The 115,343-nt window shown below is 52.7% G+C and carries 114 protein-coding genes and 1 pseudogene (2 of these 115 only partly in view); 47 read left to right on the top strand and 68 right to left on the bottom strand.

What is annotated here, in order from left to right; translation table 11 throughout:
• The 4 genes in view from pncB to CWO84_RS11465 are tightly spaced (at most 58 nt apart) and all read left to right on the top strand, a layout consistent with a single transcriptional unit that may run on beyond the window.
• A protein-coding gene (gene pncB, locus CWO84_RS11450) for a nicotinate phosphoribosyltransferase (RefSeq protein ID WP_101052755.1) crosses the window boundary here: on the top strand, positions 1-386 show its 3' end. The gene continues 805 nt to the left of window position 1, outside the view; only the last 386 of its 1,191 coding nucleotides appear in the window; its start codon lies beyond the left edge, outside the window; the stop codon is at positions 384-386.
• Between the two features lie 19 nt (positions 387-405).
• Positions 406-2,103, top strand: a complete 1,698-nt coding sequence (locus tag CWO84_RS11455; RefSeq protein ID WP_101052757.1) for an NAD+ synthase — start codon at positions 406-408, stop codon at positions 2,101-2,103.
• Between the two features lie 10 nt (positions 2,104-2,113).
• On the top strand, positions 2,114-3,160 hold the full coding sequence (locus tag CWO84_RS11460; RefSeq protein ID WP_051670020.1) for an NUDIX domain-containing protein: 1,047 nt from the start codon (positions 2,114-2,116) through the stop codon (positions 3,158-3,160).
• A 58-nt stretch (positions 3,161-3,218) separates the two neighbouring features.
• Entirely contained in the window at positions 3,219-3,437 is a 219-nt protein-coding gene (locus CWO84_RS11465) for a DUF3820 family protein (protein WP_033156899.1), read from the top strand.
• Positions 3,438-3,641: 204 nt separating this feature from the next.
• On the opposite strand, the gene CWO84_RS11470 is transcribed toward CWO84_RS11465, so the two are convergent.
• Positions 3,642-3,899, bottom strand: coding sequence for a hypothetical protein (locus CWO84_RS11470; protein WP_205800369.1), 258 nt, complete (start codon positions 3,897-3,899; stop codon positions 3,642-3,644).
• 2 nt (positions 3,900-3,901) lie between these two features.
• Positions 3,902-4,183, bottom strand: a complete 282-nt coding sequence (locus CWO84_RS24175) for a hypothetical protein (protein WP_133120670.1) — start codon at positions 4,181-4,183, stop codon at positions 3,902-3,904.
• A 205-nt stretch (positions 4,184-4,388) separates the two neighbouring features.
• Between CWO84_RS24175 and CWO84_RS11475 the strand changes: the two genes are divergently transcribed.
• Positions 4,389-5,465, top strand: coding sequence for an alkene reductase (locus tag CWO84_RS11475; RefSeq protein ID WP_101052759.1), 1,077 nt, complete (start codon positions 4,389-4,391; stop codon positions 5,463-5,465).
• 40 nt (positions 5,466-5,505) lie between these two features.
• On the opposite strand, the gene CWO84_RS24395 is transcribed toward CWO84_RS11475, so the two are convergent.
• The 5 genes from CWO84_RS24395 to CWO84_RS11495 all read right to left on the bottom strand — a co-directional run bounded on the left by CWO84_RS24395 (position 5,506) and on the right by CWO84_RS11495 (position 9,421).
• The gene (locus CWO84_RS24395) at positions 5,506-5,661 is read right to left on the bottom strand and encodes a hypothetical protein (RefSeq protein ID WP_165786307.1); all 156 of its coding nucleotides are present in this window, start codon (positions 5,659-5,661) and stop codon (positions 5,506-5,508) included.
• Between the two features lie 248 nt (positions 5,662-5,909).
• Positions 5,910-6,491: a DUF4166 domain-containing protein gene (locus CWO84_RS11480; protein ID WP_240618029.1), complete on the bottom strand. Its 582-nt coding sequence runs from the start codon at positions 6,489-6,491 to the stop codon at positions 5,910-5,912.
• A gap of 3 nt (positions 6,492-6,494) precedes the next feature.
• A complete protein-coding gene (locus tag CWO84_RS11485; protein ID WP_101052763.1) occupies positions 6,495-6,968 on the bottom strand; it encodes a DUF2269 domain-containing protein in 474 nt (157 codons plus the stop codon).
• Positions 6,965-8,254 carry an NAD(P)H-binding protein gene (locus tag CWO84_RS11490; protein ID WP_101052765.1) on the bottom strand — a complete coding sequence of 430 codons (1,290 nt, stop codon included), beginning with the start codon at positions 8,252-8,254 and terminating at the stop codon, positions 6,965-6,967. Before CWO84_RS11490 ends, CWO84_RS11485 begins: the two co-directional genes overlap by 4 nt.
• Positions 8,255-8,416: 162 nt before the next feature.
• Complete coding sequence (locus tag CWO84_RS11495) at positions 8,417-9,421, bottom strand: helix-turn-helix domain-containing protein (protein ID WP_033156904.1); 1,005 nt, start codon at positions 9,419-9,421, stop codon at positions 8,417-8,419.
• A 129-nt stretch (positions 9,422-9,550) separates the two neighbouring features.
• Between CWO84_RS11495 and CWO84_RS11500 the strand changes: the two genes are divergently transcribed.
• Positions 9,551-10,120, top strand: a complete 570-nt coding sequence (locus CWO84_RS11500) for a Uma2 family endonuclease (RefSeq protein WP_033156905.1) — start codon at positions 9,551-9,553, stop codon at positions 10,118-10,120.
• A 20-nt stretch (positions 10,121-10,140) separates the two neighbouring features.
• Here the strand turns inward: CWO84_RS11500 and CWO84_RS11505 are convergent, their stop codons facing one another.
• Entirely contained in the window at positions 10,141-11,661 is a 1,521-nt protein-coding gene (locus CWO84_RS11505; protein WP_033156906.1) for a fumarate hydratase, read from the bottom strand.
• A gap of 156 nt (positions 11,662-11,817) precedes the next feature.
• Complete coding sequence (locus CWO84_RS11510; protein ID WP_101052767.1) at positions 11,818-12,612, bottom strand: chemotaxis protein CheW; 795 nt, start codon at positions 12,610-12,612, stop codon at positions 11,818-11,820.
• An 839-nt stretch (positions 12,613-13,451) separates the two neighbouring features.
• On the opposite strand from CWO84_RS11510, the pseudogene CWO84_RS24940 reads away from it, so the two are divergent.
• Positions 13,452-13,543, top strand: a pseudogene (locus CWO84_RS24940) (transposase); the annotation flags it as partial.
• Between the two features lie 141 nt (positions 13,544-13,684).
• Here CWO84_RS24940 and CWO84_RS11520 read toward each other — a convergent pair.
• The 3 genes from CWO84_RS11520 to CWO84_RS11530 all read right to left on the bottom strand — a co-directional run bounded on the left by CWO84_RS11520 (position 13,685) and on the right by CWO84_RS11530 (position 16,406).
• Positions 13,685-14,443, bottom strand: a complete 759-nt coding sequence (locus CWO84_RS11520; protein ID WP_051670022.1) for a class I SAM-dependent methyltransferase — start codon at positions 14,441-14,443, stop codon at positions 13,685-13,687.
• Positions 14,444-14,557: 114 nt separating this feature from the next.
• The gene (locus CWO84_RS11525) at positions 14,558-15,079 is read right to left on the bottom strand and encodes a YcxB family protein (protein ID WP_033156909.1); all 522 of its coding nucleotides are present in this window, start codon (positions 15,077-15,079) and stop codon (positions 14,558-14,560) included.
• 25 nt (positions 15,080-15,104) lie between these two features.
• On the bottom strand, positions 15,105-16,406 hold the full coding sequence (locus CWO84_RS11530) for an NAD(P)/FAD-dependent oxidoreductase (RefSeq protein WP_033156910.1): 1,302 nt from the start codon (positions 16,404-16,406) through the stop codon (positions 15,105-15,107).
• A 274-nt stretch (positions 16,407-16,680) separates the two neighbouring features.
• Between CWO84_RS11530 and CWO84_RS11535 the strand changes: the two genes are divergently transcribed.
• Positions 16,681-17,181, top strand: coding sequence for a septal ring lytic transglycosylase RlpA family protein (locus tag CWO84_RS11535; protein ID WP_033156911.1), 501 nt, complete (start codon positions 16,681-16,683; stop codon positions 17,179-17,181).
• Positions 17,182-17,249: 68 nt separating this feature from the next.
• On the opposite strand, the gene CWO84_RS11540 is transcribed toward CWO84_RS11535, so the two are convergent.
• The 8 genes from CWO84_RS11540 to CWO84_RS11575 all read right to left on the bottom strand — a co-directional run bounded on the left by CWO84_RS11540 (position 17,250) and on the right by CWO84_RS11575 (position 26,635).
• On the bottom strand, positions 17,250-17,927 hold the full coding sequence (locus CWO84_RS11540; RefSeq protein ID WP_033156912.1) for a hypothetical protein: 678 nt from the start codon (positions 17,925-17,927) through the stop codon (positions 17,250-17,252).
• Between the two features lie 399 nt (positions 17,928-18,326).
• Positions 18,327-19,271 carry a FecR family protein gene (locus CWO84_RS11545; RefSeq protein ID WP_033156913.1) on the bottom strand — a complete coding sequence of 315 codons (945 nt, stop codon included), beginning with the start codon at positions 19,269-19,271 and terminating at the stop codon, positions 18,327-18,329.
• A 150-nt stretch (positions 19,272-19,421) separates the two neighbouring features.
• The gene (locus CWO84_RS11550) at positions 19,422-19,928 is read right to left on the bottom strand and encodes an RNA polymerase sigma factor (protein ID WP_101052769.1); all 507 of its coding nucleotides are present in this window, start codon (positions 19,926-19,928) and stop codon (positions 19,422-19,424) included.
• Positions 19,929-21,293: 1,365 nt separating this feature from the next.
• Positions 21,294-22,880, bottom strand: coding sequence for a glutamine-hydrolyzing GMP synthase (gene guaA, locus CWO84_RS11555; RefSeq protein WP_033156915.1), 1,587 nt, complete (start codon positions 22,878-22,880; stop codon positions 21,294-21,296).
• A 71-nt stretch (positions 22,881-22,951) separates the two neighbouring features.
• Positions 22,952-23,911 (bottom strand): class I SAM-dependent methyltransferase, encoded by a 960-nt coding sequence (locus tag CWO84_RS11560; protein WP_240618030.1) that lies wholly within the window; start codon positions 23,909-23,911, stop codon positions 22,952-22,954.
• 83 nt (positions 23,912-23,994) lie between these two features.
• On the bottom strand, positions 23,995-25,461 hold the full coding sequence (gene guaB, locus CWO84_RS11565; RefSeq protein WP_101052772.1) for an IMP dehydrogenase: 1,467 nt from the start codon (positions 25,459-25,461) through the stop codon (positions 23,995-23,997).
• A 76-nt stretch (positions 25,462-25,537) separates the two neighbouring features.
• A complete protein-coding gene (locus CWO84_RS11570) occupies positions 25,538-26,023 on the bottom strand; it encodes a hypothetical protein (RefSeq protein WP_240618031.1) in 486 nt (161 codons plus the stop codon).
• 9 nt (positions 26,024-26,032) lie between these two features.
• Positions 26,033-26,635: a CPBP family intramembrane glutamic endopeptidase gene (locus tag CWO84_RS11575; RefSeq protein WP_240618032.1), complete on the bottom strand. Its 603-nt coding sequence runs from the start codon at positions 26,633-26,635 to the stop codon at positions 26,033-26,035.
• Between the two features lie 74 nt (positions 26,636-26,709).
• On the opposite strand from CWO84_RS11575, the gene CWO84_RS11580 reads away from it, so the two are divergent.
• The 7 genes from CWO84_RS11580 to CWO84_RS11610 all read left to right on the top strand — a co-directional run bounded on the left by CWO84_RS11580 (position 26,710) and on the right by CWO84_RS11610 (position 33,346).
• Positions 26,710-26,982: a YcgL domain-containing protein gene (locus CWO84_RS11580; protein WP_101052774.1), complete on the top strand. Its 273-nt coding sequence runs from the start codon at positions 26,710-26,712 to the stop codon at positions 26,980-26,982.
• A 108-nt stretch (positions 26,983-27,090) separates the two neighbouring features.
• On the top strand, positions 27,091-28,110 hold the full coding sequence (locus CWO84_RS11585) for a DUF2333 family protein (protein ID WP_020484171.1): 1,020 nt from the start codon (positions 27,091-27,093) through the stop codon (positions 28,108-28,110).
• Positions 28,111-28,117: 7 nt separating this feature from the next.
• A complete protein-coding gene (locus CWO84_RS11590; RefSeq protein ID WP_101052776.1) occupies positions 28,118-28,420 on the top strand; it encodes a DUF4389 domain-containing protein in 303 nt (100 codons plus the stop codon).
• Positions 28,421-28,426: 6 nt separating this feature from the next.
• Positions 28,427-29,518: a DNA polymerase IV gene (gene dinB / locus CWO84_RS11595; protein ID WP_101052778.1), complete on the top strand. Its 1,092-nt coding sequence runs from the start codon at positions 28,427-28,429 to the stop codon at positions 29,516-29,518.
• 168 nt (positions 29,519-29,686) lie between these two features.
• The gene (locus CWO84_RS11600) at positions 29,687-31,111 is read left to right on the top strand and encodes a hypothetical protein (RefSeq protein ID WP_133120671.1); all 1,425 of its coding nucleotides are present in this window, start codon (positions 29,687-29,689) and stop codon (positions 31,109-31,111) included.
• A 302-nt stretch (positions 31,112-31,413) separates the two neighbouring features.
• Complete coding sequence (locus CWO84_RS11605; RefSeq protein WP_133120672.1) at positions 31,414-32,325, top strand: hypothetical protein; 912 nt, start codon at positions 31,414-31,416, stop codon at positions 32,323-32,325.
• Positions 32,326-32,788: 463 nt separating this feature from the next.
• The gene (locus CWO84_RS11610; RefSeq protein WP_240618033.1) at positions 32,789-33,346 is read left to right on the top strand and encodes a C40 family peptidase; all 558 of its coding nucleotides are present in this window, start codon (positions 32,789-32,791) and stop codon (positions 33,344-33,346) included.
• Here CWO84_RS11610 and CWO84_RS11615 read toward each other — a convergent pair.
• The 5 genes from CWO84_RS11615 to CWO84_RS11635 all read right to left on the bottom strand — a co-directional run bounded on the left by CWO84_RS11615 (position 33,343) and on the right by CWO84_RS11635 (position 39,073).
• Positions 33,343-34,014, bottom strand: a complete 672-nt coding sequence (locus tag CWO84_RS11615) for an NAD(P)H-dependent oxidoreductase (RefSeq protein ID WP_101052784.1) — start codon at positions 34,012-34,014, stop codon at positions 33,343-33,345. The genes CWO84_RS11610 and CWO84_RS11615 overlap by 4 nt on opposite strands.
• Before the next feature lies 1 nt (position 34,015).
• Complete coding sequence (locus CWO84_RS11620) at positions 34,016-34,768, bottom strand: DUF5765 domain-containing protein (RefSeq protein ID WP_101052786.1); 753 nt, start codon at positions 34,766-34,768, stop codon at positions 34,016-34,018.
• A 173-nt stretch (positions 34,769-34,941) separates the two neighbouring features.
• Positions 34,942-37,149, bottom strand: a complete 2,208-nt coding sequence (locus CWO84_RS11625; protein WP_101052788.1) for a primosomal protein N' — start codon at positions 37,147-37,149, stop codon at positions 34,942-34,944.
• 402 nt (positions 37,150-37,551) lie between these two features.
• The gene (locus tag CWO84_RS11630; RefSeq protein ID WP_101052790.1) at positions 37,552-38,049 is read right to left on the bottom strand and encodes a disulfide bond formation protein B; all 498 of its coding nucleotides are present in this window, start codon (positions 38,047-38,049) and stop codon (positions 37,552-37,554) included.
• A 70-nt stretch (positions 38,050-38,119) separates the two neighbouring features.
• Complete coding sequence (locus tag CWO84_RS11635) at positions 38,120-39,073, bottom strand: universal stress protein (RefSeq protein WP_101052792.1); 954 nt, start codon at positions 39,071-39,073, stop codon at positions 38,120-38,122.
• Positions 39,074-39,394: 321 nt separating this feature from the next.
• Here CWO84_RS11635 and CWO84_RS11640 point away from each other — a divergent pair, with 321 nt between their 5' ends.
• A complete protein-coding gene (locus CWO84_RS11640) occupies positions 39,395-40,615 on the top strand; it encodes a potassium/proton antiporter (RefSeq protein ID WP_101052794.1) in 1,221 nt (406 codons plus the stop codon).
• A gap of 28 nt (positions 40,616-40,643) precedes the next feature.
• On the opposite strand, the gene CWO84_RS11645 is transcribed toward CWO84_RS11640, so the two are convergent.
• The 4 genes from CWO84_RS11645 to CWO84_RS11660 are packed head-to-tail and all read right to left on the bottom strand — an operon-like array spanning position 40,644 to position 44,649.
• Positions 40,644-41,348, bottom strand: coding sequence for an NAD-binding protein (locus CWO84_RS11645; RefSeq protein ID WP_033156927.1), 705 nt, complete (start codon positions 41,346-41,348; stop codon positions 40,644-40,646).
• A complete protein-coding gene (locus CWO84_RS11650; RefSeq protein ID WP_101052796.1) occupies positions 41,345-42,949 on the bottom strand; it encodes an NAD-binding protein in 1,605 nt (534 codons plus the stop codon). The genes CWO84_RS11645 and CWO84_RS11650 overlap by 4 nt, the downstream gene beginning before the upstream one ends.
• 6 nt (positions 42,950-42,955) lie before the next feature.
• Entirely contained in the window at positions 42,956-43,669 is a 714-nt protein-coding gene (locus tag CWO84_RS11655) for an SDR family NAD(P)-dependent oxidoreductase (protein WP_101052798.1), read from the bottom strand.
• Positions 43,657-44,649 carry a spore photoproduct lyase family protein gene (locus CWO84_RS11660; RefSeq protein ID WP_101052896.1) on the bottom strand — a complete coding sequence of 331 codons (993 nt, stop codon included), beginning with the start codon at positions 44,647-44,649 and terminating at the stop codon, positions 43,657-43,659. Before CWO84_RS11660 ends, CWO84_RS11655 begins: the two co-directional genes overlap by 13 nt.
• Positions 44,650-45,040: 391 nt before the next feature.
• On the opposite strand from CWO84_RS11660, the gene CWO84_RS11665 reads away from it, so the two are divergent.
• The 11 genes from CWO84_RS11665 to CWO84_RS11715 all read left to right on the top strand — a co-directional run bounded on the left by CWO84_RS11665 (position 45,041) and on the right by CWO84_RS11715 (position 55,401).
• Positions 45,041-45,325 carry a hypothetical protein gene (locus tag CWO84_RS11665; RefSeq protein WP_101052800.1) on the top strand — a complete coding sequence of 95 codons (285 nt, stop codon included), beginning with the start codon at positions 45,041-45,043 and terminating at the stop codon, positions 45,323-45,325.
• A gap of 530 nt (positions 45,326-45,855) precedes the next feature.
• Positions 45,856-46,593, top strand: coding sequence for a GntR family transcriptional regulator (locus tag CWO84_RS11670; protein ID WP_101052802.1), 738 nt, complete (start codon positions 45,856-45,858; stop codon positions 46,591-46,593).
• A gap of 2 nt (positions 46,594-46,595) precedes the next feature.
• On the top strand, positions 46,596-48,338 hold the full coding sequence (locus tag CWO84_RS11675) for a fumarate reductase/succinate dehydrogenase flavoprotein subunit (protein WP_101052804.1): 1,743 nt from the start codon (positions 46,596-46,598) through the stop codon (positions 48,336-48,338).
• Positions 48,335-48,583 carry a ferredoxin family protein gene (locus CWO84_RS11680; RefSeq protein ID WP_101052806.1) on the top strand — a complete coding sequence of 83 codons (249 nt, stop codon included), beginning with the start codon at positions 48,335-48,337 and terminating at the stop codon, positions 48,581-48,583. Before CWO84_RS11675 ends, CWO84_RS11680 begins: the two co-directional genes overlap by 4 nt.
• A 74-nt stretch (positions 48,584-48,657) precedes the next feature.
• A complete protein-coding gene (locus tag CWO84_RS11685) occupies positions 48,658-49,812 on the top strand; it encodes a sulfotransferase (protein ID WP_101052808.1) in 1,155 nt (384 codons plus the stop codon).
• 9 nt (positions 49,813-49,821) lie between these two features.
• A complete protein-coding gene (locus tag CWO84_RS11690; RefSeq protein ID WP_101052810.1) occupies positions 49,822-50,673 on the top strand; it encodes an ABC transporter ATP-binding protein in 852 nt (283 codons plus the stop codon).
• A gap of 7 nt (positions 50,674-50,680) precedes the next feature.
• On the top strand, positions 50,681-51,499 hold the full coding sequence (locus CWO84_RS11695; RefSeq protein WP_101052812.1) for an ABC transporter permease: 819 nt from the start codon (positions 50,681-50,683) through the stop codon (positions 51,497-51,499).
• A gap of 3 nt (positions 51,500-51,502) precedes the next feature.
• Positions 51,503-52,432: an NrtA/SsuA/CpmA family ABC transporter substrate-binding protein gene (locus CWO84_RS11700; RefSeq protein WP_101052814.1), complete on the top strand. Its 930-nt coding sequence runs from the start codon at positions 51,503-51,505 to the stop codon at positions 52,430-52,432.
• A 39-nt stretch (positions 52,433-52,471) separates the two neighbouring features.
• Complete coding sequence (locus CWO84_RS11705) at positions 52,472-53,446, top strand: HEAT repeat domain-containing protein (RefSeq protein ID WP_101052816.1); 975 nt, start codon at positions 52,472-52,474, stop codon at positions 53,444-53,446.
• Positions 53,447-53,905: 459 nt separating this feature from the next.
• A complete protein-coding gene (locus CWO84_RS11710; RefSeq protein WP_346426966.1) occupies positions 53,906-54,343 on the top strand; it encodes a transposase in 438 nt (145 codons plus the stop codon).
• 323 nt (positions 54,344-54,666) lie between these two features.
• Entirely contained in the window at positions 54,667-55,401 is a 735-nt protein-coding gene (locus CWO84_RS11715; protein WP_101052818.1) for an SIMPL domain-containing protein, read from the top strand.
• Between the two features lie 171 nt (positions 55,402-55,572).
• On the opposite strand, the gene CWO84_RS11720 is transcribed toward CWO84_RS11715, so the two are convergent.
• From CWO84_RS11720 to CWO84_RS11745, 7 genes are all read right to left on the bottom strand, one after another.
• Positions 55,573-56,346, bottom strand: coding sequence for an ABC transporter ATP-binding protein (locus CWO84_RS11720; protein WP_101052821.1), 774 nt, complete (start codon positions 56,344-56,346; stop codon positions 55,573-55,575).
• The gene (locus tag CWO84_RS11725; protein ID WP_205800370.1) at positions 56,343-56,771 is read right to left on the bottom strand and encodes an ABC transporter permease subunit; all 429 of its coding nucleotides are present in this window, start codon (positions 56,769-56,771) and stop codon (positions 56,343-56,345) included. Before CWO84_RS11725 ends, CWO84_RS11720 begins: the two co-directional genes overlap by 4 nt.
• Positions 56,755-56,997: a hypothetical protein gene (locus CWO84_RS24625; protein ID WP_205800371.1), complete on the bottom strand. Its 243-nt coding sequence runs from the start codon at positions 56,995-56,997 to the stop codon at positions 56,755-56,757. Before CWO84_RS24625 ends, CWO84_RS11725 begins: the two co-directional genes overlap by 17 nt.
• 8 nt (positions 56,998-57,005) lie before the next feature.
• The gene (locus tag CWO84_RS11730; protein ID WP_101052823.1) at positions 57,006-58,418 is read right to left on the bottom strand and encodes an ABC transporter substrate-binding protein; all 1,413 of its coding nucleotides are present in this window, start codon (positions 58,416-58,418) and stop codon (positions 57,006-57,008) included.
• Between the two features lie 35 nt (positions 58,419-58,453).
• Complete coding sequence (locus tag CWO84_RS11735; RefSeq protein WP_101052825.1) at positions 58,454-59,836, bottom strand: amidase; 1,383 nt, start codon at positions 59,834-59,836, stop codon at positions 58,454-58,456.
• Positions 59,837-60,007: 171 nt separating this feature from the next.
• On the bottom strand, positions 60,008-60,907 hold the full coding sequence (locus CWO84_RS11740) for a PilZ domain-containing protein (protein WP_101052827.1): 900 nt from the start codon (positions 60,905-60,907) through the stop codon (positions 60,008-60,010).
• A 101-nt stretch (positions 60,908-61,008) separates the two neighbouring features.
• Positions 61,009-61,599: a TIGR00730 family Rossman fold protein gene (locus tag CWO84_RS11745; protein ID WP_101052829.1), complete on the bottom strand. Its 591-nt coding sequence runs from the start codon at positions 61,597-61,599 to the stop codon at positions 61,009-61,011.
• A gap of 156 nt (positions 61,600-61,755) precedes the next feature.
• Between CWO84_RS11745 and ribF the strand changes: the two genes are divergently transcribed.
• Together ribF and CWO84_RS11755 are read left to right on the top strand one after the other, a co-directional pair.
• Positions 61,756-62,700 (top strand): bifunctional riboflavin kinase/FAD synthetase, encoded by a 945-nt coding sequence (gene ribF / locus CWO84_RS11750; RefSeq protein WP_101052831.1) that lies wholly within the window; start codon positions 61,756-61,758, stop codon positions 62,698-62,700.
• Positions 62,697-62,927 carry a DUF1289 domain-containing protein gene (locus CWO84_RS11755; RefSeq protein ID WP_101052833.1) on the top strand — a complete coding sequence of 77 codons (231 nt, stop codon included), beginning with the start codon at positions 62,697-62,699 and terminating at the stop codon, positions 62,925-62,927. The genes ribF and CWO84_RS11755 overlap by 4 nt, the downstream gene beginning before the upstream one ends.
• On the opposite strand, the gene CWO84_RS11760 is transcribed toward CWO84_RS11755, so the two are convergent.
• Together CWO84_RS11760 and CWO84_RS11765 are read right to left on the bottom strand one after the other, a co-directional pair.
• On the bottom strand, positions 62,924-64,405 hold the full coding sequence (locus CWO84_RS11760) for an oligosaccharide flippase family protein (protein ID WP_101052835.1): 1,482 nt from the start codon (positions 64,403-64,405) through the stop codon (positions 62,924-62,926). The genes CWO84_RS11755 and CWO84_RS11760 overlap by 4 nt on opposite strands.
• A gap of 115 nt (positions 64,406-64,520) precedes the next feature.
• On the bottom strand, positions 64,521-65,093 hold the full coding sequence (locus CWO84_RS11765) for a TetR/AcrR family transcriptional regulator (RefSeq protein WP_101052837.1): 573 nt from the start codon (positions 65,091-65,093) through the stop codon (positions 64,521-64,523).
• A gap of 115 nt (positions 65,094-65,208) precedes the next feature.
• Between CWO84_RS11765 and CWO84_RS11770 the strand changes: the two genes are divergently transcribed.
• From CWO84_RS11770 to CWO84_RS11805, 8 genes are all read left to right on the top strand, one after another.
• Positions 65,209-65,859 (top strand): glutathione S-transferase family protein, encoded by a 651-nt coding sequence (locus CWO84_RS11770; protein WP_101052839.1) that lies wholly within the window; start codon positions 65,209-65,211, stop codon positions 65,857-65,859.
• 311 nt (positions 65,860-66,170) lie between these two features.
• Positions 66,171-66,938: a YciC family protein gene (locus CWO84_RS11775; protein WP_101052841.1), complete on the top strand. Its 768-nt coding sequence runs from the start codon at positions 66,171-66,173 to the stop codon at positions 66,936-66,938.
• Positions 66,938-67,819, top strand: coding sequence for a DUF4129 domain-containing protein (locus CWO84_RS11780; protein ID WP_101052843.1), 882 nt, complete (start codon positions 66,938-66,940; stop codon positions 67,817-67,819). The genes CWO84_RS11775 and CWO84_RS11780 overlap by 1 nt, the downstream gene beginning before the upstream one ends.
• Entirely contained in the window at positions 67,816-69,111 is a 1,296-nt protein-coding gene (locus CWO84_RS11785) for a DUF4350 domain-containing protein (protein WP_101052845.1), read from the top strand. The genes CWO84_RS11780 and CWO84_RS11785 overlap by 4 nt, the downstream gene beginning before the upstream one ends.
• Positions 69,108-70,076 (top strand): MoxR family ATPase, encoded by a 969-nt coding sequence (locus CWO84_RS11790; protein ID WP_101052847.1) that lies wholly within the window; start codon positions 69,108-69,110, stop codon positions 70,074-70,076. Before CWO84_RS11785 ends, CWO84_RS11790 begins: the two co-directional genes overlap by 4 nt.
• The gene (locus CWO84_RS11795; RefSeq protein ID WP_101052849.1) at positions 70,076-71,374 is read left to right on the top strand and encodes a DUF58 domain-containing protein; all 1,299 of its coding nucleotides are present in this window, start codon (positions 70,076-70,078) and stop codon (positions 71,372-71,374) included. Before CWO84_RS11790 ends, CWO84_RS11795 begins: the two co-directional genes overlap by 1 nt.
• Before the next feature lie 55 nt (positions 71,375-71,429).
• Positions 71,430-72,197, top strand: a complete 768-nt coding sequence (locus tag CWO84_RS11800) for an RDD family protein (RefSeq protein WP_205800372.1) — start codon at positions 71,430-71,432, stop codon at positions 72,195-72,197.
• A 7-nt stretch (positions 72,198-72,204) separates the two neighbouring features.
• Complete coding sequence (locus CWO84_RS11805; RefSeq protein ID WP_101052853.1) at positions 72,205-73,194, top strand: stage II sporulation protein M; 990 nt, start codon at positions 72,205-72,207, stop codon at positions 73,192-73,194.
• Between the two features lie 232 nt (positions 73,195-73,426).
• Here the strand turns inward: CWO84_RS11805 and sodB are convergent, their stop codons facing one another.
• Complete coding sequence (sodB, locus tag CWO84_RS11810) at positions 73,427-74,008, bottom strand: superoxide dismutase [Fe] (RefSeq protein ID WP_033156944.1); 582 nt, start codon at positions 74,006-74,008, stop codon at positions 73,427-73,429.
• Between the two features lie 124 nt (positions 74,009-74,132).
• Between sodB and CWO84_RS11815 the strand changes: the two genes are divergently transcribed.
• From CWO84_RS11815 to CWO84_RS11825, 3 genes are all read left to right on the top strand, one after another.
• Positions 74,133-74,606, top strand: coding sequence for a CYTH domain-containing protein (locus CWO84_RS11815; RefSeq protein ID WP_101052855.1), 474 nt, complete (start codon positions 74,133-74,135; stop codon positions 74,604-74,606).
• A 231-nt stretch (positions 74,607-74,837) separates the two neighbouring features.
• Positions 74,838-75,527, top strand: a complete 690-nt coding sequence (locus CWO84_RS11820; RefSeq protein WP_033156946.1) for a tetratricopeptide repeat protein — start codon at positions 74,838-74,840, stop codon at positions 75,525-75,527.
• A gap of 69 nt (positions 75,528-75,596) precedes the next feature.
• On the top strand, positions 75,597-80,231 hold the full coding sequence (locus tag CWO84_RS11825) for an EAL domain-containing protein (RefSeq protein ID WP_101052857.1): 4,635 nt from the start codon (positions 75,597-75,599) through the stop codon (positions 80,229-80,231).
• 688 nt (positions 80,232-80,919) lie between these two features.
• Here CWO84_RS11825 and CWO84_RS11830 read toward each other — a convergent pair.
• The 14 genes from CWO84_RS11830 to CWO84_RS11895 all read right to left on the bottom strand — a co-directional run bounded on the left by CWO84_RS11830 (position 80,920) and on the right by CWO84_RS11895 (position 94,600).
• Positions 80,920-81,390, bottom strand: a complete 471-nt coding sequence (locus tag CWO84_RS11830; protein WP_033156948.1) for a hypothetical protein — start codon at positions 81,388-81,390, stop codon at positions 80,920-80,922.
• 249 nt (positions 81,391-81,639) lie between these two features.
• A complete protein-coding gene (locus CWO84_RS11835; protein WP_033156949.1) occupies positions 81,640-82,449 on the bottom strand; it encodes a hypothetical protein in 810 nt (269 codons plus the stop codon).
• A complete protein-coding gene (locus tag CWO84_RS11840) occupies positions 82,442-83,521 on the bottom strand; it encodes a hypothetical protein (protein WP_101052859.1) in 1,080 nt (359 codons plus the stop codon). Before CWO84_RS11840 ends, CWO84_RS11835 begins: the two co-directional genes overlap by 8 nt.
• An 877-nt stretch (positions 83,522-84,398) precedes the next feature.
• Positions 84,399-86,234: a glutamine--fructose-6-phosphate transaminase (isomerizing) gene (gene glmS, locus CWO84_RS11845; protein ID WP_033156951.1), complete on the bottom strand. Its 1,836-nt coding sequence runs from the start codon at positions 86,232-86,234 to the stop codon at positions 84,399-84,401.
• Between the two features lies 1 nt (position 86,235).
• Entirely contained in the window at positions 86,236-87,657 is a 1,422-nt protein-coding gene (glmU, locus tag CWO84_RS11850) for a bifunctional UDP-N-acetylglucosamine diphosphorylase/glucosamine-1-phosphate N-acetyltransferase GlmU (RefSeq protein ID WP_033156952.1), read from the bottom strand.
• A 72-nt stretch (positions 87,658-87,729) separates the two neighbouring features.
• Positions 87,730-88,152, bottom strand: a complete 423-nt coding sequence (locus CWO84_RS11855; RefSeq protein WP_033156953.1) for a F0F1 ATP synthase subunit epsilon — start codon at positions 88,150-88,152, stop codon at positions 87,730-87,732.
• 24 nt (positions 88,153-88,176) lie between these two features.
• The gene (gene atpD / locus CWO84_RS11860; protein WP_033156954.1) at positions 88,177-89,550 is read right to left on the bottom strand and encodes a F0F1 ATP synthase subunit beta; all 1,374 of its coding nucleotides are present in this window, start codon (positions 89,548-89,550) and stop codon (positions 88,177-88,179) included.
• 42 nt (positions 89,551-89,592) lie between these two features.
• The gene (gene atpG, locus CWO84_RS11865) at positions 89,593-90,456 is read right to left on the bottom strand and encodes a F0F1 ATP synthase subunit gamma (protein ID WP_033156955.1); all 864 of its coding nucleotides are present in this window, start codon (positions 90,454-90,456) and stop codon (positions 89,593-89,595) included.
• Between the two features lie 11 nt (positions 90,457-90,467).
• The gene (gene atpA, locus CWO84_RS11870) at positions 90,468-92,009 is read right to left on the bottom strand and encodes a F0F1 ATP synthase subunit alpha (protein WP_033156956.1); all 1,542 of its coding nucleotides are present in this window, start codon (positions 92,007-92,009) and stop codon (positions 90,468-90,470) included.
• 21 nt (positions 92,010-92,030) lie between these two features.
• Entirely contained in the window at positions 92,031-92,561 is a 531-nt protein-coding gene (locus tag CWO84_RS11875) for a F0F1 ATP synthase subunit delta (protein WP_033156957.1), read from the bottom strand.
• Positions 92,562-92,564: 3 nt separating this feature from the next.
• Positions 92,565-93,038, bottom strand: a complete 474-nt coding sequence (locus CWO84_RS11880; RefSeq protein WP_026602690.1) for a F0F1 ATP synthase subunit B — start codon at positions 93,036-93,038, stop codon at positions 92,565-92,567.
• Between the two features lie 84 nt (positions 93,039-93,122).
• Positions 93,123-93,407: a F0F1 ATP synthase subunit C gene (gene atpE, locus CWO84_RS11885; RefSeq protein WP_020484117.1), complete on the bottom strand. Its 285-nt coding sequence runs from the start codon at positions 93,405-93,407 to the stop codon at positions 93,123-93,125.
• 42 nt (positions 93,408-93,449) lie between these two features.
• Positions 93,450-94,214 carry a F0F1 ATP synthase subunit A gene (gene atpB / locus CWO84_RS11890; RefSeq protein WP_026147085.1) on the bottom strand — a complete coding sequence of 255 codons (765 nt, stop codon included), beginning with the start codon at positions 94,212-94,214 and terminating at the stop codon, positions 93,450-93,452.
• A 17-nt stretch (positions 94,215-94,231) separates the two neighbouring features.
• Positions 94,232-94,600: an ATP synthase subunit I gene (locus CWO84_RS11895; RefSeq protein WP_033156958.1), complete on the bottom strand. Its 369-nt coding sequence runs from the start codon at positions 94,598-94,600 to the stop codon at positions 94,232-94,234.
• Here CWO84_RS11895 and CWO84_RS24400 point away from each other — a divergent pair.
• A complete protein-coding gene (locus CWO84_RS24400; protein ID WP_165385999.1) occupies positions 94,599-94,745 on the top strand; it encodes a hypothetical protein in 147 nt (48 codons plus the stop codon). The two genes, CWO84_RS11895 and CWO84_RS24400, sit on opposite strands and share 2 nt — an antisense overlap.
• Before the next feature lie 166 nt (positions 94,746-94,911).
• Here CWO84_RS24400 and CWO84_RS11900 read toward each other — a convergent pair whose 3' ends face one another.
• The 7 genes from CWO84_RS11900 to mnmG form a co-directional block, all read right to left on the bottom strand.
• On the bottom strand, positions 94,912-95,760 hold the full coding sequence (locus CWO84_RS11900; RefSeq protein WP_033156959.1) for a ParB/RepB/Spo0J family partition protein: 849 nt from the start codon (positions 95,758-95,760) through the stop codon (positions 94,912-94,914).
• Positions 95,757-96,533, bottom strand: coding sequence for a ParA family protein (locus tag CWO84_RS11905; RefSeq protein WP_020484113.1), 777 nt, complete (start codon positions 96,531-96,533; stop codon positions 95,757-95,759). The genes CWO84_RS11900 and CWO84_RS11905 overlap by 4 nt, the downstream gene beginning before the upstream one ends.
• Complete coding sequence (rsmG, locus tag CWO84_RS11910; RefSeq protein WP_033156960.1) at positions 96,526-97,146, bottom strand: 16S rRNA (guanine(527)-N(7))-methyltransferase RsmG; 621 nt, start codon at positions 97,144-97,146, stop codon at positions 96,526-96,528. The genes CWO84_RS11905 and rsmG overlap by 8 nt, the downstream gene beginning before the upstream one ends.
• Positions 97,147-97,218: 72 nt before the next feature.
• Positions 97,219-97,494, bottom strand: coding sequence for a hypothetical protein (locus CWO84_RS11915; protein ID WP_051670026.1), 276 nt, complete (start codon positions 97,492-97,494; stop codon positions 97,219-97,221).
• Positions 97,495-97,534: 40 nt separating this feature from the next.
• A complete protein-coding gene (locus CWO84_RS11920; protein ID WP_033156961.1) occupies positions 97,535-97,798 on the bottom strand; it encodes a type II toxin-antitoxin system RelE/ParE family toxin in 264 nt (87 codons plus the stop codon).
• Complete coding sequence (locus CWO84_RS24630) at positions 97,788-98,000, bottom strand: hypothetical protein (RefSeq protein ID WP_033156962.1); 213 nt, start codon at positions 97,998-98,000, stop codon at positions 97,788-97,790. Before CWO84_RS24630 ends, CWO84_RS11920 begins: the two co-directional genes overlap by 11 nt.
• A gap of 40 nt (positions 98,001-98,040) precedes the next feature.
• Complete coding sequence (mnmG, locus tag CWO84_RS11930) at positions 98,041-99,909, bottom strand: tRNA uridine-5-carboxymethylaminomethyl(34) synthesis enzyme MnmG (protein WP_033157015.1); 1,869 nt, start codon at positions 99,907-99,909, stop codon at positions 98,041-98,043.
• Between the two features lie 54 nt (positions 99,910-99,963).
• Here mnmG and CWO84_RS11935 point away from each other — a divergent pair, with 54 nt between their 5' ends.
• The 3 genes from CWO84_RS11935 to CWO84_RS11945 are packed head-to-tail and all read left to right on the top strand — an operon-like array spanning position 99,964 to position 103,235.
• Positions 99,964-100,203: a hypothetical protein gene (locus tag CWO84_RS11935; protein WP_033156963.1), complete on the top strand. Its 240-nt coding sequence runs from the start codon at positions 99,964-99,966 to the stop codon at positions 100,201-100,203.
• 27 nt (positions 100,204-100,230) lie between these two features.
• Positions 100,231-100,839, top strand: coding sequence for a GTP cyclohydrolase II (gene ribA, locus CWO84_RS11940; protein WP_051670028.1), 609 nt, complete (start codon positions 100,231-100,233; stop codon positions 100,837-100,839).
• Positions 100,840-100,847: 8 nt separating this feature from the next.
• Positions 100,848-103,235: an ATP-binding protein gene (locus tag CWO84_RS11945; RefSeq protein WP_033156964.1), complete on the top strand. Its 2,388-nt coding sequence runs from the start codon at positions 100,848-100,850 to the stop codon at positions 103,233-103,235.
• Positions 103,236-103,444: 209 nt separating this feature from the next.
• Here CWO84_RS11945 and CWO84_RS11950 read toward each other — a convergent pair whose 3' ends face one another.
• Positions 103,445-104,287, bottom strand: coding sequence for a matrixin family metalloprotease (locus CWO84_RS11950; RefSeq protein ID WP_084153302.1), 843 nt, complete (start codon positions 104,285-104,287; stop codon positions 103,445-103,447).
• Between the two features lie 278 nt (positions 104,288-104,565).
• On the opposite strand from CWO84_RS11950, the gene CWO84_RS11955 reads away from it, so the two are divergent.
• A complete protein-coding gene (locus CWO84_RS11955; protein WP_205800373.1) occupies positions 104,566-105,477 on the top strand; it encodes a response regulator in 912 nt (303 codons plus the stop codon).
• A gap of 23 nt (positions 105,478-105,500) precedes the next feature.
• Here CWO84_RS11955 and CWO84_RS11960 read toward each other — a convergent pair whose 3' ends face one another.
• A complete protein-coding gene (locus CWO84_RS11960) occupies positions 105,501-106,022 on the bottom strand; it encodes a GNAT family N-acetyltransferase (RefSeq protein ID WP_033156967.1) in 522 nt (173 codons plus the stop codon).
• A 147-nt stretch (positions 106,023-106,169) separates the two neighbouring features.
• On the opposite strand from CWO84_RS11960, the gene CWO84_RS11965 reads away from it, so the two are divergent.
• Positions 106,170-106,919, top strand: a complete 750-nt coding sequence (locus CWO84_RS11965) for a hypothetical protein (protein WP_033156968.1) — start codon at positions 106,170-106,172, stop codon at positions 106,917-106,919.
• A gap of 11 nt (positions 106,920-106,930) precedes the next feature.
• Here the strand turns inward: CWO84_RS11965 and CWO84_RS11970 are convergent, their stop codons facing one another.
• The 6 genes from CWO84_RS11970 to CWO84_RS11995 all read right to left on the bottom strand — a co-directional run bounded on the left by CWO84_RS11970 (position 106,931) and on the right by CWO84_RS11995 (position 113,162).
• Positions 106,931-107,401, bottom strand: coding sequence for a hypothetical protein (locus CWO84_RS11970; RefSeq protein WP_033156969.1), 471 nt, complete (start codon positions 107,399-107,401; stop codon positions 106,931-106,933).
• Between the two features lie 121 nt (positions 107,402-107,522).
• Positions 107,523-107,930: a hypothetical protein gene (locus CWO84_RS11975; RefSeq protein ID WP_084153303.1), complete on the bottom strand. Its 408-nt coding sequence runs from the start codon at positions 107,928-107,930 to the stop codon at positions 107,523-107,525.
• The gene (locus CWO84_RS11980) at positions 107,927-109,666 is read right to left on the bottom strand and encodes an Hsp70 family protein (protein ID WP_033156970.1); all 1,740 of its coding nucleotides are present in this window, start codon (positions 109,664-109,666) and stop codon (positions 107,927-107,929) included. Before CWO84_RS11980 ends, CWO84_RS11975 begins: the two co-directional genes overlap by 4 nt.
• Before the next feature lie 17 nt (positions 109,667-109,683).
• Positions 109,684-110,334 carry a nucleotide exchange factor GrpE gene (gene grpE, locus CWO84_RS11985; RefSeq protein WP_033156971.1) on the bottom strand — a complete coding sequence of 217 codons (651 nt, stop codon included), beginning with the start codon at positions 110,332-110,334 and terminating at the stop codon, positions 109,684-109,686.
• The gene (locus CWO84_RS11990; RefSeq protein WP_033156972.1) at positions 110,331-110,666 is read right to left on the bottom strand and encodes a DnaJ domain-containing protein; all 336 of its coding nucleotides are present in this window, start codon (positions 110,664-110,666) and stop codon (positions 110,331-110,333) included. The genes grpE and CWO84_RS11990 overlap by 4 nt, the downstream gene beginning before the upstream one ends.
• 6 nt (positions 110,667-110,672) lie before the next feature.
• Complete coding sequence (locus CWO84_RS11995; RefSeq protein WP_101052861.1) at positions 110,673-113,162, bottom strand: hypothetical protein; 2,490 nt, start codon at positions 113,160-113,162, stop codon at positions 110,673-110,675.
• Positions 113,163-113,734: 572 nt separating this feature from the next.
• Between CWO84_RS11995 and CWO84_RS12005 the strand changes: the two genes are divergently transcribed.
• A protein-coding gene (locus tag CWO84_RS12005; RefSeq protein WP_051670029.1) for a rhomboid family intramembrane serine protease crosses the window boundary here: on the top strand, positions 113,735-115,343 show its 5' portion. The gene runs 107 nt beyond the window's last position; only the first 1,609 of its 1,716 coding nucleotides appear in the window; the start codon lies at positions 113,735-113,737; its stop codon lies off the right edge, out of view.

The raw sequence follows: 115,343 nt of genomic DNA on the forward strand, positions 1-115,343 counted from the left end.
ACTTTGATTTGTATTTCGCCAAATTGTTTGACGGCCTGCGGCATGACTCCGGCGACCCGGTGGTTTGGGGCGAAAAAGCCATCGGCCATTATCAAAAACTACGCATCAATCCGCATGGTAAACGCTTGGTGTTCTCGGATGGACTGGATATTTCCAAGGCAATCAGTCTTTATCAGCACTTTGGTGACCGCATTCAATTGGGCTTTGGGATCGGCACAAATTTAACCAACGATCTTGGCGGCCCCAAGCCTTTGAATATTGTGATGAAGCTGGTGCGTTGCAACGGCGATCCGGTGGCGAAATTATCCGATGCCCCCGGCAAGACCTTATGCAACGACCAAACCTTTATTGCCTATCTGCGGCAGATTTTTAATCACTACGCCTAAATTCTGCATAGGAATTGTTATGTCTACACGTCCCTTGACCGTCGCCATCGCCCAAATCAATCCTATGGTCGGCGATTTTGCCGGCAACTTGGCGATTGCCAAAGATGCTTATCGCCAAGCCGCCGCGCAGCAGGCGCAATTGTTAGTGTTCCCGGAGTTGTCCTTGTGCGGGTATTACCCTGGCGACCTGTTAAACGAATCGACCTTTATTCGCAAAGCCTACGAAGCGCTGGCAGAGCTGACTGCTTTTTCAACGCAGTTTCCGGACCTCGTTGCGATTGTCGGCACGCCGATAAAAGCAAACGGCCCCGGTAAGCCGCTGTATAACGCGCTGATTGCCATCCGTAACGGCGAGACTATTGCGGAATATCACAAGCAACTGTTGCCCACCTACAATATTTTCGATGAGCGCCGTCATTTCGAGCCGGGTCAACAGGGCGCGGTGAGTATCGACGTCGCCGGTTATAAAGTAGGGCTGATGATTTGCGAGGACGGTTGGAACGATAACGCCGACGATTATCCGGTTAATCCTTACGAAGCACTTGCCCGGATGCGCCCGGACTTGGTGGTCAGCATCAATGCCAGCCCGTCCAATATCGGTAAACGCGCGCAACGCCAACAAGTGATTTGCGGCGCCGCCCGCCGACATGAGCTGCCGATACTTTATGTCAATCAAGTCGGCGGACAAGACAGTATTGTGTTCGACGGCGCTTCCTTTGCCGTGAATGCCGATGGCGAAATTGCCCGAGAATGGCCGGCTTTCCAAACGGTGATCGATACGCTGCGTTTTGCAGAAGGCGGATTTCAAATCAGTCCGCCACCAGCAGAACCTCAAGCAGATAATGATCAGGAATTCATTCTGCAACATATTCTGCTGGGTTTACGAGACTATGTGCGGCGCTGCGGCTTCAAAAAAGTCGTGGTGGGTTCGTCGGGCGGTATTGATTCGGCGTTGACGATTGCGATTGCCGCCGAGACCTTGGGGCCGGAAAATGTCATCGCCATCACGATGCCGTCGGCGTTTTCCAGTAGCGGTTCGGTGAGCGACTCGCAGTTACTGTGCGATGCCTTGGGCGTAACGCTTTTCAGCTATCCGATCAAGACGCTGGTCAATGATTTTGGGGGGCAATTTCAAAGCAGCTTTAACGATGAATTGCGTGGTTTGAGTTTGGAAAACTTGCAGGCTCGGCTACGCGGCACCATCCTGATGGCTTACTCCAACCACTCCGGCGCGATGGTCCTCACCACCGGTAACAAAAGCGAAATATCGGTGGGTTATTGCACGCTGTACGGTGACACTAATGGCGGCCTGGGCCTGATCGGCGACTTGTACAAAACCGAGGTGTACCGCCTGTCCGCGTATATCAACCAACGCGCCAATCGCGAGATTATTCCCGTAGCGATTTTAACTAAACCGCCTTCCGCAGAATTGGCGCCCGATCAGAAAGATACCGATAGCTTGCCGCCTTACGAGGTATTGGATGAAATTTTGAAACTGTTGATCGAAGGCAAACAGCTGGCTGACCACGAATATCAGCAAGCCCGCGAGTTTGTGGCTGGCTATCGAGCCACCGCTGCCGGTGAAGCGGTGTACCAACGCATCGTAGGCATGATAGCCCGCAACGAATACAAACGCCGGCAAGCACCGCCCATCATTCGGGTGCGACCCAGAGCGTTTGGCGCCGGCCGGCAAATGCCGATAGCGGCCAAACATTAAGGCTAGAGCGATGACTAAATACCAAAAAGCCATTGTGATTGGCCGTTACCAAATTTATCACAAGGGGCACGAGCAACTAACACGCCGAGCCTTGGAGATTGCTGACGAGGTGCTGGTAATTGTCGGCTCGTCCTTTCAGTCCAGAAACATCCGCAATCCGTTTAAATGGACCGAACGGGCTGCCATGATCGCCGCAACGCTGCCGGAGAGCGAGCAAGCCCGCCTGACATTTTTACCGGTGCGGGATTATTACGACGATACGCTGTGGAATGCCGATGTCAGGCGGCAAGTTGGTGCGTGTGTGGCCGACGGCGAACGGGTCGCGTTGGTCGGCTTTAACAAAGACGAGTCCACGTATTATCTGGATAATTTTCCCGATTGGGCGATGGAGGCGATAGAGTCCGAGCTGGATATTGATGCCACGGCGCTACGCCACCAATTGTTTGCGGCGGAAAGCGTGGAGACCGCGTTGGCAAATATCGCCAGCCGGATTTCCGTGCCGGTGAGGGATTTTTTAAACGATTGGGCAAAGAATCCTGAGTACGCGGTATTAAAAGCGGAATACGCCAAAATCCATGCAGAGAATCAAGTCTATGCCGGCATTCCCTGGGATATTATTGCCACCACTGTCGATGCGGTAGTCACCGTCAACGATCATGTATTGCTGGGTAAGCGCAAACATTATCCCGGCAAAGGCTTGTGGGCTATCCCCGGCGGCTTTCTGGAGAAACGCGAATCCTTGCTGCAAGGCGCGATCCGCGAATTGAAGGAAGAAACCAGCCTGAACCTGCCGGATGCCGCTTTGCGAGACTGCCTGCAACAGGTTAAAGTGTTTTCCCACCCCAGAAGATCGTGCCGTGGCCGCGTCATCACGCATGCGCATCACTTTGCGTTGGCAACACCTTGGCCGGATAAGACTTGGCCGGAGATAAAAGCAGCTGACGATCTTGAAAGCGTGGCCTGGATACCGATCACGCAGCTGCCGGCACTGGAAGAAGCGCTGTTTGAGGACCATTTCGCTATCTTGTGCAACTTCCTGTCATTTCAAACTAAGTAGGACGATGCACGTTATTTAAGCTTAACAGGGCAGAGGGAATAGCCAGGGAAACTTATCCATGAAACCCGAAGATTTACCAAAACTGGTCAGCGTTACTATGCCTTACGGCAAATACAAGGGCCGCGTTATCGCCGATTTGCCCGGCCACTACCTCAATTGGTTCGCGCGCGAGGGGTTTCCTGCCGGTGAATTAGGCAGACTATTGGCATTGATGCAGGAAATGGATCACAACGGCCTAAAACCTTTCCTCGAGCCGCTCAGACAAATAAAGTCCTGACTATTAAGCTGGTCCTTAATATGACTGGTCTTTATTTGCCCGATATCAGACGGCTGTTTTTTAGGCAAAAAAATTCCGACACGAGGCCGGATTAAGGGAGGAAGTTATTGCGCTGAACATCTCTGCAATGGTGAGCATAGTATCAGTGTTTCCTAATACCTGGAATGCGACATAATGTCACGCGCCACCTGGCTGAAACGCAGTTTAATGATGCCCGTGGTGACCAAAATGTCCGTGACCGTGATGCCCGCCATAGCCCCTATGGCCTCCGTATCCCCACCCGCCGCGAAACATTGGCACAGGGACCGGCACAACAGGCGCCGAATAGCCGTAACTATAGCTACCGTAACCATACGGCGTATACGTCGCTGGATAAGACTCGGCATAGGGTGCGTAAGCCACACAACCGCTCAACATAGTCAGACCCAAAAACATCAGGGCGAGGCGTATTCGCGTGTTCACGACTACCAACCTTGCCGTATATTCCGATCACACCGCGGTGCGGGGATGGGTTGTTGATAGACAAACCCTCTCACTGGCGGCAACCCGTAATAATCTGCCGGCGCCTGGTAATAGCCGACTGCGGGCGGTGGCACGTATGCGCGGTAATACGGATTGTTATAGTGATACCCGTAGTGCTCGCGCTGGTAACTATGATGATGTCTACCGCCCCAGTTGCCGTCATGCGCAAATGTTGCGCTCGAAAATAGCAAGATGGTTGCCAATAGTGTGGTAAGCCTGAACATAAACCCTCCTTATCCGGGATCTTCAGTTGCGGCTCATTGTTCACCCGCAGGCTTAAACATCTCTTAACTGACGACAATTCTTAATAAGACTTTTCCGCGCACGGCATGAACGGTGCCGCCTGATTGCATATTTCCATAAAATACCTGGCTGGATGGTATGGTGTCAGGTAAAACAGCTAACAATTGCATTTAACATGGAGACGATATGAGCAACCTGTTTGAGCCCATCAAAGTGGGGGACATCAATTTACCTAACCGCATCGTGCTGGCACCTTTGACACGCTGCCGAGCCAGCGCCGGCCGGGTGCCTAACGAGTTGATGGCCGAATACTACGCACAGCGAGCGGATGCCGGGCTGATTTTAAGCGAAGCCACCAGCGTGTCCGCGCAAGGTGTGGGCTATCCGGACACGCCCGGCATTTGGTCGGATGAGCAAGTGGCGGGCTGGACCAAGGTAACCCAAGCAGTACATGCAGCGGGCGGACGAATTTTCCTGCAACTCTGGCACGTCGGCCGGGTGTCGCATCCGGACTACCTAAACGGCGAGTTGCCCGTCGCGCCCAGTGCGATTGCGCCCTTGGGGCATGTCAGCTTGCTGCGGCCGATGCGGGATTACGTGACACCCCGAGCCTTGGACATCAGCGAAATCCCCGGCATTGTCGAGACTTACCGTAAAGGCGCGGAGAACGCCAAACTTGCCGGTTTTGACGGCGTGGAGATTCACGGCGCCAATGGCTATCTGTTAGACCAATTTTTGCAGGACAGCACCAATAAAAGAACCGATGCTTACGGCGGTTCGGTGGAAAACCGCGCCCGCTTAATGCTGGAAGTGACCGATGCGGCCATTGCAGTATGGGGACCAGGTCGCGTGGGTGTGCATCTTGCGCCCAGAGGCGACTCGCATACGATGGGTGATTCCGATCCCTTAAATACCTTTGGCTATCTAGCCGAGCAATTGGGCAAACGCGGCATTGCGTTCATTTTTACCCGAGAATCGCTCGGAGAGAACCGTATCAGCCCGGCGTTGAAAAAGCGGTTCGGCGGGGTGTTGATTGCCAACGAAGGCTTTAATCGGGAAACCGCGCAGCAAGTCATTGCGGCCGGCGAAGCGGATGCCGTTTCGTTTGGCAAGGACTATATTGCCAATCCCGATTTAGTCCGGCGTCTGCAACTAAATGTGGCTCTTAACCCCTACCATGCTGAAACCTTTTATGGGGCGGCGGGGCAGGATCCGAGAGTTGGCTATACCGATTACCCGAGTTTGGTCGCGGACGTGGGCTAAAAAAATAGTGTGGTTCCCGCGCAGACGGGGACCACAGATGTTACCCACAAGTGGCTTGCGAGGCTTGCAGAGAGATATTAACGCCACCCGGAACTTCAGACAACGCCATATCCTGCAATAATTCCAGCCAAATCTGGCGATATTTTGGACATCCGACTTGGTAAAAACAGTTGGTCAAGACGCGCCAACCGGCCATGCTGGGTTTCTTCAGTCAACACGTCGCAGCTGTTCTCGCTCGGCTGCAGTGGCGCCTGGAGCAACCAAGCTCAAACCCACTCCGGTTGCACCGCCATGCAAGAGCTCACCCCACAATATTCGAACTTATCCGCGATTATTCCGGGTCGTCTTGAAAACCGGAACACAGCGGTATAGCGGGCATGCATGCTTGGGAAGAGCCGCGTTTGGATCCCGATCTGTAGCCGCCCTTCCCATCGATAAACCCTATCAGCCATAGCGAAAGTTTCCCCGGTAGTAATAACTCACACCCCACCAGGGATGGCGGATGCTGAAATCCAGATAGAACTCGTCTTCTGAAACAGCACTTTCGCTGATGCTGGCCGAACCTAGCAATAAGTAATCCGGAATATTCAGGCGTAGCGACCCGCATTGCCAGAAATGGCCGTTACTGCGATACAGCAATTCGCCGTTTTCGACGCTGACGTGCAAGCGCAAGCCAAAACCAAAGCCTATGAGTTCGACCAACTCGTGGTCTGCCGCATAACTCATCCTGGAACTAAAGCAATCAGTTTTACCATCGGCGTAAGTCATCGTCCTATGCCAATGCAATAGTTCGCCGTCGGCGGTCTTGTCCACTTCGGCTTGTGCCGCCTGCCCGCGCCACAGTAACAAGCCGCCGAACAAATGAATCAGCCAAATCAACGGAAACAGATAAATTGGATAACCTATTTCCATCGTTCCCGTTAGCCGGCTTTGTTGGCAGTCGCTGATTTGGTAATGTCTTTGGATGACTTCCGGCAGTTGTTGCCAATCGGCGCCCAACACTTTTTGCATTAATGACACAGACATGGCTTAGCTCCAGAGTAAGTTGTGAAATACCATCAAGGTGGTGATGCCTATCATGCCGAAGAAGGCCGGCACGCCCAGCCACAGCCAGATCTTGGAATAATAGTGGTACAGATATGGTAAGGCCCGACCTTGGGCCAGTGACTCGGTGGCGATGTCGCGCATGCGGATCTGCAAAATCACCACCGGCAACCAGCACAGCCCGGTGATTAAATACAGCACCACTGTCCACCACAGCCAGCCGTCGCCGAACGAAGCCGACAATTGATCGGCCAATAACACGCCGGTTAGCGGTTGGATAATCACGGTCGGCGTGGTGAACCACCAATCGGCCAACACTACATGTTTACTGGTCGTGGCGATTGCCGCGTGATCGCCGCTTTTATCGGCCATCACTTTGTAAAACACCGTGCCGGAACCCAAGCCAAACAGGACGATGGCGCTGAGGATATGGATCAATTTTAACGATAAATACATCATGACGACTCTCCTTCCATTACTCTAAACATCAACAAGCACATTAAAAACGGCAGGTTTTTCAATAGCGGGCCGAACGGATGGAATACAAATTCCGGTAAACATGCGGCCACTGTCAGGCTATAGCCGAGGACGACCCAGAACTGCCAAAGCATGAGCTGACTAATCCTAAACTGCGCCAAGGTCGCCAATCCCAAGCCCATATCCATGGCTGCCAAGCCGTATAAGCTTATTGGCGCGCCCATGCCGGTGATGCCAAGCGCTGCCAATAGCTGATAACTCAGTTGATGCGGATAGAAAAACAGCGAAGTGATACCGCTCCATAACCAGACGAAGGCAATCGTGTATCGCAATAAAGGCTTGAGAAAATACAAACCCGCATGCCAACGCTCGGCTGGGCTGGCCGCTTGTTCGAACCATTGTTCGTTCAAGTTGACCGGCGCTCGACCTAAAAACTGAGTGAGAGGTTCTGGATCTGCGCAATTGCCGCGATTCAGCATCGCTACGTTGTCTTTGCTCAAAATCGGCTCGCCCAGCCATTTGCCCATACCCGCCATGCTCAGCGCAAATGGGTAAGGCACGGAGCAAATTCTGGCTGTTGGTTTGCCCAGTCGCCGCCTAAGCCCTTGCAGCCAGTCCGCATAACTTAGGGGGCTGGGGCCGACCAAAGCCAAGGTCTTACGACCTGTGACAGCCGGCTCAAGACAACGGCAGACGGTGGTGGCTACATCGGCGATATGAATGGGTTGCAAAAGCTGGCGGCCACCATCCGGCAGCAAATGCACGGGTAAAGCGGCCAACGCATGAAACAAACCGCTACTTTGCCCGCCGGGTCCGTAAACCAGTGACGGTTGCAGTACAAACCAATCCAGGGCCAACTCACGTAAGGCATCGTCGGCGGCTTTTTTGCTGAGATGGTAATTCGATTCGGCACCCGCGTCGGCACCCAAAGCGGAAACTTGCACGATCTTTTTTACCCCGGCGCACGCACCCGCCTGAAACAAGGCTATCGGTGCTTGGCTATGCAACTGGGCAAAGCTTTGGTTGTTATTCTCGGCAATAATGCCCACGCAATTGACGATTGCGTCGACAGCTTGCAGATGCGGCAGCCAGGAGTCGATTGCACCGGCCTTGGCGAAGTCCAATTTTAATCGGATCAGGTTTGGATTATCGCCTAGTAGACGTTCGGGGTGGTGGCAACAGGCCGTGACCTGGTGACCCTGTCGCAGCAACTCGTGTAATACGGCGCTGCCGATAAAACCGGTCGCGCCGGTTAATAGAATGTTCATGGTTGTGCTCCAAATGTTGAGAGGCAGGAGCAGATTAACGACCACGAAACGGCCGAACTTCCGAATTGATAGAACAGGAATAGAAATAATTTACGCGGGATATAACCCCATAAACTTCAAAGTGTTACGGATTTACAAAATGATAAAACTGGAGTTTTTTGTTTAGCCGGCGTGTGTTTTTCGATACTGTCCGGGCGCGACGCCGACGATGTCGCGAAACGCCGCGTAGAAATTGGACTGGGTGCTAAAGCCCACCGTCAAGCCTATCGACAACACCGACGCATTGGGTTCCGCCAATAGCAGTTTTTTAGCAGCGGCGATGCGTTGTTCGCGAATGTAGCGGGAAAAACCTTGTTGAAATTCGGTATTGATCAGTTCGGATAATTGGTGCTGGCTCAAATTCAGTTGCTCGGCCAGCAAACCTAGGTTCAGGGTTTCCAGTGCATATAGTTTGTCCTGTGTCATCAATGCATCCAGTTTGGCCAGCACTGCCGGTTTATCGATATTTTTTAAGGTCGATTCCGCATAAGCCGCCTGCACCGCTTCCGACACGTCGGCGGCAATGCCGGGAAAACGCAATAAGGTCAACGCCACCGCGAAAAAGGCCAAACCGATCAAGATGCTGTAAGCAGCGATAAAGTCTGCTTCATCCAGTAGCGGCCAGATGAAGCCCAACACTAAAACCGCCACCGCAATGGCAAACAAAACCCCCAGCGCCAATAGCTCCCAATGAAAGCGCTGTCTTTGTCCGCGTAGCGCATAGACGGTTTTTGCCAGCCACAGCAAATAGCCGCCGCCAACCAAAAAAGCGCCGGGCAGGGCCAATCGATAAGGCAAAATCATGCACAGTGCAAACGGCAAGACATGCAATACATCGTGCCGGCTATAACCGGCGTCATTACGTAACAGTTGCCGGCTGTAAAAATAGAAGCTGGGAGCAATCCCGTACAGCAGAAATAGGTAGAGCGCGGAATGCACCAGATCGTATCGATTCAGCAAGTAGCCTAAATGCAGGCTCTGGATACCGGCCAAGCCGGCTATCAATAGAAATCCGGCCAATTTCGACGTAAAGCGTACGGGTTCCCTGGCTTGCAAGATATTGCCGGCCAGCAACAGCAAGGCCGCACCGAACGAGAAACCGATAAATAACAACGCAACGATAGACATGGACGACCAAGCAAAAAAAGAGTTTTGAGTTTAGCCCGTGTTTTTAGGCCGGCCAAGGTTTGGGCCGACACTATCTATTGGCGACTCTAGCCGTTAAAATCGCTGGCGGGTAAACACGAGGACATGCACATGGCTTTAGCGGAAAAATTATCGATCAGCGTCGCGGATTATCTGCAAGGCGAATTAGTCAGCGACATCAAGCATGAGTATATTAATGGCGAGGTGTATGCGATGGCGGGAGCGAAAAGGTCGCATAACGTCATCAGCATGAACCTGGCTGGTCTGGTTTTCACGCATCTACGCGGTACATCTTGCCGGGTTTTTAATTCCGATATGAAAGTGCACGTGCAAACCGCCCACGACTACTGTTTCTTCTACCCGGATTTACACGTCACCTGCTCGGCAGCCGACACCGCCGAGCACTACAACAGCCAGCCGAAACTGATTATTGAAGTGTTATCGGACGCTACTGAGCGCTATGACCGAGCCGAAAAGTTTCATCACTACCGCAAGTTGCCCAGTTTGGAAGAGTATGTGCTGATCGCTCAGGACACGCAGCGCGTGGAGTGTTACCGCCGCGCCGAGCAATGGGACTTACGGCTATATCAAGCCGGCGAGCGGGCGTTGTTGCAATCCATCGGCTTGGAACTGCCGGTCGCCGAGATTTATGAAGGCATCGTGTTTGAAGGCGCGGCGTAAACTCCCTCTCGAGCTAAAGCCTAAGCCAGCACCACCGGAATCTTCCCAATTTTTGATTGCCATTCTTTCGGCGCGGTCGCATGAATCGACTCGCCGCGGCTATCCACCGCCACCGTCACCGGCATGTCTTCAACCACAAATTCGTGTATCGCTTCCATGCCCAATTCCGGAAAGGCCACGACGCGCGCTTGTTTGATGGCTTTGGACACCAAATAGGCCGCGCCGCCGACCGCGATCAAATAAACAGCTTGATGCTTGGCGATGGAGGCTATCGCTTGCGGGCCGCGTTCGGATTTGCCGATCATGCCCAGCAGGCCGGTTTTTTCCAGCACGGTGTCGGTAAAACTATCCATCCGGGTGGCGGTGGTGGGGCCGGCCGGGCCGACCACTTCGTCGCGCACCGCATCGACCGGTCCGACGTAATAGATGAATTTGTCTTTTAAGTCCACGCCATCCGGCAAGGGCTCGCCTTTGTTCAATAAATCGACGATACGCTTGTGCGCGGCGTCGCGGCCGGTCAATAAGGTGCCGCTCAGCAGCAAGGTTTCGCCGGGCTTCCAGTCGGCAACGTCTTGTTTGGTCAGACCATTGATATTGACTCGGCGAGCACTGCTGGCCGATTGGGTGATTGCCGGCCAGTCGCTTAGTTTGGGCGGCGTCAGCAGCGCTGGACCGGAACCGTCTAACACGAAATGCGCGTGGCGGGTGGCCGCGCAATTGGGAATCATCGCCACCGGTTTATTGGCGGCGTGAGTCGGGTAATCCAGGATTTTCACGTCCAACACCGTGGTCAAGCCGCCCAAGCCTTGCGCGCCTATGCCCAGCGCGTTGACTTTGTCGTATAGTTCCAGGCGCAACTCTTCAATAGCATTCGATGGCCCGCGAGCGATCAACTCCTGAATGTCGATAGAACCCATACACGCCTGTTTGGCCAACAACATCGCTTTTTCGGCAGTGCCGCCGATGCCGATACCCAAAATACCGGGCGGACACCAGCCGGCGCCCATGGTCGGCACGGTTTTCATCACCCAATCGACGATGTTATCGGCCGGATTCAGCATCACGAATTTGGACTTGGCTTCCGAACCCCCGCCCTTCGCGGCGACTTCCACGTCCACTTTGTCGCCAGGCACCAGTTCCATATGCACCACCGCCGGTGTGTTATCTTTGGTATTGATACGCTTGCCGGCCGGATCGGCCAGGATGGACGCCCGCAACACGTTGTCCGGATGCAGATAAGCCTGGCGCACACCTTCGTTAACCATCTCGGTCACGCTCAATGCCGCATCCCAGCGCACGTCCATACCAATTTTTAAAAAAACCGTAACAATGCCGGTGTCCTGGCAAATCGGCCGGCGGCCCTCGGCGCACATCCGCGAATTAATCAAAATCTGCGCCATCGCGTCCTTGGCCGCCGGACCTTGCTCCTTTTGGTAAGCTGCGTACAAGGCATCGATGAAATCCTTGGGATGGTAATAGGAAATGAACTGCAAGGCATCGGCGATGCTTTGGATGAAATCGGCTTGGCGAATGGTGGTCATGGTGGTCGTCGGGCTACGAAGGAGAATGTATGGAAATTTATCACGAACCGCTGCCGTCCTGAATCAAAAACTAGTCGCCCAAGCCATCGGTATTGAAATATAGAACCACAACTTGGAAGTCAGGATGATTTCATCATCCACCCCGCAATGCGGGCGCTAAATTGCCGGATTATCTGATTTGCCCGTCAACCCCGGCGCATTGTTGGCTAAGGATGCAAGATTAATAATCGGCACAGCCTGTCCATTCTCAAAAGAGACGAACTCGGAAAAATGCTCGGACCTTGCAATAGGGTTGTCACGGCGCATCGACGCCTTCACTTTAACGATGTCAGACACCTCATCAATGCCGATAGCCAAGTAATTGGCATCATGTTTGGCGAGTAAGACTAGGCGTCTTTGCAGGTCGACGACCAATTCAATCGTTGAGTCGAAAATATTCAAAAGCTCCATTAACGTGGAGTGTTTCGCCTGATTCAAAGCCGACAAGGCTTCATCGACACGGCCGGTTTCCGCCATATTCAGCAATTTATCGGCTAGTTCATGTATGGCGGCGTGCGGCCTTTCGAAACAAGACAACAGCAAATGCAGTCTTTTGTGCCGGGGTGTGTAATCGTAATACCACTTACCGAACGCGCATTCCCTGGGGTTTCTGGCCTTGCTGAAGGTGCCGTGGTTGCGGACCGAATATTCCAGTTCGGCAATCCATTCCAGGTGATCTTTTCTGCGAATTTCCAAAAAAGACTTTAATTCCTCGTATTCAAAGTATTTCGACTTGATATCCAACAAATCCCAAAGCGACACATAAGGAAAAACCTCGCCGTCGATCCCGTAGAAGGGATCGGAGTTCTGCCCGCTGTAGGGATAAACCGGGGAAATGGGCACAATCCTTTTGACGCTGGATAGCGGTAGGCAAAAATATTTTTCACCTATAAGAAAAAGTAACAGTTCCATGCTTGCTCCTCCCACCCGATGAACCGGTGGGCTTCGTTAATTTCCCAATAATTTGCAGGTCCTCTGCTTTCGAACGACATTACGGCGAATGCCCTTATAGATGCTGAGTCTCCCTGTGGGTGAGACGGGCCGGCCCATCGCCTTGGCGTAGATAGCGGATGCGTCTTTTGTCGTGGCTTAACCGTCAGCATAAGCACATGCAACCAGAGTCTAACCTAATTCGCCATTGTCTAACATCCAAAGCAAGTATAGATTAGCACGCACTAATATTTTGTGGGGATCATTGCGTCGCGGAGAGCAATCCGCGTGGGCACAAAAACCGTACCCACCCTAAGAGACTACAGTGAAATCGGGATAGTTTTATTCCCGTATGCCGCGCCGAGCACCGGAACTTTTGAACGGAATAGCCCGAAGGGGTGCGGCATGGATGCCGCACGTTGACGAAGGGGCAGGAAGCCCCTTTCGGCAACCCCGTTCAAAAGCGAGGAGCACAGGGAATAAGCGGCATCCGGGTGTCTTTTCTTTTGGATACTTTTCTTTGGACAAGCAAAGAAAAGTATCTCGGCTGTCGGGCCGAGACCCGACATTAAAACCAGCCGTCGCGTTAGCGACACCAAACACAAAGGCCTATTGACAGCGTGGGTAAAAAACCGTGTCAACACTTCCCGGTTTCGTGGAAGCGAGACATTGTTTTCGCAGGACGACGCAGAGCGTCTAGGGATGCGTTACCACGCTGGAGCGTGGGAACGATAAATAGCGTAATGCGCCGAATGATTTAAGGCCAACATACGGCACAACACGGCAACGCCTATTGACGCCCTACCAATTGCGCCTTGGCCTTGGATTATATCCACCTGAATCCGGTAAATGCGGTTATGTTGATTTACCGGAGCATTGGCGTTATTCAAGTGCCTGGATTTATGCCGGGTAGGATGGAATCGGGATTGGTTTTAGCTCACCGCAGCGCGGTTGGTTTGCATTACCACGCGGCGCGTGGGAACGATGAAAAATCCGCAAAACCCTTCGACTCGGTTATTCATTTGGCTTGACTTGGATAACAGTGTCTACGGAACTAAGGCTTTGGCAAGCGTCGAGCAAGTAATAGAATGCTCGTAAATCCGTCCATGTCTGGTTCGTTACAACATACCGGCGTTTCAAAGTTTCGTTCCTTCAGATCGAGAATAATTTTGCCAGTATTATAAATGTGCAATTGCATGGCTGGCTCGAATAGTGGACGGCGTTTTGTTAAGTTCCTCAACCAATTTAGCGGGGGGAACACATATCGAAGACGAACTGCTGCTCTAATAAGCTTAGGGGCACTAGACGATGTTAAAAAGTGAACAGCTAAATAGCCGCCTGGCTCTACTCTATCTGCGAGTTGTTGTAATATTAGTCGACCACGTGCCCATGGGATATGTTGTAACACTATGCAAGAATGGACAAAACTGAATTCACCGACAACATTCGTAAGCGCGTCATCAGACAATACGAAACTGACATTGGTGATGCCGGCATACTTAGTATTATCGAGAGCCTCGGCAATCATGGAAGGCGAAATATCAATGCCGACAGTCCGTTCAGTGCGCTCAGCCAATGTTAAGACGAGCCGACCCACTCCACAGCCAAAATCAAGTGCTGTATTTGGAAAAAATGCGTGACCGAAGTTTTCGCTGATTAGTTGGAAGACACGTTCAATATGCCTCCTCCCTGAAGCAAAAAACTCGTCCTTTGCTCTGGCGTCGAGCCTGTCCTTACGAAATTCGTCGCTGCTAAGGACGCCAAAGTATGGGTCAGCCGCCCCCCATTGTTCCCAATCTTTATCAGTGCCCATGAATACTCCGAAAATTTGACATGCTACTAAACAACTTATTAGCTAGTCTGCACATAACTCTTAATTCGCAGGATATACAACATAAGTGCCTATAACTGCCACGGCACAAAAACCTCATCCTGCCCTCTCAATCATCCCCTCAGCCTGCTTGGCAAACGCCTTCAAATCGCCTTTCTTGACCGTAGCGCGCGGAATCACAATCGCCGCATCTATATCCACATAGATGTAAACGTAATCTTTATGTTTCTCCACCCGCAACATGTCTTTCCACGGAGTTTTGCTCTTACCGCCGGGGGCGCGTTCCTGCAAAAACTCCGGCTCAATGCTCAACCAGTGGATGCCAAATAACGCTTTTTTTTCCGCTTCGGTGTATTTGTTGAAAAACTGGCGGCGCATGTCCATCTTCATGATAAACGGCGACGCAATCGCCCAGGCCAGCGCCAATATCGTGATGTAGGCGGTGGTGGTCATGTCCACGTAATACACGTAATAAAACAAGGCGATAGCCATCATCACGCCGGGCGCGAAGATGCGGTTTTGGCGGATTTTCTTCTGCATTTCCGGGTCTTTTTTCAGCCTTTCCTCGTTAAAGTGGACCAGATCTTCTTCGCGGAATTCGTATTCGATTTCTAACATGTGTATCGCTCAATGGAGTTGTGGGTTAGTGCATTTTCATTTTGGCGTGGGTACTGCGCCGGAACAGGTTGGATAAGGTCAGCATCGCGGTGCGGAAGTAGCCGTGGATGGCCACTTGGTGCATTTTGTACAAGGACAAATACACGCCATAGGCAATCAAGCCGCCGACGCTGACCGTGCCCATCAAGCTACCCATCAAACTGCCGACGGTGCTGAATTTACCCAGCGACACCAGTGAGCCGTAATCGCGATAAACAAACTTCGCCGCCGGTTTGCCTTTCAAGCGGTTGATGATGGTTTTGGCCACGGTAGAGGCCATTTGGTGGGCGGACTGAGCGCGCGGTGGCACGTTGCCGCCGTGGCCGACCCATTCACAGGCGGCGCAATCGCCGATAGCAAAAATGTCCGGGTCGCTGGTTTGCAAAGTTTGATCGACCACTAATTGATTGATGTGATTGGACTCCAAACCATCCAGGTCTTTCATCCAATCCGGCGCTTTGATGCCGGCGGCCCAGACTTTTAAGTCCGCATCGAACACTTCGCCATCGTAAGTGTGTACTTCGGTTTCGGTCACTTCCGTGACCTTGCGACCCAGCTTTAACTGGATGCCCAGCTTGATCAATTGCTCCTGGGTGGCTTGCGACAGCCGTGGCGGCAGGGCTGGCAACAATTTAGTCGCGGCTTCAATGATGGTAATGTTGACGTCTATGGAACCTTCAAGCCCGTAGGTGGCCAGCAATTTGGTCACTTCGTGCAACTCGGCTGACAATTCCACGCCGGTGGCGCCGGCGCCGATGATCACAATCGACAACGGCTTGTCACGTTGATGGCTCTGGTTGGCGTAAGACTGGATGTAATAGGTTTCCACCAGTTGTTTTTGAAAGCGGAAGGCTTCCTTGGTGGTATCGATAAAGCGGCAATATTTATCGACACCCTTGATACCAAAGGTGTTGCTGACACTGCCGACTGCCATCACCAGCGTGTCGTACTTGAAGCGGCGTTGCGGAATGATTTCTTCGCCTTTCTTGTTGGTAATCGCGCTGACGATAATTTCTTTATTGGCCCGATCCAAACCTTCCATTCTGCCGAACAAGAAGCGGAAGTGATTGCTGTGTGCTTGGGCCAAGTATTCGATTTCCTCGGCTTCAGCTAGCGTGCCGGACGCCACTTCGTGCAACAACGGCTTCCAAATATGGGTGGACGCGGCATCCAGCAAGGTGATTTGCGCCTTGCCGGCTCTGCCAAGTTTTTGCCCCAATTCGGTGGCCAACTCCAACCCCGCCGCGCCGCCGCCAACAATCAAGATTTTATGTAATTCACCCGCCATGTATCTTTCCCCCTCAAGTGGCGTTTGCCGCGTCGGCAAACAAAGAAATCGCTATCCCGGCCCTAGTTGTCTATTTCCTGATGCCGGCATTATAACCAAACCTGTTCGGGCTGGCCGATTTTGACGGGATGAGCTCGCGCCGGCAACGGTCTGCCTGCGCGAAGACCGGAAAGGTGCGACCCAAGCGAACGGAGTTTAACGAGTGCTTTAAATTATGCTTAGATTATTGCCAGCGCATGCGCGCCAAATAAATTACGCCCTGTGGAGTTATCGAATGTCGCGAAACCAACTAATCCAGGCGCTTGCCAATCCAGGCTTTTTGCCAGTTTTTCTTGGTCTGCTAGCAGGTTGTGCGTCCGAGCCACCGCGATCTCCGGGGCCTGTCCAACTGCCGACCTATCAAAACAACGCCGCTTACAACAAGCCTTACACCGTTAAAGGCATCACGTATTACCCTTTGGCATCGGGAAATGGTTACCGGGAAACCGGCTTGGCTTCCTGGTACGGCGCGGAATCGGGCAATCGTACCGCCGACGGCAGCCGTTTCAATCCGCAAGGCTTTTCGGCGGCGCATAAAACTTTGCCGATTCCGTCGAGAGTGCGGGTTACCAATTTACGCAATGGCCGTTATGTGGATGTGCTGATTAATGATAGAGGTCCGTTCAGCCCGAATCGGTTGATCGATTTATCGCAAGGCGCGGCCAAGCAAATCGGCATCAGCGGCTTGACGGAGGTAGAGGTAAGTTATCTGGCAGCGCCGTCCGGCGAGGAATGAAGTCGCAAACCCGCTCAAGCCTCTATAAAACAACAGGAACGGGTTTGCCAGCTTTCAATGTGCTGCTATCAAATGGATTTTACTGTTACCGCAAAACGCTGCTTGCTGTTGCCGGCTAACTTGAACATAGCAAACACCGAACCAAACAGCCAAAACGCGCCAGGGAGCGGTACGACTTGCACGGGGGCGTTGATGGCATCGGGAGCGAAATCGGAAATTTGTCCAAAACCCGCCGGCAGAGCCCCGTCGCGCGGCCAGAGATTCCAGGTGTAACTCGATTTGGCAAGACCATTCGAGGGCAGCAAGCTCGCGGCAATGTCGGCAATCAACTGGTTGTCTTTAATTTTGGCGGTCCCCGCGGCGAAGGGGGTAGTGGAAGAAGTCGGTGTCAACAGGCTTACCACGCCGCTGCCGTCCATGTTGAAACGCACGACCGAATCGAACAGTACTTGCGGCAAGCCGTTTGCGGTAAACCGCCCGGTACCGGCGCCCCGATCGAAGCCCCAAATGTAGAAACCGGACGGCGAGCCGCCGAGGTTACCGGCAAAGGTACTTTCGAAATGAAAAAGATCGCTGGCCGGATTGTAAGTAACCGAGGCACTGATCACATCCAGATCGCCGGTCTTACTGCCGAAATAAGTTGCCAGATAATCGCCGGCGGCATCATGCACGGCACTGGCATTCGCTGGCGCAGCACCGATTAACAAAACGGCGGCAATTACTGTTTTAGCAATGTTTAATCTCATACTTCTATCCTCTGTCGATAAGATCATTAAGGTACAGCTAACCAGCGGCAAGCCTCAGGTTGGCTGCGATTTTTGTTCCATGGGAACCTTTGCTGTTGCGTCGGCATTTTGACCAACTGCCTAGCGCGAATGCGACCCTGCCTTGAGGCGACTTAGGGGACTTGCTCAAAGCGAACTGCATTCCGAGGTTAATTCCGCCAAGTAGTTGCCAAGTTCAATGCGGTTGAAATTTATTTTTAGGATAATTGGTAGAGGGATAATTTCAGCAATGCGCTGACAACAACTATCGAGTAGGTCAAAACGGGAATTTGCCGGGAGCGTTATTAACCCGGCCCTTAAATAGCATTCGCCTGAATGCCTTTGCCCGGTCAATAAACGCCGCCGATGCCGTAATCTCGTTTAGCGGTGCAGCACGATCAAATAATCCCCAAACCGCGTTGAGCGCAGTTGCAGAGAGTTTTCCAAGGCCGCCAGCACCGATAAGGCTTGGTCGGTACGAAACACACCATTGACGCGGCGTTGGGCCAGTTCAGGATCGTTGATCAGCAAAAAGCCGCGATGATAGCGATTCAGCTCGGCAAGCACTTCGCCCAAGGGCCGGTTTTCGAACACCAGTTTGCCGCGTTGCCAGGCGGTTACGGCCTGGCTATCGATGTGTTGCAAATTGCCCAGTCCCGATTCGGCGCTATAGGCTATTTGCTGACCTTCGGCAACCACGGTGTGCAGCGTTTTGCCGTCGGCTTGTTGCAAGTCCACCGCCACGCTGTGTTCCGTGACACTGACTTCGGTTTTACTGTCACGCAGCCGCACGTTAAATGCCGTACCCAGCGCGGTGACACTGCCGTGCTCAGTATTTACCCGGAAAGGCCTGGCTTTGTCGGGACTGACTTCAAACCAGGCTTCGCCTTGTAGCAGGGTCAATTGCCGCTGTGCGCCGTCGATATGTACTTCCAATGCGCTGTTGCTGTTCAGATGCACCGTCGAGCCGTCGCTAAGATGCACGTCGCGCCTCTCGCCAAAGCCGGTATGAAAATCGGCGCGCAATATAAGCCATAGCGGATTGAACAACCACAAGGCTAGGCAGCCGCCGGCTAAGGCAGGCAGCGCCCACTGCCATCGCCAAGCAAGCTGCTTGGGTTTGCTGGCGGCCGGAATCGCTATTCTCGGCGCGATAGCGTCCAGGGCTCCCCATAACTCGCGTAATTGCTCGTAAGCCTGACGATGCAAGGGATCGGCAGCCAACCAGCGGGTAAATTCGGCGTGCTCATTAGGGCTAAGTTTGCCGCTATCCAGCCTGACCCACCAGGCGCGGGCAGCGGCTTTAATCTCGGCAGAGATTTTCATTGCCTATGTCCATTTACAGCCGGCAGTCGGCAATGCATCCTGCTGCTTAGCGGTGAGCGATAAAGGCTGAAGTTTTTCATCGGGCGCAATTCAGGGTTGGTGGCTCGCCATTATAGGACGCATAACCCTGTGAAAACAGGATCGAATCAGCTAAAAATCGTCGTGTTCTTGCAAGGCGGCCAAGGCATTGCGTAGATGCTTTTCCACCATATTGCGGGATATGCCTAGGCGCTGGGCGATTTCGGCGTGGCTCAGTTCCTCGAACTTGCGCAGCACGAAAACCGTCCGGCATTTGGCGGGGAGTCTATCTATCGCCGCGACCAAGCGGTCCAAGCGCTCGCGCGCCAAACTGATTTGCTCCGGATCGATACCGTCGCTAACCTGCAAGGCCGCGTCGCCGGTATCGTCATGCTCTACATGTTGATTGCGAGTATTGCGGCGGCGTTCGTAATCGGTGGCCAGATTGGCGGCGATGCGATGCAGCAAGGCGCGCGGGTTGTCGGCCTGCTGCCACAAATTGCCGGTAAACATGCGCTGGTCGGTCTCCTGCACCATGTCGGCGGCGGTATCCAGGCAGCCGCAGCGTCTAAACATCACCCGGCGTAATTCCTCGTCGTAAGCCTCAATCAGGCGGGAGATGTGGAGAGCGTTGCTCATGGTTAGGATATGCGGATTTTGGTGTCGTTAATTGGGCGAACAACCAAGATTCATGCCAGAGCACTAAAATAGCGGTATTTAGGGCATTTGGCGGCAAATTGCCCGGGATTACCGGAGCAACACGCTACAAATAATGCGGGATATGACCTAATTGGAAAAGTTATTTAACATAGTTAATTTTTATCCAGCGCAGTTGGAGCCGATAGCTTATTAACCCGGCAGTATTTTATCTCGGGTAATCCGTCCGGGCTGAGCTCGTCTGAGCCCAGGTGAGTGCGTCCATCGACAGGCTGAGTTCGCTCAAGAGCATAAGGCGAACGGTTTTTAAGAGCCCTGTCATAACACTAGAAGCAGCACCACAACGAACTCCGCATTTAAAATACTGTAATCAAAAGCCTCCGCCAATGTAGCCATCCACTGACATTCCTTTGCAAAATCCCAGGCAGGCCAAGTTGCAACCGTGTCGGAAATAAGACAAAAACCTGCACGGGAATATAGCTTTTAGCGCTAACTGACTGACAGGCAACTAAGTTATGGTGTTATCCACAAAAGCTGTGGATAACCTTGGGGATAAAAAGTTTTTTCGCGCTCTAAATGCCTAATTTTTGGGGCCTTTGCTTAAATTGACTCAATTTTAGACAACAGTTTATACAATTTAAAATCAATAACTTACATGCAATATACGAACATTAGAGCCCAGGACCAGGCAGTCTTTGGCCGCCGACAGTGTCAAGTAGTTTTTTGTGCATAATTAAAATTAATCCCTTGCATTTTTGCCTAAATAATCTAACCGTTTTCCACCTGAAAACCATTCTAAATGTGCCTGGGAGCATTCATCTTATTGTCATTAAATACCCAACAATTGCCGTATCGGACACAGGCTGTTATTCGATGGCTTTGACCAACGTCAATGTCGTCAAAAATCGTGAATGGCTGGTTAATTTGGCGGACCTTTACCGGCCACCAAGGAAATGATATGGACAAACCCTCAGCTTAAGTTTTTTCGCAACGTGCAGCATAAACAGCCCAGTTACGAAACATCCAATACTCAAGAAAAGAAGCTGCCGGCATCGATATGACCCAGCCTATACCTGCTAAGACCGGGGTGCGCCAATGATGGGTTGTTAGACGAATTGACGGACGATTATCAGTAAGAACCGACGTAGGTTAAGCTGCGTTTTATTAACTTTAATTCGGCATGGCGACCAAGACTGCTCATTCATCGCAAAAAAAACCGGTAGTCAAAACAATTGACTACCGGCTTGGGAGAAACAATGAATAAGCTATTGCGCGGAGCAAATTTTCACACCCCGCACTTGCACTGACCGGAAGTCATTTTCAAAGTTCCATTTTAATTTGAAGCTATTACTCCCACTCTATCGTCGCGGGCGGCTTGCCGGAAATGTCATATGTCACGCGGGAAATGCCGGGCACTTCGTTGATGATGCGGCGTGAGATCAAATCCAGGAAATCGTAAGGCAGATGCGCCCAGCGCGCGGTCATGAAGTCTATGGTTTCGACAGCGCGGATCGCCACCACGTAATCGTATTTGCGGCCATCGCCCATCACACCCACCGATTTCACCGGCAGGAACACCGCGAAGGCTTGGCTGACTTTGTGGTAAAGATCGTGGCGATACAGTTCTTCGATAAAAATCGCATCGGCCTGGCGCAATAAGTCTGCATACTGCTTTTTGACTTCGCCGAGGATGCGTACGCCCAGACCGGGACCGGGGAACGGGTGGCGGTGGATCATGTCGGCCGGCAAGCCCAGCTCCAAGCCCAGTTTACGTACTTCGTCCTTGAACAATTCGCGCAAGGGTTCGACCAGTTTCAACTTCATGTTTTCCGGTAGGCCGCCGACATTGTGATGCGATTTGATCAAATGCGCCTTGCCGCTTTTGGCGCCGGCCGATTCGATGACGTCCGGGTAAATAGTGCCTTGTGCCAGCCATTTGGCGTCGGTGAGTTTGCCGGCTTCTTCGTCGAAGATTTCCACGAACAGGCCGCCGATGATTTTGCGCTTCTGTTCGGGGTCGCTAACGCCGGCTAGTGCCGCCATGTAACGGGCTTCGGCATCGACGCGAATTACTTTGATACCCATATGTTGGGCGAACATCGCCATCACCTGATCGCCTTCGTGCAAGCGTAGCAAGCCGGTGTCGACGAACACGCAGGTTAGTTGCTCGCCGATAGCGCGATGCAGCAAGGCGGCGACTACCGAAGAATCGACACCGCCCGATAGGCCCAGAATGACTTGATCGCCGCCGACTTTTTCGCGGACTGCGGATATGCTGTCTTCAATGATATTGCTGGCATTCCACAACGCTTGGCAGCCGCAAATTTCCAACACAAACCGACTCAATATCCGGCCACCCTGCTTGGTGTGCGTCACTTCCGGATGAAATTGCAGAGCATAGAAGTGTTTGTCTTCATCGGCGATGCCGGCAATTGGCGCGCCGTCGGAGCTGGCGATCAATTTGAAGCCGGTCGGCAATTCGACGACGCGGTCGCCGTGACTCATCCAAACATCCAATAAGCCGAAACCTTCGGGCGATGCGTGATCTTCGATGTTCAACAACAATTTGGAATGGCCGCGGGCACGAATCTGTGCGTAGCCGAATTCGCGGTGATCGGACGATTCTACTTTGCCGCCCAACTGCTCGGCCATGGTTTGCATGCCGTAGCAAATACCCAAGACCGGCACGCCCAACTCAAAAACAATTTGCGGCGCGCGCGGGGTGTCGCTGCTGGTGACGGTTTCCGGGCCGCCGGAGAGGATGATGCCGTTGGGTGCGAAGTTTTTGACTTCATCGGCGCTGCAATCGCAGGAATAGATTTCGCAATACACACCAATTTCACGGATGCGGCGGGCAATCAATTGCGTGTACTGCGAACCGAAATCGAGAATCAGGATTTTGTCGGAATGGATGTTGGTCGCGTGGGATGACATGACGGGAAACCTTTCAAAAATGTAGGGTGAGCCGACTACGAGCCCACCGGAAAATCTAAGTGACGAGCGTACTACAAGCCTCGATACAACTGATCGAGCAGGCTTTTATTGTTATCGAAACCTTTAACGTCCCGATTTTCGAACAGCGAACGACTCATGCGTTTGATAAACCGCAAATAAGGGGCCGCGCGCATGTAATGCCGTAAATTGGTATGGCCGCGTACAATCGCGGAGATTCGTTCGGCATTTTCTGGGATTCCCCAAGTCATGGCTTGGTCGGCCGGGTGTTCGGCTTTTTTGAAAAACAGCGTGACATTGCCGCCGTCTTCGGAAAACACATGTCTTTCCTCAATTAGGCCGGCTTTTTCGCCCATGCGCCGCAGCGTCGCTAAATTGAAATTGTACAGATGCGCCTCATGAAAAGTGCTGCTCGGCGATTGGCAAGTGGCCTCGATATTCGGTACTTCCACTACTAACACGCCGTCGGCTTTCAACAGGCTGCGCAACTTACCTAAAACAAAGAAAGGATCTTCGGTGTGCTCCAATACGTGCCAAATGGTGATCACATCAAAACTGCTTTCTTCGAACTGTGCATCTTGAATAAAGCCAAATTGCAAATTCAGATCGTATTGCGCGGCGGAATATTGGCCGTAACCCTTGTTTGGCTCGATGCCGTACAGATTGTGGCCCAGCGATTTGATTAAATAAGCAAACTCGCCGCCGCCGGTGCCTACGTCCAGTAGGGTTTGCGGTTTATGCAATAAGTGTTTGATTTTTTCATGCCTGGTCAGCGCAACTCGGCCGGCGCGCAAGATATGTTTGGCTTTGGGGGCGTAGGTATTTTTGTATGCCAGCCGATAATCTTCTTCGTAAAACTGGCGAGGATCGTGCGGAAACGGATCGCTCCAGACCAGCCCGCAGTCCTTGCAGATGACGCTGCGCAACTCGGCGCCGCTGCGGCTGCGCATGGATAACACGGCAACATGGTTGCCGCCGCAAAGATTGCATGGAGTTGAGGAGGTTTCGGACATTGAGCTATTTCTGTGATTTGTGTTCGATTAAAGCGGGTCGACGCGAAAGCGCAGACCCGAGAGCAACAGCCTGAGGGCCGGTTTTAATTCATATGGTAATTCGGCGCTTCCTTAGTAATCGTCACGTCATGCACATGGCTTTCACGCATGCCGGCACTGGTGACACGCACAAACTGGGCATTGTCATGCATCGCCGCAATAGTACTGTTGCCGGTGTAACCCATGCTGGAGCGGATACCACCTAACAATTGATGCACAATCGCCAGCACGCTACCTTTATAGGGCACCCGGCCTTCGATACCTTCCGGGACCAATTTTTCGACTTGCTCGGTATCTTCCTGGAAATAGCGGTCGCTGGAGCCCTGCTGCTGCGACATCGCACCCAAAGAGCCCATGCCGCGATAAGATTTGTAGGATCGGCCTTGGAACAATTCCACTTCACCCGGCGCCTCTTCAGTGCCGGCAAACAATCCGCCCAACATCACCGCATGCGCGCCGGCCGCCAAGGCTTTGGCAACGTCGCCGGAATAGCGGATGCCGCCGTCGGCAATCAGAGGTACGCCTGTTCCTCTTAACGCATCTGCGACATTGCTAACGGCAGTGATTTGCGGCACGCCGACACCGGCGACAATCCGCGTGGTACAGATAGAGCCCGGACCGATACCCACTTTGACGCCATCAGCGCCGGCTTCGACCAATGCCAGGGCGGCCGCTGCGGTGGCGATATTGCCGCCGATCACCTGGACTTGCGGAAAGTTTTGTTTTACCCAACGCACTTTATCCAGCACGCCTTGCGAATGACCGTGAGCGGTATCGACGATGATAACATCGACGCCAGCTTCCACCAACGCGCCAACCCGTTCTCCTGTGTCTACACCGGTGCCAACCGCCGCACCGACGATCAGTCTTTCCTGTTCGTCCTTGCAGGCTTGCGGATTGTCTTTGGCTTTTTGAATGTCTTTTACAGTGATCATGCCGCGCAAATGAAAGGCATCGTTGACGACCAGCACTTTCTCGATGCGGTGCTTGTGCAGCAAGTCTATGACTTCCTTGTGCTTAAACGACTCATGGACCGTCACCAGCTTGTCTTTCGGCGTCATGATCGAACGAATCGATTCGTCCAGCCGGGTTTCGAAGCGCAAATCACGGCTGGTAACGATACCGACCAATTCTTCACCATCCACCACCGGAACACCGGAGATGTTTTTAGCGCGGGTTAATTCCATTACCTCGCGAACCGTCACGTTGGGAGAGACGGTAATCGGGTCTTTGATCACGCCGCTTTCGTATTTTTTAACCCTTCTGACTTCCGCTGCCTGTTGCTCGACAGTCATGTTTTTATGGATGATACCGATGCCGCCTTCCTGAGCAATCGCAATAGCCAGGCGGGCTTCGGTCACTGTATCCATTGCCGCGGACACCAGCGGGATGTTCAGCTTAATTTTTCGAGTCAGCTGGGTTTTTAGTTCGACTTCGCGCGGCAGTACGCTGGAGTGGGCGGGCACCAATAAAACATCGTCAAAGGTGAGAGCTTCTTGAATGATTTGCATAATCACACCGGGTGGCTAATCGTAAATAAGCCAGCCATTGTACAACTTAACCTGCAATCCGAAAAATCGGAAATAGTCAATGGTATTTAGGTCCGTGCTGGTTTTCGCTTGAGAGTGCCGCCGCAATCGCTAAATATTCGCTGGTATTGGGCTTATGCAGGAAAACTCCCAGCACGCCCATCGCACTGAAAATATACAAGGTGTTAAATCCATCGCCGAGAAAGAACATCGCGAAGCCGAACAAACTTACGAGCTCAATCAAAAACTGCGTGACTATTATCGTAGACAAGTAGCGCTGCTTAGCGGTTTTCGGTCCCGGCATGGTTTGATTCAGACGCAGCAGGATGTGCCGCAGCAGTTTAGCAACAGGAAACAACAAAATCGCTAAGCCGTAGAGCACACTCCTGATCAGCACTCGTTGCGCTTCGTCAACGCCTAGTTGCAATTCGCTGGCCCAGAAATGGCAAGCCAGGTTGTAGCCCAGTATCGTTAGCAACGCGCCTGTACAGATAAGCCAGTGCGGACGCAAATCTTCGACTGATGGCTGGGTTTGAACGGACATCGATAACTCCTAACGAGCGCGGTTGCGGTAGTCGCGGAGGATAACAACAAACGCCACAAAGTCATAAACGGCATGAATCACCATGGGCATCAGCAGATTGCGTTCGCCGCCATAATCCAGCATTACCCCCATATACAAGCCCATCAACATCGCTAAAACCGCGTAAAGCGGCGTGACCGCATGCACCAAGGCAAACAGCACATTGCTAACCCACAAGCCTACACTCGCACCCCAGCCATTTTCCAGCCAAGGCTGTAAAAACCCGCGAAACAGCGCTTCTTCGGCAAAGCCGGCAATCGCAGCCAGTATCAGCAAATCGGTCCAATGCCGATATGCCAGCCTAGCGCCCAAGGTTTCCAGCAGTAAATCGCGAATCTTTTGGATGGGCGGATAGCTCAGCTGTTGCATCGCAAAAAACAATACCAGTAGCGGCCCGGTTGCGAATAAGCCAATCCCTAATGCTGCCTCGGAAAACGCCAGACTGGCGAACGGATCGAGGTCGGCAAGCCAGCCCAAAGCCAGCGCCAATACCGCTAAAGAACCCTCGAAATAACAGGCAATTCTGAAAAAAGCGTTTGAAGCGGCGGGCTGATTTTCCATGATGTTGGGCATTAGGCAAACGGGGACTGAAAATTCTAAACAAAAACCATTAGAATTGGCAGCATTAGCGATCACAGGTCATCATCATGCAATGTTTCATCTATAAAAGCCTGAAAAAAGACGAACTCTATTTATATCTGGACAAAAAGGACGACTTTTCCGCCGTACCGGAAGCCTTGTTCAAAAGCCTTGGCCGCTTAACATTTGTGATGGAGTTGCAGTTGAGCCCGGATCGCAAATTAGCCAGGGAAAATCCGGAAAAAGTCATTGCCAGCCTGCAAAGCAAAGGCTTTTTCGTGCAATTACCACCGACATTGATCAGTGCCATGCCGGCGTCGCTGGACAAGCAACTGCACTGAAATCGGGCGCGCCATATTGGTATATCCGTGCTAACATGCTCACAAAAAATCTTTATCGGAAAGCACGGTTTTTGCTCACTTATTTAGTCAGACCAGGATACGCACCACATGTCAGATAATCCATTAGCTTACGAAGACGCAAAGTCTAAGGGCATACTTTGGGGTTTTGGTTCGCTGTTAGGCGTTGTTCTGATTGTCATGCTGGTGTTAGGCGAATGGTGGAGCCGCGAGCCCGAGCAATTCAGCGTTCAGGACGAAGCGATCGAACGGATGAATGTCACGCATACCGATCAAATGCCGATTGGCTATGTGTATGCCAATACCTTGGCGCATATCGCCGACGTAATACTGTTCAAATCCGGCGGTTACCTGTCCAACGACGTGGCGCCTCCCGGTCTGTTTTGCGATAACATTCAAAACTTCGAGTATGGCGCACTGGTCATGTTGCGCGACGGCACCACCGCATTACGTAACCATTTCGCCCGCGACCAATCACAATCTGCCGAAGATCCCGATTTGGCAAAAGCCGAGCCGTACTTTTACTACGAACGCAATTCCTGGGCTTTGCCGTCCACCGAATCGGAATATGTAAAAGGTATCGAAGCGCTGCACGCTTATATGGTTCGCCTGCAAAACCCGTCTTCCACGTCAAAAGCCGCGCAGTTCCACTCCAGAGCGGATAACCTGTGGCAATATACCGAGGTTGTCATCAAGCGACTCGGCGGTCTCTCGACCCGCTTGGCGGCTAGTACCGACAAATTTTCCGGTGCAACCCACGGCGACCCGTCCAATCCGATCGACATCAATATGCCGACCATCGGCCAAACGCCCTGGATGGAAATCGATAACGTATTCTACGAAGCGCGCGGCTCCTGCTGGGCGTTATTACATATTCTGAAAGCCATCAAGCATGACTTTTCCGACATTTTGTTGGACAAGCGGGCGATGAACACTCTGGACAATATGATCCAAGCCCTGGAAAACGCCTTGTCTCCCACCTTAAGCCCGGTAGTATTGAACGGCGACGGTTTTGGTATCTTCGCCAACTATTCGCTGGCAATGGCTAACTACATTGCTCGCGCCAATGCCGCTGCGCTGGACTTGCGGGACGTGATGAACAGAGGTTAATGCCATCATGCAGGAACAAATTAACGAAAACCTGAAAAAAATCGAGACCTGGAAACGCATCATTTTCATGCTGGTGTTCGCGGCCATCGACAGCTTGGTTAAACTGTTGTTGTGGCTGGTAATCTTGCTGCAGGTCGGTTCCGTGATGTTTACCGGCGATGCTAATGCCAACATCCTTAACTTCGGCCGTAGCCTGTCCACTTACCATTATCATATTCTGCTGTTTTTGACGTTCAATACCGAGCAACTGCCGTTCCCGTTTTCCGATTGGAACGAAACCGCCAAACTGGAATTGCTCGGCAAGCAGTAAACCTCAATGGAAGCATCGCCGCGCAAAATCATCCACATCGACATGGATGCATTTTATGCGGCGGTTGAACAACGCGACCATCCCCACTATCGAGATAAACCCATCATCGTCGGCGGCAAGCCCGATTCGCGCGGCGTAGTCGCCACCTGTAGTTACGAGGCCCGCCAGTTCGGTGTGCGATCCGCCATGCCTTCCGCGCACGCTTACCGGCTCTGCCCGCAAGCCGTATTCGTCAAGCCGCGTTTTGATGTTTACCGCGAAGCTTCCGAGATTATCCGGGGTATTTTCGCTCGTTACTGTGAGCATTTCGAACCCTTGTCGCTGGACGAAGCCTATCTGGATGTTAGTGATAGCGAACTATACCAAGGCTCCGCGACCTTGCTGGCCAAGCACATCAAGCAGGAGATACGCCGACAAACCGAGTTAGTGGCATCCGCCGGCATTTCCTACAATAAATTTCTCGCAAAAATCGCCTCGGATCTGGGCAAACCGGACGGCTTGTATCTGATTACGCCCGAACAAGGTCCGGAGTTTGTGGAAAATCTGGCTATCGGCAAGTTTCATGGCATCGGCCGCGCCACCGAACAGAAAATGTACGACTTGGGCATCGTCACCGGCAAGGATCTAAAGCAACTGCCATTGGCGGAATTGCAACGGCATTTCGGCAAAGCCGGCCAACATTATTACGATATCGCCCGGGGTATTGATCCGCGCCAGGTCAATGCCAATCGAGCCCGCAAATCGGTGGGTATCGAAACCACGTTCGACCACGACATCGCGGACCTGAGCACCATTCTGCGCTATTTGCAGGATTTGCTGGAAAAAGCCCTAATCAGATTGGCGGAAAAACAGCTGACAGCTTATACGCTAACTGTGAAAATCAAATATCAAAACTTTGTGCAAATTACCCGAGGACGCACCTTGGCAGAACCGATCAGCGATAGCCCGAACACTAGACTGCTATTGACCGAATTACTGAAAAATACCGGCATCGGCACCGCCAAAGTTCGATTACTGGGTGTGACCTTATCCGGGTTGGAAAATGGTGATAAGCGCTTGGGTCAGTATAAGCAGATGGATTTGTTCGACCTAGGCTGAAACGGATTTGCCATAATACGAGGCTATCATCGGGGCAGTTCCTTTCTTCAAGATAGTGGCTTTCACGACAGTCTTAATCGGGGTGGGGGATTGTGTGGCTCAACAAGCTTTGAACCCACCGGAAATACTTCGGTTTCAACATTGCGGTTTCAAATATTGTCAAACTTAATGTCATTGGCTCGAAAAATTAGCGCGGTGGCGGAAATGCGGCAGGCCGAATGGATTTTTATCTGCGGATTCCTTATCCATCTCGGCATCATGTATCCGGGCTTCATGTGCTATGACGCGGTCAATCAAATCCTTGAGGCTCGCGAAGGCGTCTATTCCGACTGGCATCCGCCGTTAATGGCTATTATCTGGCGTTTCACCGATAGCATCCTGCCGGGCCCTGCGGGCATGCTGTTTCTGCAAATTAGCCTGGTGTGGACCGGCGCCTACCTGAGCTTTCAAGCCTTTTTTAAGACCTATGGCGGCAAAGCCTTAGCGCCATTGCTTTGCGCACTATTATTTTTGCCGCCGTTGTTCGGTATCAGCGGCGCGATTTTGAAAGACATGCTGATGTGGGGCGCGCTATTCACGGCTTTCGGCATCGCGGGACATATAAAAAATCATGACGAACAACTCCCGCACATTGCGTTTCTGCTGTTCGCACTGACAGCTTTAGTCTTATGGTTAGCCATCCTGATCAGACACAATGCCTTGTTCGCCACAATCCCCATACTCAGCTTTGCCTTATATCGCTTATATCCCAAAAATAGCCTACTGGGCTTGATCCGCGCAGCCGTTCCCGGCGCGGCGCTTGCGCTTGTTTTATTTATGACCACCGGAGCGATAAACAACCGGCTTGCCGACAGGCATACCTATCCCTGGGTCGCCAACGCCTCATTTGATATTGCCGGTGTCATCAAACGGCTTGAAGATAAAAGCAGGCAACAAGCTATTTTCGATCAATTGGCTGGCAGCCTAAATTCAGCGGGCTCTGTCGAGCCCTTGCTAAAAGCCTATACACCGATGTATTGGCGGGAGGTTTTCCGCACCAAGCCGCCCACTTTGCAGTTGCCAAAAAATTCGATGGAATCGCAGATCCATGGCTTTGAAAGCCTCTCCGACCTGCAACGACAAACGCTGCATAAGTTGTGGATACACACCATACTCGAAGAGCCGGTTTTATGGGTGCGTCACCGCTTGGCCGTATCGAAATATGTGTTGGGTTTGGTGCCCGATAACAGTTGGAGCCCGGTAATAATGGGCAAAGACTTTCCCAGCGACTTAGAGCAAGCCTATGGTTCCCATCCACAAACGACCAAACTACAAGAGTGGCTGGAGGCGGGTATGTCCAAGTACGTCGAATACTGGTTTTTTCAACCCTGGCCTTATTTTATGCTGACAATTTGTCTATTTTTTGCCGCTGTGTTTCTTGGCGTGACGGCTAATATCGAAGTCATTTGCCTAACTTCCAGCGCCATCCTGCATGAGCTGGGCTTGATGCTGGCAGCCCCATCGCCGGATTTTCGTTACTCACACTACATGGTTTTTTGCAGCCTACTTAGTTTGCTGTTGCTGGCGCGTCCCTGGTTGGCAAAAGCCAAATAATAATTTGGCGTTTTGCAGTTTGAATATGCCAACCCAAACCATCTCTGTTCCAAATTTACAGTCAGCCGCCAATTTCTTTGAGATTATGCCAGTAGAGAATTGCGGTTTCTGGAAGTGATGAATTGTCACAATCGACCAGTTGTTGTCTGTCGACCAATCTGATTCAATGGCGGCAATTTAATCATACCCGGTCACAATTACCTGTTACAGGTGATATACGTAAATCAATTGCATATGATCGGACGCTTCGGCTATCGGCTCAAAACCGCGTTGGACGAACTAAAATAACTCAGGCTATCAACGTGACGACAGGCTTTAATTGGAATTCCTTTGAAACCACTATTGAACGAAGGATTCGGTCTTTAGAGTGGATTCTTGATCAAGCGTATCCTACTCATCCACAACAACCAAAGCACTTTATTAGGATGCTCCACACAAACAGGCTAATTGAAGAGAGTGAGTGCGCAATAAATGAGAATATCGTGACTGTTTCGGGTCAGGAGTTGCGTTATTGGTTTCGCCCTTACTGCCAACCGGGATCACAACCATTTGACTCCTGCAGATTGGATGGACTTTTTGGCTTCATGCGCATAGTAATCTGGCCGCGCATGGTTAAAGAGTGGTCTCTAGAGCGCCTAATTCTTGAACCGAAGCTTGATGAGAAAAGTAGGTCCATGGTGGAAACGTACCTACAACTACAGGCGAGGGCAAAAGAAATGGCGAACAGAGAGATTGAGTCACTTCTTAAAGGCAAAAGTGTTCATCTTCAAGTAGTCAAAGCAATAACTTCGCTAGACATTGCTTCCGTTAGCGCTTTTGCAGATAAGATAACGGTAGAGACAGTTGGGATAGGGCGTGAGGATCTATTGTCGCTTGTTGATGCGGTTAATCGAAGGGACGAGGAACTAATTGCATCAAAGCGAAGATCGTTTACGTTCCGTGTGCTTTATAAAGCGCGAATGAACGACCGTTCTCAAGATCCCTTAATAGAGCCACTTACTTATGGCACCGGTGAATTTCAAAGAAAAATGTCCGAACATTCCAAAGCCCTTACGATCGTAGCAGAAAGGCATTTCGCAGAATCTTTTAGGAAATTCTGCCAATGCGATGCCGTTAAGAAGATCGAAAGTGAAGTGTTTGGACAATATAGATCAGTTCACTCACAGGACTTTTCGAAACGTGTCGAAGAACTGGTATCAACTGTTTGCCATTAGTGAACAATTTATGATCTATACCAGCCATTGACAAAGACACCTCGAACGGCAGAAGTTGGCCGATTCAAGGCGTTCAATATCTGGACCGGGCATTAAAATGCATAGCCGGTTAGCAATATACAGCAAGTAGCCTCGATGGAATCGAGGATTCGAATGCCAACACCCTTAAAATTTGCCGAGGTTAGTCTGGTGACAGATGGTCGACACCCTCGATTCCGCTAACGCTGCATCGAGGCTACGCAAGACCAGCGCCGGTCGTACAATCATAATCACTATCAGGCAGCTATGCATTCCACTGGGGTCAATGAAGCCAAAATGCGATGGTCAGCTAATGGCCTATCCAAGGCTCTCAATATCTGGATCGGGCTAACAAATGCATAGCCGGTTAGCGATATACGGCGAGCGGACGGCGAATAGCCTGTCTATAATATGCAAATTGATGATTTTATTGCCGATAAATCCGATGTCCATCTGTCTATCTTACCGCCGCGCTTTATTACTGCTGGTTCAGATAGTGGCGGTTGCCATGCTGAGTCAGCTTACCGGCTGCGCCAACAAAGAAAAAGCGCCGCTGACGGTATTACCCGCTCCCGAAGGCGGCAACCGGATTGCAGCGAATGATGCGCTGCAATTGCAAGGCGCGCCTTATGTTTACGGAGGGGAATCGCCCAGCCAGGGTTTTGATTGCAGCGGTTTGGTTTATTACGTCTATAACCGTCAGGGGGTGCGTCTGCCGCGCGATACCCAATCCTTAGCCAGACAATTGCCGGCTGTGCAGCCCGAGCAAAAACAACCGGGCGATTTGTTGTTTTTCACCACCGAGCGGCCGTTTTCGCATGTGGGGATTTATATTGGCGGTGAGCAGTTCGTGCATGCACCGAGTAGCCGGACCGGGCAGGTGATGGTTTCCGACTTAAGACAGCCATATTGGCGGGAACGCTTTATCGGGGTGCGCCGTCCTGTGGCGCGTTATTCCTTGTCGCTGAACGACAGCGATTACAGCGGCTGCCGTCTGAATTAATCCAGCCAGCGCACCACCGCATCGCGCTGTTGCCGGGTCTTCGGCCGCGCTGGCGGATTTTTCCGGTATCCAAACGCCACCATATACGCCGCGGACCAGTGTTCTAAATTTACGTCGGCATCTTCCGCCAAGATCCGCTCCACTTCCACACGCTCAAAACCTTCTATCGGACAGGAATCGATCCCGATCAGCGCCGCCGCCGTCATCATATTGGCTAGCGGCAGATAGGTTTGCCGGGTGGCCCAATCGGTCAGCGTACGTTCGGAACCCAGTAAATCAAAATCGCTGCGCTGAAACTTCTCGATCAAGCCGCTACGCAGGCTGATGATGTCTTCCGGAAACTGCTGTACCTCGCGCATGATGTGTTGCAGATAGGCACTGTCGTAGCGCATGAAATAGCTTTTCCGCACCAGCGTCAACACCACATGGCTGGCGGTAGGCAACTGCTTTTGCCCGCCCCAGGTAACAGTCCGCAGTTTTTCGCGTAAATCCGGGTTTTGCACGACCAAAAATTGCCAAGGCTCCAGCCCGAAGGAACTAGGCGAGAGCCTGGCAACTTCCAAAATAAAATCGAAATCCGCGCCGGCGATCTTGCGCTCGGCGTCGAATTCCTTACAGGCGTGACGAAATTGAAATGCGTCGAGAATATCCTGTTTACTGATGGTCATGTTACAAGCTGTCGCCTACTTCGCGGTGATAAAACGGCCATTTCTTCACGTGTAAATGTTTTCTGATCGGGGTTTTGATTACCGATACGCACAACGCAATCGAGAACAAACACCATACCGCGCAATACTCGTTCGGATCGTTGGTGGTCACGTCGGAAATCCAGGGTCCGATCAAATAATGGAAGGCCACAAAGCGCCAGGAACCGTAAATGATAGGCAGATAAAACGCCGCCAGGATGTACGAAAATGCGTGCAAGCCCCAATTAAACCCAAACAACCAAGTCACGGGTTGCGACATCAAACCGTTCAAAGGCATTTGCCAGGCAATGTGCCACTCGCCGGAGACTGAGCAGGTCTGTACTCCGCAAAAGCCTTCAGTACCGGGCACGCAGTCGCCGGCCCAGGCGAACGGATACATCTTGATCAGCATCGCCAACGAACTGATGGCACATAAGGTGTAAACCGTGGTTCTAATCTTTAATTTGACGCTTTCCGGAATGAAGTACATCGCCACCATATTCACGAAAAACGGTTGGAAAGCGATATGCAGATAACCGAGCAGGGTGAGCACCTGATTATTGGGGTTATCGCACAGATTGATATACACATACGTTGCCGCCTGTAGCAGTTCCATCAGGGCAAAATAAGTTAACGGAATCCATAGCTCCTTGGATTCGCCTTTGTAAGCCACGTAAACGGCGGTCGTTAAACCTGCGGCAGCCAGAACGCCTGACGCTTCTCCACTCCAACACATTGAAAAATACCTTCTTTATTTTAGTTATAGGCATAGACATCTAGTTTGTTAGCGTGCCATCCAACGGCGCTTAAGTTACTGATTTAGATGTCTATGGGTTTTGCTACGGTCCGTCGTAAAGGGCGGGAATTATTACATAAACCGGACTAAATCGCCGGATTTTGGCGGACAGGCTAGTACAAGTCCACCGGATCGACATCCAGCGACCAACGTACCTTTTTGGCTTCCTTCAACGCATAAATGGCGGGCAACAAATTGTCCAGCAACTGATGCAATTCTTTGCGCTGCGGACTCTGCAACAGCAACTGGTAACGAAATAAGCCTGCGCGTCTAGCCATCGGCGCCGTCACCGGCCCCAGAACCTGCACTTTGCCGGGATTGAGCTCGCTGATTTTCCGGCAAACCGCCTGTAAAAACTGTTGCGGTTCCTCGGCCTTGCCAGCTTGCACCCGCAGCAAGGCCTGATGACCGAACGGCGGCAAGCCGGCCTGCCGCCGCTCCTGGAGGGCGCTTTGCGCGAAAGCCCGATAACCTTTGCTTAGCAAAGTCTCCAGCAAGGGATGTTGCGGATGCCGGGTTTGCAATACCACCTTGCCGGGTTGATCGGCCCGCCCGGCCCGGCCGGCGACCTGCACGATCAATTGCGCCAGTCTTTCGCTACCGTGGTAATCAATACTGAACAGGCCGCTGTCTATATCCAAAATGGCGACTAGCGTCACCCCTGGAAAATGGTGGCCCTTGGCGAGCATTTGCGTCCCGAGAATAATATTGACCCCGCCATCGTGAATCTGCTCCAGATATTGTTCCAGCGAACCTTTGCGTTGTGTGGTGTCCCGGTCCAATCGCACCACCACCTTGTCCGGAAACAAGCTTGCCAGGGTCTGTTCGATACGTTCGGTACCCAATCCCAGCGCCTGCAATTCGCCGGTTTTACAAGCCGGGCACTGCTTGAGCAAAGATTGTTCGCTGCCGCAGTGATGGCAGCGCAGCAAGCGGTCGGCAGCGTGAATCACCAAATTGGCATCGCAGCGCCGACAGCGCGAGACCCAGCCGCAGCCATGGCAAATCTGCACCGGCGCATAGCCGCGGCGATTGAGAAAAATCAGCGCTTGTTGTTTTTTGGCCAGCGTAGCTTGGATTTCCGCCAGCAGCGGTTCAGACAGGCCGGCTTGCATTCTTTTATTGCGAATATCCAATAACTGAAAGCTCGGTGCCGTGGCATTGCCGGCCCGATTGGGCAAATGCAGTAATTGGTAGCGGTGCTGGGCGACGTTCGCCATGCTCTCCAGCGACGGCGTCGCCGAACCCAACAACACCGGGATACCCAAACCCTTGGCCCTGGCAATGGCGACGTCCCGCGCGGAAAAGCGAAAACCTTCCTGTTGTTTGAACGAGCTGTCGTGCTCTTCATCGAGAATGATCAGGCCGGGGCGCGGCATTGGTGTGAACAGCGCGGAACGGGTGCCGAGCATGATGGCGGCATGGCCTTGTTGCATGCTCAGCCAGGCATGCAAACGCTGGTTATCGGTTAACTTGGAATGCGTGGACACCAGGTTCACGGCAAAACGCTTTAGAAAACGTTGCTCCAATTGCGGCGTCAGGCTGATCTCCGGCAGTAAAACCAGCACCTGTTTGCCCTGCGCCAACACCTCGGCGATGATCTGCATATACACTTCGGTTTTGCCGCTACCGGTCACGCCTTCCAGCAAGGATACGGCAAAGTGGCCCAGATTGGCGATGACCGCATCGATAGCCGCCTGCTGGTCGGGGTTGGCCGGTAACGCGGTCTTAGTGACGGCTAATCCGCCGCCCGGAGCGGATTCGTGCGCCGTGACCAAGCCCTTGTCGAGCAAGGCTTTCAACGCCGGCTTGTAGGCGCTAAGCGCGGCAGCTGTCATCGCACTCCCGGTGGACTGCAACAAAGCCAATAGTGCTTGTTGCTTGGGTGCGCGGCGTAATTGTTCCGGGGAAACCAGCCGACCCTGCGGGCTGAGGCCGAAACAGGGTTGGTGTTGCAGTAAAGCCGGCCGGCCTTGGCGCAAGGCCACCGGAAACGCCGCTGCCAGCACTTCACCAATCGGGTGGTGATAATAGCGGCTGGCCCAGCGTAATAACTGGATGTCGGTGTCCGCCAATAGCGGCTGGGTATCCAGAACGGCGGTAGCCGGTTTGAGTTTATCCATCCGGACGCTGGAATTGTCCGCGACGGCCAGCAAAATCCCTACCTGCTGGCGCTTACCGAAAGGCACCAACACTCTAACACCTGCTTGCAATTCCGACACATTAACGCCGAATGGCGGCAAATAATCGAATAAGCGGTCCAGCGGAACTGGCACGGCAACTTTCAAAATTAAATTGCCGGAAGTATCACAGTTAGGCATGTCTCGTGATGTTTTTTTGATATTAGATCGCTAAGTGGTTAACAGGATTGAGGAATCTGAGTTACCCACAAAAGCTGTGGATAACTCTGTGGATAGGCTTTTGAGAGAATCGCTTAGTGTCGGTTTTTATTACACATTTGTTAAATTGTGCAAATTTAAGCCAGCTAATTTGCCGATTATAAATCAATAACTTACGTAAAAAATTAATCTGTGTTAAATATCGCAGGCACTATTGCGATGCTACGCAAGCTATGCTCCGTTTTTGTGCATAACCTGTTGCGAAGCTGTATCGATTCGACGCGGTAACTGCTGCAGTTGCAACAATTGGGTGCCGCGAAAAAATCAGGGAGCTAACACAACGGCGACTTTTGACATGGCTGAACCAATTTGCGAATCCCGAAGCTAGACGGCATCGGCATCGTTAAAAAATTGCAGGCATGCCCATCCCGCCAACAACAAAAACGCGAACAAGGTCCAGGCCGGAATACTCAGGCCCAGCAAGGTCCAATCGACTTTCGCGCATTCGCCGGTGCCGGTCAGCATCAATTTGATCGTATCCGCCAGCGGGAAATGTTGAAACACGTATTCCAGCCCCGGACTGCATTCCGGCACCTCTTCGGGCGGCAGATGTTGCAACCAGACATGCCGGGCCGAGACGCTGGCGCCGATCAGCGCGGCAGCGGCACTGCACAGCGCATAAACTTTGCGACCGCGATTATGCAAACCAGCGATTAAAAAAATCACGCCTGTCGCCAAAATGGCCAAGCGCTGCGAAATACACAGCGGGCAAGGTTCCAACTCTTCGACAAATTGCAAATAAGCACCGACCGCCAACAGCCCAGCGCAAGCGGCAAAGCCCAGGAAAAAACAAATACGCGGATTAAATTTTAAAAAATTCATTTTCTATGTCTTGGATTAATACGGAAACTGCAAAACTTCGGTTTAGGGCAAAAGCTGGCTCAAACCCTGTTCATGCCAAAGGAGAAACAAAACCGTCCGGCTTGACTGCGAGCACTGAACAGTGGATACCGTTAAGGATGACTTCGGCAGTGTTGCCGATGATCAAACCTTTGATGCCGGTACGCGCCACCGTTCCCATCACCAGTAAATTGACGTCCAATCTTGCCGCCAAAGCCGGAATATCGTCCCGCGCACTCCCTCTGACCAAGTGCAGCCTCGGCGATAAGTAATTGTAAGCCTCATCGCCTATCCAATGCCGTAATTTAGCAGCCAAGCCATCGAGCCCGGCCTGATAGCGGGCTCTTTCGGCTTCAATCTGCATTTCGACGGTTTTACTCGGAATTTCGCCTGCCCACGCGCTCAACATCGAGTCCCAAACGTGTACCAGATGCAGTTCGGCGAAATCGGCGAGCGCTACGGAACTGGCGAGCTCCAAAATTCTGCGGTTCAATCCTTCGTCCGCTACGTCCGCGGACCACGGATCGAAATCGACGGCGGCCATGATTTTGGCATAATTGTTCGTTTCTTCAGACCGCATCAACCAGACCGGACGCGGGCATTTGCGTAACAAATGCATGTCCGTACTGCCGAACAAATGGTCATGGATACCATGGTCGCCGGCGGCCAATTTAATGACCAAATCATGGTCGCCATCCAGGGTCTGGCGCACAATTTCGATAAACGGGCTGCCAACCCGGATTTGCACATCAACGGGGTTCACGCTGCTGTAGCCAAGCAGTAAGGCTTCCAGCTTCTGGCGCTCCTGCTCGCGCAGCTGATTGTCGATTTGCTCCGGCGTATAAAGCTCAAGCAAAGCGCCCAGACGCGGTTGTTCGACGACCTGTAAAAACGTCAATCTGGCTTGATTGTTTGCCGCCAACGCGATCACCCGCTCGATAGCCTGCCGCTGGTCGACGGCAAATTCGGCGACATACAGGATGTTTTTGAATCGGTTCATAGCCATGGTGTTGAGATCGTATAAATAGCCGAAATGCTTAGATTCCGGCTATATTGTCCGGGCAATCGAAAGCCACTTTGGCGGCGGATGCGCGTCCAGTACCAAAAAACTCCGTTTTCAGCGGGGCCATGCGCTTACACTCCGGCCTCAGACTTTACCGCGTCACGGCAAGTGAGGCAATCGCCGCTGTTTATCGGCACGGCACAAATCGACGTGGGAAGTAAGACACGATTTGCTTGGACCGAACATGCCGGCTCAAGCTTGCAAGACCGCTCATTTGCCCATACATCTTAACTACCGTAAATTCCTGATCACAGAGAATCGCCCATGCCCTCCATCGAATTGGTCAGTCTAGTTAGCGCCAGCCTGCTATTAATCAGCGTGTTTTCCAGCAAACTGGCCAGCAAAGTGGGCATTCCTTCGCTGCTGTTTTTTCTCTTGACCGGCTGGCTGATCGGCGAGTTCGGCGGACCGGAACTACATAGCCCGGAAATTGCAAAATTTATCGGCGATTTTGCATTGATTTTTATTTTATTTACCGGCGGCCTGGACTCGCATTGGCCCAATATTCGCCCGGTGTTATGGCAGGGATTGTGTCTGTCCACACTGGGCGTGTTTATCACGATGCTGCTGTTAGGCAGCTTTGCTTGGTTTATCCTCGGCTCATTCAGCACCTTTTCGCTGGGCGTTCATGGCATTACGCTGACTCAAGGCCTGTTGCTGGCCGCTATTGTCTCTTCCACGGACGCCGCTGCGGTGTTTTCCGTGCTGCGCTCCAGTCAAATCGTTTTAAAAGGCAAGTTGCAGCCGCTCCTGGAACTGGAATCCAGCAGTAATGACCCGATGGCAGTGTTGTTGACGGTCACCTTGCTCAACTATGCGACCGGGGGCGAGTCGGCTTTTTTGGAAGGCGGCATGTTTTTGGTTATGCAACTGTTGATCGGTGTGGCCGTGGGTTATGGCGGTGGACGTTTCATGGTCTGGTTGTTGAATCACATGGGCTTAAGCTCGGCCGGCTTGTATGCCATCGCCTCCATAGCATTGGTGCTGCTGACGTATAGCGGCGCTACATTCATGCATGGCAATGGTTTTCTGGCCGTTTACGTGGCCGGCATTGTGGCCGGAAACCGGGAAGTTACCCACCACCACTACATCAATGCCTTCCATGACAGCTTCGCCTGGCTAATGCAGATCATCATGTTTTTGACCTTGGGCATGCTGTCGGTACCCTATCGCGCCGAATTGTCGTCCTTGGCCAGTGTGGCCGTGGCGATCAGTTTGTTTCTGATGTTTGTAGCACGCCCGGTCAGCGTCTTCATCAGTTTGCTGTGGGCCAAGATCAGTTTTAAGGAAAAGCTGCTGGTTTCCTGGGTGGGTCTGCGCGGTTCCGTACCTATCGTACTGGCGACTTTCCCGTTGGCGGCCGGTATAAAAGAGGCCGGAGAGATTTTTGTCCTGATCAGTTTTATTGTGGTGATGTCCGTGTTGATTCAGGGTTTTTCGCTAGCGGCTTTGGCGCGTTGGCTGGGATTGGCAGAGAAAAAATAAAATCGGCAGGGCGCAGTTCAAGTGCCGGCTAGATTTTACAAAACTCATTTTCGACGTCTTTTTTAAATGCTCTAATTTCCCGCGAGGGCCCCAATATCACTAATATATCGCCAACACTCAAACGGCGATCAAATTCCTCCGCCACAAAATGCAGGCGTTCGCTGACTTGTTTATTGACGATACCGATCAGTATCAAATTGTACTGTGAACTTAAATGCAGCTGGCTGACGTGGGCATTCTCCAGATAGCTGTTTTCCGGAATCGCCACCTCGGCCAGATGCAGATCGTGTCTGCCGAAGACGGTGTGATCGAAAATATCATTGATATCCGGCCGCTTCAACATATCGTGAATTTTGCGCCCGCAGATTTCGTAAGGGTCGATAATCTTGTTGGCGCCCGCCGCTATCAGTTTTTCCGCCGACTCCGGACTGTCGACAATCGCCACGATATTCAACGCCTTATCCAGTGCCCGCGCTGATAGCGTCAGAAATACATTTTCCGAGTCCGTGTCGAAAAAGCAAAACAGCGTATCGATATGCGCCCCAATGCCGATCAGCTTCAAATCGTCGTCGCTACGGAAATCGATATTGGCGGTTTCGAAGCCGTTTTCCCGCGCCAGCGCCGCTTTGGCCGGATCATGATCGATCACGGTGATTTGATATAGCTCTTTGTCCAGCCGGCTAATCGCCTCGAACGACAGCCGGTTGTAACCGAATACGGCGATGTTTTTCATTTGGGCTGCCTGCTGAATAAACGGCGTTGTTCCACCTGATCGCGAAAATGATCGATACCGTACTTACGGCCCAATAACACCAGCATGTCGCCGTGCCGCAGGATAAAGTCCACTTCCGGATTGAAATAAAAATGTTGCTGATTCACCTGGTATTTATTCTTGTGTTTCAGATGAATCGGATTGTCGCTGATCACTCCCAACAAGGTGAGCTTACGCTGCTGCAAATCCAGTTGGCCGATTTTTTGATTATCCAGCGGCGACTTTTCGCTGACCAATACCGACTCCATCACCGTCTCGGTTTGATTATGCAAAATGCCGGAGATGGCCTCGAAAGCAACGGGCTGACCGACAAATTCCGCCGCCAGCAATCCGGCAATCTCAAACGGCCTGATGACGTTATCAGCGCCGGCCTGGTAGAGCTTATTGACGTTGTCATGCCGATTGGCGCGGGAAATTATGCGCAGGTTTTTATTTAAATGCCGGCTGGTTAAGGTCACATAGACGTTAATCACATCGTCGCCGGTGATGCACAGAATGGCGCTGGCACCGCGGCAAATACCGGCGTTGATCAACACTTCATTGTTACTGGCATCGCTTTCTATCGCCAGATAACCGCGTTTCTTGGCCAAATCAATCCGCGCCGGCACTCTATCGATGATTAAAAATTTTTGTCTGTCGTTGTGTAAATGCCGGGCAATTTCCTGCCCTACCCGGCCAAAACCGCAAATGATGATGAAATTATCATAGCGGTCCAGTTCGGCGTAGGTTCTGGATTCACGCACCGACAGCATTTTCTCGCTGAAGGCGGCGATAAGAATGGAGGTGAAGAATGACAACACGCCCAAGCTGGCCAGTATCAAAAAAATTGTCACCCAGCGGCCGCCTGTGGTCTGCGGAGTAATGTCGCCAAAGCCCACCGTCGCCAAAGTCACGATGGTCCAATAAAAGGCGTCGAATAAATTATGGATGCCGCTATCGGTGGCCTGATACTCGAACATGTAAATCGACACGCTGGCGATAAACACCAAAAAGCAGGTGAAGATCAACAAGGTCATCAATTCGAAGCGTTTGCTCGCCAAAGCGTCGGCGAACAATTTGGCGCTATTGGAATAGCGGAATAGTTTGAATAGCCGGAAAATGATGAAGATACGCAGGATCGCCAACGGCCGGTAGCTGGGCAAAATGGCCAGAATATCGATAATCGCAAACGGCGAGGTGATGTACTCAATATCCCTGACGAAGGCTTTGCGAAACACCCCGAGCAGATTGAAATCCAGATTCAAATACAGCGCTTTCTCGTATTCCTCAATGATGACTTTATAGGTGTCCGAGTAAATCCAACCCCTGATCAGATATTCGATGATGAATATCATCAAAATCGCCAGCTCGAAATAACCGCCCATCTTGCTGTCTTCGTGCTCTATATCGTAAATCAGAAAAATCACGCTCAAAATCAGCAAGCCGATCATCGTCGCGTCGAAATATTTCTTTTTGCGGCTATGGCTGTTTTCTAACAGATCGTAAAAAAACAGCTTGGCTCTGCGATACCCGTCGGCGGATTTGAGGTAATAAGCGCAATAAACGATGAGTTTGGCTAGCATGTGGGGTTAGTTCTTAAATTCGATCACTTTGCTGGAGGGGTTTAAATTGATTTCGTCGATGACGCAATGCGGGCCGGCTTGCAGGATATAAGACACCGCGTCGGCAATGTCCTCCGCCAGCAAGGCTTGGCCGGACTGTTTGCCGGGCGCGAACGACAATGCATCAAAAAACGCGGTATCGACCATGCCCGGATTAACCAAGGACACCCGCACCGAACTTTTACCGCACTCGTCACGCAAGGCCTGGCTGAAGCCGCGTAAGGCAAATTTGCTGGCGCAATAGATGCTGCCGTTGCGGCTGCCTTTTAACGCGGCTTCCGAACCGATATACACCAGGTTGGCATGGGCTTTTTGCTTCAGTTTCGGTAACAACGCCCGCGTCAGATAGGCTTGGGCGGTAAAGTTGACGGTCATCAGCGTCTCGATTTGCGCGTAGGAAAACTGTTCCAAACCGCCAAATTGGCCGTAACCGGCGGCAAATACCACCGCATCCAAGGCCGGGAAATCGCTTTGCAGTTGCTTGGCAAACGGCGGCACGTCAGCCAATTGCGCTAGATCCAGCTCGCGGCCGATAAAATGGGGGTGATGTTTGGAAAACTTCCGGCAGTCGCGCGATGTGCCAATCACTTGATGACCTTGCGCCAGCAATTGCCGGGCAATCGCCCGACCGATGCCGGAACTGGCGCCGGTCACCAATACCGTGCGCTTTACAGTGTGCATGGAAAATAGGCGCTGTGCGGGATATATTCCAGCAGCATTTGCGCGCAATCGGCCATCATCGCCTGTTCCAAATCGGCGCGGTAAGACACCATGCCGGACGCGGTTTGCAGCGGGCTGGCGAACAATCTTTCATCCGGATATAGCTTATGCATTTTTTTGAAATATTGCTCAGGCAAGCGAAACACCCCCAAGCTGACCGAATGTAGGGCCTGGGCATCGATTACCGCAAAGACTTGCTCGAACAAGGCCCGGTATTGCTGCCGATAGTCGTGCTGATAAATCAATGGGTCGAAACGCAAACCAATTTGCCAACCTTGTTGCTGTAATTTAGCGGCGGCTTCGATGCGCTTGGCTACGTTTGGCGCCTTGGCTTCCACTTTATCGGCCACCGCATCCGGCGACAGGCTGAAAGCCACCACGCAACGCGGCACCACCTCGCGATTCAACAGGCTTCTGATTTGCGTACTCTTGGTACGCAATTCCAGCCAGGCATTAGGCAAGTCAGCAAACACCGGCAAAAACTGTTCAGCAAAGTCGGTGACCGGCTCAAAAGCCAGGCTGTCGCAATCGTAGCCCGAGAAAAAATACACATCCTGATCCGGCGTTTGCAGACAGGTCTGGCGAATCTGCTCCTGAAAGTCCTCGTAATTCACAAACAGCACATAATTGGCCGACTGGTACATGCCCTGCAAAAAGCAATAGCGGCAGTCGTACAAGCAATTCAGCATGTGCGAAAAATAATAATTGCGCTGGCCGCCGATACCGTAACCGGCCGGCGCGGGCAACACGAACTTTTGGTACTTTTCCGCCAGAATCAGGGCCGGATGTTGCTTTTGTAAGCGAAAGTTTTGCGCCTTGGGATTGAACACCTCGCCGTATCGCTCGCAAACCACTGTCCGTGCTTGCGGAAAACGCCGCCGAATCGTCGCTACGCGCGGGTGCTGCTCGATAGCGGATTCGATGTATAGCGTGTCTATCATGGTGGCTGAATGCGGCAAAAGGCGGGAGAGCATTATAAATGATTGCCGGCGACGGGGCGCCAGCTTACGCCCGATAAAACTGCAAATCCGCGCGTTGCGGCCACTTGTCGCAACTGCCCGGCGCAAATGGTCCGTTGCCGGCATGCTAAATCCGTTATGATGGCGCCTGAAAAACAATAACGTTTTTCAATTGGACCCAGTAGGAAAAAAGATACTTCCCATCAGCATGGATTTGCTTCAAGCCTTTTGCCGGCTATATGGCAAAGGGTGCTGTACCGGTGCTACTTCACGACGAACTTAGACCTATAAGTTGCCGGTGCAAAAAATCTATTCTGTGATGACGTGTTTTTTAGGGCATTGGACCTATTAACCATCACACGAAAACTATCTAATGAAATTATTTACAAAAGCAGTGTTAACGCTGTCATTGGCAGCATCTTTGAGTCTGGTCAACGTTTGTGCCTTTGCTGCTGAAGAAGCGCCAGTTGCAGCAGCACAATCAGGCGCCGCAGGCATTATCGCTCACATCGAAAAAGCGCTGGTTGAAGTCAGCAAAAGCGATTTCTCCGCTGCGCAGATTCATCTGAAAGCCGCCAGAACCAGTTCCGAAGCGATTGCCGGCAACTCCGAAGCCGCGAAAAAAGCTCACGCCTCTTTGATGCAAGGACAGATCTAGTCTAAAGCCGGTAACGTAGCTAAAGCGACTGAAGAATTGACCAAGACTATCGAACTGTATAAAGCGCTGTAAGGCTTGAACAGGGCTGGGCTGTTTCGCTAAAGCCCAGCGATTTTTACAAACCCCGTCCTCCCCATCATTTCCTAAAATCGGCAGTCATTGCTGCTCGTCCTGCAAAATCCGGAAATTCTCACCCCGCTCAAACAACAATGGCAGGCCTGGAGTATGTCGATCCCGCACCGGCGACGTGCGGACCTATTCAGTAGACGGTATAAAGCCTTTTTATTGTCGCCGAGCGCTACTCCATATCGGCAGCCTGCTGGTTTTCGGTCAATGTGCCAGCAATCGCTGTTCCCTGATCAGCACTTGGCAACGTTTCGCAGTTGCCAAAGTCGTTACGCCGCTCGACGTCAACTCACAACTTATTTCATAAAATCATTTGGTTAGCGGCATATAAGCAATGCGTCTCTAGCGCTGGCATGTCATTTGCGTTGACGAGTCATAACCCGTAATGACCAGTTATGACTTAAATGCTTGCCGATAAAGCCCACAGCACACCGCCAGGTTCCTTATATGCCCGCATCCGCGACGAATTGCGGGCGCACATCGTGGCTGGCGTCTATAAACCCCACGCGCGCCTGCCGTCGGAAAGCGAGTTGATGAACAGCTACGGCGTCAGCCGCATCACCGTACGCCAGGCCTTGGGCGAGTTGGAAAAGGAGGGTGTGTTGTTCAAGGTGGCCGGCAAAGGCATGTTCGTTTCCTTGCCCAAGCCATTTCAATCCTTGGCCCGTCTACAAGGGTTTGCCGAAGCTTTCTCGGAGCAAGGCCACGAAATCTACAACCGCGTGGTCGGCATCAAACATCTGCCGGCAGGCCCGGCTGTTGCGCAAAAGCTGGGTCTGGCGGAAGGCGAACCGGTTACCGAACTAAAGCGGGTCCGCCATCTGAATCGCCAGCCGGTATCGTTGGATGTGACCTATGTGGCCGCTACCCTCGGCAAGCGGCTGGTGCAGGAAAATCTGGCTACGCGCGACATCTTCCTGATTCTGGAAAACGACTATGCCATTGCATTGGGTTACGCCGATCTAAGCATAGACGCCGTGCTGGCCGATGCCGAACTGGCGGCCTTGCTGCAAATTGCGGACGGCTCGCCCGTTTTGCGTATCGAACGGCTGACCCATACCAAAGACGGAGAACCGCTGGATTTCGAATACCTGTATTGCCGGGCGGATAACTTTCAACTACGCGCACGCATCGAGCGATAAACATGAATACCATCGAACACTCTGTAGATGTACTAGTCATTGGCGGCGGTACGGCCGGGCCGATGGCCGCGGTCAAAGCCAAACAGGCCAATCCGAATTTAAAGGTTTTGCTGCTGGAAAAAGCCAACGTCAAACGTAGCGGCGCCATCTCCATGGGCATGGACGGCCTGAACAACGCCGTGGTGCCCGGTCATGCCACGCCGGAACAGTACGTGCGGGAAATCACCGTCGCCAACGACGGCATCGTCAATCAGAAAACCGTGCTGGCCTACGCGCAAAACAGTTTTGCGATGATCGAAGAACTGGACCGCTGGGGCGTGAAGTTCGAAAAGGACGAAACCGGCGATTATGCCGTAAAAAAAGTCCATCACATGGGCACCTACGTACTGCCGATGCCGGGAGGCCACGATATTAAAAAGATTCTATACCGGCAGTTAAAACGCAACCGCGTGGAAATTACCAATCGCCTGGTAGCCACGCGCTTGATCGTCGGCGCGGACGGTCGGATTGCCGGCGTGTTTGCATTCGACTGCCGCACGGCGGATTTTCATGTGATCAAGGCCAAATCGGTCGTACTGGCCACCGGCGCCGCCGGCCGTTTGGGCTTGCCGGCCTCCGGTTACTTGTTCGGTACCTACGAAAACCCGACCAATGCCGGCGACGGTTACAGCATGGCCTATCACGCCGGCGCGGAACTGTCCGGCATCGAATGTTTCCAGATCAACCCATTAATCAAGGATTACAACGGGCCGGCCTGCGCCTATGTTACCGGCCCGTTCGGCGGCTACACCGCCAACAGCAAGGGCCAGCGCTTTATCGAATGCGATTACTGGTCAGGGCAGATGATGCAGGAGTTTTATAACGAACTGGAAAGCGGCAACGGCCCGGTATTTCTGAAATTGGATCATCTGGCCGAGGAAACCATAGGCAGCATCGAAACCATCTTGCACGGCAACGAGCGCCCCAGTCGCGGCCGCTTTCATGCTGGGCGCGGCACCGATTACCGGGAACGCATGGTCGAAATGCATATCTCCGAAATTGGCTTATGCAGCGGCCATTCGGCGTCCGGCGTTTGGGTAGACGAGCACGCAGCCACCACCGTGCCGGGCCTGTATGCCGCCGGCGACCTGGCCTGCGTACCGCACAATTACATGCTCGGTGCTTTTGTTTATGGCGGATTTGCCGGCGAATCGGCGGCGCGCCATGCCAACGAACACGGACAGGCGGAGGTCGATCCCGCGCAACTGGACGCCGAACGGCAACGGGTGTGGGCACCGTTAAAACGCGAATCCGGATTGCCGCCGGCACAAGTTGAATACAAATTAAGGCGTATGGTCAACGATTACCTGCAGCCGCCGAAAGTCACCCGCAAGATGGAAATCGGTCTGGAACGTTTCGACAGCATACGCGACGACTTAGACGTATTGCATGCCAACAATCCCCACGAATTGATGCGTGCCATGGAAGTGCACGCGATCCGCGATTGCGCGGAAATGACGGCGCGTGCCTCTCTATATCGCACCGAAAGCCGTTGGGGGCTTTACCACGCTAGGGTGGATTACCCGGCGCGCAACGATGCCGACTGGCTGGTGCACGTGCAATTGCACAAAAATGCCGGCGGCGACATGGCCTGTTTCAAACGACCGTTGGAACCTTACGTCATCCCGGTCGACGACCAGGAAAAAGCCGCTTATCAGCGTTTACGCATCAATCCAACCCAAACATCGGAGGCGGTTGCACCATGAGCAAATCCTCATTTCCCACCGCAACTCAGCGCAGCAATGTGCCGGTCACTATCGACGAGAACAAATGCATCGCCGACAAAGGTTGCACCGTGTGTGTGGAAGCCTGCCCGCTCGATGTGTTGGCGATCAATCCCTTGACGGGCAAGGCCCAAATGACCTTCGACGAATGCTGGTACTGCCTGCCGTGTGAGAAGGATTGCCCCACCGGCGCGGTCAGCGTGGAAATTCCGTATTTACTGCGGTAGTTATTGGGAAAGCAGCAAACCCATTCAAGCATGTCGCACTCGTGCGGCGTAGGGATAAAAAATCGAGAAATTTTATGGCAATTACATTGAAGGAACGACCGCTATTCATCATCGGCTCCGAGCGCTCCGGCACCACGCTATTGATGGCCATGCTGGGCAATCACCCGCGTATCGCCGTGCCGGAGGTGGCTTGGTATTACCCGCGTTTTCGGCCTTATCTGTTCAGCTACGGCGATCTGTCGCAAGCCCAAAACTTACGCACCCTGGCCGATGAAATGGTGTTTGGTTTAAAGACGCCGTTCTGGGATATGCCGGTTAATCCGGCGACTATCGTCGACGAGATTTTAGCCAGCGCGCCGCAGCCCAGCTTCGCCGGCATCTATACCGCGATGTTCGAACGCTATGCCCGTCTGCAAAACAAGCCGCGCTGGGGGGAAAAGACCCCGCACAACCTGTTTTATGTCGGGCAGATTCTGGAGGACTTTCCAGATGCGCAATTTGTGTTTCTGACCCGCGACGGCCGTGATGCCAGCGCTGAATATCTGCGTTCCGCATTCGGCCCCACCAACATTTACGCGGCGGCACGCACCTGGAAGCTTTGCCAGAACGCGGTAAAGCCCTGGCGGGAAAAACTCGACGCCGGACAATGGCTGGATGTCAGCTACGAACAGTTGGCCCGCGACCCGCTGCCGGTATTACAGGCGGTATGCGAGTTTCTCGGCGAAGAGTTTTCTCCGGCCTTGCTGGACTTTCATCAAGGCAGCATAGCCCAGCGCCGCAGCCAAACCCGCGATCACGCCCCGCTGGGTCAACCGGTCAGCACTCAATGGATAGGCCGCTATCGGCGCGAATTAAGTCTGGAAGAACAAGCCATCTTCGCAGCCATCGCCGGCCAGGCGCTGAGTGACGCCGGCTATTCGGTGGATGTAGAACCGGCCCGGATCGACGACAAGGAGTTAAACCTGTATTTGGAACGCGACCAACGCACCCGCGCGGCCCTGCTCGGCGCGCCGGACGGCCATCTGGTGCACGAAAGCTACAACGACTGGCTGATCGACCAACGCCTGGAACGCAAACGGCTTGGCCTATGGTCGGATAGCGACGTACCCGCCGAGTTTCCGCACGGCCATCCCCAGGAAGAGGAAATCGCCGGCTACCGCGCGCAACGGCGTTGGAAAGAGCACTTCGGCGTGAAGCGCGTCTATACTAGCAACGAAGTCGTATTGTAAGGCCGGACGATGTTGAACTCCGCAGCAAGCCAACCCAGCCCGGCGATAAGCGCCGCGTTTACCGACAGCGCTCCGTCGCTGCGTAGCGGCCGGGGACGGATTGCTTTACGCGATGTGTCTATGGTGTTTCGCGGTTTGGAACGCGAGCATACCGCTCTGGACCGCGTCGATCTGGACTTGCACGCCGGCGCCTTTACGGCGTTGCTCGGCCCGTCCGGCTGCGGCAAATCGACATTGCTGAATATCGTCTCCGGCATGCTCAAGCCCACCACCGGCACGGTAAGTATCGATGGCGCGCCGGTCAAGGAACCGACGCCGTTATGTAACGTGGTTTTTCAACAGCACTCGCTGTTTCCCTGGCTGACCGCGCTGCAAAACGTAGCGTTCGGGCCGCGCATGCTGGGACTGCCGGAACCGGAAAACATCGCGTCGGAACTACTGCGGATGGTCGGCCTGGAACGCTTCGCCAAGTCCTATCCGAACGCGCTGTCCGGCGGCATGCAACAGCGTGTGGCAATTGCCCGCGCCTTGGCGACAAAGCCGACCCTGCTGTTGATGGACGAACCTTTCGGCGCGCTGGATGCGCAAACCCGCAGCGTGATGCAGGAAGAACTGCTGAAAATCTGGGACCGCTTCGGCACCAGCGTGGTGTTCATCACGCACGACGTCGACGAAGCAATCTACCTCGCCGACCGGGTGATCGTGATGCGTACAGAACCGGGCGGTGTCAAAGCCGACATAGCCATCGACCTGCCGCGCCCGCGCACCGCGGAAATCCTCAGCTCGCCCGGATTCGAACGGCTGCGCAAGACCATCCACCGCGCGGTCAGGGAAGAAAGCCTGAAAGTGTTTAACCGTTGAGCAAAGCATGTCGGCAATCAAATCAAACACCGCGTTGCACCACGTCCGTCGTAAAACCGGGAGGTTGTTTGCCGCCCTGGGCTGGCCGCTGATCAGCTATGGCTTGTTCCTGCTGGTTTGGCTGCTGGCCGCCAAAATAGTCGGCAATCCGGTATTACTGCCGGATTTGACCACGGTAGTCGCCAGCCTCTGGCAGCTAATTGACGATCATAGTTTGGTGCGAGACATACTGGCCAGCTTGGAGCGGGTGTTGATCGGCTTCTTTTTAGCGGTGATATTGGCGGTGCCGCTCGCTCTGACCATGGCCTATTTCACTACCTTGCGGCGCTTGCTGCTGCCCATCGTCACGCTGCTGCGGCCGATTCCGCCTATCGCCTGGATTCCGCTGGCGATTTTATGGTTCGGCATCAAGAACGGTTCCAGCTTTTTTATCACCGCGCTGGCGGCTTTTTTTCCGATCTTTCTGAATGCTTTCGCCGGCGGCCTGGGCGTCGAGCCGCATTACATCCATGCCGCCCGTTTCATGGGCGCGGGCAAAGCCGATCTATTGCTGCGGGTGTTCCTGCCGGCCGCTTTCCCGCAGATATGGACCGGTTTGAAAATCGGCCTGGGCCAATCCTGGATGGCTGTGGTCACCGCCGAACTGGTCGCGGCTCAATCCGGGTTGGGTTACATGATTCAAATTCATCGCATCAATCTCGACACCGGCGCAGTGTTGGTCGGGATGGTCACCATCGGCGTGTTGGGATCGTTGATGAATTTCGCGCTGGTCCGCATCGAGCGGATCGTCTTGCCCTGGCAGGCTAATCACTCACACAAAACTTGAATCATGTTTTATACGCTGCGTATTCTTTCCACTCTGCTGCTGTTCACGGCCTCCTTGGGGGCTTCAGCTCAGGAGGCAATCAAGATCAGAATCGGCTATCCATCCGGCATGAACGGTGTTTACCCGGTGGTGATGGAAATGGCCGGTATCGCCAACAAACACGGGCTGGCTGCCGAATTCCAGGTTTTCCAGAACGGTCCGCCGATGATGGAGGCGCTGGCCGCCGGCCAGCTCGATGCGGTGGTTAGCAGTCCGTTGCCAATCGCCACCTTCCTGAATAAACAGCCCAACAAAGCCGTGGTAGTCGGCCAGCTTGGCTATTCCAGTCATTCCTTGCTGGTGCCGACGGCCAGCAATAGCAAAACCTTCCAGGACTTGAAAGGCAAGAAAATCGCGGCGTCGTTCGGCTCCGATTCCTATGCCGACTTGCTGCTCGCGCTCCAGCAAAATGGCCTAAAGCCAGCGGACGTGGAACTGATCAACACGCCGCCCGCCGAACTGCCGGCGTTGATCGCTCAAGCGCAAGTCGATGCGGCAGTGATCCGCGAGCCGCAGGCGACAAGGGTTAAAGAACAATTCGGCGCGCGCTCGATTCAGCGCTGGCCGTTTCCTTTTCTAACCGTTTTGCGCAGCGAGTTTTTGCAAAAGCAGCCCAATGCCCGCGAGCTTTATCTGGCGGCGCTGCGGGAATCAGTGGTTTATACCGCACAAAACCCGGAACAAGCCAGCCAATGGTTTGCCGAGAAATTGCGTATCGACGCTAAATTCGTCAGGCAGACTTCAAACGAAGATCCGGCCTTTACCAAAGCCGAACAGGCCAATGCCGAACTGCTGGCTTTAACACCGGAACTGCGCCAGTTCTATCAAGCGCGCTGGCGGCAATTTCACGAGTTAGGGTTGATAAAGCTGGCCCAAGATTTTCCCGGCCAATAAGCGCTTTCAAAACACATTACCCACGGATACCCACCGACCATGACCGATATTTTTTCCGACAACCCCAGTCTTGCCGCGCTATTGCCGCGCCTTACCGACGCCGATGCCACGGTACGCAGGCTTGCCTTGATCGAACTGGCCGACGCGGAGGATGAAAGCCAATTACCTTGGCTGATCCAGGCTACCAGCGATCCGGTAGCGGAAATTCGCGCCGAAGCCGCCACGCTGCTGGTCGGCTGGGAAGACGCCCCGGTGATTACCGCGTTGGCCGATTTGCTGCTCGATACCGATGAGGCGGTGCGTAACGCCGCCGCGCAAAGCCTGTCCGGCATAAAGACCCGCGCGGCCGGTTTGCAGTTACTGCCTTGGCTGGAACATAACGACAGCTTCGTTCGCAGCGCCGCATTGCGCGCAGTGCGCGAGCTGCGTTTGACTGAAGCGGCGTCGCTGGCCTTGTCCGCGCTTGCCGATGGCGATGCCTCGGTACGGCGCGAGGCAGTTGGGGTTTTGGGGTGGTTGAAGTTTAGTCAGGCGCTACCGAAACTGGCGCACCTAGCCGAGCGGGATCAGGACATCGAAGTAAGACGCGCCGCGACCGGCGCGTTGGGCATGGCCAGCGATCAAACCGTATTGCCGGCCCTACTTGCAGCCTTACGGGATACCTCCTGGGTGGTGCGCGAAGAAGCGGTCACGACCTTGGGCAAATTGAAATTGGCTGCCGCAGTGCCGGAATTGATTACCGCATTAAACGACGATTACTGGCAGGTACGCCTGCGCGCGGCCCGCGCACTGGGCCGCATCGGTCATGCCGATGCGCTGCCGGCATTGGTAGAAACGCTAACGCATCCGGTCAGCAATCTGCGCAAGGAGGCGGTCATCGCGCTCGGCGAAATCGGCGCCGATGCCGCGATACCGGCACTGACCGCCGCCGAAGCCGATCCCGACCCGGAAGTGAGAAAACTGGCACGCATCGCCCTGACCCGTATCGAGACCTTACTTGCTGCCAAAAGGTAGGGCGGCTAAGCGCAGCGTCACCCGCCGAATCGATTTTGCCGGCAATTGAAAGGTTATGGCTGGAAATAGCCAGGCATCAGCATATTTTCTAAGTCATTCAAGAAAATTTCCGCAGCATTGCAGCTCGGAGCTGCATCAATAGAGTAATTTTCTACAACAATTCAGCTCCGAGCTCGAACAACCTAGAAAATGCGGACAGTGGTCAGTTTGGCAACTCGATACGCGGCATGTAAAGCGGCATCAGTTGAAATTCAATTTGGGTAAGTTTAAAAAGCGTCAAAGTGTCTGATCGCCCCAGAATAGTCATTCACTACACGACGCTGTATGTAAGCTATTCAACACATTCCCGACATTAAAATTGCCGATAAATGGCGGTTGATTTTGAAACTCGGGTAGGATGTGCCAACCAACGGGCGGCGCATCGTTCGAGATAATAATGGCACCAACCATCGATTTAATATGACGGATTATCGTAGACTCTATATTCCCGGCGCATCATGGTTTTTTACCGTCAATTTGGCGCAACGAAAGGGAAACCGATTATTGATTGATAATATCGATTTATTGCGCAAGGCATTTGCCTATACCAAACGCCGACATCCTTTCAAAATAGACGCCGTAGTTGTTTTACCGGACCACATTCATTGTATTTGGGCTTTACCTGAAGGGAATTCCGATTTCTCAACTCGCTGGAATGTTTTGAAAGGCGCCTTTTCCAAGAGCCTGGAAAAAGGGGAGCGAGTTTCAGCCAGTCGAAAATCTCGAAGGGAACGAGGCATTTACCCAAAGGGCACAAGTGGCAGCGGCGATTTTGGGAACATGGCTTGCGCGATCAAGAAGATTACAGCCGACACATGGATTACATCCATTGGAATCCGGTCAAGCATCAATGGGTAAATTTGGTAACGGACTGGCCTTATTCGAGTTTTCAGAATTACGTCAAGCAAGGAATTTATCCCGAAAACTGGGGTAGCGTTATGCCGTTGGATATTGAAGGAATTTAATAACTCGAAAGATGCGCCGCCCATTGGTTGGCGCATCCACGGGCTGTTCGACCCCAAGCCGCCCTTTGTAGCAGCTATTTATATGTCCTCTGACAGTAGGACAGTAGTCATCCATTATCCGTTACGTCCGTTGCGGAAGATTTATACGGGTGACCACTGAATTACCTATTTCTGCTATGTTTGTCATTGACTACAACAGTAAATTTTAGGATTAACATGATATACAAACTTATTTTTGTTATAGCGTTACAGTTATTTGCCTATTCTGCTTGCGCAATTCAAATGCCAGATACCCCATTTATTTATTCAGAAGGCGAAGCCGAAAGAGAAGTGCAACCAAACTTGGTTGACTTTACGTTTTACATTAAAACTTTTGACGAGAATCCAGATAAAGCGTTCAAAGACTTACAAAAGCAAAGTCTTGAACTAAAAGAGCTATTCAATAAAATCGATATTTCTGAAGAAAATATTGAGTCATACGATATTGATAAAACTACCGTTCGTGAAACTGATGATAACGGGAGACAGTTAAAGATATTAGGCTACGATGTTCAACAGAAATTTAATCTTAGATTGAGCGATTTAAATAAATATGGATTATTGATGAACAAACTAGTCAGCCTCAAAAATGTTTCTGATTTTTATTCAACGTTTGATGTTGTAGAACGCAAAGATATTGAACAGCAATTAACCATAGATGCTTGTGCCGATGCAAAAACCAAAGCGGAAGTAATGGCAAATAGCACAGGCGGACAATTGGGTTCAGTGCTTGCCGTATCAGAAAAAAGTTTTGGTTCAATAGAGGATGCATTTGGTCTGTCAAGTTCAAATGATAGACTGGACAGAATGTTTAAGAAATCCGCCTACAAAGGCGATTCAATTACTTTTATTCCATCTTCCATAAAAATTAAAAAAAGAGTCAATGCTATTTACAAATTAAGCGAAAAATAAATGCCATTACCGTAGGCACGCTTAACTAAGGCTTCATTGACATGCAGGCAGGTATATATTCAATTACTTCCACTTTTGACGAGAACGCAGCCGTCCGCAATTGGCCGACTGGAGCATTCAAAATCTACTTTGTTCGTTGGCCGACCATCACCAAAATCACCGCAACGGCAACTAGGCACCCTGCAAATGCAATAGCTGCAAACAATGCCGCTTCAGGTGCATGAAAGCCTGGGACGTAAGCAGTTCCGCATCGCGCGGCCGCTGAAAATCCAAAGCAAGGTCTTCGATGATTCGCCCCGGCCGGGCGCTCATCACCAGAATTCGGTCGGCTAAAAACAAGGCTTCGTCGATGTCGTGGGTGACGAAGACGATGGTGGTGTTGAAGCGCTCCCAAACCCGCAGCAGCAATTGTTGCATCATGATGCGGGTTTGCGCGTCCAGCGCGCCGAAGGGTTCGTCCATCAATATTACCTTGGGCGAATTGATTAATACTCTGGCAATTTCCACGCGCTGCTGCATGCCGCCGGACAGTTGGGCGGGATAGTGCTCTTCGAAGCCGCCCAGTCCCACCAGTTTTAATAACTCGCGCGCTTGTTCACGGCGGGTGTCGCGTCGGATGCCTTGCATCTTCAAGCCAAACGCCACGTTGTCGATCACTGATTTCCATGGAAACAGCGTGTGTTGCTGAAACACGATGCCACGCTCGGCATCGGGGCCGTTGATCGGCCGGGCATCAACCCGGAGGCCGCCACTGGCCGGTAAGTGGCCGGCCAATGCACCCAGCAAGGTCGATTTGCCGCAGCCCGACGGACCCAACAGGCAAATGAACTCGCCGGGGGCTATCGAGACACTTACATCCTGCACCGCTTCAAAGGCTTGCTTGCCGCTGCCTAAACTGATCGACAGGTTTTCGATGTCGACCCGGCCTAGCTCGGTATGGCTCATAGGGGTTTTGCTGGCGGCCGATGCCAGGGCGTTAAGGCCTGACCGAGTCTTTTGACTAACTGGCTGCTGAGCAGGCCCAAACTGCCGATCAGCAGCATGCCGACCACGATACCGGCATAATTTTGAATGGTGTAAGCCGACCAGGTGTAGTAGCCGATACCAAATTGCCCGGCGATCATTTCTGCGGTGACCAGGCAAAACCAGGCGGTGCCCATGCCTATCGATAAGCCGGTGAAGATATTCGGTGCCGCGCCCGGCAATATCACTTCGTAAAACACTGCCATTTGCGTGGCGCCCAAGCTGCGGGCCGAAGCCAGCAGACGGGCATCGACGCCGGCCACACCGTGGATGGTGTTTAACAAAATCGGAAACAAGGCGCCGGTGAAGGTGATGTAGGTCATCGACAATTCAGTGGAGGGAAACATCAAAATCGCCAAACACCCGCGACAAGCTGGCCGTCAAATGTGCCAGGGTTTTCTTGGATTGCAGCAAGTGCCAGCCTTCTGCAAGCACCTCGGTCGGCGTCGGCAGGTTTTGAAAAGTGACCATGCCCAAATCCATATGCAATGTGGACAGCAAGTGCCAGGCGATCAGGCAAAACCCAAGCGAAGCGGCGCGCAGTAACGGGCGTTTAAAGCTTGGATATTTCAAGGCGTATGTTACCGAACCGCAGTTGCTAACGCCGACGGATTGGCAAAGGCCGTTTGCGCGCCGGCAAAATCCAAAACCCGGCCGTCCTGTTGGCTGGCTTGGGTATCCGCTTGGGCCTTGGACAGGAAAGCGCTGAGGTGGTTTTGCTCCAGCACGAACCAGGCGTCGTTTGCCAGCAACTTGATGCCGCTGGCGCTATCCTGCAAATACACTGCGCGCGCCGTTTTGCCGGCTTTATGCAATTCATTCAGTGTGGTAAAAGCCGAGGCGGCAGAGGCGTAGCTGCGAACGGTCGGTTCGCCGTTAACCCAGATCTGCGCGGCTTGCTTGGCGTCAGTTATCGCTTGGCCGTTAGAGATAGGCTTCGGCGAATAATCCTTGAGCTTGGCATCGTAATCCAGCCCGGCTTGCTTGAAAGCGGTCCTCAGGTAACGGTCGTCGATGTATTGTTCGACATCCAAGTCGGTGCTGGTGCGTTTCAGCAGTTTTAAGGTTTCGAAGGCGGTTTTTAAGGCTTGCCGGTATTCAGGCTTCCAGGTGAAATCGCGGGTTTGCACGCCCAGCGGGCCGTGGAATAGATAAGCCACTTCCGCTTCGATACCGGTGTGTTTGGCGATCAGCTCGCTGTATTTTTCGGGTTCCGCGGCCAGCAATTGGTTGGCTTCCAGCGCGGCGCGCAAAAAGGCCACGATTAGTTCGGGATGCTTTTCCGCAAAATCGGCGTCGGCCAGCGTTCCGTGGAAGGTCGGTGTGTTGGATTGCGCGCCGTCGTAGATTTTTCTGGCAAAACCGCGATACGGAAATAACTCGGCGAACGGTACGAAATCGGCGTGGGCATCGACTTTATGCGTCAACAGCGCGGAACCGGCGATTTCCGGAGCCTGGGTGATGATATTTACATCCTCGTCCGGATGCCAGCCCTGCTGGGCGACGGCTCTGAGCAGCATGCCATGGGCGGTGGAGGCGAACGGTACCGAAATGGTTTTGCCTTTTAAGTCGGCCAGGGATTGCGCCGCCGAATCCTTGGGCACCACCACGCCGTTGCCGCTGCCGGCCGTGCTGCCGGATAGCACATTGATAAACAGACTTTTCTTGCCGGCTTTACGAAATGCCTCGATGTTGAACGCGCCCGGAAAATCGGCCATCGAGCCGATATCCAGTTTGCCGGCCACCATTTCGTTAGTCAACGGCGCGCCGGAAGTAAAGTTGTGCCATTGGATGTCGTATTCGGCGTTTTGATATTTGCCGTCATGCGGCAGATATTTTTCCAACAATTGCAGTTCGCGGATCAACAGGCCGCCGGCGGCGCAGTTGATGGTGGTGTCCTGGGTGCCAATGGCGATGCGGATTTTTTCGGCAACAGCCCCATCGCTGGATAGCAGGCTGAGGAATAGAAGCAGATTGCGTAGTGCTACTTTCATAGGTTGTTGAATGCAAATGACGTTTGTCGGTGGTTTTATGCAGGCGTTTTAGCCGCACTGTCGAAAGGACGGGTGGCGAACGGGTGGGCGGCTTCGTATGCCCGCGACGCGCGCAGCACCAGCGCGTCGTTAAATTGCGCGCCGACGATATGCAAGGCCACCGGTAGGCCGTGGCTATCGAAACCGATCGGCACCGCTGCCGCCGGTTGCTGGGTCAGATTAAACGGCGATAAAAACGGTGCTTCCGGCGCGGTGCCCAGGGCTGGCACCGGTTTTGAGGTAACCGGCGTGACCAGTAAATCGTAGCGCTGGTGAAACCGGCGCAGCGCTGCTCCCAGCGCGGCACGACGTTCATGCGCTTCCACCACCTCGGCCAGGGTATGCTTCTCGGCTTTTGCTATGGACGCCTGTATGGCCGGATCGAGCAGCGCCACGCCGGCGTCGCCGATGTCGCGCCGCAGGCGGATGGCGCGTTCCGCCGCTAGTGCGTCCAGGATGGGGGCGGGATTTTCGAAACCGGGATCGACGTTTTCGATGATCGCCCCTTGCTTGGCTAACTCGGAAACCGCTTTGTCGACCAAGGCTTGAATTTCCGGATCGACCGTCAGATAACCCAACGTCCGGCTGTAGGCGATACGTAAGCCTTTGATGCCATTGTTCAGCTTATCGGTCCAGTTGCGGCCGTCGCTGGGTAGACTGGTCCAATCGCGGACATCCGGTGCGGCAATCACGTTTAACAACAACGCCGCATCGGTGACGGTGCGGGTCAGCGGGCCGATATGGAACAAGCTGCCGTTATGCGCAGCCGGAAATCCGGCCACGCGGCCGTAGGTGGGTTTAAAACCGTACACGCCATTCACGGCCGCCGGCTGGCGAATCGAGCCGCCGCCATCGGTACCCACTTGCAAGGGGCCCAGGCCCAAAGCCGCGGCTACCGCCGCGCCACCGCTACTGCCGCCGCTGGCGTGTTGCCGATCCCAGGCGTTGGGTGTGACACCGGCCAGCTTGGTTTCGGTAAGGCCTTTCCAACCGAATTCAGCGGTCTGGGTTTTTCCCAACAAAATCGCTCCCGATTCGCGTAGCCGGGCGGCGGCCGGACTATCTTCTGTTTGCGGTTTGTCCGAGGTCGCCAAGCTGCCTTTGCGGGTGGGAAAGCCTTGTACGTTTAGTAAATCCTTGAACCCCACCGGCACGCCGTCGAGTAAACCTTGGGGTTTGCCTTTGTGCCAGCGCGCTTCGGAGGCTTTGGCTTGCGCCAACGCATTGTCCGGGTCTACTGCCCGATAAGCATTGAAGTAGGGCTGTAAGGTTTCGATGTGGCTGAGTACCGCTTTGCTGACCTCGACTGGCGAAGCGGCTTTACGCTTATACAAGTTGAGCAATTCGTTGGCACTAACTTGTGTTAAATCAGTTGGCATATGGCTATCCCTATTTCCGAGGCGAGAGAGCCTTTGTCAGTCAATTAACATGCCATAGCCTAAGGTGTTGTTTTAACAACAAAGCCGGGAGTTTGTTGGCGCAATATTGTTGATAGGCAAACAGATGCTGTTGCCGGTGTGGTGGCTTGGCAGCTTTAGCAGTGCACAGATTCAGATAGCGAAATATCCGTAACAACCCACAGCGGCTAGCGTTATTCCGACAAACTTGATCTTGTCGGCCAAACTTTGCTCGCCCCAATAATAAAGGCAGCTGGCTTTTTTGCGGCACCAGAAGGCTATCAGGCTATTGCCGGCCCGCCGACAATGACGGGGAATAATGCGCCAAATGAAGTACAAGCCAACCAGGCCTAGCGTACACAGAATGTAAAAAACGATGACTTGGGTAGTATGCGTATCGGTATGGAATGCATGTTCTATGACATGGTCCAGATTGTATTCGGCGTACTCAAACATCAAGTGCGCCACATGCAAAACCACTTCGAAAACATGATGGATCAGGCCCATCAGCAGCCCGAATGCGGCATCCGGCATTGCCAGAATTAATAAGGCCAGGCTTAACAGCAGGCCGTTCACGGCCCGCTGTTGTGTTTTGGTTTTGTCGATATGCTTGTTTAACAGCGCCGTGTCTTCAGGCGTCAAATTGACGAATTGGGCGCCGATTAAATACGGATAACGGTCGTTTTCGTAAGGGTTGCTGGGCTTGCAATACACCACCTTACAGCAGGTCATGATTGCGGTCATATTGGATAACAGCAATATTCGCAGCATTAGATAATCGCCGGCTTGCAGCGGCTCTTGTGCAGTAAAAGCGATACCGCTGGCGCTGATATTGACGTTGAGCGTGTCGTTTTCCCTGCTTTGCGAATCGGGTAGCGCTTGAGGCGAGACGGTATCGGGCGGATTGCTGTTGCCGAGTAAATCATGGAAATTTTCCGGCGCTTGCATTTGTCCATCATGATCAAGCTTGCGATAGAACAGATTGGCTTGCTCGTGGATGCGAAAAGCCACTCTGCGATTCAATTTCTTGCCGTTTACCTTAGCCATATTCATCAAACCCTAAAAATCGCCTGTTACGTACTGTCGATGATAGTCCAAGACCGTAAACTCTCAATCCGCATGAAAATAACCCGGACGCAGATTGGCGCGTTTGCTCAGGTGTCGTCTTTACTGACCCACTGTTTTACGGCAGGCGCCTGGTAACTGACATAGCGGTCCAGCAACAAATTTGGGTCGGACTCGACCATTAACATGCCGCGGTGATGCGGTTTGACGAATTGCTCCGCCGTGACGTGATCCAGAAAGCTGATTAAGGCATCGTAATAACCCGCCACATTTAACACGCCGCAGGGCTTTTGGTGAAAACCTAGCTGCGCCCAGGTCCAAATCTCGAATAACTCTTCAAGCGTGCCGATACCGCCGGGTAGAGCGATAAAACCGTCCGCCAGTTCGGCCATCAGCATTTTTCGCTCGTGCATGGATTGGGTGACGTGTAATTCGGAGAGGTTAGGATGGGCGACCTCCTTGTGCGCCAAGGCTTTGGGAATAACGCCGATGGCCTGACCGCCGAGCTTTAACACCTGATCCGCCACCGTGCCCATGATGCCAATCCCGGCGCCGCCATAAATCAAGCGAATGTTGCGGCTGACCAGGGCTTGGGCCAGCGCCTGCGCGGCCTCGCCATACGCATCAAGCCGGCCGGGACTGGAGCCGCAATAGATGCAAATGCTGTTTATCGTTGTCATGTCGGGTATGCCGGAGAATTAGGGTGGCTTATATTCGGTGGAAAACCATGACGCGGCAAGACGAATTTTACTGCCGCCCCATGCTCGGGCAACAGCTGGCATGGTCGCTCAGCGGTGGTTACTGATAGAATTAGGCTTTTTAGTCAGACAGCCATCATGCGCCTAATCAGGGGTTTAAATCATCTTGAGCCGTTACGCGACGGCTGTGTGTTGACCATAGGCAACTTCGACGGTCTGCATCTTGGACATCAGCTGGTAATCGAAAAGCTGGCGGAGCACGGCCGGCGTTTGCAATTGCCAACGGTGGCAATGGTCTTTGAACCTCAACCGTTGGAGTATTTCCTCGGCGACCATGCGCCATCCAGACTGACCCGGTTGCGCGAAAAAACCATTCAGTTTGCTAAATTACCGGTCGACGAATTACTGGTTTTACCCTTTAACCGCAGCCTGGCCGATTGCGATGCGGAGCATTTCATTCGCGACATTTTGGTCGAGCGCGTGCGCGTCAAGCATTTGGTGGTCGGGGACGATTTTCACTTTGGTAAGGCGCGGCGCGGCAATTTTGCGCTGTTGCAGCATCGCGGCCAGGAGTATGGTTTTGCGGTGGAAGATAGTCATTCTTTCGAGCTGGCCGGTTTGCGAGTTAGCAGTACGCTGATTCGCGATGCCCTGGGCGAAGGCCAATTGGAGCAGGCCAAGCTGATGCTGGGCCGGGATTATTCGGTCTGCGGCCGGGTGGCGCACGGCGACAAGCGGGGCAGGGAGTTGGGCTTTCCGACGGCCAATGTGCGGATGTTTCGGAAAAATACGCCGGTCGTCGGCGTATTCGCGGTGACGATGACCGGTTTGAATGGCAACGAGTACCAAGGAGTCGCCAATGTCGGCACCCGCCCCACCTTCGACGGTGGCGCTAAAGTGGTCTTGGAAACGCATTTATTCAACTTCAATCAAGACATTTATGGGCATTACGTGGAAGTGCATTTTAAAAAGAAGCTGCGCGACGAAATCCGTTTTGCCTCGCTGAGCGAATTGAAACTGCAAATCAGCCGGGATGTCGAACAGGCTCAGCAGTTTTTCAGTGAAACATTGGACATGAAATGATTAACTCCGCAAACTTCCCGGCATCGCCTTGTGTCCGTAACTGTTGTCTGAACGACGAGGATATTTGTTTGGGCTGTTACCGCTCACTGGATGAAATCCGCCTGTGGTCTAGCGCGGACACGCAGACTCGCGAACTGTTTTTGCAGCAGGCTGCCGAGCGGCGCAGCAAGATTTTGCAAGCCACTCGGTTGAGGTCTGCTTATGTCGAACAGTTGCCGAAAGCTTAAGCGCTACGCCGCCTTTGTAATATCGGCCTGACATCCAGCCAAGCCGCGATGCTTATATAAGTAGCCAAGCCCAGGCTACCGGCCAGCCAGACATTCACCTGATAAATATCCAACACGTAGCGGTTGGCAAAATATAGCGCCAAACCCAATGCAAAATAGCCGGCTATTTTACCGAGCGGATAACTCACCGGATAATAGCGCCGGCCCAAAGCCCAAGAGCAAACCACCATAAACAAATAACAAGCCAGCGTTGCCCACGCCGAGCCGACATAGCCCCAAACCGGTATCCAACAGATATTCAAAACAATCGTCAGACCTGCTCCTGCCAGCGACACCCAGGCGCCCAGGCCGGTGCGGTCGCTCAGTTTGTACCAGACTGACAGATTGACATAAATCCCCAGCAGCAGATTAGCCATCAGTAATATCGGCACCACGTCCAGGCCGGCGCGGTACTCCTCGCCGATAAAATACTTGAACAGGTCGATGAACAGCGTCACCACTAAAAAGATAAACACCCCGGCGATGACGAAATACTGCATCACCAACGCATAAGCCCGCTTGGCATCGGCGCGGCCGGCATAGGAAAAGAAAAACGGTTCGCCGGCGTAGCGAAAGGCCTGCACGAACAGGCTCATCAAAATCGACAGCTTGTAGCAAGCGCCGTAAATCCCCAGCATCTTCAGGTTGGTGGACAAATCGTAAGGCAGCAAGACTTTCAGAATCGCCCTATCCAGCATCTCGTTGACCATGCCGGCAAAGCCGATGATGACCATGGGCAGGGAGTAACGCAGCATCGGTCCGAGCACGCGCGGGTCTAGCTGGAAACGCACCGCGCGAAATTGCGGCAGTAACAGCAGCAGCTTGCATACGCTGGCAGCCAGATTGGCTAAAAATATGTAACCCACGCCCAGTTTAGGGTCGTAATAAGCGGCCAGCTCGCTATCAGGCCAAAGGCTTTGCAACTTGGGCCAGACCAGCAAAAACAATAGATTCAAGCCGATGGCGATGAATATCTCGGTCATTTTGATGCCCGCAAAACGCCAGGCCCGGTTCTCGGCGCGCAATCGGGCAAACGGCAATGCCGACAGGGCATCCAGCGCCAGAATCCAACCGAACCACAACAAATACTCCGGATGTTGCGGATATTGCAGCCAGTCCGCCAATGGCTGTTGCCAATAGTAGATTGCTGCGATGAAACCGAGATTGGCGATCAGCAAAAAGCTTAAAGCGCCGCGGTAAACCTCGTCGCCGCTAAACTCCGGCCGCTGCCGAAAGCGGAAATAACCGGTCTCCAAACCTAGCACCAACAACACCGCAAAAAATCCGGCATAGGCGTAAAACTCGGAGACCACGCCGTATTCGCCGGCGCTGAAGGTGTAGGTGTACAGCGGCACCAGCAGATAATTCAAAAAACGGCCGACAATACTGCTGAGACCGTAGATGGCGGTTTGGGAGACGAGTTGGCGTAGTGAGCTCAAAAGCAGTTGGATCCAAAGAATGATAAGACCTCTCGTTGAGGTCTAAGGTAGCCATATTGTAAGGTAGTTACCGGCTTACCGCTCTACACGACACAGCCGACTGTCGGGGCTACGTTTATTCTGCGCAGGCTAAACTTTGCTCGATCAGGACTTTCGCTGCGGCGGCGGCGGTGCGCATTGCCCCGGATTCTCGGCGTCTCTGTTCGCTAACCATGGCCCCGGAAATCAGCATTGCCAATTGTTGGGACAGTGTTTCCGGATCCCGCGCGCCGGCTTGTCGGGCTAAATCTGTCAATACTTGTTGAAAGGTGTCGGAAAACTCGGCGGCGGCCCGTTGAACAGGATTGGCGGCCTCGGCAAATTCGGCAGCCGCATTGATAAACGGGCAGCCGCGAAACTCCGGGCTGGATGATAATTCATCGAATACCGCAAACACCGTCAGCAACTTTTGCTTGGGTTCGCTGGCGCGCTGTTCCATACCGATAAGGATACGATTCAGCATGGCCTCTCTGCTTTTGCTTAGATGTGCCAATACCAGATCGTCTTTTGACGGAAAGTACTTATACAGACTCATTTTGGTGGTGCCAGCGGCTTTTACTATTGCATCGACGCCGGTGGCCTTGATGCCTTGGCTGTAAAACAACGCAGAGGCGGTTTGCAAAATGTGATCTTGGAGATTTCGGGCCATAATTTAAGTACCTGGAAAAAACAGCTTGCAACTATACAGACCGGTATGTATTATTTCAATAGACTGACCGGTCTGTTATAGCGCAGTCTTTAATTCAACTACTGGAGATTATTCGATGATTACTTTGTACGGCGTGGCAATCAGCAACTATTACAACAAAGTCAAATTTGCGTTGATGGAAAAGGATATAGCATTCATCGAAGAGTTTACCCCACCCAGCCAGAGCGAAGAATTGTTACTGCGTTCGCCGTTGGGAAAAGTCCCGTTCATCAAAACCAGCGACGGTTATCTATCCGAATCGCAAGCGATACTGGAGTATCTGGAAGACGCATTTCCAGAACATCCGCTGTATCCGGCCGATGCTTATGAGCGCGGCAAATGCCGGGAGTTTATCCAACATCTTGAATTGAACGTCGAACTGATTGCGCGCCGCCTGTATGGGGAGTTTCTGTTCGGCAACACCGTATCGACAGAAACCAAGGACGAAGTCAGAGCCAAGCTCGATACCGGATTAAAGGGCTTAGCCAAACTGCTGAAATTATCGCCCTATGCCCTGGGCGACCGTTTTAGTACGGCAGACATCGTGGCTTGGCCGCATCTGCAATTGGTGGGCTTTGCCACCCAAAAAATCTACGGGGAGAATTTGGTGAATACGCATATTCCGGGCATTGAAGCTTATATACAACTAATCGAAAGTCGCCCGCACGCGCAAATAGTGGGTGCCGACCGGGCAAAGGCGTTAGAAGCCTTTTTTCGGAATAAATAGTCCCCGCTCTGCTATTCCTCAGGTGATTTAGCACAAGACCCTCTTATCACTTTCTGGCATTAAGCCGTCGGCGTAATGATGCCGGCGGCCACTCCATAGTGATTTGCGTATTCCGATCAAATCAGTCAAGGCGGACCGACCGAGTGGAGTCCCTGCTGTGCTAGGGCTTCGGCGCCTGCTATTCAGGACATTTACGCATAGACCAATTCAGAATTAATTGTCTATACTTCGCTTCCTAACGGCTATCACAATTTGTTTTCGAACATTTAGCGGGAGCCAAGCTCCGCAACCTTCAATTTAGGAATTTACTCATGCGACTATTAGCCACTGAACCCGCCAGTATTGCGAAAATTTTGGATGCCAGTATCAAACTTTACTCGGCCTGCTTCAGCAGACTATGGGGCATTCTTTCAATACTTGCCGTGCTGTATATCGCCATGGGTTTGCTGACTGCGACTTTGCAGCCCGATCCGGCCGCACCACAGACTGCGGCGCTGGAATTATTGTCTGAGAACCTGTTACTGATATTAGCGTTTGTCATTGTTTTCTCCTTGGTGTCTTTCGTGCTCTATGCCGCCCTTATTTACCGCTTGGATAATCTGACCAATGAACGGGAAGACAGTTTTTCCGAAGCGATAACGGCCGGATTCAGAGCCTTTCCCTCTATGTTCCTCGCCGCGTTCCTGTACATGGTTGTGATAATCGTGGGCTATATCCTGCTACTGATACCGGGCTTGATCTTGACCTTATCGCTGATGTTTTATCTCTATTTCATCGTCATCGACGGCCTTGGCGGCTATAGAGCTCTTAGAGCCAGCCACTCTTTGGTTTGGGGACATTGGTGGCGGACTGCGACAATCTTTACCGTACCGATGATCATCTGGATGGCAGTGATGTTTGCGCTGGGGTTTTTGATGGCTTTTCTGGCGCCGGCAGACAATCAAGTCTTGATGCAGATTTTGATGAATTTATTGTCGGTGTTTTTCATGCCCTATTTTTTCGCGCTGGGTTACGTGCAGTTTCACGACTTAAAGTTGCGTAAATCGGGCAGCGACCTTGCCTCTCGCCTAGGCAGATAATGCGGTTTGCTGCTTTACTGCTGTTGTGTCTGGCCGGCTCATCCCAGGCGCAAGACAACAGCTTACAAGCCTGCCTGAACCTTGCCCGGCAACAATCCGGGCAACAGCTAGATATAAAAAAACACTGTCCGGCTCTGTTCAAGGAATTGGCAAACCAGGGCCTGCTGACCAGTTTCGATCCACCATTAACTGCCGACGTTAGCGCCACGCAACTGGCGCTTTTAGCCGACAGCCTGAATAATTCTGGGACCATCCGCCAGGAAGGCCTGACGCTATTGTTAGCTGAAATTTTGATCACGCCAACCGACGACTCGCAAGCGAATTGGTGGCAAGCCGTCCTGAACTGGCTGAATAGCCTCAAGCCGGCGGACCATGAAGACCAATACCAGCAGTTGCAGCGCTGGCTGGCGGCCTTGAAGCCATCGCAACAAGCGGCAGAGATTATCATCTACGTGTCGATTGCCTTATTGCTGGCACTATCGGCCTGGCTGGTGATTAGCGAGTTGTATCAGGCCGGGGTTTTTCGCAAATTTTCCGGCAAGCGCCAGCCCGTCACTCCCGCCGGTAAGCTGGCTGAAACGCAATCATCGGCTTCGCATCCGGCGATTAAGACCTTAACACCGCAAGAGCAAATCGGCGCATTGCTGGCGCAACTGATAAACGCACTAATCCAGCGCCAACTGCTTCCGGCCGACCCCAGCCTGACCCATCGGCAACTCGTTAGTCATTTTCAACAACAAGCCCGACAAGCGGATTCGGCATTTTCCCGTTTGGTCCGCCAAGCCGAACCCTTGCTTTACGGCCATCGCCCTGTTGATGCGGACTTGGTCGGCAATTACCGGCGCGAGGTGCAGGCGCTATTGGGCAATTTGCGCTCATGAAAGAACGCCTGATTACCCTTCTAACCGCACTGGCGGCATTGGCGCTGGTGATTTTGTTGTTGTCGCCGCGCCATCCCGATGCGCAAAAGCCGCTATCGCTACCGACCAGCGAAGACCGCGGAGCAGATGGTCTGAAAGGGCTTTTTACCTGGCTACAACGCGAAGGACTGAATGTCGTCAGTTTTCGCAAACGCTACAGCGATCTGCATAAGGACAAAACCCTTCCGGAGCGCGGCAATGTGCTGATTGCCAGCATGCCAGCTTCCAAAGAAATCCGAGAAACGGAGTGGCCGGCGCTGGCGGACTGGCTGGAGCAAGGCAACACGCTGATCGTTCTAGGCGCCGTGTATCAACACCCGGGCTGGGCCGCTGCCGAGAATTGCTTTTGCGATGTTAAGGAACTTTTGTCACGCTACGACTGGATCCTGGATTCCGCAGATCAACAAGACGAGCCAAACACCCCGGAAACACAGACGGATAAAACCCTGCAAAGTACCCTAAACACCCTACAAAACAGCCTCAAAGGCGCTCTCCCTCAAGACAGCCAATTGCTTGCTCAATCCTCGCACCCTCTGCTGCAGGGCGTCACCAGCCTACAGACCCAAACCTCGGCAGACTTGTTAAAAGCCGCATGGACGCTGAGCGGCAGCGAACCTGAGAATCTCTCGCTGCGCTTGCTGTCCGAGCGCGATAGCCATCTCACCACCGCCTGGTGGATGAATGCCGGCGCCGGCCGGATCGTGTTGCTGCTGACCCCGGATTTGTTTAGTAACCAGCGGTTGGGGCAAGCAGACAACGCCCGGTTTATCGGCAATTTGCTCAAGCAATCGCTGGCGCCGGCAGGCCGATTGTTGTTCGACGATTACCATTTCGGCTTGTCCGAACTGTACGATCCCGAGCACTTTTTTAAAGACCAACGGCTACATCAAACCTTGTGGTGCTTTGGCATATTCTGGCTGCTTTACGTGGCCGGCTACACCAGCCGCCTGGCGCCGGTGCGCCAAGCCGGCAGTCAACTATCCACCCGGGACTTCATCAAGGTTAACGCCGAATTTTTCGCGCGCCGCCTGAACCAGCCTGTATTGGCCGAGGCCCTGGTCAAGCATCTGCTGGCGGATATTCATGCTCGGCGGGGAATGCGCAGCGAAGCGGAAGTCTGGCTTTGGCTGGAACAGCATAGCCGGGTAAGCAACGATCAGATCACACTACTAAAACGGGCGTTAGCCAAACAACGTCTTTCATTACTGCGTTTATCCAACACTATTACTTACATCAGGACAGTCACGCTATGAGCAACAACGCAGCGCAAAATTTGAATCTCCACCTGCGGCAACAAATAGGCAAGGTGGTATTCGGCATGGATGAGGTGCTGCACGGCTTGGTCGTCGCCTGGATTGCCGACGGCCATGTGCTGCTGGAAGGTGCGCCGGGCCTGGGGAAAACCCTGTTGGCCAAATCACTGGCGCAATTGATGAGCGGCAGTTTCGGGCGCATCCAAGGCACCGCCGATCTGATGCCGTCCGATATTACCGGCCTGCATATCTTCAACACCGAGGCTAACAGTTTCGAATTCGTCCCCGGCCCCTTGTTTAACGAAGTGGTGCTGGTTGATGAAATCAACCGCGCCGGCCCCAAGACCCAATCGGCATTGTTGCAAGCAATGGAAGAAAAACTGGTGACGCTGGATAGAAAAACCTATCCGCTAGCAGAAAACTTTTTTCTGATTGCCGCTCAAAACCCCTTCGATTTCGAGGGCGTTTATCCCTTGCTGGAATCGCAACTGGATCGCTTTTTGGTGCGTCTGGACATTAACTATCCGCAACTGCCGGCGGAGGTGGCGGTGCTCAGGCACTACGATAAACCGGGCGGCGGGCACAGCACGGCGTTGCAACAAATCCAAGCCCTGCCGGAAACGCTGCTGCGGCAAGCGCGCCAAGAGGCCGCCGCTGTTCACGTTGAAGACTGTTTGTACCATTATGCCATCATGCTGGCGGAAGCCAGCCGTAACCATCCGCGTTTAAGCCTGGGCCTGTCGACCCGCGGCGCACTTGCCGTGATGCGCTGCGCACGGGTGGAAGCGGTGCTGGACGGCCGCGATTTCCTGATCCCCGATGACATCAAAGCGGTCGCGCCGCTGGTAGTCGGGCATCGTTTACTGCTCAGTTCCGAAGCCATGCTGGAAGGTTACTCCGCCATCCAAATCTACCGGGAAATCGAAAATCAGGTCGCCGTTCCCCGCAGTGCGGAAGCGAAATAATGTCAATATCGCGTTTGACACTGCTGCTGGCCGGCTTGATTATTCTGCTAGCCATCATCGGAATCTGGAGTGGCGAGCCGCTGCAAGGTTTCTGGCGATGGCCGGCGGCCTTGCTGATAACGCTGATGGCTTGGGAACGCTTCAGGTTGACGGACAATATCGAGTTGCACAGGCAAGTTCCGCCCACTTTGGCACTGGGCGAGTCAGTCGACTACAGCATTCAAGTCTGCAACCGGGCCGGTTCCAAGGTCCGCTTCGAAACCCAAAGCGACTACCCTGCCGCCATTGTCGGCGACAACTCGCTGCAGCGTTGGCTACTGGGCGCGCATGAAACCCAAAGCCGGCAGTTTTCGATTACGCCCACCCGCTTGGGCGGCACCTCCTTGGGCAGTTTGTATGTAAAACAGCTGGGCGCGTTCGGCTTGTGCTGGTGGACGCGGCGGATAGACGACGACATCGCCATGCGGATAGAACCCGCCCGGCTGAACAACTTTGTAGACCTGTCCGGCATGCAGCAGCTTGGTAGCCGCGGCAGTGCCCAGGCTCGCAGTAGCGGCGTCGAGTTTTTGGATTTAAGCGAGTATCGGCGCGGCGATTCCTTGCGCAGCATAGACTGGAAGGCCACGGCCCGGCGCGGCAAGCCCATGGTGCGGCATTTCGAGCGCGAACATTTGCTGGAAATTGCGGTGCTGATCGATTGCGGCTTGAGCAGCCGCCTGCAAAGCGAACACATGGACCGCTTGCATCATTACATCAACGTCGCCGCCAAATTGACGGAATTTGCCAGCTACCAAGGCGACCGGATCGCCTGTCTGGCCTACGCCCAACAAACCGTCGATAAAACGCCGATGGCCGGCGGCATGAACTCGGTCCGGGCCATACGTCAGCTATTGAGCCGGCTCACAGTCTTTAACGAGAACGCCAATGCCCTGAATGCCGCACTGGAGGTCAAGCAACTGCTGAAACGGCGCGGTCTGGTAATTTTTCTGACCGAACTGGAACAGCCGGAAGCCGCTTTGCAGTTGGTTCAAGCCGGGAAATTACTTTCCGCCAAACATCAAGTCCTGGTCGCCACACTGGATGAACCGGCGATTGGCGATGATCTGAAACAAAGCGGGCGCTATTGGCAGGACCCTTATCGGAAATTCGCCATTCTCGAATACCTGCGCGGCCGCGAGTTGACCCGCAAGCGTTTACAGGGCAGCGGCGTAGCGGTAACCAGCGCCACCGCACAGAATCTGGACCGGCAGATACTGGCTTATTACCGGAACAAGCGCGACACCATCGCGGCAGCCTGATGCTAAATACCCGGTACCAACCTGTGTAAACAACTGACCTGTTTTTAATAAGATGATGAATAACACCCTGAATAAACCCGGTTCGTTCCAGGATTATCTGCACATACAATCGGCAGACGGTATGGATTACCAGTTGGAAATTGCCGGAATGGGCGCACGTACCTATGCCTTCGTCATCGATTGGCATATACGGCTGTTGTTGGCGATCAGTTGGGTTGCGATCTGCGGCGTGGCGTTTTTTAACTGGGAAGAACTGCGCAACGTGTTTAAACCGGGACATCCCGGCTATACCGGCCTGATTTTAATCTTGCCGACCCTGCTGATATATTTTTTGTATCACCCGGTGCTGGAAATCCTGATGGCCGGACGAACGCCGGGCAAGCGCATGACCGGGGTTCGCCTGGTGGATTTACAAGGGCATACCCCCGGCATCGGCGCGCTGTTGTTGCGCAATGTGTTTCGCCTGATCGACTCGCTACCCGGCTTTTATTTTCTTGGCCTGGTGGTTGTCGCCTTCACCGGCAAACACCAGCGGATCGGCGATTTGGCGGCGGGCTTGGTATTGGTGTATGACAACGTCGACAAGACCCATTCCTTGCAGCAAATTTCCACGTTAACCCTGCATTCCCGTTTAAGCGGCGACGATCAGACCCTGCTGCTGGATCTGTTGAAACGCTGGGACGAACTGGCCTCCGAACGCCGGATCTTGTTCGCCACACAATTTTTAAGCCGAATCGGCCGCGACATTCCTGAAGCAAGTGGCAAACAGACGCAAGAACAGGCCTTAAAACGGGCTCTGAAAAGCTTGTTAAGCAACTCCTGAGTCGGCGATGCAGCAGTTAAACAACCCATCTCAAGCGCTGTCCCATTGGTTAAATGCCCGGAAAAGCCAATGGGAAAGCCTGGAAAACACTCTTAAACTGACGGCTAGCCGCCGCGACCAGGAAATCAGTGATGCCCGCCAGCTGTTGTCAGGCTATCGCGCCCTGTTGAGCGATTTGTCCTTGTCGCGCCGGGTAAACGGCAAAGCCATGATTACCCGTTACCTGGAAAACCTGTTCTTAAAAGCCCACGAAGAAATCTACCGTCCCGCCAATCATCCTTTGGCGCGGCTGATCGATTTATATCATTGGGAAATACCGCGGCTGGTGCGGGAATTGAAAACCGCAATCTTCAGCGCCTTTGCGCTGTTCGCGCTGGGTATTGCCGGCGGCTGGTGGCTGATTGGCAGCTATCCCGATTTGATCGGTCTGCTGGCCTCGCCGAAGATGATAGACCACGTTCAGAAAGGCGAATTATGGACCGACGGCCTGCTCAACGTCGCGCCGTCCTCGGTATTGTCCCTTAGCATTGCCGCCAACAACATCACGGTGACACTCTTCGCTTTTGGCTTGGGGGCATTCTACGGCGTCGGCACCCTCTACATCATCGGCTTCAACGGTTTCATGCTGGGCGGAATCTTTGCCTTTACCGCCGCTTACCAGCTGGACGGGCGGTTGTTTGCCTTCATCATTGGCCATGGTGTAGTCGAATTGAGCGTCATCATCATCGCCGGCGCGATGGGCTTGCAACTCGGCGAAGCCCTAATACGGCCCGGCGCCCGCAATCGACTGCAAGCGTTTCAGGAAACCAGCATCAGTGCCGGCAAAGTACTGCTTGCGGTAACCCCATTTCTGATTTTCGCCGGGTTGATCGAAGGCTTTGTCTCTCCCGATCAAGCCTTCAATTTGCCGCAAAGAGCGGTAATCGGCTGCTGCAGCGGCATGATATTCTGGCTGATATTGTTGTTCGGCGTACCGGGAAAATCCAGACAGCCGTGACAGTACTTCGCAGCTATTCGGCATAGGCTAATACTGCTTAAGGGATTGCCTTGCCGATAATAGCGATAGCTTGGTTGTTGAAACGATAGGTTGAATTGGAGAGGACGAGGTAGAGGCTTGCGGCTTTTTAAGCTCGGCTAGCGCCAGTCTTGTATTGAAAAGCGCGAGAAATAAGTCTGGCAAAAGCGGCGCGGACGGGCCTGTGAGGACGCCGGCCCGCGCCTTCTAAAGCTTAAGCTTCGTAGTTGGCGCTGGCGAATTCCCAGTTAACCAAGGCCCAGAACGCTTCCAGATATTTAGGACGCAGATTGCGGAAATCGATGTAATAAGCGTGTTCCCAAACATCGCAAGTTAACAACGGCGTTTGGCCGGCGGTCAACGGGCAACCGGCGTTGCTGGTGCTAACCAGTTCCAGACCGCCTTTATCGTTTTTCACCAACCACGCCCAGCCTGAGCCGAAAGTGGTGACTGCGCATTTGGTGAATTCTTCTTTGAATTTCTCGAAAGAACCGAAAGTTCTGTCAATGGCATTTGCCAAACCACCGGTAGGTTCGCCGCCGCCGTTGGGAGACAGGCTGTTCCAATAAAAGGTGTGGTTCCAGATTTGCGCTGCGTTGTTGAATACGCCGCCAGAGGATTTTTTCACGATCTCTTCCAGGGACAAGCCTTCAAACTCAGTGCCGGGAACCAGATTATTCAGGTTGGTGACATAAGTTTGGTGATGTTTGCCGTAGTGAAATTCGATCGTTTCTGCGGAAATGTGCGGCGCCAATGCGTCTTTTGCGTACGGTAATGCAGGTAATTCAAAAGCCATCTTTATTCTCCAGATTGATTGAACAGCAGCAGTGATTAGGCGCGGGCTTACCGCCCAAACCTAATTACCAAGCATTATAATAAAGAATTATTGCTTAACACTACCTAATCTAAGGAAAACAACGATGGCACTTGAGGTTGAACATAAGTTTTTGCTGGCGAACGACGACTGGCGCGGCGAAATCGATCATTCCGTACACTACAAACAGGGCTATTTAAGCAGCAGCCCGCTCAGTTCGGTGCGCGTGCGAATTTCCGACAAGCAGGCTTGGCTGAATATCAAGAGCGCCACTATCGGCAACCATCGTCAGGAGTTTGAGTATGAAATCCCGTTGAATGACGCCAACAGTATTCTCGACGAGCTATGCCATAAGCCGTTAGTGGAAAAAATCCGTCATTTTGTCTATCGCGACCGGCATGTTTGGGAAATTGACGAATTCATGGGCGATAACCAAGGTTTGATTGTCGCTGAGATCGAATTGTCGACAGTAGGAGAGGCCTTTGTTAGGCCGGACTGGGTCGGCATGGAAGTTACCGACGACATACGCTATTACAACAATAATCTCTGCAAGTATCCGTTCAAGGATTGGGATAAATAAGCGGCAACAATCCAAATAGGCGATAAAAGTTGCCGTTTTCTGAGGTTTGCGGCGTTTGTTGCAAAACTGGGACAAGATATTCGCAGAATCGCTACAGCGCTACAAATGCATACCTAGCCTGCCTCACTAAAGCCTAGCGCTTAGCGAATTTTTGCGATAGGCAATACTTTGTTAAAACAATAATTTAAAGGACGTATTGAAATCCAAAATGCAATGCTCTATATTGAATGTATGAGCAAAGCTACTTTTGTTGTTTTATTGATACTTTTTGCCGGTCCGCTGCATGCATCGGAACTGGCGACCGCTATTGCCCGTTTGGAAAGCGAGTGGGCCAACGTTTATTATCAAAGCGACGAAACCCGGCAAAGACAAACTTATCCGCAATTACTGGAAACAGCCGCGGAATTAACCAAACGCTACCCGAATGCCGCCGAGCCGAAAATCTGGCAAGCGACGATTATCGCCACCAATGCGGCGTTTCAATCTTCGTTGAGCGCCTTGTCCAGCCTGCAAACCGCCAAGACACTGTTGGAAGAAGCCATCGCCCAAAATCCCAATGCGCTGGATGGCGCGGCCTATGTCACGCTGGGCACACTGTATTACATGGTGCCTGGCTGGCCGGTATCTTTTGGGGATAATCAGCTTGCGGAGCAAATGTTGAAAGCCAGCTTGAAAATCAACCCCAACGGTATCGACGCCAATTACTTCTACGCCGATTATTTGCTGCAACAGGATCGCAGCGCGGAAGCTGAGGAATATTTGCACAAGGCCGTCCAGGCCCCGCTGCGCAAACAGCAAGTATTTGCCGATACCCAGTTGCAAAACGAAGCCAAAATGGCGCTCGCACACACCCAGCAACGTAAATCCAACGCCGGCAAAAATAAATTTCAATCGTTGTTCACTTCCGCGACAGCCGACTAAATCCGCCTGGCCCGTTTGCCTTTGGCTGTAGAATAACCCTACTTTCAAAACAGGCCACGACTGGCATTTATGAAAAAAACCATTTTCGGACTGTCCTCGGTATTTTTTTTACTGTTTTGTACGTCCAGCACCGCTGGCACACCCGCAGCAAACCAGCCGCTGGAACCAGTAGCGCTGCAATTGAAATGGTTTCACCAGTTCCAATTTGCCGGTTATTACGCAGCTATCGAGCAAGGCTATTATGCCGAGGAAGGCTTGCAGGTAGAGATACGCGAGCGCAATCCTGACCAGGACTACGTAGAACAAGTCGCATCCGGGGGAGCCGAATACGGCATCGGCGATTCCGGCATCATCGCCCAGTATGCCAACGGCAAGCCCATCGCGGCCCTAGCCGCCCTATTTCAGCACGATGCGCTGGTGCTGTTCAGCAAACAAGCTTCCGGCATCGTCAGCCCCTACGAAATGGCCGGCAAGCGCATCATGTACGATGTGGTCGGCGAGAATAATGCGCAGATACGCGCCTTACTCGCCGAAGCCAATCTAAACGAAAGCCGCTATCAAAAAGTTGCCGAGACCTTTAACAACGCCGACTTTATTGCGGATAAAGTCGATGTGATGTCCGGCTATATCACCGACCAGCCATTCAGCTTTCGCGCCGCCGGCATCAAATTCAATATTATCAATCCGCAAAATTACGGTATCGACTTTTACGGCGACTTGCTTTTCACCAGCCACAACGAGCTACAACAACATCCCGGCCGCGCGGAGCGCTTCCTCCGGGCCAGCCTGAAAGGCTGGGAATATGCGCTATCTCACCCCGATTGGCTGATCGAGCTGATCCAGCACAAATATCCAAGCAAACTCAGTCCGGAGCAACTGCGCTACGAAGCCGAGGAAACCCGTAAGCTGATCATGCCGGACTACATCCCGCTGGGCCAGATAGAAGCTGCCCGCTTACGCCGGGTAGCCGACATTTATGCCAACCTGAAATTAGCGCCTCCTTTAAGCGACGGCCAACTCAATGAGTTTGTCTACGGCGGCAAACAATCCGCCGATTTGCCATTGAACGACGCGGAACGGCAGTGGCTGGCCGAGCATCCAGAAATTCGGGTGGGCATAGACAGGAATTTTCCGCCGTACGAATGGCTGAATGCGGCTGGCGAGCATCAAGGCATGGTTGCAGAACACCTCAAGCTAATCGAGCAGAGATTGGGCGTGAAGTTCGTCCTGATCATGGACAAATCCTGGCAGGAAGTGCTGGACATGGCCAAACGCGGCGAACTGGACATGCTCGCCGGGGTGACCAAAACCCCGGATCGCGAGCAATATTTAAGCTTTACCCAGCCTTATATCAGCACGCCGACGGTGATCATCGGCGACAAAAGCAGTGCTTATATCGATTCCCTGCCACTACTGACGGGGAGACGGGTCGCTATCGAACAAGGGTATTTTGTGCAGGAATTGCTGAGCAGAGACTACCCAGGAATACAGTTGCTGACAGCCCCCTCGGTGCAAGAAGCGCTGAATCTGCTGGCCGAAGGCAAGGTGGATGCTTATATCGGCGATGCGGCTTCGGCTAGTTATGTGATCAAACAACAAGGCTTATTGAATCTGCATATTGCCGGCCAACCTGGCTACGTCAACGAAACCCGGATGGCCGCACTCACATCTCAGCCGCACTTGCGGTCGCTACTGGAGAAAGCTCTGTCCAGTATCAGCCAAGCCGAACATGACGCCATTATTAACCGCTGGATGGCTTTGAAGGTCGAGCAAGGCATTCAACTGGACGCGCTATTGAGATCCGCCGCCGTTGCGCTGCTGGCCCTGTTGTTTTTCGTCTATTGGGTGTTCAGGCTGCGTAAGGAAATCAAGGCTCGCAAACGTAGCGAGGCCGACCTGGCGCGGCTTTACACCAATATGTCGCTGGGCTTTGCGCTACATCAGGTAATACGCGACGACAGCGGCAAAATCGTCGATTATCGCTATCTGGATATCAACCCGGCCTTTGAAAAAATGACCGGCATTGCCCGCGAGAACTGGATAGGCAAAACCGTGAAGCAGGTTTTGCCGAATACCGAGGGAGCCTGGATCGCCAGTTTTGACGGGCTGGATACCAGTGGCGAGCCGCAACATTTTGAAAACTGTGTGACCGATCTGGGCCGCTGGTATGCCATCGATAGCTATAAAGCCGGCCCCGACCGTTTCGTCGTGTTAGTCCAGGATATTACCGAGCGCAAACAGACCGAACTGGCACTAAAAGAGAGCGAAGAACGCTTTCGGATCAGCCAAATCTATGGCGGCGTCGGTATTTGGGAAGCAGATTTGTTGAAAAACCGCCAGTTCTGGTCGGAAATCGTCACAACTGAATTGGGTTTTCCGCATAAGCCACTCAATACCTGGAATGATTTCCTGGAAGTGGTTTGTCCGGAGGATAGGCCTTTAATTTTGGAAGCGACCCGCGAGCACCTTGAACGCGGCGCCAATTACGATGTGGAGTACCGCATCCAAACCCCTAACGGCGAAAAGCGCTGGATGCGCTCGGTGGGCCAGGTCGAGCGCGACGGTAACGGCAAACCGGTGCGGATGCGCGGGATTGTCCATGATGTTAGTAAACGCAAAGCGGCCGAGGAAAAACTACGGCTGTCGGCGCGGGTCTTTTCGGACGCCCACGAAGGCATCATCATTACCGACCTCAACGCCTGTATCATCGATGTCAACGCCGCCTTCACGGACATCACCGGCTACAGCCGCGAGGAAGCATTGGGACAAAATCCCAGCTTTCTGAAATCCGGCCGGCAAGCGCCGGAGTTTTACGAAGCCATGTGGGCGATCATAAACCAGACAGGGCATTGGCAAGGCGAAGTCTGGAATCGGCGGAAAAATGGGGATTTGTATGCCGAACTGTTAACGGTTTCGGCTTTGCGCGATGACACCGGCAATATCATCAATTATCTGGGCTTGTTCTCGGACATCACCGAGAGTAAACAGCAGCAGCAGGCGCTGGAAGTGCTGGCGCATTTCGACCCGCTTACCCAATTGCCCAATCGCGCCCTATTTGCCGACCGCTTTGCCCAGGCTATCGCCCACAGCAAACGCGCCGAATCGCTGTTGGCGGTGTGTTATCTGGATTTGGACGGATTCAAGCAGGTTAACGATAACTTCGGCCACGAAACCGGCGACCAGTTATTGGTGGAAGTCGCCAAACGCATCAAGTTAAAGCTGCGCGAAGGCGATACGGTTTGCCGGCTGGGCGGCGACGAATTTGCGTTGTTATTTGAAAACTTGCAATCGGTGCAGCAATGCGAGGATGCCTTGACCCGCATTCATCAGGCCATGGCCGAACCGTTCGAGTTAGAAAACCGCCATGTGCGGATTGCCGCCAGTAGCGGCGTGACCATCTATCCGCTGGATTTGGAAGATCCGGATATTCTATTGCGCCACGCCGACCAAGCCATGTATCAGGCCAAATTGGATGGCCGCAACCGCTATCGGATTTACGATCATTTGCCGGGACAATCGAGCAGCATCAATCATCGCCCCAGCCGTTTGGAGCAAGCCTTGGCCGAAGTCGGCCAAGCGCTGATGGATAACCAGTTTTGCATGTACTACCAGCCCAGAGTCAATATCAAAACCGGCGAAGTGGTCGGCGCGGAAGCGCTGATCCGTTGGCATCATCCGCAACGCGGCGTATTGCCGCCGGCCGAATTTCTGCCCATAGTCGAAAACACTACCTTGGAAATTGACCTGAGCAACTGGGTGCTACGGCAAGCCTTTAAACAATTGCAGGTCTGGCACGATCTCGGCCTGAATCTACAAGTGAGCGTGAATATTTCCCCGCGCCATCTGCAATGGCCGGATTTCATCAAAACCCTGGAAACTTTACTAACGGAATACCCGCAAATTCCTTCCTGGCAATTGGAATTAGAAGTATTGGAGAGTAGCGTACTGGAGGATTTGATCTCGGTTGGGGAGACGCTGAAACAATGCTTTCACGACCTGGGCGTACCCTGTGCGCTCGACGATTTCGGCACCGGTTATTCGTCGCTGGCGCATTTGCGGCATTTGACCATCAATACGGTAAAGATCGATCAGAGTTTTGTCCGCAACATGATAGACGACCCGGATGACATGGCCATCGTCGAAAGTGTGATTGCGCTGGCTAAAGCCTTCAAACGCGAAGCGGTTGCCGAAGGCGTGGAAGATATAGAACACGGGATTTTTCTGATCGATTTGGGATGCAGCATCGCCCAAGGTTCCGCCATCGCCGAAGCGATGCCGGCCGACGCGCTGTTGACTTGGGTCAACAGCTATCGCAACCCTCAGGCCTGGACCGATTGCGCCAGACTTTCGCTGACTAATTGGCAAAACCAATTGGAATTACTGAAACTTCAGCAGCAGTATTGGTTGCGCCGTCTGGAACAATGTCTGCATCCCCCAACCGGCAGCAGTCCGCGCTGGCCTATCCTGAACTCGAAAAAATCGCATCTGGGTAGATGGCTGGAACGGCTCAAACACGAACGCGGCATTGATGCGCGCTTACTGGAACAACTGGAGCGGGCCCAAGCCCGGCAACAAATCCTAGCGGAACAACTCCAACGTCATCGGCTGGACGGCAGAAACGGCGACAGCGCAGATTTCAGCCAATTACGCGAAGTCAATCTGCAAATAGTGCAGCTACTGGAGCGCCTAGAACCCGCGGCTTAAGCCTGTTCTGATCACCCCCAGCAAGCTGCCGATACAACGCCAGGCGGATTTTGAACCCGTTAGACCAGCCACAATCCGCCTGACGAAACAAACACTTGACGGGCCACCTCCACATGCTTAAGGGCAAAGCCACAAGGCTTGCGCGAATCGCTTATTAGCCTGCACACGAGGCTTTCAGGTTTGGGGTTGCGCCCATTTGGTTTAGCCGAATCGCTTTTTACCTGGCCCGCAACGTTATCGTGGCTTGCGGTTAAAGCAATTTGCTATCGGCGAACACTGTTTCTGCTTACGCGCTTGCCCAGACAGCTTTGCGATTGAAGCAATTTGCCTTGCACGAACGGCTAAATGGCTTGCGCGCAAGGTTGAGTAGGCTTGGGTTTGAACCAAATTGGCGAAGCCGAATAGCTTTTTGCCTCGCGCGCAAAGTTATATTGGCTGGCAATTAATGCGATTTGCTATGGGCGAGAACGGTATTTGCTTGCGCGCTTGCTTGAGCCAGTTTGCGATTGCAGCTATTCGCCTTGCGAGCATAGCATTTTGGCTTGCCGCCATTCCACATTGCTTATCGGTTAAGGCTAAAAGGCATTCGGGAAGGGCAAAAAGCCTGGCGTGAGTAGCGTTAAAGCTCAGCGGTATAGCACTGCGGTCGGCCGTCCCCCGCGGCCGGTTGCAAACTCCACCGTCAAGCTTAGCCGGCGGTTGGTTCGACTTTGCTCTTGGCGCCGCGATTGAAGCGCACCGCCATCGCTTGCCGTAGCGTTTCCAAAGCCGCGCCTTTGCCGGCGATTTTTAAAGAAGCGTAGGCGTCCAGGCAAAAGCTATAAATATCGCTGCCCAGCGCCATGTCGGTATCGTCGCCGCGCACCTGCAAATCCCGCAGCCGATGCAAGCGCGGCCGGAGTTGATCCAGACTGGTCATGTCGGCTTGCGCCTCAGGCATGTTCAGATTGGGCGGAATCGCCTGAGCATTTTGAGCCGCCAGCAGCATAGTCTGCCGGCAGAACGCTTCAGTCTTATCGCCCATCTTCAAAATATTGCGGCGCTGGTCGGGCGACAGCGATGCAAAGCCGGCGAAATGGGTTTCCAGGGTATTCAAAGCCGCGTCGATCTCCGCCAGCGCGGCGTCAGTGAACGTTAAAGATAATAAGTTCTGACTCATCTTAATCTCCTACATGGTTGCCGAATACGCGAACCGGCAAAACCAGTCCGCAGAGAAAAAGCGTAGGCTATTTTTCTAAAAAGGAGTGATTTTATATGTTAGATACGGGTGTTTTTATTTGGTAAGGTGCGTAGTCTGGATGAAGCGGAATCCGATTGAACTGCAAATTTCCATGGATTACTTTGATCCTGTCTGACCGGCCGCCCTCAGAAGGGGAAAGCACAAAGCAGCCATAAGCGCTGGACGAATTCAAGAGTGCCAATCGCAAATGCCTACAAAGGCAAGCGTAGGGTGTGGAGAGTTTACGAACCGCCACACATCGCGACCGATGCGCTTCACGCTGTTCAGCACATCTTGTATGCCATTGTCAGCGGCGGTAAGCGCTCTGGCGTACAAATCGGCCCTTAATCCGATTTTCTCGGCCAGCACGGCATTGTCAGGATGGCCGTCTTGCCACAGTTGATCGAAAGTCTGTATAACTTGGCTGAGACTCGCGCCATTGTTTAAGCCCCCTGTGCCTGCGGAGTTGAACAGATAGGCATGGTCGATTGTAATCGGCAAATTTCGTTCCTGGACCAGCATCGTAAACGCGGTGGCCAAGTGGCCGCCCAACGAATAGCCGGTGAGGGTGACATGCGCACCGGCAGGCAAATTTAAGCCTTGAAACCATTTCATCATGTCGCTGATCTGACCGAAGGCCCAGCCGTAATCGCTGATCGAGTTGTTGGTGCCGAAGCTGTCGCGAATGTTGTCGTCGACGAATTCGGTGCTGCGGAAGGAGATGACGTATTCGCCGTCCGTACTTTTGAACAGCGTGCCGCTGAAGCCAGTGTCGGTGTTGGCTTGTTGGGCGAGGACTGTCCAATCGGCTTTGAAAGCCTCTATTTCGGTTGTGGTGAGTTTGCTGGTGTGGGTGTTGCCGTTTATCAAGGCCTTCTCGTATTCGCCTTGAGGCATGCCCGGAGTTAAGAGGTTGCCGAATTCGTCGGTCAGAAATGCCTCCGCTACCACCTGCAGTCGCATGTATTTCAAATAGCTTGTGATTGGCGATTCAATCATGGATTATCTCCTTGCTTGGATGAAGTATTTTGAAAATAAAACCAGGTTTATTATTTGCCGGTGAAAACCAACTTGGGCACGACCAGCCTTTTCCTCTCATAGCGTGAGCCCATGGTTGCCGGGAGGAGCCACTAGCACCGCCGCCACCGTCATGCAGATAGCCGATGCGCTGTCCCAGCAACTCGCCGGTTCCGAGATCGATCACTTTCAGCGAGCTACCGGCGATCCACATCTTGCGTTCTTCCGGGGTTTCCAGATCATCGTAGGTCACGCCGTAGCGCGGCGGCGGATTGCCGGCCGGTTCTCGGCTCAATACGAATTCGACGCGGACGCCGTCTATCCAATCAACCGGCTCCAGCATCTCTCGCGGGATATATCCCCACTTACGGATCAGTTTTCGCCATCTATCCCAATCATTGGTATCGACCTTTTGCCAACTGCCGGTGTAGCGGTAACGTCGATGGTCCGAGGGGTCGATGGCTTCGACGTAGCGGAATGCCGGTAATGGTTTGATGTTTTTGACATCTTCAATTGGAAATCTGTCGGAAATCGCTTTGTCACGCAGGAAAGATGCTATATAGCCGTCGAAGCTCATATAACCGACCGCATGGTCGTTTTTATAAAGCCCGCTTTTGTCGAAATCCCCGAGACTTTCATACGGACTCTTGGCATCGATGCTGTACTGGCTGATGCCGGAACTTTCATCGAACTCAAGCTTCATCAAAAACACGCCGTCGACATCGTCAACCGAGCGATAAATCTTCTCGCCCGCGCCCTTACACAGTTCGTGATAGCGATCCAAGGCCTTGGTCATGGTGGCGAGCTTGGTGTCGATTGCTTGTTGTTTCTGTGAGCGATGATTGGCGAAGTAACCGGTTGGCAAAACCAGCAACACCGTCAATTCCAACACCACGGCCAAGTAGCGGTATCTGCGCTCGCGCAGCCAGCGCCAAGTGGCGGACACGGTGAGCCAGACCACGATCAAATAAGCCGCCAGGGTGATCAACAACGCCACAAATTTGAACGGTCCACCCGCCCCCAACAAAACCAGCCAAGTCAATATCTCAACCATATTTAGAGTGCTCTGGAATGTGCTTGTAGCATTTGACGAAGGTCGGGATGCGTATGTGGCGAGTTATCCATTTCGTGCGTTCATCCCTGATTTGTAGATGGGTTAAATAAGACCGTAAGGCGCAATAGCCCACGGGGATTGCTGTTAGTATTGAAGTATTCAATTTATATTAATCTCAGTTATTCCCGTGATCATCCAGGGCCGTAGGGTGGATAAGCGAAGCGCCATCCACCTATTTAAAAATCTTCTATTCTTGGTGGATGGCGCCTCGCTTATCCACCCTACAACTTCCGAAATTTGAATGGTCAATTTAAATTTCAAACCGACATTCAAGAATAAATATACCAATTTCCGCTCGGAGTCGATCGACCTTCCCCCGTCATCATCTAACTAGATGTTCAACGACTAGACCGCAACTCGCAAAAAAGGGTTTGCCGAACCCGACAAACCCTTAAATTCAAACTGAACAAACACAGAATCCGTTCCGTCAAATCCTCCGCTATTCCACCGTCACCGACTTGGCTAAATTGCTCGGCTGGTCGACGTCGGTACCTTTGAGTACGGCGACGTGGTAGGACAGCAGGACCGTAGGGTGGATAAGCGCAGCGCCATCCACCTAATTTAAAATTCTTCTACTCTATGGCGGATGACGCTACGCTTATCCACCCTACAACTTTCGTTATTTGAATATCAAACCGGCGTGCCGGATTAAATACACCAATTTCCGCTTGGGTCCGATCTCTCCTCCCGGTCGTCGGAAAATTCAAAACACAACGAGCAAATCACAGCCAATAAAAAAGGATTTGCCGAGACTTAACCCGACAAACCCTTAAACCCAAACCCAACATATTCGGAATCCATTCCGTCGAATCTTCCGCTATTCCACTGTAACCGATTTTGCGAGGTTCCGTGGTTGGTCTACATCGGTACCTTTCAGTACGGCGACGTGGTAGGACAACAGTTGCAGCGGGATAGTGTAGATGATCGGCGAGATGGCGTTGGCGACGCTGGGCATTTTGACGATTTGTACGTTCTCGTCGGCGGCATCGCTTTCCGCCAAGTCCTCGTCCATGAACACGATCAACTGCCCGCCGCGGGCGCTGACTTCCTGGATATTGGATTTCAGCTTTTCCAGCAGATTGTTGTTAGGCGCCACCGTGACCACCGGCATTTCGGCGTCGATCAAGGCCAGCGGGCCGTGCTTCAATTCGCCGGCCGGATAGGCTTCGGCGTGGATGTAGGAAATCTCTTTCAGCTTCAACGCGCCTTCCATCGCGATCGGGTAATGAGTACCACGGCCGAGGAACAGCGCGTTGTGCTTGTCGGCGAAACGCTGCGACAACAGTTCGATGGCATTGTCCAGCTTCAACACTTTTTCGATGTTGCCGGGCAGGGCGAACAGTTGCGAGACGATGTGTTCCTCTTGGTCAGCGCTTAGCTCGAAGCGGCGGCCGACCGCGATGATCAGCATTAATAAGGCCACCAACTGGGTAGTGAAGGCCTTGGTCGAAGCAACGCCGATTTCCGGGCCGGCGCGGGTCATCAACACCAGATCGGATTCGCGTACCAACGAGCTTTCCGGAGCGTTGCAGATCACCAACGAGTGGCTGACGCCGAGCTTTTTGGCTTCCTGCAATGCGGCCAGCGTGTCAGCAGTTTCGCCGGACTGGGAAATGGTGACTACTAATGTATCCGGTGCCACCACCGGGTTGCGGTAGCGAAATTCGCTGGCAATTTCGATCGAGCAGGGCACTCGGGCGTATTTTTCGAACCAGTAGCGAGCGACCAGTCCGGCGTGGTAACTGGTACCGCAGGCCAGGATCAGCACCGATTTGATCTGGTCGAACACTTCGCCGGCGTTGTGGCCAAAGGCGTTGTCCTGCAAACGGTTGTCGATGAAGCGGCCTTCCAGGGTTTCGGAAACCGCCCAGGCTTGCTCGTAGATTTCCTTGAGCATGTAGTGGCGGTATTTGCCTTTGTCGACCGAGTCGGCTTTCAGCTGGCTTTCGATGACCGGGCGGACCACGCGGCGGCCTGCTTCGTCGAAAATGGTAACACCGTTGATGGTCAATTCGGCCACATCGCCGTCTTCCAGGAAGATGAAGCGCTGGGTAACCGGCAGCAAGGCGGCAATGTCGGAGGCGATGAAATATTCGCCGATGCCGATACCGATGACCAGCGGGCTGCCTTTACGGCAGGCAACCAATAAATCCGGTTGTTCGCTGTCGATGACGCCCAAGGCATAAGCGCCGCGTAGGCTTTTGACGGTTTTGGTGACGGCGTCGAGCAGGCTGTCGGCGTCTTTCAGTTCTTCAGCAACCTTATGCACGATGACTTCGGTGTCAGTCTCGGAGGTGAAGACGTAGCCGTTTTCCTGTAATGCAGTGCGTAAATGATCGTGGTTTTCAATGATGCCATTATGTACCACCGCGACACGGTCCTTGCTGACGTGGGGGTGGGCATTGCGAGTGCTGGGCTTGCCGTGAGTAGCCCAGCGGGTGTGGGCGATGCCGATGCGGCCTTCGATTGGGTCGGCGGAAATCAACGCTTCCAACCCTTTAACCTTACCCAACTCGCGCTTGCGGAATATTTCTCCGCTATTGACGACGGCCAAGCCGGCAGAGTCGTAGCCCCGGTATTCCAGACGCTTCAAACCCTCTATCAATATCGGTACCACATTGCGTTGGGCAACGCCCGCGACTATCCCACACATACTATTTCTCCGACTGACTAGGAGCTAACGAGTGCGGAGAATTGTCGGGAACAATCTCCGCCAGTTTGACCGGACGCTGCCAGCTAGGCACGCTAAGCTGCTTACTCCGGCTAAGGGTTAATTGATTTTCCGGCGTATCGCGGGTAATAGTGGAACCGGCGCCGATTGTCGCATTTTTTCCGACCGTTACCGGCGCCACCAATTGGGTATCGGAGCCGATAAACGCGCCGTCTTCGATGATGGTTTTAAATTTATTCACGCCGTCGTAATTGCAAGTAATGGTGCCGGCGCCGATATTGACCTTGCTACCCACTTCGCTATCGCCAATATAGCTTAAATGGTTAATTTTGCTGCCGGTGGCGACAGTGGATTTTTTGATTTCTACGAAATTGCCGATATGCACGTGGTCGGCCAGTTCGGTTTGCGGCCGCAGCCGGGCGAACGGACCGATGCGGCTGCCGGCGCCGACCGAGGCGTCCTCGATTACGCTGTTAGCCAGAATTTCAACATCGTTGGCGATGCTGGCGTTTTTAATCAGACAATTGGGACCGATTTTTACATTGGAGCCGATGCAATTAACGCCTTCGAAAATCACGTTGATGTCCACATCAATATCCTGACCCAGTTCGGCAAAACTGCCTCTGACATCCACCCGAGCCGGATCGCGCAGTGTGACGCCTTTTTCCATCAATGCTTGCGCCTGTTCCGCTTGATACACGCGCTCTAGATGCGCCAATTGGCTGCGATTGTTTACACCCAGCACTTCGTCCTGGCTACCGGCTTGAGTGGTTTCAACGGTTAAGCCATCTTCCACGGCCATTTCGATAATATCGGTCAAATAGTATTCATTTTGCGCGTTGTTATTGCTCAGCCTGGACAACCACTGCTTCAACTGGCTGCCTTTGCAGGCCAGGATGCCGGTATTGCCTTCGCTGATTTGTAATTCCACTTCGTTGGCGTCTTTTTGCTCGACTATTTTGACAACGGCATGATCTTTATCGCGGACTATGCGGCCGTAGCCGGTGGGGTCGTCCAGGTTGACCGTCAGCAATGCCAAGGACGTCAAGCTAACCTTGTGCAATAAGGTTTGGATGGTTTTTGCTTTTAATAAAGGTACATCGCCGTATAGAATCAATACGGTGTCCGGATCGTCGACGTGGTGAATGGCTTGCTGTACCGCGTGCCCAGTGCCTAGTTGCTGCTTTTGCTCTATCCAGGTAGCGTCCAAGCTACTCAACGCTTGTTTGACAGTCTCACCGCCGTGGCCGTAGATGATAAAAATCTGATTATTTTCCAGCGAAAGACTTGTTTCGTAGACATGCTGCAACAACGCTTTATTGGCGATTTCATGCAGTACTTTAGGCCGCGAAGAACGCATTCTGGTGCCTTGGCCGGCCGCCAAGATGATGGTTTTAATCGACATTGCTATTCCTTAAAACAAAAAAAGCCCGATAACGTTGCGTCATCGGGCTTATATTTTTACGCGATAAATGGTTTACGCACCACGTTTTCTTAATCTTTCCAAGGTTCTTAATTGGTTTACAGCTTGCGCCAATTCGGCTTGCGCAATCGCGTAATCGTATTTACCCGATTTATCGCTGAGCATTTCTTCCGCTCTGGCTTTGGCTTGTAACGCCGCCGCTTCGTCAATGTCTTTTGCTCTGATCGCGGTATCCGCCAAAACGGTCACCAAATGCGGCTGCACTTCCAGAAAGCCACCGGACACGTAAAACGCTTGATAATCCTTATCGCTCAGCTTAACCCGAACTTCACCGGGCTTAAGCTTGGTGATTAACGGCGCATGGCGCGGCGCAATGCCTACATCACCCATTTCCGCCGGTGCAAAGACCATTTCAGCCAAGCCGGAAAAAATTTCCTGCTCCGCGCTGACGATGTCCACATGAATTGTCATTGCCATGTTAAAACTCTCCTATGAGGTGGTTTACATGCCTTTGGCTTTTTCAATGGCTTCGTCGATTGTGCCGACCATGTAGAAAGCTTGCTCGGGAAGACTGTCGTATTCGCCGCTGATAATGCCTTTGAAACCGGCAATGGTATCTTTCAGGGACACGTATTTACCTGGTGAACCGGTGAAAACTTCGGCAACGAAGAACGGCTGAGACAAGAAGCGTTGGATTTTACGCGCTCTGGATACGGTCAGTTTGTCGTCTTCCGACAATTCGTCCATACCCAAGATGGCGATAATATCGCGCAGTTCTTTGTAGCGTTGCAAAATACCTTGTACCGAACGGGCTACTTCATAATGCTCTTGGCCGATAACCAAAGGATCCAGCTGACGACTGCTGGAATCCAGCGGATCAATAGCCGGATAAATACCCAGCTCGGCGATTTGGCGGGACAATACGACGGTCGCGTCCAAGTGAGCAAATGTTGTAGCAGGCGACGGGTCGGTCAAGTCGTCCGCTGGTACGTATACCGCTTGGATAGAAGTGATGGAACCGGTTTTGGTGGAAGTAATCCGCTCCTGCAGTACACCCATCTCTTCAGCCAGTGTAGGCTGATAACCTACCGCGGAAGGCATACGGCCCAGCAGCGCCGATACTTCGGTACCCGCCAAAGTGTAACGATAAATGTTGTCAACGAAGAACAGTACGTCACGACCTTCGTCACGGAAAAACTCCGCCATGGTCAAACCGGTCAGCGCGACGCGCAAACGGTTGCCAGGTGGCTCATTCATTTGACCGTAAACCAGTGATACTTTGTCGATAACGTTAGAGTCGGTCATTTCGTGATAGAAGTCGTTACCTTCACGAGTCCGCTCACCGACGCCAGCAAATACCGAGAAACCGCTATGCTCAATCGCGATGTTACGGATCAATTCCATCATGTTAACAGTCTTGCCTACGCCGGCACCGCCGAACAGACCAACTTTACCGCCTTTCGCGAACGGGCAAACCAAGTCGATTACTTTGATACCGGTTTCCAACAATTCGTTGGCTGGCGCTTGTTCGTCGTACGAAGGCGCGTCACGGTGGATAGTCCACTTCTCTTTCTCACCGATAGGCCCTTTTTCATCGATCGCTTCACCGAGGACATTCATTATGCGTCCCAGAGTTGCTTGACCGACCGGTACCTTGATCGCTTCGCCAGAGTTGCTGACTTCAACACCACGGCTCAAACCGTCGGTGGAACCCATCGCAATGGTCCGGACTACGCCGTCGCCCAATTGCTGCTGAACTTCCAAAACCAGACCGCCCTTAACATTTAACGCATCATATACTTTCGGCAGGTTATCGCGTGGAAACTCCACGTCTACGACCGCACCGATGATCTGAACGATTTTACCCAAACTCATTATGTCGTCCTCTTTTAAAATCTCTAAACTTGTCTTGATGCACTAAACAGCGGCAGCGCCGGCCACGATTTCGGAAATCTCTTGCGTAATTGCCGCCTGTCTGGCTTTGTTATAAACCAGTTGCAATTCTTTAATGATATTCCCGGCGTTATCGGATGCGCTTTTCATTGCCACCATTCGGGCAGCCTGCTCGCAGGCGTTGTTTTCCACTAAACCTTGGAAAACCGCGGATTCCACATATCGGATCAATAAACTGTCCAATACTTCTTTAGCATCAGGTTCGTATAAGTAATCCCAGCGACCTTTGGACTCATCAGCCAAGTCACTCACAGCAACCGGCAACAATTTTTGTACCACCGGTTTTTGTGTCATGGTGTTTACGAAGTCATTACTAATCAAAAACAACTCGTCAATTTCACCGGCGGCAAACGCATCCAGCATGATTTTGATCGTGCCGATAATTTCGCTCTGATGCGGTGTATCCCCCAATTTCGAGACTTGTCCGATCAGGTTAGCTTTGATCATGCTGAAAAAACCCGCCGCTTTGCTACCGATGGTGCAGACGTCTACTTCAATCTGGCGGCTTTGCCATTGCTGCATTTCGCCTAAAACTTTTCGAAACAAGTTGGCATTCAGACCACCGCACAAACCTCTATCGGAGCTCACTACGATGATGCCGATGCGCTTCACTTCGCGTTCGATCAAAAACGGATGCTTATATTCGGGATTGGCATAAGCCAGATGTTTGATGATCTGGCCTATCTTTTTCGCGTAAGGCCGGGTGGCCTGCATTCTGTCTTTGGTTTTACGCATCTTGCTCGCCGCCACCATTTCCATGGCCCGAGTAATCTTCTGAGTATTTTTAATACTCGCGATCTTGGTACGTATCTCTTTGCCAACAGCCATGTGCGGACCCTTTACCAGCTACCGGTTTTGACGAAACGTTCAATGGCGTTGTGGATGCCTTTTTGAATGTCGTCGTTGTAGTCGCCTTTCTCGTTGATTTTAGCCATCAAAGCAGATTCGTCGGCATGCATGAAGTCCAGCAAGGCCGCTTCGAAATCGCGGACTTTTTTAACTTCCAGACCATCCAGGAATCCAGCGTTAGCCGCGTACAAGGAAACACTCATGTCCGCAACCGACATCGGCGCGTATTGATTTTGTTTCATCAGCTCGGTAACCCGTTGGCCGCGTTCGATTTGCTTGCGTGTGCTTTCGTCCAAATCGGAAGCGAACTGCGCAAAAGCGGCCAATTCGCGGAACTGCGCCAAATCCAAACGAATACCGCCGCCCAGCTTTTTGATGATCTTGGTTTGTGCCGCGCCGCCAACCCGAGATACTGACAGACCGGCGTTAACCGCAGGACGAATACCCGAATTGAACAGACCGGTTTCCAAGAAGATCTGGCCGTCGGTGATGGAGATTACGTTGGTTGGTACGAAAGCCGATACGTCGCCGCCTTGGGTTTCGATAATCGGCAATGCAGTTAATGAACCGGTCTTGCCTTTTACTTTTCCGTTGGTCAGTTTTTCGACTTCAACCGCGTTAATACGCGCAGCGCGTTCCAGCAAACGTGAGTGGATGTAAAACACGTCACCAGGGTAGGCTTCACGACCTGGCGGACGACGCAACAGCAAGGAAATTTGGCGATACGCCCAAGCTTGCTTGGTCAAATCGTCATAAATGATCAGCGCATCTTCACCAATGTCGCGGAAATATTCGCCCATTGAGCAACCGGTGTAGGGTGCAATAAATTGCAGCGCTGCCGATTCAGAAGCCGAAGCCACCACGATGATAGTGTGCTCCATCGCACCATGCTCTTCCAGTTTGCGAACCACGTTGGCGATAGAAGAACGTTTTTGGCCGATAGCGACATAGATACATTTGATGCCGGTGCCTTTTTGATTGATGATCGCATCAATCGCAATGGCGGTTTTACCGGTTTGTCTGTCACCGATGATCAACTCACGTTGGCCGCGGCCAACCGGAATCATCGAGTCAATCGCTTTCAAACCGATTTGCACCGGTTGATCTACCGATTGTCTGGCAATAACGCCGGGGGCAATTTTTTCGATTGGGGAGCTTAACTTGGTTTCGATGGCGCCTTTACCGTCGATAGGGTTACCCAAGGCATCGACCACACGGCCCAACAATGCTTCACCCACCGGCACTTCTAAAATTCTACCGGTACATTTAACGGTATCGCCTTCGGTGATGTGTTGGTAAGCACCGAGCATTACCACACCGACCGAGTCTCTTTCCAGGTTCAAAGCCATGCCGTAAGAGCCGCCAGGGAATTCCAGCATTTCGCCTTGCATTGCTTCCGACAGACCGTGAACCCGAACAATACCGTCTGTGACACTGACTACGGTGCCTTCGGTATGTGCCTCAACATGGGCGTCGAAGTTCTCGATCTTCTTTTTGATCAGATCACTTATTTCTGATGGATTTAATTGCATTTTATTTTCCCGCTCTAACTCTTAAAGTCTTTTAGCTAATTGATGAAGCTGGCCTTTGATAGAACCGTCGATGACTTTGTCGCCCGCTTTAGCGAGGATGCCCCCAATTAACGATTTATCGACAGAAACGGATGCATTGACCTTTTTATGCAAAAGCTTTTCCAGCATGGCGACATACTTGCCTTGCTCGGCTTTTGTCAGAGAATACGCGCTGTATAAATCCACATTGGCGTAGCCTTCATCGTCCGCTTTGTACTGCTCGAACATCACCGAAATTTGCGGCAGTAAGGGCAGCTTGTCATTTTCTATCAACACTTTCAGAAGATTCTTGGCTTCGTCATGTATCTGATCCTGGCAAATATCCAGAATCAACTGTGCTGTATGCTGTTTGCCAACCCGAGGATTTTTGACAATGGCAGCCAATGCCTCATCCTGGATGACCAAAGACAAAAACGTCAACGAATCGGACCATTGTTTGGACGACCCCGTTTCCTTGGCACGCTTGAAAGCTGCTTCCGCGTAAGGTCTTGCTAATGTCGATAACTCAGCCATTGCTTAACCCAATTGATCCGCTGCTTTGCTGAGAATGTCTTGATGCTTGGCTTTGTCGATTTCTTCTTTCAAAATCTGTTCAGCGGCACGCAAAGCCAGTGAGGATACTTCCTTGCGCAAGCTCTCTTTGGCTTGCAGCATTTCCTGCTCTATCTGGGCTTTTGCTGCTTCAAGCAAACGCTCGCCTTCTTTTTTGGCTTGATCTTTCGACTCTTCAACCAGCTGATTGGCGCGTTTTTGCGCTGCACTGACGATTTCCGCCGATTGTTCTTTTGCTTCCTTCAGCAGGCTCTTGGCTTTTTTCTCGGCCAATTTAATTTCTTCCTGACCTTTCTCGGCCGCGGCCAAACCTTCGGAAATTTTGGTTTTGCGCTCTTCCAGAGCGGCAATGATCGGTGGCCAGACATACTTCATGGTAAACCAAACCAGAAGTGTGAAAGTTATCATCTGCCCGATCAGAGTAGCATTGATGCTCATTGATGCTTTCCTCGTAATGCCGTTGTCATTCTATCGGTATGCGAATAAGGCTTAGCTTATTCAAATGAATCCGATAATTGCTAATTAACCTGCAACAGATTGAACGGCTGAAAGGAATGGGTTTGCGAAGGTCAACATCAGAGCCAGACCAACACCGATCATGGTTACCGCGTCAAGCAAACCGGCAATGATGAACATTTTGACTTGCAACATTGGAACCAACTCAGGTTGACGAGCAGCGCCTTCCAGGAATTTACCGCCCAACAGACCGAAGCCGATAGCAGTACCGATTGCGCCCAAGCCCAAAATGATGCCAACTGCGATAACGGTGAAGCCTTGTACGTTGGCAATTAATGATGCGAGTTCCATAGTGTCTCCTAAATATTGATATGAAAGTTGAAAATAAAACTATTAATGATCTTCGTGCGCCAAGCTCAAATACACAATGGTTAACACCATGAATATGAAGGCTTGCAGGGTAATAACCAGGATGTGAAATACCGCCCAAGGAAAACCCAGCAATGGCTGAACGATAGGTGGCAGCAAAGCGATCAGGATAAATACCAGCTCACCGGCATATAAGTTACCGAATAACCGCAGGCCCAGCGAGATAGGTTTCGCCAATTCTTCAACTGTTTTCAGCAGCAGATTGAACGGCATCATTTTCGGGCCGAAAGGTGTGCAAGTCATTTCCTTAGCAAACCCCATCAAGCCTTTAACCTTTATGCTGTAAAAGAAGATCAGGAAGAATACGCTGATAGACAATGCAAAGGTACCGTTCAAATCGGTACTCGGCACCACGCGCATGTATTCCATGCCCATCAAACTGCCTATCATCGGCAACAAATCCACCGGCAACATGTCCATGGCATTCCACATGAACACCCAGCAGAAAATCGTTAACGACAGCGGCGCTATTAAAGGACTACGGCCATGAAAACTGTCCTTAACTTGGGTATCAACGAATTCGACCAAGGTCTCCGCAATATTTTGCGCCAACCCCGGCACGCCGGATGTCGCTCTTTCCGCTACCGTTTTGAAAAACAGAATGAACAATCCGCCCAAAAACGCGGAGAAAAACAAGGTATCCAGATGCAATGTCCAAAATCCCTCACCCACCGACAACGGTGTCAAGTGATGGACTATATAACCGGTTGCGCCACCTTCAGTACTCATTTGTCCTCGCTAAAAAACTAATCACGCCACCAAAACAGCGCAAACCAAAAAACCGACAACACTGCGATGTAACCCACCATCAGCGTTAAGAAATCAACAGAGGGAATCTGTAAAACGATAGAAAACAGGGCTACCGTCAAAATTAACTTAACCGTTTCGCCTGCATAAAATGCATTAACGATGCCCTGCGCGCCCAAATCCTTGGCCAGATAGATTTTGTAGGCAAAATACAGATTGGGCAGTAAAGCCACAAACCCTCCGAATAATGGAGACACCGCACTTTTCCAACCGCCTATCAATAAAAATCCCGACGCCACTAATGCAGCCATCAGGACTTGTCCAAAAACTACTTTTCTGACAGTAGAAAAATCATTTCTAGCTGTCATGTACTTCCCCTTTCGTCTTGAGCTGGGCGATTATATCCAGCCAGCACGTCTAAAGCAAGGTAAGCACATTCAGCAAGAAGCAATCAGCGTCGCCACCTTGTTGATTTGGCAAGACTATCCCAACGAGCCCACTGTCCACACCTAGCCACTACAGACGTATTCCAAACGCTCAATTCCAACGCTTACAGCAATACACATGCCATTTCGTAACATATTGATTTTCTACAATGTTACCCAAAACGGCAATGTAGCAAATCCGACAAAGCACCGAACCATGACCGAAATACGACATTTGCCAGCCCCCGAAGCACTCAATTGATTTTCTTTATGATGCCCTCCAGCTCTTCCAAACTGGTGTAAGTAAAAATCAATTTACCTTTGCCACTGCTCTGATGATTAATTTCCACCTTGGCACCGGTTCGCTCACTCAGGTCACGCTGCAAACGCAAGGTATCCGGATCGACTTTTTTTACTACCGCAGGTTTATCTTCATGCTGTTCGCGCACCAGCTTTTCTACCGCTCTGACGGTCAAGCCTTGTTTCACAGCTTTATTGGCAATTTCGATTTGTTTGGCTTCGTCCAACCCCAGCAAGGCGCGGGCATGCCCCATTTCCAGTAAGCCCTTGCCCAACATGCCTTTCACTTCGCCGGCCAACTCCAGCAGACGCAATAAATTAGTGATCGTAGTGCGCGACTTGCCTACCGCCGTGGCGATCTGCTGATGGGTGAGTTCAAATTCGTCCTGCAAGCGGTGCAAGGCCTCGGCTTCTTCCAGCGCATTCAAATCCTCGCGCTGAATGTTTTCAATCAAGGCGATCGCCATCACCGAGCGATCATCCAAATCCTTGACCAACACCGGCACGTCCCGCAGTTCTGCCAATTGCGCGGCGCGCCAGCGGCGTTCGCCGGCGATGATTTCGTATTTCTCGCTATCTATTTTTCGAACAATGATAGGTTGGATGATGCCTTGCGCAGCAATCGAATCGGACAACTCCTTCAGCTTCTCCGGATCCATATCCTTGCGCGGCTGATACTTGCCGCGCTGCAAAAATTCAATAGGCAAATTTTGCGTGTCTTGAGATTTTTCCGCCACCGGCGCGCTCACATCGCCCAACAACTCGCTTAAACCCCGCCCTAAACCGCGTTTTTTTTGCATCATTTTTTTGCCGCTTTTTCTTTTCTGATCATTTCGCCGGCCAGCGCTATGTATGCCATCGCCCCGCGCGAAGCTTTATCGTAAGCCAGCACCGGCACACCATGACTTGGCGCCTCTGCCAGACGGATGTTTCTGGGAATAGTGGTCCGGAAGACTTTGTCGCCGAAATACTCAATCAGTTGATCCGAGACGTCTTTGCCCAACCGGCTGCGGCTATCGACCATGGTTCTGAGGATGCCTTCCAGATACAAACCGGGATTGACGCTATCGCGGATGCTGCGCAGGGTGGACATCAGTGAAGACAATCCCTCCAGCGAATAATACTCGCACTGCATCGGAATCAATACGCTGTTGGCGGCCACCATTGCATTCAAGGTCAACATATTTAACGACGGCGGACAGTCGATCAAAATGTAGTCGTATTGATCTTTAATGGTCAGCAAAGCATCGGCCAGACGCCGTTCTCGATGCTGCGCACTCATCAACTGCACTTCAGCGGCGGTTAAATCGGCGTTACCCGGAATCAAATCAAAACCCAGCTGCTTGTTTTTCACGACAATCTCGGAAACCGGCACTTCTTCCAGCAACAACTCGCAGCTGGAATATTCGATTTCTTCCTTATTCACGCCGCAGCCCATGGCCGCGTTGCCTTGCGGGTCCAGGTCGATTAACAACACCTTGCGCTTGGTAGCCGCCAATGCCGCCGCCAGATTGACGCTAGTGGTGGTTTTGCCGACGCCGCCTTTTTGGTTGGTAATCGCGATAATCTTAGCCATGCTTGGGTTTCTCCAGTCGAATCAGGCAGCGTTCGGCGTCTATGCCGGGCACCGTCAGCGGAATCACGCTGTATGTTGCGGCCAAGTCTATCAGCTCTTGCTCGGGCTGCTGACCTTTCATCGCCAGCAGCACACCATCCTCCGCCAGCAAATGACCGGTGAGCTGCAGAATGTCGGGCATGCTGGCAAACGCCCTGCACAGCACCGTGGAAAATAATTCCGCCGGTTGCAGCAGTTCAACGCGGCTATGCACGACCTCGACATTTTTCAGCTTTAACTCCAGCACAGCCTGCTGGACGAAGCGGGTTTTCTTGGAATTGGAATCGACCAAGGTGAAATGACAATCCGGCCGGCAAACCGCCAACGGAATCCCCGGCAAACCAGCACCGGTTCCGATGTCGGCAACACGCGAACCATGAAGATACGGCAGAATCGCCAAGCTATCCAGAATGTGTAGACTGACCATCTCCAGCGGATCGCGCACCGCCGTCAGGTTATAGGCTTTGTTCCATTTTTCAATTAGTTTTATGAAGGCTAGCAAGCAAGTGACTTGTGGCTCAGACAGCGCAAGATCGGCAAGGCCGGCATTTAAACGGGTGATAAGTGAATCCATGTCAATTCAAAATGAAATCCAGGCAAGCCTTTTCAAAGCGAACCCCGTCAGAACTCGCGTTATTTCGAACATTTAAAGCTTTAGCTCCAAAACAAACTCAACATACCGGCGCATTGCGGAACAGTAGTTGCGAATGGTTTTTGGCTCCCTTTGACTAGTGAATTTTTGCACGATGTTGTTTATATCTTCCTCTGATTTGAGTAACGACGGCGTTATCTCTTGCCCAATAAGCGTTGCTACTGAGCGAAGATAGGAGATATACGAATCTGGTGACGAAGCAACATGATCATTTGCGCCAACACCGCGTTTCTGAATAAACTCAAGATATTGCTTTTCATGCTGAATCATTAAATTGTTCCTAGCTCCCATATTTTACAGTGGACAATCCTTAGTTATAAACCGAGGAACGATGATCCAACCCTACCACCAGAATCAAAAGCCGGTCATCGACTATCCGTGCCAGAATTCGATAATCGCCAACGCGATAACGCCACAACCCCGCCAAAGGCCCTTGCAAGGCTTTGCCGTTAGCACGCGGGTCGTCGAGCACTTGCAATTTTAACCAGTAATCCTGCAGCCGCTTTTTGGTGGTGGCGTCCAGTTTGGCGAATTGCTTGGCGACTTTGGGGGTAAATTCGACCCTATACCCCATGCTCGGCAATTAATTTGTCCAAAGGTATCGAGGCTTCGCCACTGGCGATGAAATCGCGGTAGGCGGCTTCCGCAGTCTGCGCATCGGCCTTGTCTTCCAGATAACTTTCCAGCAAGCGGTCAACAAATTGCGCAAGACTTTGACCTTCGTCTTGCGCGGCATGAATCAGGCGGCTTTCGACATTCGCAGGTAATTCAATCATCGCATACGCTCCTAAAGTGGGCTAATGTCTTGGCAGATTATCAAGCGCTTTTCTTCTTCAAATGCACCAACAACAATGAAATCGCCGCCGGGGTAATTCCGGGAATCCGCGAGGCTTGGCCCAAGGTTTCCGGACGCTGCTTTTTCAATTTTTCGCTGACTTCGTTAGACAGGCCCGATACTAGGCTGTAATCGACGTTTTCGGGTAATTTCAAATGTTCGTAGCGCTGAGTCCGGTTAATTTCGGTTTGCTGCCTGTCGATATAACCGGCGTATTTGGCTTGGATCGCCACCTGCTCGGCCACTTGTTCATCCACCTCGGTTTCATCGCTGAAACGCAGCAGATTCTCGACATCCACTTCCGGCCGGCGCAGCATTTCCATCAGGCTGGCTTCTTTCAACAGCTTTTTGCCCCACAATTGCTCGGCCAGCGCGGCTTCATCCGATTCGGTGCGTATCCATTTTTTAGCCAACTTGCCTTGCAAATTGGCGATGGCCTCGCGCTTTTCTTCAAAGCGCTGCCAGCGGGCATCGTCAACCAAGCCCAGTTCTCGACCTTGTTCGGTCAAACGCAGATCTGCATTGTCTTCGCGCAGTTGCAAACGATATTCGGCGCGACTGGTAAACATCCGGTACGGCTCGGCGGTGCCGCGCGTGATCAAATCATCGATCATCACGCCGATGTAGGCTTCGTCACGGCCGGGACACCAACTTTCCAGGCCTTTGGCCAGACGCGCCGCATTCAAACCGGCGATCAAGCCTTGGGCAGCAGCTTCTTCGTAGCCAGTGGTGCCATTGATCTGGCCGGCGAAGAACAGTGCGTTCATATGCTTGGTTTCCAGCGAGGTTTTCAAATCGCGCGGATCGAAAAAATCGTACTCGATCGCATAACCGGGACGCACGATTTCCGCATTCTCGAAACCCAGCATGGTCCGGATGAATCGATACTGAATATCAAACGGCAGGCTGGTGGAAATGCCGTTGGGATAGACTTCGTTGGTGGTCAAACCTTCCGGTTCAACGAAAATCTGGTGTGAATCGCGGTCGGCAAAACGCACTACCTTATCTTCAATGGACGGACAGTAACGTGGCCCCACGCCTTCGATAATGCCGGAATACATTGGCGACCGATCCAGACCGGAGCGAATGATGTCGTGGGTTTCTTGATTGGTACGGGTGATATGGCAGCAAATTTGCCGTGGGTGCTGTTCGCGGCTACCCATGAACGAAAATACCGGCAACGGCGTGTCGCCGTGCTGTTCCTGCAACTTGCTGTAATCGATAGTGCGGCCGTCGATACGCGCCGGGGTACCGGTTTTCAAACGGCCAATACGAAACGGCAGCTCCCGCAAACGCTCGGCCAAGGCAATCGATGCAGCATCCCCGGCGCGGCCGCCGCTGTAATTTTCCAAGCCGATGTGGATACGGCCCGCCAAAAAGGTACCGGCGGTCAACACCACCGCTCTGGCGTTGAACTCCAGCCCCATTTGGGTTTTGACACCGGTCACGCGGTCGCCCTGCACGATCAGATCGGATACGGTTTGTTGAAACAGCGCCAGATTGGGCTGATTTTCCAGCGCTGTGCGCACCGCTTGCTTGTAAAGCATCCGGTCCGCCTGCGCCCGGGTCGCCCGTACCGCCGGGCCTTTGCTGGCATTCAAGATACGGAACTGGATGCCGCCTATATCGATGGCCTGCGCCATAATGCCGCCCAGCGCATCCACCTCCTTGACCAGATGACCCTTACCAATCCCGCCGATGGCCGGGTTGCAACTCATCTGCCCTAGGGTCTCAATGTTTTGCGATAACAACAGAGTTTGCGCACCAGAACGGGCAGCAGCCAAGGCTGCCTCGGTACCGGCATGGCCACCACCCACTACGATCACATCAAAGTCTTTCTGGAATTTCACAGGCAATCTATGTTCAAATAAAACGTTATTTTAATAGCTTGCGGAGAAAAAAGCATGAGAAAACAAAACCCCAACAAGGACTTGCAAGACAAGCCCAACAAAAACCCGGTGGCGAAATTCGCCCATCAGTTCAACAAAGCGCAGGTTTTCGCCGACAAAACTCGCTATAGCCGCAAAGCCAAACACGCTGGCCTGGAGCCTTTCGTAATCGTTGCCAACTCAGCAATTACGAAAGGCTCCAGGCATATGAACATCGCTTCTGCCGCTAAGCAGTCGCGGGCAATTGCCGCTTAATGCCGCAGATTGAGGACTCCCACAGCAGTGAAAGCAAGCATAGAAGATAAAGTTCAAACCCGAATTCCCACCAAGCACGGCGAATTCATCCTCCACTACTACAGCAACAGCCTCGACAAAAAAGAACACGTCGCCTTCGTGAAAGGCGAGGTAGCCGGCAAGGAAGACGTTCCGGTACGCATCCATTCCGAGTGTTTCACCGGCGATGTGCTGGGCTCACGGCGCTGCGACTGTGGCGAACAGCTGGATATGGCGCTGGATTTGATCAACACCGCCGGCTGCGGCGTTTTGATTTATTTACGCCAGGAAGGCCGCGGCATCGGTTTGCTGAAAAAGCTCCAGGCTTACAATCTGCAGGACCAAGGCCTGGATACCGTCGATGCCAACATCAAGCTAGGCCACCTCGCCGACGAGCGCCAATACGACATCGCCGCGCTGATTTTGAATAGCCTGCAAGTGCGCTCCATTGAGCTCATCACCAACAATCCATTGAAAATCGACGAACTCACCAAGCTGGGGATTCAGGTGAACAACCGTATCGCTATCGAAACCCGCATTCATCAAGACAATCTTGAATATCTGAAAACCAAAGCCGAACGCATGAGCCACATGCTGTCGATGCCTAACAGCAAATAACCCGCATCATGCTTGAACAATTGAAATTGCCGGTCTCGGCCCTGAAGCTGGCGATTGACCTGCCCAGTGCCGCGCCAAGCGCACAACACAACGTCATCCTCGGCCAAACTCGCGCCCAATCCGCTTTAGCGTTTGGCATTGCGATGAAGGCGCCGGGCTATAACATCTTTGTGATGGGCGACCCCGGCACCGGCCGCTTGTCCATGGTCAGCCATTATTTAAGCACCTATGCCGAACAGCAAGAATCGTCGCTGTCTTATGCCTACGTCGATAACTTCGAGAATCAGCGCGAGCCAGTGGCTATCGAATTGCCGTCCGGGGAAGGGCATAGTTTTGCCAAGGACATCGAAAAGCTGATTGATGACGTGCTGGCCACCTTTCCGGCCGCCTTCGAAAGCCCTAGTTACCAACAGAAAAAGACGGCGATAGAGCGCCGCTTTAACCAGCGTTACAACGCCGCCATCGATCTGGTCGACGCCAAAGCCCGCGAGATGAGCGTGGCGCTGTATCGTGACAGCGACACCATCACTTTTCTACCAATCCGCAACGACAAGGCGCTAGATGAAGACCAATTCACTCTACTGCCGCAAGCGGAGCGCGACGCCTTCCACCAACACACTGAAGAGTTGGAAGAATTTCTCGGCGACGTATTGCTGGAACTGCCGCAATGGCGGCGTACGCTGGTGGAAGAAACCCGCCAGCTCGACAACGACACCATCAAGCAAGCGTTGGAGCCGCTGCTGGCCGAGCTGAACGACAAATACCAAAATGTCGATGACGTCATTTCTTACTTGGCGGAAATCGAAAAAAGCCTGAGCAATACCATCGGCGAATTGCTGATGCCCAGCCGCAGCCAGGATAGCCGAGAGATCATCGCCAAGCGCTTGGCGCTAATCGAGCAATATCTGCCCAATATCCTGGTCGATTGCAAACACGACGGCAACGGCGCACCAGTCATTTACGAACCACATCCGATCTATCAAAATCTGTTCGGCCGCATTGAGTACATCAGCGACCAAGGCACGCTGTTGACCAGCTATCGGCGCATTTGCCCTGGCTCCTTGCATCGCGCCAACGGCGGTTATCTGATACTGGATGCGGAAAAAGTCCTGACTTATCCCTTCGTCTGGGAAGGCCTGAAACGGGCATTACAGGCCGGCCGCATCGAGATTGAATCACCGTATTCCGAGTTGGGCATCAATACCATCACCCTAAAGCCCGGCGTAATCCCGCTCAATGTCAAAGTGATTCTGGTCGGCTCCCGCGATATTTATTATTTGCTGGAAGAGCTGGATAGCGAATTTAACGAAATGTTTCGGGTGCTGGCCGACTTTGATGACCATATCAAACGCAGCCCGGACAACGTTAGCCAGTTTGTGACCTTGCTAAAACGCCACGCCGCCGACTCCGGCGCCAAAGCCTTGACCGATGGCGCTTTGCTGCGCTTGATCGAATACAGCTGCCGGCTGGCGGAAAACCAACAACGCCTGTCCGCGCACGTCAACAGCTGTCTGGAAATCATCGCCGAAGCCAACCTGCTAGCCGACCAAACCAACGCGATTAATATTGATAAGGCCGAGATCGAACTGGCACTATCGGCACGAGAACAACGCAACGGCCGCATCGCCGAAGCCATCCTGGAAGAAATGCTGGAAGGCACCATCCTGATCGACACCGACGGCGAAGCCATCGGCAAGGTCAACGGCCTGACGGTGATGGACATCGGCGGCAGCAGCTTCGGCGCGCCGGCGCGGATCACCGCCACCGTGCATCCCGGTTCCCGAGGCATCGTCGATATCGAGCGCGAAGTGGAACTGGGCCAACCCATCCATTCCAAAGGCGTAATGATTTTGAGCGGCTATCTCGGCCATTGCTATGCCCAGCAATTTCCGTTGGCCATCTCCGCCAGCATTGCCATGGAGCAGTCTTACGGCCACATAGACGGCGACAGCGCCTCCTTGGCCGAGCTGTGCTGTTTGATCTCGGCACTGACGCGCACGCCGATTCAACAAGGCTTTGCCATGACCGGCTCGATCAATCAGTACGGCGAAGTACAAGCCATCGGCGGCGTCAACGAAAAAATCGAAGGCTTTTTCGAACTCTGCGCGGCGCGCGGTTTGACCGGCAAACAAGCCGTGATCATTCCGGCATCCAACAAACGCAATTTGATGCTAAAGCAACAAGTGGTGGATGCCGTCGAGCAAGGCCTATTTGCCATTTACACCGTTTCCAGCGCCGATGAAGCGTTAAGCCTGCTAACCGGCCAGGAAGCCGGCAAGCTCAATGCGGAAGGCCAGTATCCGGAAGGCAGCGTCAACTTCAAGGCTGTGGCCCGTTTAAAGGAAATTTCCGATATGTCGGTGGACGAGGATAAGGAGACCGAGACCGGGGCATAACGCCGCGTCGCTCGGCTCATCAACCAAGATTGCAGCAAGATACAACCCGCGCAGTCGGTGGCAACCGATTGAAAATGCTCACTATAGCTGAGACATGCGTGAGGTCAAACCCTTAAAAGCGCGGGCTTCAATAAACCTGGTTAGCCTTAATCGAAGACATTCGGATAAGGCTAACCAAGCAGCTTAGAATACAAAAAAGTTATCGCAAGCTAGGCCATATCGCGCTTGCGATTCAGCCATGACAGGCCGAACAGGGCCGCGCCGAAAGACCAGACCGCTGCAGGTAATGGAACCGGAGCAGGCGCGCCGTAAAGGTATTGAATGCCGGCAATGTCGTCTGCATCCAACGTACGATTGATCTTGCCGAAACAGGAACCGCCCACTTCCATCACCGGGCAACTACTGTCAAAGGCGGCCGGGTGCGCCAAACCCAAGGCGTGTCCCAGTTCGTGCAGCAACAGACTTTCGAAGTCATTCGGTGTGGTAGAAGAGCCTCCCGGAAAAAAAGTATCGCCATCCTTGCCCGGTTGAAAGCCATAAAAAGAGTTAGCATCAAAAATTATATCGCCGCTACCGGTGCCGCCGTTGGGTGGTGGCGCATAGCCAACCGCACCGCCGCCGGAAGCAAAAGCAAATACGCCGATGCGTATATCCGGGTTGCCGGCCGCCGGGTTATTGATGGCTAATCCGGAATCTGTAAACGGTCCGACAAAGCTGATGTTGGCGACGCTGGCCCATTTATCCATCGCGGCTTCAATGGCGCCCTGTAAATCCGTCAGCAACACCGAGGTGTAACCGGTGCCCGGCGAATTTTCGATGTTGAGCATGGTTTGAGCGGTGCCCGGGCAGGCATCGCCGCAATAAGCCGACCCAGCGGTGCCGGCCGGGATAAAGCCCCAACTTATTGTACCGCCCGGCGTGCCCGGCGTATTGCTCCCGCCCCACTTCAACACCCCACCGCTGCCGTCATCAAAGGTGTTAAACGCCATCGCAGCATTGGCAACCAGCAAAAAGCCGATGCCGGCAAACACTCTACACAATCTGTTAACCATGGTAATTCCCCCAATTTCCGTCTTCAATCCAACCGAGACCGCAAACAATCGCGACCGCACCAAAAGCAAGCGGCATTTTTGCCCGTATGCTTTTGTGATTCGTTTAACATATACTTGAAAAATCGCAAAAATAAATTATCGATACTCACTGTGTGGGCAAAATGGGGATTGGCCGCTAAACTTTGTTTCGAAACGCTATTTTCTATCACAGCAGACTGTCTATGAGTCCAGGGCTACTAAAATGTTTGTATTATCCGTAGCCTCAAGGAGATTTGGCGTTGAAATCCAATTCCGACTATAAAGCCTGCATCCTCATCGCCGACGATGTGAAACTGATGCGGGACATCCTCCGCACATATCTGCAATCTGCCGGTTACGAAGTTCAATCCGCCGAGGACGGGCTCGAAGCCTGGCAGATGTTGAACAGCAGCGAAAAGCCGTTTGACATTGTGGTTACCGACCGCAACATGCCGCAGATGGATGGCATGGCCTTATTGGCCAAGATCAAAGCTGACCCGCGCTTTAGCGATCTGCCGGTTATTTTCCAGACCGGTGAGTCATCGCGGGAGTCGATCGTGGAAGGCATTCAAGCCGGGGTTTACCATTACCTTACCAAGCCCTACGACGAAAAAATTTTACTGGCTTTCGTAGCGGCAGCGCTGGAAGACAGCCGCCGCCACAAGACTTTGAGAACCCGGATTAGCAACAAAAAGGTGGCGCTGGGTTTATTGAGAAAAGCGGAGTTTTCTTTCCGGACCTTGAGCCAGGTCAATGGCTTGACCGCGCTGCTGACCGGGTTGTCATGCAACCCGGAAAAGGTCGCCACCGGGCTTTCCGAATTGCTGCTCAACGCCGTCGAGCATGGCAATTTGGGCATTAGTTATCAAGAAAAAACCGAAATGGTAGGTCAAGGTTGTTGGCGGGAAGAAATCGAGCGCCGACTGGGTTTGCCCGAATATAAAAACAAATTCGTGCAGGTTAAAATCGTTAGAACACCCACTCAGACCATCTTTACCATCAAAGACCAGGGCAAAGGCTTCGATCCATCTCCTTACCTGGATTTCTCCCCGGAACGCGCCTCCGATCTGCATGGCCGCGGCATAGCCTTGTCGCGAATGCTGAGTTTCGACTCACTGGAATACCTTGGAAACGGCAATCAAGTGATTGCCACCGTTAATTTACCGACCTAGGTTCTGCGCTTAAACAAGCTGGCTTACAGGCACTTTTCCAATAACTCCAAAGACAAATCCGCCACTTTTGGCGTCCACATCTCGGGATTTATCGGAAACGCTTTGCTGATGCCGGTACGCCGATAGCCGCGCCGTTCGTAAAACGCCATCAGCTCGGTCCGACAAGGGATCACCGCCATCACCAAATGATTAACTCCCCAAGTTTGTACGGCCTCTGCTTCCGCCGCCGCCAACAAACGCTTGCCAATCCCCAAACCTTGCATAGCCGGCGCGACCGCCAACATGCCGATATGCACCTGTTGATCGACTTTTTGTAAATGCACCGAACCTAACAAATCTCCCTGCCGCCGACACTGCAAAATCATAGACCCCGCACCGGCGATTAAGTCCAGAATATCCGCCGCATCGGTGCGCCGGCCATCCAGCAAATCGGCTTCGGTGGTCCAGCCCTGCCGGCTGGATTCGCCGCGATACGCCGCATTGATAAACTCCGCCAATTGCTCGGCATCGGCCGGTTCGGCTCTGGTAAATGTCAGTTCCAACATGATTAACCTCAAAAAACTCGCTGCTTCGGCAAGCTACCTTACGCACAAATAAAACCTTGCCGAAGCAGAAAAAATCCCCACCTTGCTGCTAAGGTTTATGGGCACTAAGCTGCGTTCATCTTCCCCCACCAAGCCTGGAGCCCCAACATGAAGCCATGCCCCAAGTGTCATCGGGATGTGCTGCCCGCGGAGGAATCCTGCCCGCACTGCGGCATCGTCTTTGCCAAATATTACAAATACCACGGCGATACAAACTCCCCGGCGGCGGAACATCAACAAGTTGTCATTAATCTTGAAGCCCCCGCAGACACCCTATTTGGCGACGACACCTACCGGGACAACGAAGCCGTTTTTCTGGGCCGCTGCCTATTATTACCAGGATTTTTGCTGTGGAGCTGGTTGCTGATTACGCCGGGCCTGGCGAGCAACGCGGTCGGCGCGTCGTTTCTGCATCTGGTCAACCTGCCGTTTCACGAAGCCGGCCATGTGATTTTCCGGCCGTTCGGGCAATTTATCACCTCACTGGGCGGCTCCCTCGGCCAAATTCTGATGCCGACGATTTGCATGTTGACCTTGCTGCTAAAAACCCGCGATCCGTTCGGCGCCGGCTTGTGTTTATGGTGGGTGGGTGAGAACTTCTTGGATATTGCCCCGTATATCAACGACGCCCGCGCCGGGCAACTGCCCTTGCTGGGCGGCAATTTCGGCCATTCCGCCCCTTACGGTTTTCACGATTGGGAATATTTACTGACCGAATCCGGCCTATTGGCCCAGGATCATGCGCTGGCTAAACTCGCGCAGCTACTCGGTGCAATGTTGATGATAGCGGCGCTGATCAGCTGCGGTTACGTGTTGTTCAAACAGCGGCAAAAACTGACTGGCTCAAAACCCGATTAGCCGCCAAGAATTTAGCCCAACCATGCTTTCACTTTTGCCTTCACCTGCGCTTTTACCTGCCGCGACCAACTGTAGATTTCAGTATCGACAATCTTGGCATGCGCCCATTGCAGCCAACCCATCACGGTGTGATAAACAAAAGCGATAAGCCCGAACGTCAGCAACTGCGGCTTGGTCAATTTAAACACCCGCGACACCAGCAAGGTACCGAGTAACTTAGCGAACACTTCCAATAGAATGCCTTGCAACAACAGGCCATGCACGATCAAAGACAGCGCAGCCAGATTCAGCGGAGTGACGATCAATACCGGAATCGCAAATGCCAGCAAAGCCATGGCCGGCGAAGTTTGCGCCAACCAACGCTCAACACTTTCCAGCCTGAGCAGCAGAGCCAGATAGTGCCCGCAAGCCGACAGAAAATCCCACAACCATTCCTCAATGATCAGCAGGATGGCCAGCAGCGTAAGCAGGAGTTTTTTCATGGTGATTTCCCGATAGTAGACGCAGACACTATACCCAAGCGCACTTGCGCTTGTCGCCAATTTAAGTCTTAAAGGATTTGAATTGCCGGGATGTGTAGCTTAGCGGCAATCCGCTAACAGCCTAATCAACACTATGATTTGATTCCGCTTGCGCCGACAACTGGGCAATCATCTCGGCAAATCGGCGCAAGGTTTCATTGTCAGCTTGCAACATTTGTAACAGACTGAGAATGCCACGCGCTTCTTGCCAATCCTGCCGGCCCAAATTTTCGTACAGCGCCCGATACAACTGTTGGATCAAGAAGCCATGTAACAGCTTAGCTGCCGGCGTTTGCTTGAAACTCAAGGAGCGCAGCACCGCCGGCACCGCGATAGCCAAGCGTCCGGCCCGCGCGGTTTGTAATGCGACGCCCAACCACTGTTCGGCCAAGCGTTCGCTACGGAAGATGTGCTGCAACTCCGCACCGCAACGTGGGCACGCCGTGGCCGCACCGAGCCGGGCGTTGCAAGCCGGGCAGCGCGGTATCACGATTCCAGGTAGTAGAGGATGTCGTTCAAGCGCTCGACCGGCTGTTTCAGACCGACCTCGTCACCGCTTTCCAGACACGTCGAGATAGCTTCGATCAGATCCACCATGTCTTCCTTGTCTTCGGCGGAAACGGTTTCGAATAAGGCTTCGGCCTTCTTGATGACTTGCCGCGCGGCAGCCACGGCCGGGCTTTCCGGAACCGAATCCGCCTCGCCACCGGCCGAATCGCCGAACAAGCCGTCGATACGCTGTTTGGCGCTGCTCAGTTCGCCGCTATCGAAGCGGGAAATCGCGTTGTTGATGGTAATGGCTTTTTCCTTGCCGGAGGCTTTTTCTCGCGCCGACACATGCAAGATGCCGTTCAAATCCAGGTCCAGCGTCAAGGTGATGATGTTGCCGGCCGGCACGTCCAACAAGCCTTCGACCAAAAATTCGCCGATTTCGACGTTGTTCAGCGCATCCGGGTCCTCGCCTTGAAAAATCCGCACGTTCACTTCGCGTTGATTGTCGTGAAAGGTTTCGAAAGCTTCGGACTTGCGCACCGGCAACACGCTGTTTTTATGCACGATGGGGATGTATTGATACGGATAAGGCATGCCGTCCAGGTAGCCGACCGCGCAGGTGCCGAAGGTATAGGGCGTCACATCGACCAAGACCGTGCCGATGTCCTCGCCATTAATCATCGCCGCCTGCATCGCCGCGCCCATCGCCACGCACAGATCGGGATCGACTTCGCCGTGCGGCTCGAAACCGAATTCCTCGAACAGCCGCTCGCGGATGCACGGCGTGCGCGTCGAGCCGCCGACCAGAATGATTTCGTCGATGTCCGAGGCGATCAGTTTCGCGCCCTTCAGCGCGATGTGGGTAGCGTCCAGCGTGGCGTTGATGTGGTCGGCGATCAGATCTTCGTATTCCGAACGCGCCAATTCCATTGTCAAATGCAGTGGCGTGCCTTGGCGTTCCAGCAAATATTCTTCCTCTATCGTCGCAAACGGCGCGTCGGACAGTACCAGTTTCGCCTGTTCCGCCGCCCGCACAATACGCGCCATCGCCTTGCCGTGCGGCTCGACTTCGATACCGAATTGCTGGCGAATATGCGCCAAAATCCGCTCGACGATCAGTTGATCGAAATCGTCACCGCCCAGGTGATTGTCGCCATGGCTGGCCAGCACTTCGACGACACCGCTCTGCACGTTGACCACCGATACATCGAAGGTGCCGCCGCCCAAGTCGTAAACCAGCATGCGCTTGGCTTCGAGCTGGCCGGCGCCGTAAACCAAGGCGGCGGCGGTCGGCTCGTTAATCATCCGCACCACCTCCAGCCCGGCGATTTCGCCGGCTTCGCGGGTCGCCTGGCGCTGAGCGTCCGAAAAATAGGCCGGCACGGTAATCACTGCCTTGGCTATCGGCCGACCAACATAGGCTTCGGCAATGCTTTTCAAGCGTTTCAGGATAATCGCTGAAATTTCCTGCGGCGTGTAAGCCTGGCCGGCCATCGTGACTCGCGTATCTTGGCCCATCAGGCGCTTGATCGACTTGACCGTGCGCTCCGGATAAATCAGGTATTGATTGCGGGCGCTGGCGCCGACCAGAATCTCGCCGTTATCGTCCAGCCCGACGAAAGACGGCAATATTTTTGTGCCGCTGTCGGCGATCACGGTGACTTTGCCGTTTTCGACGATGGCTACTTCGGAGTTGGTGGTCCCTAGATCGATGCCGATGATGATGTCGTTCATATGTGTTCCCTGAATGCTTAAAGTTTATTGACCTTGACTTCCGCCAAGCGTAGCACTTGGTCTTCCATTAAAAAGCCCTTGCGCAGTTCTTCCAGCACAATGGCGTTTGCCTGCGAGGGATCGTTGCCGATGGCGATGGTCGCCATGGTCCGTGCGTCGAAGGGCCGGCCGACGCAATCGATGGCAAACACCCGCCGGCGTTGCAGCATCTGTTCCAAGCGCTTCAGCGTGATTTCCTGGCCATCGCCAACGCTGGCGATGAAGCGCACGTCCTGCGGTTTGGAATGCCGGAACAAGCTATCCGCCGGCCGATACTGTTGCACGGCCCGATAGCCGGCATCGAGCCGGTCGTAAATATCCAGCCACTCCAGCAGCAGCGCCCGTTCGTGCTCGCGGCGTTGTTGCTGCAGGCGTTCGTTGGCTTTCGCCAGTTCGTCCGCCAAGGCTTGATTGTCGGCTTTCAAGGTTTCGACTGCCTCGCTCAAGCTATCCAGCGTGGCTTTGAATTGCCGCGACTCGGCTTTGACTTCGGTTTTCAAACCGGCTAGATCGCTGAATAAAGCGGTCAAATCCGGTTGGTCGATTGCGGTCAGATGGGCGAAGTCGGTTTCCTGTAGATAGTGCTGCAAGGCTGTCAGCAACTCGTCTTGCGGGGTGTCTGTCGTCATGATGGCGTTTTAGTCAATTGAGCGAGCGATTTTTCGATGGTCAGCGTGCTCGCCAGCTTTAGGAAATCGTCCGCAGGCATAGTCTCGCCAGTAGCCGATTGGCCGAAGGCTTGCGCCAGCAACGTGTCGAATTCGACACGCGGCATAGCAAACAATGCATGGCGCAGCCGACTGTCTTGGTCTTTGATCGCTTCGAAAGCCTCCTGGATTTCGCGAAAGCGCGCGGGATCGCGGTCGGGCGGATTGTCCTTGACCCGCTGCAAATAGGCTTGTTTGATGTCGGCGTCGCTAGTTTGTTCGGGCACGCCCAGAATACGGTACGGTGAAATCATCGGTACTCAATTGAAAGGCAGTGAATATTGTGGGGAGTTATTCTCAAATCGCGCGAGGATGTCGTCGAAACCGACGCCGATCTCGACCTTAAGTTCCTCCGCGCCGGCGAGTATAGCCACCGACCAGAGGAAATCCTGGTTCATAAACAAGATCGCCAGACGTTGCTGGCCGAGCTGGTCGCCGTATTGACGCATAATTTGGGCGGCGAAATAATCGGGACCGCGTTTGCGCATGATCTCCTCGATTTTCTTTTCGATGCGCTTGAACATGGCATCCGGAATGGGGCCGAACAAGTCCTCTATCGGATCGTCGCTGATTAACGGCTGATCGAAGTCTTCAGCTTCATCTTCGAGCGGCTCGGGAGTGCCGCTGACCCGTTCGAGCAAGCGCGCGATCAACCCGGCGGTCCTGTTGTCGTTATCCGCCCGCGCGTCTGCCAACCCAATTTTCAAGCGGTATAAGCTCATTAAATCCAAGTGGCTGGCATCGCCTTGGCATTCGGCCAGCGTCCGGTAATACATCAAAGCCGGCGTGTGTCTGCGGGCCTGAGCCATTTTGGCGCAGTGCTTCAATAGCTCGTAATGGCCGACGCTTTCCAAAGCTTGGCACCAGGCGAGCAGCAGCGCCTCATGGTCCAGCAGCCATTCCACCGACTTTTTCAGCGGCGCTTTGACTTTGTCCAGGGCTTTCAGCACCAAGCTGTTATCGTCCAATTGCTCGTCGTAATAATTAAGCAAGCCGATCAGCCGCTGCAATTGTGGGGCGGACAGCAGATAGTCCTTAAACGCCGGCAGCGCGCGGCTAAGCCCCTGTGTCGGCAGTTCCAGCAATCCGGCTTCGATCTGCGCTTGCACATGCATATTGACCGGATCGTCATACAGGCTTGCCAGCGTATCGGCGATGCGTTGCAAGCCCTGGGTTTTGTCCTCGGCCCGCCACAGATAAAAACCACGCAACAACTCGGCTTGGCGGCGCAGGCTTTTATCGATGGTCAATTGTTCGGCCGCTTGAATTTCCTTTTCGACCAAATGAAATTTCTCGGTTTTGATCAAACGACGGGCATGGGCCATATGATTGGCAAACAATAGCTGTTTAGCCAAAGTATTGACCGGGTCTATCTGCAACAAGGCTTTGGCATAGGCCGCCGCCTTTTTAAAGGCTTTTCTGGCGGCGGCCGATTTGGCTGCCCGCACCAGCAGATCGGTATCGTTGGGGAAATGTTGCAGGCCACGTTCCAACCAGTGTTCGTACTGAGCCGCATTCGGCCGCTGTTCCTGGTAAACCGTTAACAGTTTTAGATAGCTTTGCCGGTCGTCGGGGTCGTACTCCAGGCTGTCGGCTAACATCGCCGCCGCTTCGCCGGAATAGGCCTTGTCGGCCATGCGCCTGAGGATCAACGCAATTTTTCGGTCATTGGCCGGCCGGTCTTGTTTCAGAATATCGATGCAGCGTTGCCAAAAAAAACCGGCGTCGTAGGCGTTTTCGGCTTGCTCGTGCAATAAGGCTTGCAAGCGGTTTTCCTCGAACGGGTCCTTGCTGGCGAAGTGTTTGAAATAGTCTTTCTCGCCGCCCGGATACTCGGCCAACGCGCCCAGGCAATAGGCTTGCGCGGCGTCGTTGCCGAATACGTCGCGATATTGTAGGACCAGATTGAAGCGGGTCTTGGTGTCGGGCTGACCGTTGAGTTTGACCAGCGCTTCCAATAACTGGCTCTGACGGGCGTTGAGACCTTTGGCCTGAGCAACGATGCGGCGCTGATTGTGTTCCAGACTCGACAGGCTGGCAACGAAATCCGCGCCGGATTGCCGATACGCCAAGCAGGCCTTAGCCAGCTGTTGATAGGGTGATTCGTCGGGGATTTTGGCTAACATGGCCGGGGCTTGTTCGATTTCCGCGCCAGCCAGCAGCTGCGCTTTCAGCAAGCTGCGCAAATCGCGAAACGCCGAACGAAACGGCAATGGTTTTAAGGCCTGCTCGCAAGGTTCCCGCTCGCCGTTGCGATAGGCCGCCAGCGCCGCGTTTATACACTCCCAATGCTTGAGCAATGCGGAATCCTGGGGCAAATGCGGCAACAATTCCGTGACCCCGGAGACCAGCAGCATCCCCAGATAAGCCGAAAGCACCGGAAACTCTTCGTCCAACTGCCGAGCATTCAACCCATCCAATAGGGCGTAAGCTTTGCGCTCGTTTTTGCCGGCCAACAGCCACAACAGGTAAGCGTCTTGCGCTTGCAGCGGTGGTTGCGCGTTAGCCGCGTAATTTTCCCAAAGTACGCAGGCTTCCTTGAACATGGCCTTGGCCGCCATTCCCCTGGCCCTTTGCAGATAACAATCGGCCAAGCAGCGTTTGGTTTCGGCGTCGGCCGATTGCTTTAACAGTTCCTTGAATAAATCGCTCGCTTCCTTATAGCGCCCGGCGGCATAGTGCGCCTGCGCTTTTTCCGGTAACGACGATTCCGAGAGCCCGGCGGAAATTTTCTGGATGATTTTTTTCATGGCTGTGCAGGCAATAGCCCATGCTTCAAAATGGCATTATAAAACAGCAACGGCATATGCCGCCTGCTATGCTTTCATATCAAGATGCTGATTCGATCCGAGTTCTCTTGATTGGCTCAGCGCTTGGGCCTGGGTGGCTTTCGACGCCACACCGAAGGCTTACTTCGGAAGATCAACAGGGTACTTGCGAAGCTGCCCTTAGACCTTCCGAGCGACCTCGTCCAGTTCCCGAAGTACCCCAGCGATATGCGGAAGTATCACCTCGATTTTTTGCTCGTCAAAGTGGATCTTTCAAGGAGCCAAGCCGACTTTCCGAGAATCCCGGCCGATGGTTTGAGAGTCCAAGCCAAAGCGAAACGGGAAACAAACTATCATTTGCTGTCGAAGCTTTGCTGGGTCGGCGGACTCGCCCCTAAGCCGACAAATAAGATTAAATTGCAGGGCAGCAAATGGGAAATAAGCCGTCCTTCAAAATGTAAGCACGATTAGCTCACGTAATCGCATATTTCAAGGCCAACATTTCTCCAATTCCTCTGCCTATAATTGGAGCAGACTATCAACAACGGGTCGTCATGCACAGAACTCAATCCGCAACAACCAACAAACAATTTTATGCATCTCCCAAGAGCCCCTTGGCCAAATATCGAAACAGCTTGTGGTGGTGGCTGGTTGCTTCCTGGGTATTTCTTATTGTCATCAGCAAGAAACACGAATACGGCAGTCTTTGGCTTCCGATTGTTTTCACATATGTGGTTGTGGCGATATTCGATAGCTTTCTTAAACGCCGTTTACCCTACGACCAACCAATTATCACATTGGATGACGATGGCATAGAATCGCTACTGTTTGCGGGCGCAATTAAACGGCATAGCTGGGGCGAGTTGGTGGAGGCGAATGTTTCCAAATTCAAGAACATGCCTTTCATTCAATTCAGATTGCAAGCTTTGGTAGGCGTTATTGATGACTCTATGACCTGGACTGGCATTAACCCCGCGCGACCAGTGCTACCTATATCGTCTTTGTCTGCAGAAGATCAAATCGAGTTGCTGGAAATAATCAATCAGCGTTTGGGTTTCGCTCAATCAACTAGCAAATCCACTGGTAATTCTAGCGCCAGTCAATCGGCCAACAATTTCGCCACTAATCCGCTTGCCGAGGAAAAAGCGTTTCATGATCAGTTGGAGGCTTATGCTCCCATAGCGTGGATCACCTGGTTGCTAATTGGTGTCAACGTATTGGTTTGGATTGCAATGTGGCATACCGGGGCGAAAATAGAGCAAACGCCACCCGAGCAGCTACTGAGTTGGGGCGGTAATACTGCATTTGATGTTCAACGTGGCGAATGGTGGCGAATGGCAACCGCCATGTTTCTCCATGGTAGCCTGATACATTTAGGCATCAATATGGCGGGGCTATATGTCGTTGGTGGGGTGGTGGAACGTATATACGGTCATCTGCCTTTTACACTGATTTATTTAGGTTCCGGTTTGATCGGCAATGGGCTCAGCCTCTATTTTGGTGCGCAATACGCAGTCTCCGCAGGTGCGTCCGGGGCTGTGTTAGGCGTTACTATTGCGCTAATGGTTGGTATGTATCAACACAGGGAGCGCTTACCAAAAATTTTTAGTAAACGAAGGTTGAGCGGCATAGTGTTGTTTGTTTTTTATGCTTTGCTGTATGGATTTATCAATCGCGGCATTGATAACGCGGCGCATATCGGCGGTATGCTAACTGGTTGCTTATTGGGTTTACTGTTACCGGAACGCTTGGACATGGAAAGTTTCAAACACCGCGTCAAAAAACACCTAATAATAGGCCTGTCGTCGACGGTTATCGCTACAACAGCTTTAGTCTCGATGTCGCCCCAGGCAACATTGAACATTAAATCAGAGCTAAAAAATCAAGCCTTATTGGTGCAGGGCGCTAATAGTATTTTTCATGAACTTGTTTTACTCGATCTCGACATAGTTACTTTTCGCAGAGGCCAAATGTCCGCAGCGGAGTTGAACTCAAAGATCAAAAACACTTACCTTTCAGGCTTAAAACAAGCGATACAACAATTATCAGAAGTCAGACTAGCGGAATCGGATCAGCGATTACAGATGTTACAAGAGATGAAACTATCAACAGCCCTGTTAGTATCGATCTTCGAACTCGCCCCCTTTCAAAAACCTGGAAGCG

It is taken from the genome of Methylomonas sp. Kb3 (assembly GCF_002834115.1).
In the GTDB taxonomy this organism is placed as follows: domain Bacteria; phylum Pseudomonadota; class Gammaproteobacteria; order Methylococcales; family Methylomonadaceae; genus Methylomonas; species Methylomonas defluvii.

Coding starts and splice junctions, on each gene's coding strand:
- CWO84_RS11960 (WP_033156967.1), bottom strand. CDS start 106,022: ATGTTGGAACTGACATTTACCAGAGCCGAACCGGCCGATGCCGAGCAA.
- atpG (WP_033156955.1), bottom strand. CDS start 90,456: ATGGCTGTTGGCAAAGAGATACGTACCAAGATCGCGAGTATTAAAAAT.
- CWO84_RS11625 (WP_101052788.1), bottom strand. CDS start 37,149: ATGCCTAACTGTGATACTTCCGGCAATTTAATTTTGAAAGTTGCCGTG.
- CWO84_RS11570 (WP_240618031.1), bottom strand. CDS start 26,023: ATGTCCGTTCAAACCCAGCCATCAGTCGAAGATTTGCGTCCGCACTGG.
- CWO84_RS11635 (WP_101052792.1), bottom strand. CDS start 39,073: ATGGCTATGAACCGATTCAAAAACATCCTGTATGTCGCCGAATTTGCC.
- CWO84_RS11840 (WP_101052859.1), bottom strand. CDS start 83,521: ATGGTTGAGATATTGACTTGGCTGGTTTTGTTGGGGGCGGGTGGACCG.
- CWO84_RS11540 (WP_033156912.1), bottom strand. CDS start 17,927: ATGAGATTAAACATTGCTAAAACAGTAATTGCCGCCGTTTTGTTAATC.
- CWO84_RS11805 (WP_101052853.1), top strand. CDS start 72,205: ATGCAGCAGTTAAACAACCCATCTCAAGCGCTGTCCCATTGGTTAAAT.
- CWO84_RS11950 (WP_084153302.1), bottom strand. CDS start 104,287: ATGGTTAACAGATTGTGTAGAGTGTTTGCCGGCATCGGCTTTTTGCTG.
- CWO84_RS11630 (WP_101052790.1), bottom strand. CDS start 38,049: ATGAATTTTTTAAAATTTAATCCGCGTATTTGTTTTTTCCTGGGCTTT.
- CWO84_RS11620 (WP_101052786.1), bottom strand. CDS start 34,768: ATGTGTTGGAGTGGAGAAGCGTCAGGCGTTCTGGCTGCCGCAGGTTTA.
- CWO84_RS11680 (WP_101052806.1), top strand. CDS start 48,335: ATGAGCAAATCCTCATTTCCCACCGCAACTCAGCGCAGCAATGTGCCG.
- grpE (WP_033156971.1), bottom strand. CDS start 110,334: ATGACGACAGACACCCCGCAAGACGAGTTGCTGACAGCCTTGCAGCAC.
- CWO84_RS11485 (WP_101052763.1), bottom strand. CDS start 6,968: ATGATGTATTTATCGTTAAAATTGATCCATATCCTCAGCGCCATCGTC.
- CWO84_RS11665 (WP_101052800.1), top strand. CDS start 45,041: ATGAAATTATTTACAAAAGCAGTGTTAACGCTGTCATTGGCAGCATCT.
- CWO84_RS11710 (WP_346426966.1), top strand. CDS start 53,906: ATGACGGATTATCGTAGACTCTATATTCCCGGCGCATCATGGTTTTTT.
- CWO84_RS11945 (WP_033156964.1), top strand. CDS start 100,848: ATGCTTGAACAATTGAAATTGCCGGTCTCGGCCCTGAAGCTGGCGATT.
- CWO84_RS24400 (WP_165385999.1), top strand. CDS start 94,599: ATGTACTTCCCCTTTCGTCTTGAGCTGGGCGATTATATCCAGCCAGCA.
- CWO84_RS11615 (WP_101052784.1), bottom strand. CDS start 34,014: ATGACCATCAGTAAACAGGATATTCTCGACGCATTTCAATTTCGTCAC.
- CWO84_RS11780 (WP_101052843.1), top strand. CDS start 66,938: ATGCGGTTTGCTGCTTTACTGCTGTTGTGTCTGGCCGGCTCATCCCAG.
- CWO84_RS11745 (WP_101052829.1), bottom strand. CDS start 61,599: ATGACAACGATAAACAGCATTTGCATCTATTGCGGCTCCAGTCCCGGC.
- CWO84_RS11900 (WP_033156959.1), bottom strand. CDS start 95,760: ATGATGCAAAAAAAACGCGGTTTAGGGCGGGGTTTAAGCGAGTTGTTG.
- CWO84_RS11935 (WP_033156963.1), top strand. CDS start 99,964: ATGAGAAAACAAAACCCCAACAAGGACTTGCAAGACAAGCCCAACAAA.
- CWO84_RS11535 (WP_033156911.1), top strand. CDS start 16,681: ATGTCGCGAAACCAACTAATCCAGGCGCTTGCCAATCCAGGCTTTTTG.
- CWO84_RS11495 (WP_033156904.1), bottom strand. CDS start 9,421: ATGTCTATCGTTGCGTTGTTATTTATCGGTTTCTCGTTCGGTGCGGCC.
- CWO84_RS11580 (WP_101052774.1), top strand. CDS start 26,710: ATGCAATGTTTCATCTATAAAAGCCTGAAAAAAGACGAACTCTATTTA.
- CWO84_RS11880 (WP_026602690.1), bottom strand. CDS start 93,038: ATGAGCATCAATGCTACTCTGATCGGGCAGATGATAACTTTCACACTT.
- CWO84_RS24630 (WP_033156962.1), bottom strand. CDS start 98,000: ATGATTGAATTACCTGCGAATGTCGAAAGCCGCCTGATTCATGCCGCG.
- CWO84_RS11525 (WP_033156909.1), bottom strand. CDS start 15,079: ATGTTAGAAATCGAATACGAATTCCGCGAAGAAGATCTGGTCCACTTT.
- CWO84_RS11655 (WP_101052798.1), bottom strand. CDS start 43,669: ATGCACACTGTAAAGCGCACGGTATTGGTGACCGGCGCCAGTTCCGGC.
- CWO84_RS11610 (WP_240618033.1), top strand. CDS start 32,789: ATGTCCATCTGTCTATCTTACCGCCGCGCTTTATTACTGCTGGTTCAG.
- CWO84_RS11460 (WP_051670020.1), top strand. CDS start 2,114: ATGACTAAATACCAAAAAGCCATTGTGATTGGCCGTTACCAAATTTAT.
- CWO84_RS11765 (WP_101052837.1), bottom strand. CDS start 65,093: ATGGCCCGAAATCTCCAAGATCACATTTTGCAAACCGCCTCTGCGTTG.
- CWO84_RS11790 (WP_101052847.1), top strand. CDS start 69,108: ATGAGCAACAACGCAGCGCAAAATTTGAATCTCCACCTGCGGCAACAA.
- atpA (WP_033156956.1), bottom strand. CDS start 92,009: ATGCAATTAAATCCATCAGAAATAAGTGATCTGATCAAAAAGAAGATC.
- CWO84_RS11815 (WP_101052855.1), top strand. CDS start 74,133: ATGGCACTTGAGGTTGAACATAAGTTTTTGCTGGCGAACGACGACTGG.
- CWO84_RS11660 (WP_101052896.1), bottom strand. CDS start 44,649: ATGATAGACACGCTATACATCGAATCCGCTATCGAGCAGCACCCGCGC.
- CWO84_RS11795 (WP_101052849.1), top strand. CDS start 70,076: ATGTCAATATCGCGTTTGACACTGCTGCTGGCCGGCTTGATTATTCTG.
- CWO84_RS11675 (WP_101052804.1), top strand. CDS start 46,596: ATGAATACCATCGAACACTCTGTAGATGTACTAGTCATTGGCGGCGGT.
- CWO84_RS11465 (WP_033156899.1), top strand. CDS start 3,219: ATGAAACCCGAAGATTTACCAAAACTGGTCAGCGTTACTATGCCTTAC.
- CWO84_RS11920 (WP_033156961.1), bottom strand. CDS start 97,798: ATGGGGTATAGGGTCGAATTTACCCCCAAAGTCGCCAAGCAATTCGCC.
- CWO84_RS11725 (WP_205800370.1), bottom strand. CDS start 56,771: ATGTTTCCCTCCACTGAATTGTCGATGACCTACATCACCTTCACCGGC.
- CWO84_RS11455 (WP_101052757.1), top strand. CDS start 406: ATGTCTACACGTCCCTTGACCGTCGCCATCGCCCAAATCAATCCTATG.
- CWO84_RS11670 (WP_101052802.1), top strand. CDS start 45,856: ATGCTTGCCGATAAAGCCCACAGCACACCGCCAGGTTCCTTATATGCC.
- CWO84_RS11600 (WP_133120671.1), top strand. CDS start 29,687: ATGTCATTGGCTCGAAAAATTAGCGCGGTGGCGGAAATGCGGCAGGCC.
- guaB (WP_101052772.1), bottom strand. CDS start 25,461: ATGCAAATCATTCAAGAAGCTCTCACCTTTGACGATGTTTTATTGGTG.
- CWO84_RS11530 (WP_033156910.1), bottom strand. CDS start 16,406: ATGGCGGGTGAATTACATAAAATCTTGATTGTTGGCGGCGGCGCGGCG.
- dinB (WP_101052778.1), top strand. CDS start 28,427: ATGGAAGCATCGCCGCGCAAAATCATCCACATCGACATGGATGCATTT.
- CWO84_RS24395 (WP_165786307.1), bottom strand. CDS start 5,661: ATGGCCGGTTGGCGCGTCTTGACCAACTGTTTTTACCAAGTCGGATGT.
- sodB (WP_033156944.1), bottom strand. CDS start 74,008: ATGGCTTTTGAATTACCTGCATTACCGTACGCAAAAGACGCATTGGCG.
- ribF (WP_101052831.1), top strand. CDS start 61,756: ATGCGCCTAATCAGGGGTTTAAATCATCTTGAGCCGTTACGCGACGGC.
- glmU (WP_033156952.1), bottom strand. CDS start 87,657: ATGTCGATTAAAACCATCATCTTGGCGGCCGGCCAAGGCACCAGAATG.
- CWO84_RS11825 (WP_101052857.1), top strand. CDS start 75,597: ATGAAAAAAACCATTTTCGGACTGTCCTCGGTATTTTTTTTACTGTTT.
- CWO84_RS11775 (WP_101052841.1), top strand. CDS start 66,171: ATGCGACTATTAGCCACTGAACCCGCCAGTATTGCGAAAATTTTGGAT.
- glmS (WP_033156951.1), bottom strand. CDS start 86,234: ATGTGTGGGATAGTCGCGGGCGTTGCCCAACGCAATGTGGTACCGATA.
- CWO84_RS11915 (WP_051670026.1), bottom strand. CDS start 97,494: ATGATTCAGCATGAAAAGCAATATCTTGAGTTTATTCAGAAACGCGGT.
- CWO84_RS11965 (WP_033156968.1), top strand. CDS start 106,170: ATGAAGCCATGCCCCAAGTGTCATCGGGATGTGCTGCCCGCGGAGGAA.
- CWO84_RS11590 (WP_101052776.1), top strand. CDS start 28,118: ATGCAGGAACAAATTAACGAAAACCTGAAAAAAATCGAGACCTGGAAA.
- CWO84_RS11820 (WP_033156946.1), top strand. CDS start 74,838: ATGAGCAAAGCTACTTTTGTTGTTTTATTGATACTTTTTGCCGGTCCG.
- CWO84_RS11585 (WP_020484171.1), top strand. CDS start 27,091: ATGTCAGATAATCCATTAGCTTACGAAGACGCAAAGTCTAAGGGCATA.
- rsmG (WP_033156960.1), bottom strand. CDS start 97,146: ATGGATTCACTTATCACCCGTTTAAATGCCGGCCTTGCCGATCTTGCG.
- CWO84_RS11835 (WP_033156949.1), bottom strand. CDS start 82,449: ATGATTGAATCGCCAATCACAAGCTATTTGAAATACATGCGACTGCAG.
- guaA (WP_033156915.1), bottom strand. CDS start 22,880: ATGTCATCCCACGCGACCAACATCCATTCCGACAAAATCCTGATTCTC.
- CWO84_RS11490 (WP_101052765.1), bottom strand. CDS start 8,254: ATGAACATTCTATTAACCGGCGCGACCGGTTTTATCGGCAGCGCCGTA.
- CWO84_RS11755 (WP_101052833.1), top strand. CDS start 62,697: ATGATTAACTCCGCAAACTTCCCGGCATCGCCTTGTGTCCGTAACTGT.
- CWO84_RS11730 (WP_101052823.1), bottom strand. CDS start 58,418: ATGAAAGTAGCACTACGCAATCTGCTTCTATTCCTCAGCCTGCTATCC.
- CWO84_RS11510 (WP_101052767.1), bottom strand. CDS start 12,612: ATGGAACTGTTACTTTTTCTTATAGGTGAAAAATATTTTTGCCTACCG.
- CWO84_RS11830 (WP_033156948.1), bottom strand. CDS start 81,390: ATGAGTCAGAACTTATTATCTTTAACGTTCACTGACGCCGCGCTGGCG.
- CWO84_RS11735 (WP_101052825.1), bottom strand. CDS start 59,836: ATGCCAACTGATTTAACACAAGTTAGTGCCAACGAATTGCTCAACTTG.
- CWO84_RS11785 (WP_101052845.1), top strand. CDS start 67,816: ATGAAAGAACGCCTGATTACCCTTCTAACCGCACTGGCGGCATTGGCG.
- CWO84_RS11645 (WP_033156927.1), bottom strand. CDS start 41,348: ATGAAAAACATCGCCGTATTCGGTTACAACCGGCTGTCGTTCGAGGCG.
- CWO84_RS11685 (WP_101052808.1), top strand. CDS start 48,658: ATGGCAATTACATTGAAGGAACGACCGCTATTCATCATCGGCTCCGAG.
- CWO84_RS11715 (WP_101052818.1), top strand. CDS start 54,667: ATGATATACAAACTTATTTTTGTTATAGCGTTACAGTTATTTGCCTAT.
- CWO84_RS11500 (WP_033156905.1), top strand. CDS start 9,551: ATGGCTTTAGCGGAAAAATTATCGATCAGCGTCGCGGATTATCTGCAA.
- CWO84_RS11990 (WP_033156972.1), bottom strand. CDS start 110,666: ATGATTTCACCGTACCGTATTCTGGGCGTGCCCGAACAAACTAGCGAC.
- CWO84_RS24175 (WP_133120670.1), bottom strand. CDS start 4,183: ATGTTCAGGCTTACCACACTATTGGCAACCATCTTGCTATTTTCGAGC.
- CWO84_RS11690 (WP_101052810.1), top strand. CDS start 49,822: ATGTTGAACTCCGCAGCAAGCCAACCCAGCCCGGCGATAAGCGCCGCG.
- CWO84_RS11520 (WP_051670022.1), bottom strand. CDS start 14,443: ATGGGCACTGATAAAGATTGGGAACAATGGGGGGCGGCTGACCCATAC.
- CWO84_RS11875 (WP_033156957.1), bottom strand. CDS start 92,561: ATGGCTGAGTTATCGACATTAGCAAGACCTTACGCGGAAGCAGCTTTC.
- CWO84_RS11905 (WP_020484113.1), bottom strand. CDS start 96,533: ATGGCTAAGATTATCGCGATTACCAACCAAAAAGGCGGCGTCGGCAAA.
- CWO84_RS11640 (WP_101052794.1), top strand. CDS start 39,395: ATGCCCTCCATCGAATTGGTCAGTCTAGTTAGCGCCAGCCTGCTATTA.
- CWO84_RS11550 (WP_101052769.1), bottom strand. CDS start 19,928: ATGAGCAACGCTCTCCACATCTCCCGCCTGATTGAGGCTTACGACGAG.
- atpB (WP_026147085.1), bottom strand. CDS start 94,214: ATGAGTACTGAAGGTGGCGCAACCGGTTATATAGTCCATCACTTGACA.
- CWO84_RS11855 (WP_033156953.1), bottom strand. CDS start 88,152: ATGGCAATGACAATTCATGTGGACATCGTCAGCGCGGAGCAGGAAATT.
- CWO84_RS11705 (WP_101052816.1), top strand. CDS start 52,472: ATGACCGATATTTTTTCCGACAACCCCAGTCTTGCCGCGCTATTGCCG.
- CWO84_RS11895 (WP_033156958.1), bottom strand. CDS start 94,600: ATGACAGCTAGAAATGATTTTTCTACTGTCAGAAAAGTAGTTTTTGGA.
- atpD (WP_033156954.1), bottom strand. CDS start 89,550: ATGAGTTTGGGTAAAATCGTTCAGATCATCGGTGCGGTCGTAGACGTG.
- CWO84_RS11720 (WP_101052821.1), bottom strand. CDS start 56,346: ATGAGCCATACCGAGCTAGGCCGGGTCGACATCGAAAACCTGTCGATC.
- CWO84_RS11770 (WP_101052839.1), top strand. CDS start 65,209: ATGATTACTTTGTACGGCGTGGCAATCAGCAACTATTACAACAAAGTC.
- CWO84_RS11650 (WP_101052796.1), bottom strand. CDS start 42,949: ATGCTAGCCAAACTCATCGTTTATTGCGCTTATTACCTCAAATCCGCC.
- CWO84_RS11505 (WP_033156906.1), bottom strand. CDS start 11,661: ATGACCACCATTCGCCAAGCCGATTTCATCCAAAGCATCGCCGATGCC.
- CWO84_RS11475 (WP_101052759.1), top strand. CDS start 4,389: ATGAGCAACCTGTTTGAGCCCATCAAAGTGGGGGACATCAATTTACCT.
- CWO84_RS11545 (WP_033156913.1), bottom strand. CDS start 19,271: ATGAAAATCTCTGCCGAGATTAAAGCCGCTGCCCGCGCCTGGTGGGTC.
- CWO84_RS11740 (WP_101052827.1), bottom strand. CDS start 60,907: ATGAATATGGCTAAGGTAAACGGCAAGAAATTGAATCGCAGAGTGGCT.
- CWO84_RS11995 (WP_101052861.1), bottom strand. CDS start 113,162: ATGAAAAAAATCATCCAGAAAATTTCCGCCGGGCTCTCGGAATCGTCG.
- CWO84_RS11800 (WP_205800372.1), top strand. CDS start 71,430: ATGAATAACACCCTGAATAAACCCGGTTCGTTCCAGGATTATCTGCAC.
- atpE (WP_020484117.1), bottom strand. CDS start 93,407: ATGGAACTCGCATCATTAATTGCCAACGTACAAGGCTTCACCGTTATC.
- CWO84_RS11480 (WP_240618029.1), bottom strand. CDS start 6,491: ATGTCTGTGTCATTAATGCAAAAAGTGTTGGGCGCCGATTGGCAACAA.
- CWO84_RS11970 (WP_033156969.1), bottom strand. CDS start 107,401: ATGAAAAAACTCCTGCTTACGCTGCTGGCCATCCTGCTGATCATTGAG.
- CWO84_RS11700 (WP_101052814.1), top strand. CDS start 51,503: ATGTTTTATACGCTGCGTATTCTTTCCACTCTGCTGCTGTTCACGGCC.
- CWO84_RS11560 (WP_240618030.1), bottom strand. CDS start 23,911: ATGTCCGAAACCTCCTCAACTCCATGCAATCTTTGCGGCGGCAACCAT.
- CWO84_RS11575 (WP_240618032.1), bottom strand. CDS start 26,635: ATGCCCAACATCATGGAAAATCAGCCCGCCGCTTCAAACGCTTTTTTC.
- CWO84_RS11695 (WP_101052812.1), top strand. CDS start 50,681: ATGTCGGCAATCAAATCAAACACCGCGTTGCACCACGTCCGTCGTAAA.
- CWO84_RS11980 (WP_033156970.1), bottom strand. CDS start 109,666: ATGAACGACATCATCATCGGCATCGATCTAGGGACCACCAACTCCGAA.